117 protein-coding genes, 1 tRNA gene and 1 pseudogene (2 of these 119 only partly in view) are annotated in these 110,663 nt (G+C 56.2%); 57 read left to right on the top strand and 62 right to left on the bottom strand.

The window, feature by feature from the left end; genetic code table 11:
• Nucleotides 1-1,208 carry the 3' portion of a ubiquinone biosynthesis hydroxylase gene (locus FHS21_RS09935; protein ID WP_112525086.1) on the top strand. The gene continues 22 nt to the left of window position 1, outside the view, so only the last 1,208 of its 1,230 coding nucleotides appear in the window; its start codon lies off the left edge, out of view; its stop codon occupies nt 1,206-1,208.
• A 7-nt stretch (nt 1,209-1,215) separates the two neighbouring features.
• Here the strand turns inward: FHS21_RS09935 and FHS21_RS09930 are convergent, their stop codons facing one another.
• Entirely contained in the window at nt 1,216-2,256 is a 1,041-nt protein-coding gene (locus tag FHS21_RS09930) for an aldo/keto reductase (RefSeq protein WP_183661793.1), read from the bottom strand.
• A 244-nt stretch (nt 2,257-2,500) separates the two neighbouring features.
• On the opposite strand from FHS21_RS09930, the gene FHS21_RS09925 reads away from it, so the two are divergent.
• Together FHS21_RS09925 and FHS21_RS09920 are read left to right on the top strand one after the other, a co-directional pair.
• Nucleotides 2,501-2,929 carry an OsmC family protein gene (locus tag FHS21_RS09925; RefSeq protein WP_112525084.1) on the top strand — a complete coding sequence of 143 codons (429 nt, stop codon included), beginning with the start codon at nt 2,501-2,503 and terminating at the stop codon, nt 2,927-2,929.
• A 121-nt stretch (nt 2,930-3,050) separates the two neighbouring features.
• Complete coding sequence (locus tag FHS21_RS09920) at nt 3,051-3,425, top strand: YkvA family protein (RefSeq protein WP_183661792.1); 375 nt, start codon at nt 3,051-3,053, stop codon at nt 3,423-3,425.
• 21 nt (nt 3,426-3,446) lie between these two features.
• Here the strand turns inward: FHS21_RS09920 and FHS21_RS09915 are convergent, their stop codons facing one another.
• The 5 genes from FHS21_RS09915 to FHS21_RS09895 all read right to left on the bottom strand — a co-directional run bounded on the left by FHS21_RS09915 (nt 3,447) and on the right by FHS21_RS09895 (nt 7,757).
• Nucleotides 3,447-4,226, bottom strand: coding sequence for a succinate dehydrogenase iron-sulfur subunit (locus FHS21_RS09915; RefSeq protein ID WP_112525080.1), 780 nt, complete (start codon nt 4,224-4,226; stop codon nt 3,447-3,449).
• 75 nt (nt 4,227-4,301) lie between these two features.
• Entirely contained in the window at nt 4,302-6,122 is a 1,821-nt protein-coding gene (gene sdhA / locus FHS21_RS09910) for a succinate dehydrogenase flavoprotein subunit (protein WP_112525078.1), read from the bottom strand.
• A gap of 8 nt (nt 6,123-6,130) precedes the next feature.
• Nucleotides 6,131-6,514, bottom strand: coding sequence for a succinate dehydrogenase, hydrophobic membrane anchor protein (gene sdhD / locus FHS21_RS09905; RefSeq protein ID WP_112525076.1), 384 nt, complete (start codon nt 6,512-6,514; stop codon nt 6,131-6,133).
• A 10-nt stretch (nt 6,515-6,524) separates the two neighbouring features.
• Complete coding sequence (gene sdhC, locus FHS21_RS09900; protein WP_112525074.1) at nt 6,525-6,923, bottom strand: succinate dehydrogenase, cytochrome b556 subunit; 399 nt, start codon at nt 6,921-6,923, stop codon at nt 6,525-6,527.
• A 360-nt stretch (nt 6,924-7,283) separates the two neighbouring features.
• Nucleotides 7,284-7,757, bottom strand: a complete 474-nt coding sequence (locus tag FHS21_RS09895) for a GNAT family N-acetyltransferase (protein WP_112525072.1) — start codon at nt 7,755-7,757, stop codon at nt 7,284-7,286.
• A 189-nt stretch (nt 7,758-7,946) separates the two neighbouring features.
• On the opposite strand from FHS21_RS09895, the gene FHS21_RS09890 reads away from it, so the two are divergent.
• From FHS21_RS09890 to queF, 5 genes are all read left to right on the top strand, one after another.
• Nucleotides 7,947-8,360, top strand: coding sequence for a hypothetical protein (locus FHS21_RS09890; RefSeq protein ID WP_112525070.1), 414 nt, complete (start codon nt 7,947-7,949; stop codon nt 8,358-8,360).
• Nucleotides 8,361-8,441: 81 nt separating this feature from the next.
• Entirely contained in the window at nt 8,442-9,152 is a 711-nt protein-coding gene (gene queC, locus FHS21_RS09885; RefSeq protein WP_112525068.1) for a 7-cyano-7-deazaguanine synthase QueC, read from the top strand.
• Complete coding sequence (gene queE / locus FHS21_RS09880) at nt 9,149-9,802, top strand: 7-carboxy-7-deazaguanine synthase (protein WP_112525066.1); 654 nt, start codon at nt 9,149-9,151, stop codon at nt 9,800-9,802. The genes queC and queE overlap by 4 nt, the downstream gene beginning before the upstream one ends.
• Nucleotides 9,803-9,908: 106 nt before the next feature.
• On the top strand, nt 9,909-10,295 hold the full coding sequence (locus tag FHS21_RS09875) for a 6-pyruvoyl trahydropterin synthase family protein (RefSeq protein WP_112525064.1): 387 nt from the start codon (nt 9,909-9,911) through the stop codon (nt 10,293-10,295).
• A 23-nt stretch (nt 10,296-10,318) separates the two neighbouring features.
• Entirely contained in the window at nt 10,319-10,750 is a 432-nt protein-coding gene (queF, locus tag FHS21_RS09870; RefSeq protein ID WP_376772090.1) for a preQ(1) synthase, read from the top strand.
• A gap of 171 nt (nt 10,751-10,921) precedes the next feature.
• Here the strand turns inward: queF and leuC are convergent, their stop codons facing one another.
• The 6 genes from leuC to rimM all read right to left on the bottom strand — a co-directional run bounded on the left by leuC (nt 10,922) and on the right by rimM (nt 16,180).
• The gene (gene leuC, locus FHS21_RS09865; RefSeq protein ID WP_112525060.1) at nt 10,922-12,331 is read right to left on the bottom strand and encodes a 3-isopropylmalate dehydratase large subunit; all 1,410 of its coding nucleotides are present in this window, start codon (nt 12,329-12,331) and stop codon (nt 10,922-10,924) included.
• A 117-nt stretch (nt 12,332-12,448) separates the two neighbouring features.
• On the bottom strand, nt 12,449-13,192 hold the full coding sequence (locus tag FHS21_RS09860; RefSeq protein WP_246410974.1) for an amino acid ABC transporter permease: 744 nt from the start codon (nt 13,190-13,192) through the stop codon (nt 12,449-12,451).
• Nucleotides 13,193-13,272: 80 nt separating this feature from the next.
• A complete protein-coding gene (locus FHS21_RS09855) occupies nt 13,273-14,067 on the bottom strand; it encodes a basic amino acid ABC transporter substrate-binding protein (protein ID WP_183661788.1) in 795 nt (264 codons plus the stop codon).
• A 172-nt stretch (nt 14,068-14,239) separates the two neighbouring features.
• Complete coding sequence (gene rplS, locus FHS21_RS09850; protein ID WP_112525226.1) at nt 14,240-14,692, bottom strand: 50S ribosomal protein L19; 453 nt, start codon at nt 14,690-14,692, stop codon at nt 14,240-14,242.
• 199 nt (nt 14,693-14,891) lie between these two features.
• A complete protein-coding gene (gene trmD, locus FHS21_RS09845; protein ID WP_112525054.1) occupies nt 14,892-15,602 on the bottom strand; it encodes a tRNA (guanosine(37)-N1)-methyltransferase TrmD in 711 nt (236 codons plus the stop codon).
• Nucleotides 15,599-16,180: a ribosome maturation factor RimM gene (gene rimM, locus FHS21_RS09840; protein ID WP_112525052.1), complete on the bottom strand. Its 582-nt coding sequence runs from the start codon at nt 16,178-16,180 to the stop codon at nt 15,599-15,601. The genes trmD and rimM overlap by 4 nt, the downstream gene beginning before the upstream one ends.
• Before the next feature lie 124 nt (nt 16,181-16,304).
• Here rimM and FHS21_RS09835 point away from each other — a divergent pair, with 124 nt between their 5' ends.
• The 3 genes from FHS21_RS09835 (at nt 16,305) to FHS21_RS09825 (ending at nt 18,871) form a co-directional block, all read left to right on the top strand.
• Nucleotides 16,305-17,261 (top strand): tyrosine recombinase XerC, encoded by a 957-nt coding sequence (locus FHS21_RS09835; protein WP_183661786.1) that lies wholly within the window; start codon nt 16,305-16,307, stop codon nt 17,259-17,261.
• 63 nt (nt 17,262-17,324) lie between these two features.
• Complete coding sequence (locus FHS21_RS09830; protein ID WP_112525048.1) at nt 17,325-18,395, top strand: TraB/GumN family protein; 1,071 nt, start codon at nt 17,325-17,327, stop codon at nt 18,393-18,395.
• A gap of 137 nt (nt 18,396-18,532) precedes the next feature.
• Nucleotides 18,533-18,871, top strand: coding sequence for a hypothetical protein (locus FHS21_RS09825; protein ID WP_112525046.1), 339 nt, complete (start codon nt 18,533-18,535; stop codon nt 18,869-18,871).
• A 64-nt stretch (nt 18,872-18,935) separates the two neighbouring features.
• Here FHS21_RS09825 and lpdA read toward each other — a convergent pair whose 3' ends face one another.
• From lpdA to FHS21_RS09780, 9 genes are all read right to left on the bottom strand, one after another.
• Complete coding sequence (gene lpdA / locus FHS21_RS09820) at nt 18,936-20,378, bottom strand: dihydrolipoyl dehydrogenase (RefSeq protein ID WP_312879861.1); 1,443 nt, start codon at nt 20,376-20,378, stop codon at nt 18,936-18,938.
• A complete protein-coding gene (locus tag FHS21_RS09815; protein WP_112525042.1) occupies nt 20,378-20,905 on the bottom strand; it encodes a hypothetical protein in 528 nt (175 codons plus the stop codon). Before FHS21_RS09815 ends, lpdA begins: the two co-directional genes overlap by 1 nt.
• An 83-nt stretch (nt 20,906-20,988) precedes the next feature.
• Nucleotides 20,989-22,284 (bottom strand): 2-oxoglutarate dehydrogenase complex dihydrolipoyllysine-residue succinyltransferase, encoded by a 1,296-nt coding sequence (gene odhB / locus FHS21_RS09810; protein ID WP_183661784.1) that lies wholly within the window; start codon nt 22,282-22,284, stop codon nt 20,989-20,991.
• Between the two features lie 34 nt (nt 22,285-22,318).
• On the bottom strand, nt 22,319-25,339 hold the full coding sequence (locus tag FHS21_RS09805; protein ID WP_112525037.1) for a 2-oxoglutarate dehydrogenase E1 component: 3,021 nt from the start codon (nt 25,337-25,339) through the stop codon (nt 22,319-22,321).
• Nucleotides 25,340-25,427: 88 nt separating this feature from the next.
• Nucleotides 25,428-26,342, bottom strand: a complete 915-nt coding sequence (gene sucD / locus FHS21_RS09800) for a succinate--CoA ligase subunit alpha (RefSeq protein WP_114429646.1) — start codon at nt 26,340-26,342, stop codon at nt 25,428-25,430.
• Nucleotides 26,343-26,345: 3 nt separating this feature from the next.
• Nucleotides 26,346-27,542 (bottom strand): ADP-forming succinate--CoA ligase subunit beta, encoded by a 1,197-nt coding sequence (gene sucC, locus FHS21_RS09795; RefSeq protein ID WP_112525033.1) that lies wholly within the window; start codon nt 27,540-27,542, stop codon nt 26,346-26,348.
• A 69-nt stretch (nt 27,543-27,611) separates the two neighbouring features.
• On the bottom strand, nt 27,612-28,574 hold the full coding sequence (mdh, locus tag FHS21_RS09790) for a malate dehydrogenase (RefSeq protein WP_112525031.1): 963 nt from the start codon (nt 28,572-28,574) through the stop codon (nt 27,612-27,614).
• Between the two features lie 301 nt (nt 28,575-28,875).
• Complete coding sequence (gene zapE / locus FHS21_RS09785) at nt 28,876-30,066, bottom strand: cell division protein ZapE (protein WP_183661780.1); 1,191 nt, start codon at nt 30,064-30,066, stop codon at nt 28,876-28,878.
• A 58-nt stretch (nt 30,067-30,124) separates the two neighbouring features.
• Entirely contained in the window at nt 30,125-30,661 is a 537-nt protein-coding gene (locus FHS21_RS09780) for a protease inhibitor Inh/omp19 family protein (protein ID WP_112525027.1), read from the bottom strand.
• A gap of 418 nt (nt 30,662-31,079) precedes the next feature.
• Here FHS21_RS09780 and dapF point away from each other — a divergent pair, with 418 nt between their 5' ends.
• From dapF to FHS21_RS09755, 5 genes are all read left to right on the top strand, one after another.
• On the top strand, nt 31,080-31,973 hold the full coding sequence (gene dapF / locus FHS21_RS09775; RefSeq protein WP_112525025.1) for a diaminopimelate epimerase: 894 nt from the start codon (nt 31,080-31,082) through the stop codon (nt 31,971-31,973).
• Nucleotides 31,973-33,256, top strand: a complete 1,284-nt coding sequence (mtaB, locus tag FHS21_RS09770) for a tRNA (N(6)-L-threonylcarbamoyladenosine(37)-C(2))-methylthiotransferase MtaB (protein ID WP_183661778.1) — start codon at nt 31,973-31,975, stop codon at nt 33,254-33,256. Before dapF ends, mtaB begins: the two co-directional genes overlap by 1 nt.
• Before the next feature lie 23 nt (nt 33,257-33,279).
• Nucleotides 33,280-34,692 (top strand): signal recognition particle-docking protein FtsY, encoded by a 1,413-nt coding sequence (gene ftsY / locus FHS21_RS09765; RefSeq protein WP_183661776.1) that lies wholly within the window; start codon nt 33,280-33,282, stop codon nt 34,690-34,692.
• Complete coding sequence (locus tag FHS21_RS09760; protein WP_183661879.1) at nt 34,692-35,375, top strand: septation protein A; 684 nt, start codon at nt 34,692-34,694, stop codon at nt 35,373-35,375. The genes ftsY and FHS21_RS09760 overlap by 1 nt, the downstream gene beginning before the upstream one ends.
• A 117-nt stretch (nt 35,376-35,492) precedes the next feature.
• A complete protein-coding gene (locus FHS21_RS09755) occupies nt 35,493-35,918 on the top strand; it encodes a hypothetical protein (RefSeq protein WP_112525017.1) in 426 nt (141 codons plus the stop codon).
• 5 nt (nt 35,919-35,923) lie between these two features.
• Here the strand turns inward: FHS21_RS09755 and FHS21_RS09750 are convergent, their stop codons facing one another.
• Genes FHS21_RS09750 through ccmA form a run of 5 tightly spaced genes read right to left on the bottom strand, consistent with a single transcriptional unit; the run spans nt 35,924 to nt 38,778 of the window.
• A complete protein-coding gene (locus FHS21_RS09750) occupies nt 35,924-36,523 on the bottom strand; it encodes a DsbE family thiol:disulfide interchange protein (RefSeq protein ID WP_112525015.1) in 600 nt (199 codons plus the stop codon).
• A complete protein-coding gene (ccmD, locus tag FHS21_RS09745; RefSeq protein ID WP_112525013.1) occupies nt 36,520-36,693 on the bottom strand; it encodes a heme exporter protein CcmD in 174 nt (57 codons plus the stop codon). Before ccmD ends, FHS21_RS09750 begins: the two co-directional genes overlap by 4 nt.
• Complete coding sequence (locus FHS21_RS09740; protein ID WP_183661774.1) at nt 36,690-37,460, bottom strand: heme ABC transporter permease; 771 nt, start codon at nt 37,458-37,460, stop codon at nt 36,690-36,692. Before FHS21_RS09740 ends, ccmD begins: the two co-directional genes overlap by 4 nt.
• A gap of 44 nt (nt 37,461-37,504) precedes the next feature.
• Nucleotides 37,505-38,170 carry a heme exporter protein CcmB gene (gene ccmB, locus FHS21_RS09735; protein ID WP_112525009.1) on the bottom strand — a complete coding sequence of 222 codons (666 nt, stop codon included), beginning with the start codon at nt 38,168-38,170 and terminating at the stop codon, nt 37,505-37,507.
• Nucleotides 38,170-38,778 (bottom strand): heme ABC exporter ATP-binding protein CcmA, encoded by a 609-nt coding sequence (gene ccmA / locus FHS21_RS09730; protein WP_183661772.1) that lies wholly within the window; start codon nt 38,776-38,778, stop codon nt 38,170-38,172. The genes ccmB and ccmA overlap by 1 nt, the downstream gene beginning before the upstream one ends.
• A 290-nt stretch (nt 38,779-39,068) precedes the next feature.
• Here ccmA and acnA point away from each other — a divergent pair, with 290 nt between their 5' ends.
• The 3 genes and pseudogenes from acnA to FHS21_RS09715 form a co-directional block, all read left to right on the top strand.
• A complete protein-coding gene (acnA, locus tag FHS21_RS09725; RefSeq protein ID WP_183661770.1) occupies nt 39,069-41,756 on the top strand; it encodes an aconitate hydratase AcnA in 2,688 nt (895 codons plus the stop codon).
• A gap of 186 nt (nt 41,757-41,942) precedes the next feature.
• The gene (locus tag FHS21_RS09720) at nt 41,943-42,716 is read left to right on the top strand and encodes a DUF1223 domain-containing protein (RefSeq protein WP_246410964.1); all 774 of its coding nucleotides are present in this window, start codon (nt 41,943-41,945) and stop codon (nt 42,714-42,716) included.
• A gap of 491 nt (nt 42,717-43,207) precedes the next feature.
• Nucleotides 43,208-43,495 (top strand): annotated as a pseudogene (locus tag FHS21_RS09715) (DUF2794 domain-containing protein); the annotation flags it as partial.
• Between the two features lie 3 nt (nt 43,496-43,498).
• Here FHS21_RS09715 and FHS21_RS09710 read toward each other — a convergent pair.
• From FHS21_RS09710 to FHS21_RS09695, 4 genes are all read right to left on the bottom strand, one after another.
• Nucleotides 43,499-44,047, bottom strand: a complete 549-nt coding sequence (locus FHS21_RS09710) for a GNAT family N-acetyltransferase (RefSeq protein WP_112525001.1) — start codon at nt 44,045-44,047, stop codon at nt 43,499-43,501.
• 159 nt (nt 44,048-44,206) lie between these two features.
• Nucleotides 44,207-44,983, bottom strand: coding sequence for a Bax inhibitor-1/YccA family protein (locus FHS21_RS09705; protein ID WP_112524999.1), 777 nt, complete (start codon nt 44,981-44,983; stop codon nt 44,207-44,209).
• A 190-nt stretch (nt 44,984-45,173) separates the two neighbouring features.
• Entirely contained in the window at nt 45,174-47,741 is a 2,568-nt protein-coding gene (locus FHS21_RS09700) for an ABC transporter permease (protein ID WP_183661768.1), read from the bottom strand.
• Complete coding sequence (locus FHS21_RS09695) at nt 47,738-48,442, bottom strand: ABC transporter ATP-binding protein (protein ID WP_112525222.1); 705 nt, start codon at nt 48,440-48,442, stop codon at nt 47,738-47,740. Before FHS21_RS09695 ends, FHS21_RS09700 begins: the two co-directional genes overlap by 4 nt.
• Nucleotides 48,443-48,510: 68 nt before the next feature.
• Between FHS21_RS09695 and FHS21_RS09690 the strand changes: the two genes are divergently transcribed.
• Both FHS21_RS09690 and thpR read left to right on the top strand, forming a co-directional pair.
• Nucleotides 48,511-49,170: an arylesterase gene (locus tag FHS21_RS09690; RefSeq protein WP_112524995.1), complete on the top strand. Its 660-nt coding sequence runs from the start codon at nt 48,511-48,513 to the stop codon at nt 49,168-49,170.
• Nucleotides 49,171-49,332: 162 nt separating this feature from the next.
• Complete coding sequence (thpR, locus tag FHS21_RS09685) at nt 49,333-49,929, top strand: RNA 2',3'-cyclic phosphodiesterase (RefSeq protein WP_183661766.1); 597 nt, start codon at nt 49,333-49,335, stop codon at nt 49,927-49,929.
• Here thpR and FHS21_RS09680 read toward each other — a convergent pair.
• The gene (locus tag FHS21_RS09680; RefSeq protein ID WP_112524990.1) at nt 49,878-50,351 is read right to left on the bottom strand and encodes a low molecular weight protein-tyrosine-phosphatase; all 474 of its coding nucleotides are present in this window, start codon (nt 50,349-50,351) and stop codon (nt 49,878-49,880) included. The two genes, thpR and FHS21_RS09680, sit on opposite strands and share 52 nt — an antisense overlap.
• A 120-nt stretch (nt 50,352-50,471) precedes the next feature.
• On the opposite strand from FHS21_RS09680, the gene FHS21_RS09675 reads away from it, so the two are divergent.
• From FHS21_RS09675 to FHS21_RS09660, 4 genes are all read left to right on the top strand, one after another.
• On the top strand, nt 50,472-50,864 hold the full coding sequence (locus FHS21_RS09675; RefSeq protein WP_112524988.1) for a YkvA family protein: 393 nt from the start codon (nt 50,472-50,474) through the stop codon (nt 50,862-50,864).
• Between the two features lie 256 nt (nt 50,865-51,120).
• On the top strand, nt 51,121-51,624 hold the full coding sequence (locus tag FHS21_RS09670; RefSeq protein WP_112524986.1) for an invasion associated locus B family protein: 504 nt from the start codon (nt 51,121-51,123) through the stop codon (nt 51,622-51,624).
• 123 nt (nt 51,625-51,747) lie between these two features.
• Nucleotides 51,748-52,986 (top strand): dual-specificity RNA methyltransferase RlmN, encoded by a 1,239-nt coding sequence (gene rlmN / locus FHS21_RS09665; RefSeq protein WP_112524984.1) that lies wholly within the window; start codon nt 51,748-51,750, stop codon nt 52,984-52,986.
• Entirely contained in the window at nt 52,983-53,411 is a 429-nt protein-coding gene (locus tag FHS21_RS09660) for a hypothetical protein (RefSeq protein ID WP_112524982.1), read from the top strand. Before rlmN ends, FHS21_RS09660 begins: the two co-directional genes overlap by 4 nt.
• A gap of 8 nt (nt 53,412-53,419) precedes the next feature.
• On the opposite strand, the gene FHS21_RS09655 is transcribed toward FHS21_RS09660, so the two are convergent.
• Complete coding sequence (locus tag FHS21_RS09655; RefSeq protein ID WP_112524980.1) at nt 53,420-54,061, bottom strand: LysE family translocator; 642 nt, start codon at nt 54,059-54,061, stop codon at nt 53,420-53,422.
• Between the two features lie 249 nt (nt 54,062-54,310).
• Between FHS21_RS09655 and FHS21_RS09650 the strand changes: the two genes are divergently transcribed.
• Nucleotides 54,311-55,534: an argininosuccinate synthase gene (locus FHS21_RS09650; RefSeq protein ID WP_112524978.1), complete on the top strand. Its 1,224-nt coding sequence runs from the start codon at nt 54,311-54,313 to the stop codon at nt 55,532-55,534.
• A 153-nt stretch (nt 55,535-55,687) separates the two neighbouring features.
• Nucleotides 55,688-57,736 (top strand): M3 family metallopeptidase, encoded by a 2,049-nt coding sequence (locus FHS21_RS09645; protein ID WP_112524976.1) that lies wholly within the window; start codon nt 55,688-55,690, stop codon nt 57,734-57,736.
• Between the two features lie 19 nt (nt 57,737-57,755).
• Here the strand turns inward: FHS21_RS09645 and FHS21_RS09640 are convergent, their stop codons facing one another.
• The gene (locus tag FHS21_RS09640; protein WP_112524974.1) at nt 57,756-58,577 is read right to left on the bottom strand and encodes an alpha/beta fold hydrolase; all 822 of its coding nucleotides are present in this window, start codon (nt 58,575-58,577) and stop codon (nt 57,756-57,758) included.
• Between the two features lie 191 nt (nt 58,578-58,768).
• Complete coding sequence (locus FHS21_RS09635; RefSeq protein ID WP_112524972.1) at nt 58,769-59,191, bottom strand: organic hydroperoxide resistance protein; 423 nt, start codon at nt 59,189-59,191, stop codon at nt 58,769-58,771.
• 151 nt (nt 59,192-59,342) lie between these two features.
• Here FHS21_RS09635 and FHS21_RS09630 point away from each other — a divergent pair, with 151 nt between their 5' ends.
• On the top strand, nt 59,343-59,813 hold the full coding sequence (locus FHS21_RS09630) for a MarR family winged helix-turn-helix transcriptional regulator (protein WP_183661764.1): 471 nt from the start codon (nt 59,343-59,345) through the stop codon (nt 59,811-59,813).
• A 46-nt stretch (nt 59,814-59,859) separates the two neighbouring features.
• Here the strand turns inward: FHS21_RS09630 and FHS21_RS09625 are convergent, their stop codons facing one another.
• Nucleotides 59,860-60,894 carry an aspartate-semialdehyde dehydrogenase gene (locus FHS21_RS09625; RefSeq protein ID WP_112524968.1) on the bottom strand — a complete coding sequence of 345 codons (1,035 nt, stop codon included), beginning with the start codon at nt 60,892-60,894 and terminating at the stop codon, nt 59,860-59,862.
• Nucleotides 60,895-60,995: 101 nt separating this feature from the next.
• Nucleotides 60,996-61,127, bottom strand: coding sequence for a hypothetical protein (locus tag FHS21_RS31165; protein WP_255626548.1), 132 nt, complete (start codon nt 61,125-61,127; stop codon nt 60,996-60,998).
• Between the two features lie 336 nt (nt 61,128-61,463).
• On the opposite strand from FHS21_RS31165, the gene FHS21_RS09620 reads away from it, so the two are divergent.
• Nucleotides 61,464-63,350, top strand: coding sequence for an MFS transporter (locus FHS21_RS09620; RefSeq protein WP_183661762.1), 1,887 nt, complete (start codon nt 61,464-61,466; stop codon nt 63,348-63,350).
• Nucleotides 63,351-63,416: 66 nt separating this feature from the next.
• On the opposite strand, the gene leuB is transcribed toward FHS21_RS09620, so the two are convergent.
• The gene (gene leuB, locus FHS21_RS09615; protein WP_112524965.1) at nt 63,417-64,529 is read right to left on the bottom strand and encodes a 3-isopropylmalate dehydrogenase; all 1,113 of its coding nucleotides are present in this window, start codon (nt 64,527-64,529) and stop codon (nt 63,417-63,419) included.
• Nucleotides 64,530-64,596: 67 nt separating this feature from the next.
• A complete protein-coding gene (gene leuD / locus FHS21_RS09610; RefSeq protein WP_112524963.1) occupies nt 64,597-65,202 on the bottom strand; it encodes a 3-isopropylmalate dehydratase small subunit in 606 nt (201 codons plus the stop codon).
• A gap of 157 nt (nt 65,203-65,359) precedes the next feature.
• Between leuD and FHS21_RS09605 the strand changes: the two genes are divergently transcribed.
• Nucleotides 65,360-66,232 carry an HpcH/HpaI aldolase/citrate lyase family protein gene (locus FHS21_RS09605; RefSeq protein ID WP_112524961.1) on the top strand — a complete coding sequence of 291 codons (873 nt, stop codon included), beginning with the start codon at nt 65,360-65,362 and terminating at the stop codon, nt 66,230-66,232.
• Nucleotides 66,233-66,279: 47 nt separating this feature from the next.
• A complete protein-coding gene (locus FHS21_RS09600) occupies nt 66,280-66,486 on the top strand; it encodes a DUF1737 domain-containing protein (protein ID WP_183661760.1) in 207 nt (68 codons plus the stop codon).
• A gap of 8 nt (nt 66,487-66,494) precedes the next feature.
• Here FHS21_RS09600 and FHS21_RS09595 read toward each other — a convergent pair whose 3' ends face one another.
• The 6 genes from FHS21_RS09595 to FHS21_RS09570 all read right to left on the bottom strand — a co-directional run bounded on the left by FHS21_RS09595 (nt 66,495) and on the right by FHS21_RS09570 (nt 70,136).
• Entirely contained in the window at nt 66,495-66,917 is a 423-nt protein-coding gene (locus tag FHS21_RS09595) for a metallopeptidase family protein (RefSeq protein WP_112524957.1), read from the bottom strand.
• A gap of 73 nt (nt 66,918-66,990) precedes the next feature.
• Nucleotides 66,991-67,569 (bottom strand): TetR/AcrR family transcriptional regulator, encoded by a 579-nt coding sequence (locus FHS21_RS09590; protein ID WP_112524955.1) that lies wholly within the window; start codon nt 67,567-67,569, stop codon nt 66,991-66,993.
• Nucleotides 67,570-67,645: 76 nt separating this feature from the next.
• On the bottom strand, nt 67,646-67,840 hold the full coding sequence (locus FHS21_RS09585) for a Trm112 family protein (RefSeq protein WP_112524953.1): 195 nt from the start codon (nt 67,838-67,840) through the stop codon (nt 67,646-67,648).
• Nucleotides 67,841-67,859: 19 nt separating this feature from the next.
• The gene (locus FHS21_RS09580) at nt 67,860-68,522 is read right to left on the bottom strand and encodes an LON peptidase substrate-binding domain-containing protein (protein ID WP_112524951.1); all 663 of its coding nucleotides are present in this window, start codon (nt 68,520-68,522) and stop codon (nt 67,860-67,862) included.
• A gap of 53 nt (nt 68,523-68,575) precedes the next feature.
• Nucleotides 68,576-69,556 (bottom strand): thioredoxin, encoded by a 981-nt coding sequence (trxA, locus tag FHS21_RS09575; protein WP_183661758.1) that lies wholly within the window; start codon nt 69,554-69,556, stop codon nt 68,576-68,578.
• Nucleotides 69,557-69,626: 70 nt separating this feature from the next.
• On the bottom strand, nt 69,627-70,136 hold the full coding sequence (locus FHS21_RS09570) for a prolyl-tRNA synthetase associated domain-containing protein (RefSeq protein ID WP_112524947.1): 510 nt from the start codon (nt 70,134-70,136) through the stop codon (nt 69,627-69,629).
• Nucleotides 70,137-70,337: 201 nt separating this feature from the next.
• Here FHS21_RS09570 and FHS21_RS09565 point away from each other — a divergent pair.
• Nucleotides 70,338-70,412, top strand: a tRNA-Gly gene (locus FHS21_RS09565).
• Between the two features lie 123 nt (nt 70,413-70,535).
• Nucleotides 70,536-71,585, top strand: coding sequence for a DNA polymerase III subunit delta (gene holA, locus FHS21_RS09560; protein WP_183661877.1), 1,050 nt, complete (start codon nt 70,536-70,538; stop codon nt 71,583-71,585).
• Nucleotides 71,586-71,594: 9 nt separating this feature from the next.
• On the opposite strand, the gene FHS21_RS09555 is transcribed toward holA, so the two are convergent.
• The 5 genes from FHS21_RS09555 to mnmE form a co-directional block, all read right to left on the bottom strand.
• Nucleotides 71,595-72,503, bottom strand: a complete 909-nt coding sequence (locus FHS21_RS09555; RefSeq protein ID WP_112524921.1) for a ParB/RepB/Spo0J family partition protein — start codon at nt 72,501-72,503, stop codon at nt 71,595-71,597.
• Nucleotides 72,504-72,545: 42 nt separating this feature from the next.
• Complete coding sequence (locus tag FHS21_RS09550; RefSeq protein ID WP_112524919.1) at nt 72,546-73,340, bottom strand: ParA family protein; 795 nt, start codon at nt 73,338-73,340, stop codon at nt 72,546-72,548.
• A gap of 54 nt (nt 73,341-73,394) precedes the next feature.
• The gene (gene rsmG / locus FHS21_RS09545; RefSeq protein WP_183661756.1) at nt 73,395-74,039 is read right to left on the bottom strand and encodes a 16S rRNA (guanine(527)-N(7))-methyltransferase RsmG; all 645 of its coding nucleotides are present in this window, start codon (nt 74,037-74,039) and stop codon (nt 73,395-73,397) included.
• Nucleotides 74,036-75,901, bottom strand: coding sequence for a tRNA uridine-5-carboxymethylaminomethyl(34) synthesis enzyme MnmG (gene mnmG, locus FHS21_RS09540; protein WP_183661754.1), 1,866 nt, complete (start codon nt 75,899-75,901; stop codon nt 74,036-74,038). The genes rsmG and mnmG overlap by 4 nt, the downstream gene beginning before the upstream one ends.
• 929 nt (nt 75,902-76,830) lie before the next feature.
• Nucleotides 76,831-78,165 carry a tRNA uridine-5-carboxymethylaminomethyl(34) synthesis GTPase MnmE gene (mnmE, locus tag FHS21_RS09535; RefSeq protein WP_112524913.1) on the bottom strand — a complete coding sequence of 445 codons (1,335 nt, stop codon included), beginning with the start codon at nt 78,163-78,165 and terminating at the stop codon, nt 76,831-76,833.
• Nucleotides 78,166-78,238: 73 nt separating this feature from the next.
• On the opposite strand from mnmE, the gene FHS21_RS09530 reads away from it, so the two are divergent.
• Nucleotides 78,239-80,245: a thioredoxin domain-containing protein gene (locus FHS21_RS09530; RefSeq protein WP_183661752.1), complete on the top strand. Its 2,007-nt coding sequence runs from the start codon at nt 78,239-78,241 to the stop codon at nt 80,243-80,245.
• Between the two features lie 3 nt (nt 80,246-80,248).
• Here FHS21_RS09530 and rho read toward each other — a convergent pair whose 3' ends face one another.
• The 3 genes from rho to hemE form a co-directional block, all read right to left on the bottom strand.
• Nucleotides 80,249-81,514, bottom strand: coding sequence for a transcription termination factor Rho (rho, locus tag FHS21_RS09525; RefSeq protein ID WP_106714794.1), 1,266 nt, complete (start codon nt 81,512-81,514; stop codon nt 80,249-80,251).
• 197 nt (nt 81,515-81,711) lie between these two features.
• A complete protein-coding gene (hemJ, locus tag FHS21_RS09520; protein ID WP_112524909.1) occupies nt 81,712-82,251 on the bottom strand; it encodes a protoporphyrinogen oxidase HemJ in 540 nt (179 codons plus the stop codon).
• Between the two features lie 22 nt (nt 82,252-82,273).
• Entirely contained in the window at nt 82,274-83,305 is a 1,032-nt protein-coding gene (gene hemE / locus FHS21_RS09515) for a uroporphyrinogen decarboxylase (protein WP_112525216.1), read from the bottom strand.
• Nucleotides 83,306-83,717: 412 nt separating this feature from the next.
• On the opposite strand from hemE, the gene FHS21_RS09510 reads away from it, so the two are divergent.
• From FHS21_RS09510 to dnaQ, 5 genes are all read left to right on the top strand, one after another.
• Nucleotides 83,718-84,539, top strand: a complete 822-nt coding sequence (locus FHS21_RS09510; RefSeq protein WP_112551785.1) for a pyruvate, water dikinase regulatory protein — start codon at nt 83,718-83,720, stop codon at nt 84,537-84,539.
• A 28-nt stretch (nt 84,540-84,567) separates the two neighbouring features.
• Nucleotides 84,568-85,161 (top strand): Maf-like protein, encoded by a 594-nt coding sequence (locus FHS21_RS09505; protein ID WP_112524905.1) that lies wholly within the window; start codon nt 84,568-84,570, stop codon nt 85,159-85,161.
• Nucleotides 85,154-86,011: a shikimate dehydrogenase gene (locus FHS21_RS09500; RefSeq protein ID WP_112524903.1), complete on the top strand. Its 858-nt coding sequence runs from the start codon at nt 85,154-85,156 to the stop codon at nt 86,009-86,011. The genes FHS21_RS09505 and FHS21_RS09500 overlap by 8 nt, the downstream gene beginning before the upstream one ends.
• Nucleotides 86,008-86,589: a dephospho-CoA kinase gene (coaE, locus tag FHS21_RS09495; protein ID WP_112524901.1), complete on the top strand. Its 582-nt coding sequence runs from the start codon at nt 86,008-86,010 to the stop codon at nt 86,587-86,589. The genes FHS21_RS09500 and coaE overlap by 4 nt, the downstream gene beginning before the upstream one ends.
• A gap of 69 nt (nt 86,590-86,658) precedes the next feature.
• A complete protein-coding gene (dnaQ, locus tag FHS21_RS09490) occupies nt 86,659-87,369 on the top strand; it encodes a DNA polymerase III subunit epsilon (protein ID WP_112525214.1) in 711 nt (236 codons plus the stop codon).
• A 52-nt stretch (nt 87,370-87,421) separates the two neighbouring features.
• On the opposite strand, the gene secB is transcribed toward dnaQ, so the two are convergent.
• Both secB and FHS21_RS09480 read right to left on the bottom strand, forming a co-directional pair.
• Nucleotides 87,422-87,928 (bottom strand): protein-export chaperone SecB, encoded by a 507-nt coding sequence (secB, locus tag FHS21_RS09485; RefSeq protein WP_112524899.1) that lies wholly within the window; start codon nt 87,926-87,928, stop codon nt 87,422-87,424.
• Nucleotides 87,929-88,056: 128 nt separating this feature from the next.
• Nucleotides 88,057-88,539 carry an FxsA family protein gene (locus FHS21_RS09480; RefSeq protein WP_112524897.1) on the bottom strand — a complete coding sequence of 161 codons (483 nt, stop codon included), beginning with the start codon at nt 88,537-88,539 and terminating at the stop codon, nt 88,057-88,059.
• Between the two features lie 178 nt (nt 88,540-88,717).
• Between FHS21_RS09480 and FHS21_RS09475 the strand changes: the two genes are divergently transcribed.
• The 4 genes from FHS21_RS09475 to FHS21_RS09460 are packed head-to-tail and all read left to right on the top strand — an operon-like array spanning nt 88,718 to nt 91,468.
• The gene (locus FHS21_RS09475; RefSeq protein ID WP_112525212.1) at nt 88,718-89,413 is read left to right on the top strand and encodes a Tim44/TimA family putative adaptor protein; all 696 of its coding nucleotides are present in this window, start codon (nt 88,718-88,720) and stop codon (nt 89,411-89,413) included.
• 20 nt (nt 89,414-89,433) lie between these two features.
• Nucleotides 89,434-90,549, top strand: a complete 1,116-nt coding sequence (mltA, locus tag FHS21_RS09470) for a murein transglycosylase A (RefSeq protein WP_112524895.1) — start codon at nt 89,434-89,436, stop codon at nt 90,547-90,549.
• Nucleotides 90,546-91,100, top strand: a complete 555-nt coding sequence (locus tag FHS21_RS09465; protein WP_112524893.1) for a Smr/MutS family protein — start codon at nt 90,546-90,548, stop codon at nt 91,098-91,100. The genes mltA and FHS21_RS09465 overlap by 4 nt, the downstream gene beginning before the upstream one ends.
• The gene (locus FHS21_RS09460; RefSeq protein ID WP_112524891.1) at nt 91,097-91,468 is read left to right on the top strand and encodes a helix-turn-helix domain-containing protein; all 372 of its coding nucleotides are present in this window, start codon (nt 91,097-91,099) and stop codon (nt 91,466-91,468) included. The genes FHS21_RS09465 and FHS21_RS09460 overlap by 4 nt, the downstream gene beginning before the upstream one ends.
• Here the strand turns inward: FHS21_RS09460 and FHS21_RS09455 are convergent.
• The 4 genes from FHS21_RS09455 to hslV form a co-directional block, all read right to left on the bottom strand.
• Complete coding sequence (locus FHS21_RS09455; protein WP_112525210.1) at nt 91,465-92,433, bottom strand: DUF1402 family protein; 969 nt, start codon at nt 92,431-92,433, stop codon at nt 91,465-91,467. The genes FHS21_RS09460 and FHS21_RS09455 overlap by 4 nt on opposite strands.
• A gap of 165 nt (nt 92,434-92,598) precedes the next feature.
• Nucleotides 92,599-93,906 carry an ATP-dependent protease ATPase subunit HslU gene (hslU, locus tag FHS21_RS09450; RefSeq protein WP_112524889.1) on the bottom strand — a complete coding sequence of 436 codons (1,308 nt, stop codon included), beginning with the start codon at nt 93,904-93,906 and terminating at the stop codon, nt 92,599-92,601.
• Complete coding sequence (locus FHS21_RS09445; protein ID WP_112524887.1) at nt 93,903-94,460, bottom strand: GNAT family N-acetyltransferase; 558 nt, start codon at nt 94,458-94,460, stop codon at nt 93,903-93,905. Before FHS21_RS09445 ends, hslU begins: the two co-directional genes overlap by 4 nt.
• Nucleotides 94,450-95,004, bottom strand: a complete 555-nt coding sequence (gene hslV, locus FHS21_RS09440) for an ATP-dependent protease subunit HslV (RefSeq protein WP_112524885.1) — start codon at nt 95,002-95,004, stop codon at nt 94,450-94,452. Before hslV ends, FHS21_RS09445 begins: the two co-directional genes overlap by 11 nt.
• A 214-nt stretch (nt 95,005-95,218) precedes the next feature.
• Here hslV and hisB point away from each other — a divergent pair, with 214 nt between their 5' ends.
• From hisB to coaA, 7 genes are read left to right on the top strand one after another with little or no spacing between them, the layout of a single operon-like run.
• Entirely contained in the window at nt 95,219-95,827 is a 609-nt protein-coding gene (hisB, locus tag FHS21_RS09435) for an imidazoleglycerol-phosphate dehydratase HisB (protein WP_112524883.1), read from the top strand.
• Between the two features lie 3 nt (nt 95,828-95,830).
• Nucleotides 95,831-96,316, top strand: a complete 486-nt coding sequence (locus FHS21_RS09430; RefSeq protein ID WP_112524881.1) for a DUF2628 domain-containing protein — start codon at nt 95,831-95,833, stop codon at nt 96,314-96,316.
• A gap of 2 nt (nt 96,317-96,318) precedes the next feature.
• Entirely contained in the window at nt 96,319-96,969 is a 651-nt protein-coding gene (gene hisH, locus FHS21_RS09425; protein ID WP_112524879.1) for an imidazole glycerol phosphate synthase subunit HisH, read from the top strand.
• The gene (gene hisA / locus FHS21_RS09420; protein WP_112524877.1) at nt 96,966-97,709 is read left to right on the top strand and encodes a 1-(5-phosphoribosyl)-5-[(5-phosphoribosylamino)methylideneamino]imidazole-4-carboxamide isomerase; all 744 of its coding nucleotides are present in this window, start codon (nt 96,966-96,968) and stop codon (nt 97,707-97,709) included. The genes hisH and hisA overlap by 4 nt, the downstream gene beginning before the upstream one ends.
• Nucleotides 97,706-98,491 (top strand): imidazole glycerol phosphate synthase subunit HisF, encoded by a 786-nt coding sequence (hisF, locus tag FHS21_RS09415; RefSeq protein ID WP_112524875.1) that lies wholly within the window; start codon nt 97,706-97,708, stop codon nt 98,489-98,491. The genes hisA and hisF overlap by 4 nt, the downstream gene beginning before the upstream one ends.
• A gap of 16 nt (nt 98,492-98,507) precedes the next feature.
• Complete coding sequence (locus FHS21_RS09410; protein ID WP_112524873.1) at nt 98,508-98,831, top strand: phosphoribosyl-ATP diphosphatase; 324 nt, start codon at nt 98,508-98,510, stop codon at nt 98,829-98,831.
• Nucleotides 98,832-98,833: 2 nt separating this feature from the next.
• Nucleotides 98,834-99,835, top strand: a complete 1,002-nt coding sequence (gene coaA / locus FHS21_RS09405; protein ID WP_183661750.1) for a type I pantothenate kinase — start codon at nt 98,834-98,836, stop codon at nt 99,833-99,835.
• Here the strand turns inward: coaA and FHS21_RS09400 are convergent.
• From FHS21_RS09400 to FHS21_RS09385, 4 genes are all read right to left on the bottom strand, one after another.
• Nucleotides 99,822-100,436, bottom strand: coding sequence for an alpha-ketoglutarate-dependent dioxygenase AlkB family protein (locus FHS21_RS09400; protein ID WP_112525208.1), 615 nt, complete (start codon nt 100,434-100,436; stop codon nt 99,822-99,824). The genes coaA and FHS21_RS09400 overlap by 14 nt on opposite strands.
• Nucleotides 100,437-100,507: 71 nt before the next feature.
• Complete coding sequence (lysM, locus tag FHS21_RS09395) at nt 100,508-100,966, bottom strand: peptidoglycan-binding protein LysM (protein WP_112524871.1); 459 nt, start codon at nt 100,964-100,966, stop codon at nt 100,508-100,510.
• Between the two features lie 116 nt (nt 100,967-101,082).
• Nucleotides 101,083-101,520 (bottom strand): alternative ribosome rescue aminoacyl-tRNA hydrolase ArfB, encoded by a 438-nt coding sequence (gene arfB, locus FHS21_RS09390; protein ID WP_112524869.1) that lies wholly within the window; start codon nt 101,518-101,520, stop codon nt 101,083-101,085.
• Nucleotides 101,521-101,632: 112 nt separating this feature from the next.
• Entirely contained in the window at nt 101,633-103,246 is a 1,614-nt protein-coding gene (locus FHS21_RS09385) for a phosphoenolpyruvate carboxykinase (protein WP_112524867.1), read from the bottom strand.
• Nucleotides 103,247-103,553: 307 nt separating this feature from the next.
• On the opposite strand from FHS21_RS09385, the gene FHS21_RS09380 reads away from it, so the two are divergent.
• The 7 genes from FHS21_RS09380 to FHS21_RS09350 form a co-directional block, all read left to right on the top strand.
• Nucleotides 103,554-104,273 (top strand): response regulator transcription factor, encoded by a 720-nt coding sequence (locus FHS21_RS09380; RefSeq protein ID WP_162701788.1) that lies wholly within the window; start codon nt 103,554-103,556, stop codon nt 104,271-104,273.
• Between the two features lie 143 nt (nt 104,274-104,416).
• On the top strand, nt 104,417-106,204 hold the full coding sequence (locus FHS21_RS09375; RefSeq protein ID WP_112525204.1) for a sensor histidine kinase: 1,788 nt from the start codon (nt 104,417-104,419) through the stop codon (nt 106,202-106,204).
• On the top strand, nt 106,204-106,662 hold the full coding sequence (locus FHS21_RS09370) for a phosphoenolpyruvate carboxykinase (ATP) (RefSeq protein ID WP_112524865.1): 459 nt from the start codon (nt 106,204-106,206) through the stop codon (nt 106,660-106,662). Before FHS21_RS09375 ends, FHS21_RS09370 begins: the two co-directional genes overlap by 1 nt.
• 184 nt (nt 106,663-106,846) lie before the next feature.
• Nucleotides 106,847-107,248, top strand: a complete 402-nt coding sequence (locus FHS21_RS09365) for a PTS sugar transporter subunit IIA (protein WP_112524863.1) — start codon at nt 106,847-106,849, stop codon at nt 107,246-107,248.
• Between the two features lie 24 nt (nt 107,249-107,272).
• Nucleotides 107,273-107,587 (top strand): HPr family phosphocarrier protein, encoded by a 315-nt coding sequence (locus tag FHS21_RS09360; protein WP_112524861.1) that lies wholly within the window; start codon nt 107,273-107,275, stop codon nt 107,585-107,587.
• Nucleotides 107,588-107,740: 153 nt separating this feature from the next.
• Nucleotides 107,741-109,141 (top strand): adenosylhomocysteinase, encoded by a 1,401-nt coding sequence (gene ahcY / locus FHS21_RS09355; protein ID WP_112525202.1) that lies wholly within the window; start codon nt 107,741-107,743, stop codon nt 109,139-109,141.
• A 187-nt stretch (nt 109,142-109,328) separates the two neighbouring features.
• A protein-coding gene (locus FHS21_RS09350) for a sensor histidine kinase (protein ID WP_112524859.1) crosses the window boundary here: on the top strand, nt 109,329-110,663 show its 5' portion. Its footprint extends 1,197 nt past the window's final position; the window shows 1,335 of its 2,532 coding nt (coding positions 1-1,335); its start codon is at nt 109,329-109,331; its stop codon lies beyond the right edge, outside the window.

Below are 110,663 nucleotides of genomic sequence, written 5' to 3'. Positions count from 1 at the left end.
AAGACATCACCATCGCCGGCGCAGGCTATGTCGGCCTCGCGACAGCGGTCGCGCTGAAATCATCGGCGCCGCACCTTGCCGTCACGGTTATCGACGCCGCGCCCGCCGGCGTATGGCGCAACGATACCCGCGCCTCGGCTATCGCCGCCGCCGCAAGCCGCATGCTGGACCGCCTCGGATGCTGGGAGGCGATCCTGCCAGAAGCGCAACCCATCACCGAGATGATCGTCACCGATTCGCGCACGTCCGATCCGGTACGGCCCGTGTTCTTGACCTTCAACGGCGAAGTCGAACCGGGCGAGCCATTCGCACATATGGTGGAGAACCGCGTCCTCAACGCATCGCTGCGCAAGAAGGCAGAAGAGCTTGGCGTAACCTTCATCGAAGGCGCGCCGGTAAACGGTTTCGAACATGGCGAGGCACATCTGACGGTCCGTTATTCCGACAAGAAGAGCTTGCGCACCCGGCTGCTGATCGCTGCCGACGGAGTCAAATCCCGCCTGCGCGAGATGGCCGGCATCAAGGTCGTGAACTGGGAATACGGCCAGTCAGGCATCGTCTGCACCGTCGCGCACGAGCGCCCGCACCATGGCCGGGCCGAGGAACATTTCTTGCCGGCAGGACCCTTTGCGGTGCTGCCGCTCAAAGGCAACCGCTCTTCGCTGGTCTGGACCGAACGGACCGCCGATGCAGAGCGCCTGATCAACGAAGATGATTTCGTTTTTGAAGCCGAGCTCGAACAACGCTTTGGCCTGAAACTTGGTGAAGTACACGTGGAAGGCTCGCGTAAAGCCTTTCCGCTCGGTCTTACCCTTGCTCGGGATTTCGTCAAGCCGCGCTTCGCGCTGGTGGGCGATGCAGCGCATGGTATCCACCCGATTGCCGGGCAAGGTCTCAATCTCGGCTTCAAGGATGCGGCAGCGCTGGCGGAAACCATCGTCGATGCCGATCGGCTCGGGCTCGACATCGGTTCGGTCGCGGTGCTCGAACGCTACCAGACCTGGCGCCGCTTCGACACGGTGCAGATGGGCGTCACCACGGACGTTTTGAACCGGCTGTTTTCCAACGACAACGTACCTGTCAGGGCGCTGCGCGATTTTGGTCTCGGCCTTGTCGAACGGATGCCGCGGCTCAAGGGATTTTTCATCCGCCAGGCCGCGGGATTGTCGACGACGGCGCCGAAACTGCTGCAGGGCCAGCCGATCTAGACTTGCCCTAGAGCGGCCGCGGATATTTGCGGTAGATCGCGTTTATCTCCCTGAGGAGTTCCGGCGGCAGCGTGATCTGGCTTGCCCAGATATCTGTCTTCAGCTGTTCCATCGACGTTGCGCCGATAATGACCGAGGTCATGAACGGCCGCGTCAGGGCGAAAGCAATCGCCATCTGCGCCACATCGAGATTGTGCTTGCGGGCAAGCTCAATATACGCGCGAACTGCAGGCGCGGAGTGTTCATTGTTACGCCACAGACCGCCCGGCTGAATCGAGCCACGGGTACCCGCCGGCATCTTCCCATCGAGATATTTGCCGGTCAGTACACCGGAAGCCAGCGACGAATAGGCGAGAAGGCCGACATCCTCGTGATGGCTAAGCTCGGCAAGATCGAGATCGAAGACGCGCTGGATAAGGCTGTATTCGTTCTGCACGGTGGCAACACGGGGCAGATCTTGACGCTCGGAAAGCTTGAGCCATTGACCGATGCCCCAGGCCGTTTCGTTGGAAAGTCCGATGTGACGGATCTTGCCTTCCTTGACCATATCGCCAAGCCCGTGCAGGGTCTCTTCGATCTGCCCCACGACCTGCGACTTGTCCTGGTTCTGCGGCGCATACTGCCATGCGGTACCGAAATGATAATGACCGCGGGCGGCATAGTGGACCTGATAGAGATCGATATAGTCGGTCTGCAAACGCTTCAAACTACCTTCCACCGCTTCACGCACGGTCTGGCGATCAGGTGGGGTTCCATTGCGGATCCAGCTATTGCCGCCGCCGGAAATCTTCGACGCCAATACGAACTTGTCGCGCTTGCCGGTTTTCTTGAACCACGTGCCGATATAACTTTCGGTTTTCCCGTAGGTGTCCGCGCTCGACGGAATTGCATAGACTTCCGCCGTATCCATGAAATTGATACCCGCATCCAACGCATAGTCGATCTGGCTGTGTGCATCGGCTTCGGTGTTCTGTACGCCCCAGGTCATGGTGCCGAGGCAAATTTCAGTGACGTCGATATCGGTCCTGCCGAGTTTCTTCAGTTTCACGGGATGATTCCAGTTCTGGCGATGAGAATTGAATAGTCTGAACGGAAGCTTGTGAGACCGTTCCATAAGGGAATTGTTTTTTAGCCTGATGACAGCATTTCATCAATATGGGATTCTCTTCTTGCGACCAAAGGTCGAGCGAATTCCCGACATGCATCTGTCTCGGAACTGCACTATGCTCGGCGCGTTATGCTTTTATCGAAGACCAGCCGGCTCGATACTTCAACCACGAGGGAGACGAAAAATGGACAGACAAGCAACAGCAATCTGGAAAGGCGCGCTGAAAGATGGTCAAGGCACGCTCGACACCCAAAGCGGCGCGCTGAAAGGTCTTCCCTACAATTTCAAGGCCCGTTTCGAGGATGCAAGCGGCACTTCCGGTACCAACCCTGAGGAACTGCTGGGCGCGGCCCATGCGGGTTGCTTCGCCATGCAGCTTTCACATTTCCTCGCGGAAAACGGCACCCCAGCTGAAAAGCTCGAAGCCAAGGCGGTCGTGACGCTTGACCCGGCCAAAGGCGCGATCACCAAGAGCGCACTGACCCTGGTCGGCAATGTTCCGGGTATCGACGCTGCAACTTTCAGCGAGCTTGCCAACAAAGCCAAGGCCAATTGCCCGGTGTCAAAGGCGCTCGGTGCGATCGAACTTACTCTGGATGCCAGGCTGGCTTGATTGTCAGGCAACCGACCGAATGATCTGCGGGCGCTCTGGCGCCCGTTGCTATTGACCCAATAACTGGCACAACCAGGACTCATCCCTTATTGCGTGGCGATGGACCGGAATCACTTGGCTTATGATTGCATCGCTGGAACAGTGGGCGCGAACCATCAAGCGCGATGTCGTTGCGCTCTGGATGGCCGCGCGCGATCCGCGTGTTCCCTGGTATGCGAAAGCAGTTGCCGGGGGCGTTGCCGCCTACGCTTTAAGCCCTATTGATCTGATACCGGACTTTATCCCGATCATCGGCTATCTGGACGATCTCATCATAGTGCCGCTTGGCATCATGCTGGCGGTCAAACTTGTGCCTGACGATCTCATGCAGGAACTCCGGGACGAGGCCACGCGCCGCGCCAAACCAGTGAGCAAGACGGGGTTTGCCTTTATTGTGCTAGTCTGGACGCTTGCGGCTATCGCTTTGCTGTGGGTTTTCTGGCCGAATTCTGCTTAGCTTCCTTCGGCTGAGACGGTATCAAACCCGACGCTCCACCATCATCTTCTTGATTTCAGCAATTGCCTTGGCGGGGTTTAGACCCTTGGGGCAAGCCTGCGCACAGTTCATGATTGTGTGGCAGCGGTAGAGCCGGAACGGGTCTTCCAGATTGTCCAGACGCTCGCCCGTTGCTTCGTCGCGGCTGTCGATCAGCCAGCGATAGGCTTGGAGCAGCACAGCCGGGCCGAGATAGCGATCGCCATTCCACCAGTAGCTCGGGCATGAGGTCGAGCAACAGGCACACAGGATGCACTCGTAAAGGCCGTCAAGCTTGGCGCGATCTTCGTGGCTCTGCAGCCATTCCTTGGCCGGCTCTGGTGAGACCGTCTTCAGCCACGGCTCGATCGAACGATGCTGCGCGTAGAAATTGGAGAGGTCCGGCACCAGATCCTTGACGACGGGCAGATGCGGCAATGGATAGATCTTCACAGCGCCCTTGATCTCGTCCATGCCCTTGGTGCAAGCGAGCGTATTGGTGCCATCGATGTTCATGGCACAGGAGCCGCAGATACCCTCACGGCATGACCGGCGCAATGTCAGTGTCGGATCAATCTTGTTCTTGATCCACAACAGACCGTCGAGAACCATCGGGCCGCAATCGTCGAGATCGACATAATAGGTATCGATGCGCGGGTTCTCGCCGTCATCCGGCGACCAGCGGTAAATCCGGTACTCGCGCAGATTGTTTGCGCCCTGCGGACGATCCCAGGTCTTGCCGGGACGCATCTGCGAGTTCTTGGGAAGTGCAAGTTCAACCATAATATTTTGGTCTCTCTATTTGTTCTTTCGCAATCCCGGACGGAAAACCGGTACCCACTTTTCCTGGGATTGCTTTTAGTACACACGCGCTTTCGGCGCGATCTTGGCGAGGCTGATGCCGCCATCCTCTTCCTTGAGCAACGGCTCGAGGTGAACAGGACGATAACCCAGCGTGACCTTGCCATCCGGCGCCAGCCAGGCAAGGCTGTGCTTGCGCCAGTTGACATCATCGCGATTGGGGAAATCCTCATGCGCATGGGCGCCGCGGCTTTCCTTGCGCGCTTCGGCGGCAACGACCGTGGTGATGGCATTGGCCATGAGGTTTTCGAGTTCGAGCGTTTCCATGAGATCGGAATTCCAGATCATCGAGCGATCGGTGACCTTCACATCCGGCAGTTCGCTCCAGATCTGCTCCATGCGGCTTACGCCCGACTTCAGTGATTCCGAAGTGCGGAACACTGCCGCATCCTCCTGCATGGTCTTTTGCATCTTTTCGCGCAACTCAGCGGTCGGAATGCCGCCATTGGCATGACGCAGGCGGTCGAAGCGGTCCATGATCTTCGTGACCGAAGCCTCATTGATATCGGGGATCTTGGCGTTGCGGTCGATCACCTGGCCGGCGCGGATCGCAGCGGCGCGACCGAACACCACAAGGTCGATCAGCGAATTGGAGCCGAGACGATTGGCGCCATGCACCGAGGCACAGCCCGCTTCGCCCACCGCCATCAGACCGGGCTGGATGCGGTCCGGATCTTCTGCAGTCGGATTGAGCGCTTCACCCCAATAATTGGTCGGGATGCCGCCCATATTGTAGTGAACCGTCGGAATGACCGGGATCGGCTCCTTGGTGAGATCGACGCCGGCAAAAATCTTGGCCGATTCCGAAATGCCGGGCAGGCGCTCGTGCAGGACAGCCGGATCGAGGTGATCCAGATGCAGGAAGATGTGATCCTTGTTCTTGCCGACGCCGCGCCCTTCGCGGATCTCCAGCGTCATGCAGCGTGAAACCACGTCGCGCGATGCCAGATCCTTGGCGGAAGGTGCATAGCGCTCCATGAAGCGCTCGCCTTCGGAATTGACGAGGTAACCGCCCTCGCCGCGCGCACCCTCCGTGATCAGACAGCCGGCACCATAAATACCGGTCGGGTGGAACTGGACGAATTCCATATCCTGCAAAGGCAAGCCCGTGCGCGCGACCATGCCGCCGCCATCGCCCGTGCAGGTATGCGCCGACGTTGCGGAGAAATAGGAGCGGCCGTAGCCGCCCGTTGCCATGACCACCATCTTGGCGGCAAAGCGATGGATCGTGCCGTCGTCGAGGTTCCAGGCGACAACGCCGGTGATGGTACCCTCCTCATCCTGGATGAGATCGAGCGCGAAATACTCGATGAAGAACTGCGCATTGTGGCGTAGGCTCTGACCATAGAGCGTGTGCAGTATGGCGTGGCCTGTGCGATCGGCCGCCGCGCAGGTGCGCTGCACGGGCGGCCCATCGCCGTAGTTCATCATGTGACCGCCGAAGGGGCGCTGGTAGATTTTGCCCTCTTCGGTGCGCGAGAACGGCACGCCGTAATGTTCGAGCTCGTAGACGGCGGCCGGCGCTTCACGCACGAGATATTCCATGGCGTCCGTATCGCCGAGCCAGTCCGAACCCTTGACCGTGTCATACATGTGCCACTGCCAGGAATCGGCGCCCATATTGCTGAGCGAGGCGGCGATGCCGCCCTGCGCCGCAACCGTATGCGAACGGGTGGGGAAAACCTTGGTGATGCAGGCTGTCTTCAGGCCTTGCTCCGCCATGCCGAGCGTGGCGCGCAGGCCCGCGCCACCTGCGCCGACGACGACCACATCGAATTTATGGTCGACGAACTTATAGGCTTTATCTGTTGGTGCCATAGTAGAGTTTAAACTCCAAAGCTCAGCTTGAGGATCGCAAAGATGCAGACAATACCGACGCCAAGAGCGAAGAACGTATTGAGCATCAAAAGCACGACCTTCGCGCCTTCACCGTGTACATAATCTTCAATGATGACCTGCATGCCGAGGCGCATGTGATAGAGACCGGAGACGAGCACCATCAACAGCACAATGGCAGTAAGCGGGTGGGACAGGGCGGCCTTTGTCTCGACATAGCCTGCGCCATGCAGGGACAGGATCAGGCCGATGAAAAACAGGATCAGCGGAATATTCGACATCGCAGTCAGGCGCTGACGCCAGAAATGTTCCGTGCCTTCTTTCGCAGAACCAAGTCCGCGAACTTTTTTAAGCGGCGTGCGCATATCGCTCATATCCGCCTCCTCAAGCTATCGTGAATGCGGCGATCCAGACCAGGATCGTCAATGCGACTGAAAGAACGAGCGAACCCCAGGCCATCTTCGTGGTCGTCTCCTTTTCAAGGCCGCGGCCGGTATCCCAGATCAGATGGCGTATGCCGCCGATCATGTGATGAATAAGCGCCCAGGTGTAACCAAGCAGAACCAGAAGGCCGATCCATGAACCATAGACCATGTTGACGATGTCGAACTGCCGCTCGCTTGTCGCTGTTGCGATCAGCCACCAGGCGACCAGCAGCGTGCCGACATAGAGCGCCGAGCCGGTGATGCGGTGGACGATCGACATGACCATGGTTGGAATTGGTTTGTAGATTTGCAAATGCGGCGACAGCGGCCGGTTTGCATGTAGATTTGTCTTGCTCATAGCGTCCCCGAGGGTAGCGCCACATCTGGTTAGACGGGCAGGGCCGAAAGGCTGGATAAAGGCAATTTAGAGGGGTTTTAATCCGGTTTTTGCACTGCGTCAAAGCCCCATTCCGCACCCTCATGCGGCGAATTGGCTTGAATAGCAAGTCAATAAGGTTTTTGCTTAAAATTCAATCGTTTAAAGCGGTAAAAACGCCTGTTTCAGAGGTCAAATCTGGCACGTGTGCCATGCAAAAATAAATCGCATGAGTCTCGAATAGCGAGGTTCAAGACAGGCATTTATACGATAGTCGTACGCGACGGGGCGGGTCGTTTGCAGGATATTCATTGTGCGGCAACAATCCGGAGTTGATCCGGATTATTGATTGCCGAAGCGGATGATGAAACTGGTCCAGTCGGCAGGCGCCGCGACCTGTTCGTAGAGCTTGCGGCCATCTTCCGGCACGCGCGGCGCATTGAGCGAGAGCTTGGTCCAGCCGCGTTCTTCCGCCTTGTCCGCGAGCACGTCAATCAGTGCCTTGGCGATACCTTTGCCGCGATGATCATGGTGCACATAGATATGATCGACCTGACCGGCGCGCATGCCGGACACGGGCTCCGGCAGATCGTAGAAAATGACGAAACCGACAAGAATACCATCAAGCCGGGCGCCCGCGATTTCCGCCGTGCGATCCCGCAACAGGTTCTCGGCGTAGTAATCATCCGGACGGCGCGGTGCGCCCCGCTTCAACGCCTGGGCATAACTGGCGAGGAGCGGCGCGAACTCATGGGCATGGCTGAGATGCAGCAAGGAAATGTCGATGGCGTGCTCGTCCGCGCTTTTCTTGGTCATGGTCACATCCGTCCCTTTGTGGCTGCCTGAGCAGGGTGTTCTTATACATCGGAGGATTGGTTGATTGCAGCCAGCACGTCAACCTGCGCCGGTGATGAAAATCGATTTGATTAGGTTTTGAGCGGATGACAATTGTTAATAAAAGGTTAATCTGGCTGCAGAGCAGTTCGATCGTTAAGGGAATGTGTCATGCTGGCTAAGAAAACTTCCTTCTCCAAGTGGCCTCTGCTCGCTTCGGCGGCGCTCTCGATCGGATTGGCTGCCCCGGCTTTTGCAGAAAACAGAATCAATGCCAGCAACTCTTATGGGGATGAGTACGGCAACATCGTCTATTACGAATCGGGCGGGTCGAAGATCATCTTTGTCGGCGGCGCGGCTGCGAAATCGGATGTGATCGGCAAACAGATCCGGCGCGCGGTCCCCGTCTACCGGCGTGGTGGAAAGCAGCCGGCGATCATCTCTCCGCCAGCCGATCCGATAGTGATCGGTGTAATTCCGCCGCCCAACACAAGCTGCGACAGTCCGATCATGGTCAAGGGTCTCGGCTACCAGTACGGTATAGATCGTAACTCGACGATCATTCTTGCCCATCCCGGCTGCTGAACAACGATCCACCGCTGCGATTTGATTTGCCTCGCTAGCGAGCGCCCTGTAAAGGGTGCCGCTTTCAAGAGGTAACAAGATATGGCTCGCAGCTCCGACGGCGCACTCGTCCTGTTTTCCGGCGGGCAGGATTCGGCGACTTGCCTCGCATGGGCACTATCGCGCTTCGACCGTGTTGAAACGGTCGGTTTCGACTACGGCCAGCGGCACCGGATCGAACTCGAGGTGAGCGGGCAATTCCGCAGTGCCCTTGCCGGGAAATTTCCGCAATGGGCAGCGCGGCTTGGCGACGACCATATGCTTGATGCAAGCATCATCGGCGAGCTTGGATCGACAGCCATGACCCAGGATATCGCGATCGAGATGGAAGAAAACGGCTTGCCGAATACGTTTGTGCCCGGCCGTAATCTGCTGTTCTTCACGCTCGCCGGTGCGCTGGCCTATCGCCGTGGCCTGCGGGTAATCGTAGGCGGCATGTGCGAGACCGACTACTCCGGTTACCCCGACTGCCGCGACGACACGTTGAAAGCTCAGCAGGTAGCGCTGTCACTCGGGCTGGACCGCCGTATCACGATTGAAACGCCCCTGATGTGGCTCGACAAGGCCGAGACCTTTGCACTGGCGCAAGACCTCGGCGGCGAAGCTTTGCTGGATCTGATCGTCGAGCACACCCATACCTGCTATCTCGGCGATCGTTCGCAGCGGCATGAGTGGGGCTATGGCTGTAACAGCTGTCCAGCCTGCGAACTGCGTTCGAAAGGGTGGCAGAAGTTCAAGGCAGAAGCCGCATGACCTACGCCGTCAAAGAAATCTACCTGACCCTGCAGGGCGAGGGCAATCATACGGGCCGCGCTGCCGTTTTCATGCGTTTTGCCGGCTGTAACCTGTGGTCCGGGCTTGAGCGCGACCGCGAAGAAGCGATCTGCAAGTTCTGCGATACGGATTTTATCGGCGTGAATGGTCCGGGCGGCGGCAAGTTCAAGACTGCCAACGCTCTGGCCGACGCGGTGGCAGCAGCCTGGCCACAAAATGCTGGCGGAAAGCCCTATGTCATCTGCACCGGCGGCGAGCCGCTGCTGCAACTCGACACTCCGCTGATCAACGCCTTTCACGCGCGCGGTTTCGAAGTGGGTATCGAGACCAATGGCACCATCGCGGCGCCGGCAGAAATTGACTGGATCTGCGTCTCGCCCAAGGCGACCGCACCCCTCGTTCAGACCAGCGGCAACGAGCTCAAACTGGTCTATCCGCAGAAGGAAGCCGAGACGCATCCATCACGCTTTGAGCAGCTCTCTTTCGAGCATTTCTATTTGCAGCCTCTTGACGTCATCGGCGATCCGGCGCAAACCGCCGCGCATGTGGCATCTGCAGCGGCCTATTGTCTCGCCCACCCGCTTTGGCGGCTGAGCACGCAGACACATAAGATACTGGGTTTGCCTTGAGGTAAGCCCTTTGTTTACCGCAATTCCGGACGCAAAAGCGTTAGACACTTTTGCTGGAATTGTTTTTGCGGGCGCCTGTATTGCGCCAATGCGAACGAGGACAACCATGAGAATCTTCAACGAATTTACGTTTGAAGCGGCACATCATTTGCCGCACATATTTCCCGACGGACACATCAATACGCGTCTGCACGGACACAGCTTTCGGGTTCGCGTGACGCTGGAAGGAAAACCAGATAGCCAGACCGGCCTTATCTCCGATCTTGGCTCTGTCAAAAGCGCCTTCGACAGCGCGCAGGAGAAACTCGATCATCGCTATCTCAACGAAATCGAAGGGCTTGAAACGCCAACGCTTGAAAACATCGCGATGTGGCTGTGGCGGCACTTTGCATCGTCTTTGCCCGGTTTGGCCGAGGTCGGCGTCTACAGGGACACCTGCGGCGAGGGCTGCGAGTATCGGGGCGAATTCGAGATGGAAAGGAAAGCAGCATGAGTCATTATGCAGAACAGGCGACGATGCTCGGCAAGGATGTCAAAATCCCGCAGCATCCGGATGAGGCGATCCTTGATGCCGTCCCGAACCCCCAGGCGGGAACGCTTTTCCTGGCACGCTTCGCCTGCCCGGAATTCACCTCGCTATGTCCAGTTACCGGCCAGCCAGACTTCGGCCACCTTGTGATCGACTATGCGCCGAACCAGACGCTGGTGGAGTCCAAATCGCTGAAGTTGTTTCTCGGCAGTTTCCGCAATCACGGGGCATTTCACGAAGACTGTACCGTCGGGATCGGCAAGCGCATCGTCGAAGCGGTCAAGCCGCTGTGGCTACGCATCGGCGGCTATTGGTATCCACGCGGCGGTATTCCGATCGATGTGTTCTGGCAGACCGGTCCGGTACCGGAAGGCCTGTGGCTACCAGACCAGGGTGTCCCGGCCTATCGGGGACGGTGATTCGCTTTAAACGGATGGCATCGCCGCCGTGCGTGGTTCGACAAGCTCACCATGAGGGAGATTGGTGGATTGCAATGACAGTCGCCAAGCTTGGTGTTTGTCGTCTGCAATCAGTCCAACGTCCCTCATGGTGAGCTTGTCGAACCACGCACAGCAGCGATGCCAACAGTATTATTTCCACTCGCGAATATCGACAAAATGTCCGGCAATCGCAGCGGCTGCTGCCATGGCAGGCGAGACAAGATGCGTGCGGCCCTTGAAGCCCTGACGACCTTCGAAGTTACGGTTCGACGTCGAGGCGCAACGCTCGCCGGGCTTCAGACGGTCATCGTTCATCGCAAGGCACATGGAGCAGCCCGGCTCGCGCCAGTCAAAACCAGCAGCCTTGAAAATCTTGTCGAGCCCTTCCGCTTCCGCCTGTTCCTTGACGAGTCCAGACCCGGGCACGATCATCGCATCGACGGTCGCAGCAACCGTGCGGCCCTCGACGACCTTGGCGACAGCACGAAGATCTTCGATACGGCCATTGGTGCAAGAACCGATGAACACACGATCAAGCTTGATATCCGTGATCGGTGTACCGGGCTTCAGGCCCATATAGTCGAGAGCCCGCCACTTCGATGAGCGCTTGGTCTCATCCGGAATCTCGTCCGGGTTCGGCACGGCGCCAGTTACGGCAATGACGTCTTCCGGCGAAGAACCCCAGGAAACGATAGGCGGCAGATCGGCTGCATTCAGAACAACGACCTTGTCGAAATGCGCACCCTCATCGCTCTGGAGGGTTTTCCAGTATTCGACCGCCTGTTCGAACGCTGCGCCCTTTGGCGCGCGGGGCTTGTCCTTGACGTAGGCGAAAGTCGTTTCGTCCGGTGCGATCAGGCCCGCGCGAGCGCCGCCTTCGATCGACATATTGCAGATAGTCATGCGGCCTTCCATCGACAGCGCACGAATGGCTTCGCCGGCATATTCGATAACATAACCGGTACCGCCCGCAGTGCCGATTTCGCCGATGATGGCAAGGATGATGTCCTTGGCGGTCACGCCAGCCGGCAGCACGCCATCGACACGCACCAGCATGTTCTTGGCTTTCGACTGGATCAGCGTCTGGGTCGCGAGAACGTGCTCGACTTCCGATGTGCCGATACCATGCGCCAACGCGCCGAAAGCGCCATGCGTCGAGGTGTGGCTGTCACCGCAGACGATCGTCATGCCCGGCAGGGTAAAACCCTGCTCCGGCCCGATGATGTGCACGATACCCTGACGGATATCCTTCTCCGAATAGTATTCAACGCCGAAATCCAGCGCATTCTTGGCAAGGGCTTCGACCTGGATACGGCTTTCATTGTTTTCGATACGCTTGGTCCGGTCCGGCGAGGTCGGTATGTTGTGGTCGACGACGGCGAGTGTCTTTTCCGGATGGCGAACCTTGCGGCCAGTGAGGCGAAGGCCTTCGAAAGCCTGCGGGCTGGTCACTTCATGGACAAGATGGCGATCGATGTAGAGAAGGCATGTGCCATCCTCCTGACTATCGACCAGATGGTCATCCCATATCTTGTCATAAAGTGTGCGTGGCGCAGACATTGCGATATCCTCAGACTTTCCAATTATTTCGTGGACATATGCACTCGAGGTCCAGTTACGTCAAGAAACAAGCGAAAAAAGTAATAATCCGGCGACAAAGCGCCGCTGTTTCCTGGATTAACGGCGATTCAAACGGCGTTCCAGCCAGCGCAGCCCGAGTGACAGGCTGATTGTCAGAACGAGGTATATATAGGCGACGACAGAGTAGGTTTCAAAGAAGCGGAAGGAACCTGAGGCATAGACCTTGCCCATCTGCGTGACGTCGACGACGCCCAGCACAGAGACAAGCGAAGAATCCTTCACCATCGAGATAAAATCATTGCCGTAAGGCGGCAGGATGGTGCGGATCGCCTGCGGCATGACGATCAGCCGGAACCGTTGAAACCGCTTGAGGCCCAACGCTTTCGCGGCTTCGATCTGCCCCTTGTCCACGGCCTGGATGCCCGCCCGGAAAATCTCGGCGAGAAAGGCCGCGTAGGCTAGCATCAACGCGATGATTGCGCGCCAGAGGAGCGAGAAATCGCGAACTTGCAGTGGATCGAGAAGCCCCGCCGCCTGCAGTGGCTGCGTCATGAAATTCCATAGCCAGACCACAGCCGTAGCGCCGACAAAAGCGATATAGAACAGCAGCACCAGCAAGGGGATGCCGCGAACAATCTCGACATAGAATCGCGCGATCTGCCTGACAGCGACATGTTCTGAAAGGCTCATCACCGCAAGGAGAAGACCGAACGCCGACGCGAGGAAGAAGGCCAGCAGCGAAACCCACACGGTAATCCAGATACCCTGCGAGACCGTCGTAAAGACCTGCCCGTAGATCGGGCTGATGAGAATGGCGATGCCGAGTGCAACGGCAATCATCCCCGCCACAAGCAGCCACCACGGGAAATCACTCTTCTCGGAAGGCCCCCTGCTCTTCGTGTTGTCTGGCACTGTCGGGATTACTGCCCGAGCTTGTAGTCGAGGAACCATTTCTTGTTGAGCGCATCGAATGTGCCATCCGCTTTCAGTGCAGAAATGGCTGCATTGACTGGCGCGACGAGATCAGAACCCTTCGGAAAGATGAAACCGAAATCCTCGGCGCCGAGCGGCCCGCCGATCAGCTTCAAGGCACCACCGGACGCATCGACATAGCCCTTGCCGGCCGTACTATCTGTGAGGACAAGGTCGACATCGCCGGTCTTCAGCGCCTGGATGGTCGCGCCGAATGTCTCGAAAAGTTTGATGCGCGGGTTCTGCTCATTGCCGTCCAACACGTTATAGACGGCGACATAGAAATTGCTGGTACCTGGCTGCGCCCCGACGAGCGTATCCTTGGCGTCGGCGAAGCTTTTCGGATCGGTGAAGCGATTCTCGTCGCCGCGTACCAGCATGAACTGCTCCGAACGCATATAGGGTTCTGAGAAATCCACCTTCTGCTTGCGCTCGTCATTGATGGTGATGCCGGTCATGCCGATCTGGTACTGATTGTCCGCAACGGCCTGGATCATCGCGTCCCAGCTGGTGTTGAGATATTCGACTTTGAAATTGAGGCGTTTGGCAATCTCGTTCATTGCATCGTACTCCCAGCCGACAGCCCTGCCGGTCTTCGGGTCGACGAATTGCAGGGGCGGATAGGCATTTTCCGTGACGACCGCGACTTTCCTGCCGCCAAGATCGGGCAGCTCCGCGGCCAAGGCAGAAAACGGCGTCAGGGCGAGTATCAGCCCTGCCAAAAGAACGGATCGCAAGTTCATCTCAAACCCCTGTCACGTGTTTGCGTCGGCAACAGATTTCACCTTGCCACCGGCTCGTCAATCCCCGCAAGCACGTCTGTTCCTTCTGCGCCGTGAAGGTAGATGATATTTTGCGCGACAAACAAAAAAGGCGGCCCGAAGACCGCCTTTTTCAAAATGATAGGGACCGCGCTTATTCAGCGGCAGGTGCCTTGGCAACAGTTGCTTCCGAGACTGTCTCGGCTGCACCGGTTGCAGGAACAGTTGTCTTGTTCTTGCGGTTGTCTTTCTTCTCGACGATGCGAGCCGCCTTACCGGTGAGGCCACGCAGATAGTACAGCTTGGCACGACGTACCTTACCGCGACGAACGATATCGACGCCTTCAACCAGCGGAGAAATGACCGGGAATACGCGCTCGACGCCTTCGCCATAGGAAATCTTGCGAACCGTGAAGTTCTCATTGATGCCAGCGCCGTTGCGGGCGATGCAAACGCCTTCATAGGCCTGAACGCGGGTACGGGTACCTTCCGTCACGCGGACATTTACACGAACAGTGTCGCCTGGGCGGAAATCCGGGAGCACGCGCTTGGCTTCGATTTTTGCTCTCTGTTCGAGATCGAGCTGACGAATAATATCGACGGTCATCGTCTTCATCCTTTGTTTTTCAAACAGTCAGAGCGCTCGACACTTGAAACATAGCAACATGGCCACATTTCTATGCCTCCGACGAAGCAGGAGCGAATTCACCATTCATTGATTAATGGACCGGGTATATCCCGAGTTGGCGGGCTGATACACCATAAAACCCGGTTTGTCACGTACACAGGCGATTCTTTTTGCTTGGCTATTTCTTTAGTGACGCTCTATGCGCCTCCCAAAGATCCGGCCGGCGCTCCTTCGTCAACCGTTCCGCTTCTGAACGCCGCCACTTATCGATAGCACCGTGATTACCGGACAGGAGCACATCTGGAATGCGCCGCCCTTCCCATTCCTGCGGCTTGGTATAGTGCGGATGTTCAAGAAGGCCGGTCTCGAAACTCTCGGTTTCGCCGGACATGACATTGCCCATCACACCTGGCAGGAGCCTGACGATCGCATCGAGGACGACGATTGCGGCAGTCTCGCCCCCGGAAAGTATGTAATCGCCGATCGAAATTTCTTCGAAATTCCGGGCCTCGATCAGCCGTTCGTCCACTCCCTCGAAACGTCCGCAGAGCATGATCGCGCCCGGCCCCGCAGCGAGTTCCCGTACACGGGCCTGGGTCAAAGGTTTGCCGCGCGGGCTCATGTAAAGTTTCGGACGCCCGTCAGCCACATGATCGACCGCGCGGGCGAGAACATCCGCTTTCATGACCATGCCAGCGCCGCCGCCGGCTGGCGTGTCATCGACCATGCGGTGTTTGTCGGTAGTGAAATCGCGTATCTGCACCGTTTCCAGCGACCATGCGCCATCCTGCAAGGCTTTGCCGGCAAGTGACACGCCAAGTGGTCCCGGAAACATTTCCGGATAAAGCGTCAGCACAGTGGCGCGAAAACCGCCGTCAACCGTGGTCATGGCTGCTTTTTCCCGCCATCCTCGCCGCCGAGTTGCCGACGGCGTTCCTCATCTTCGTTCTCGTCGGGAATGAGACCCGCGGCGGCAGGATCGATAATGATATGACCGGCCTTGATATCCACATGCGGCACCGCGAGCATCGTGAAAGGGATCAGCATCGGACGCTTTCCCGGTATGGTCAGCTCAAGCAGATCGCCACCGCCGAAATCGAACATCGCCGATACTTTGCCATGCTTGTTGCCTTCGGCGTCGATCGCGTCGAGCCCGATCAGGTCCGAGTGGTAATATTCGTCCTCGTCCAGATCCTGCGGCAGTTGCGAGCGGTCTATGAACAAAGTCGTGCCGTTCAGCGCCTCGGCCATGTTCCGATCGTTCACCCCGCGAAAGCGCACGACCACCACCGTCTTCGCCGGTCGGATATCAAGGACCTCGAACGGCCTGCCGGTCACGTCATAAAGCGGACCGTAGTCCGCCAGCGCCATCGGATCGCCGGTGAAGGTTTTCACCCTGAGTTCTCCGCGCGTGCCATGCGCCGCACCGATCACCGCCAACTGCACCGGATCGTTCAACTTCGCCATCAGTTTCTTCCACCTTTACGCGTTCAGCCTCGAATTAGAGCAAACGGCCAATAAATCCAAGGCGAAACGACTCTGTAAGAAGTCATGTGGCATTGTCCCGGCGTATTAGCCGAGGAGCGATGCCATGGGCGTCCAACCACAAACCGAGCCGTTTCTTGTTTCTGCCCGACCGGATCTGATCGATGCGCGAGAAAACTGGCTGAAATCGCTGAAGAACACGCGGCGGCTGGCAGCGAACACATTGGAGGCCTATGAACGCGACACGCGCCAGTTCTTCCAGTTTCTTACCGGGCATCTCGGCGAGCCTCCAGCACTCAAGGACGTAGCGACACTGCGGGTCGCCGATTTGCGTTCATTTCTTGCACGGCGGCGCAATGATGGTGCCGGTGCGCGTACGCTCGGTCGCGGGCTTGCGGGCATACGCTCGTTCCTGCGCTTTCTCGAAAAGCAGGGCATGGCCAACGCTGCTGCTTCGATCGCCATGCGGGCGCCGCGACAGCCGAAATCGCTGCCCAAGCCGCTGACGATGGTGGATGCACGGCGTGTCGTCGAGAAGAGCGAACAGCTGAACGAATTGCCGTGGATCGCCGCGCGCAACGCCGCGGTTCTGACGCTGCTTTACGGCTGCGGATTGCGCATTTCCGAGGCGCTCGGCCTCGATGGCGACGCATTGACCGATCCGGATGCGCGTTCGATCCTGATTACCGGCAAGGGCGGCAAGACCCGCATGGTGCCATTGCTACCAATTGTGCACCGGGCCGTTGCCGAATATCGCGCGCTCTGTCCCTACGATCTCGAAGAGGGCAAGCCGCTGTTTCGTGGCGCGCGTGGCGGCAAACTGCACTCAGCCATTATCCAGCGTGACATGCAGAAGATGCGTGGCGCGCTCGGCCTGCCGGACACGGCGACACCGCACGCCTTGCGCCATTCATTTGCCACGCATCTGCTGGGACGCGGCGGCGATCTGCGCACGATCCAGGAGTTGCTCGGCCACGCCAGCCTGTCGACGACGCAGGTCTATACCGGCGTCGATACGGAGCGATTGATGGAGATTTACGCCAAAGCGCATCCCCGCGCCTGAATACGGACAATTTACCGGCGGAGATTAACGCTTTCTCCGCAGGCTTACGGATAGATACCAGGCATGAACGACACCGATAATCTCACCTCGCTTGATCATGTCGCAGACAGGCTGTTGCGGCTGTGCCTGATATTGAGCTGGCTGCTGTTGGCTTCGCTCTTCGTGGTGTCTTTCAGTGTGACACGCGCCAGAGCCGAAGAGGTCTCGTGCGGCGGCCATGATCTGATCGCGGAAATGGCAAGGACCGATCCGGCAAAGCTTGATGCCTTGCGCAAGGAGGCCGCGGATACCGTAAACGGCAAGGGTCTGCTGTGGAAGATCGAAAAGCCTGGAACACGGCCATCCTATCTCTACGGCACGATGCATCTGACCGATCCGCGCGTTCTCAAGCTTTCCGACGCGGCGGAGACCGCCTATCGGGGTGCCGATACCGTCGTGATTGAAACAGATGAAGTCCTCGACCCGAATGCTCCAATGAAGGTCATGGCCGAAACGCCGGAACTGATGATGTTCATGGACGGCAATACGCTGGACAAGGTCATCCCCCACAACAAGCTTGAGACGGTGAAAACTGCGCTTTCTGAGCGGGGTATCTCGCTCGCTGCCGTCAATCGCATGCAGCCCTGGATGCTGACCAGCATGCTCGCCATGCCGGCATGCGAATTCGCTCGCAAAAAGGAAGGTGCAGCCTTTCTCGATATCAAGCTGGCGGAAGATGCCAAGGCGCAAGGCAAGCAGATTGCCGGGCTCGAGACTATCAAGGATCAACTCGGCGCCATGGCGTCGCTGCCAACACAGTTTCACATCGACGGATTAATCGAAACGCTGACGCTCGGGTCGAAACTACCGGATGTCTTCGAAACGATGACCGTGCTTTATACACAAGGCGATATCGGCATGATATTCCCTCTGATGCGCTCGGTATCTCCCGATGGCACCGAAAGCGGCCAGAATTATGCGGAATTCGAGGAGAAGATGGTCAATGCGCGCAACCGGACCATGGCGGAGCGCGCGTTGCCGATCATTGACAAGGGCAATGCCTTCATTGCCGTCGGCGCGCTACACCTGCCCGGAGAGCAAGGTCTTGTTTCCCTGCTGAAAAGCAGAGGCTATACAATCACTGCCGAGCAATAATTCGACCAAGTATTGACGCATATATCCGGCATCAATCCAAAACGTCGCTGATCGATGATCTGGCAATTCCGGAACTTTCTGGACCGATAGTCGTTGTTCTCCTCGGAATGGTACTGAAAAGTCATGGAGGACACGAAATGACATACGATCCAAACCTGCAGCGGCCGGTGACTACTGATCCTCTGGATCCGGCACGTCCCAATTCTACGGTTGTGACGAACAAGAGCGGAGGGAGCGGTTTCCTTATAGCTGGTATCATCATCGCCGCCTTGGTTATTGGCGGCTATTACTTCCTCAACCGTAGCGACGTTGGTATGAGCCCGACCGCTCCAACACCGCCTGCTGCGACTGACACGACGACACCGGCACCGGCACCGGCTACACCTGAGCCGCCGGCAGCAACTGCACCTGCACCGACAGCTCCGGCTCCTGCCGAACCTGCTCCGGCACCAGCAGCGCCAGCCCCGGCTCAATAATTAGCGAGAGCATACAAAAAAGGCCCGGATATCCGGGCCTTTTCGATACGGTTGAAAAGTATGATTACATGTGGATCGGCTTGAAGAAAGTCGCCAGAGCAGCTTCGCGCACGGCTTCCGACATGGTCGGATGAGCGTGCGTCGTGCGCGCCAAATCCTCTGAAGAACCACCAAATTCCATCAGAACAGTTGCCTCGTGGATCATTTCACCAGCGCCGTAACCCAGAATATGAACACCAAGCACCCGGTCGCTCGCCTTGTCCGCCAGAATTTTCACAAAACCATCGGTGTGCAGCATGGCACGGGCACGGCCGTTGGCCGTAAACGGAAATTTGCCAGGTTTGTATTCGATACCGGCCGCCTTCAGCTCTTCCTCCGTCTTGCCGACAGATGCCACTTCAGGCTGCGTGTAGACCACGCTCGGGATTGCGTCGTAATTGACGTGGCCCACCTGCCCCGCAAGGATCTCGGCAACGGCAATGCCCTCATCCTCCGCCTTGTGCGCCAGCATCGCCCCCTCGACGACATCGCCAATGGCATAGATCCCCGGGACATTCGTCTGCCAATGATCATTGATAGCGACACGTCCGCGATCATCGACCGCAACGCCGGCGTCCTTCAGGCCCACACCGTCCGTATATGGTTTGCGGCCCGTCGAGACGAGCACCACGTCGGCGTCGATGGTTTGAGCTTCGCCGCCCTTGACCGGCTCGAACGTAATCTTTGCGCCCTCACCGGACTTTTCGATGCCGGTCACCTTGGCACTCATCTTGAACTCAATGCCCTGCTTTTCCAGCATGCGCTGGAATTGGCGCGAGACTTCGCCGTCCATCGGTCCGAGAATCTTGTCGAGGTATTCCACGACCGTGACCTTCGATCCTAGGCGCGCCCAAACCGAACCAAGCTCAAGCCCGATCACGCCGCCACCAACCACGACGAGGCGCTCCGGTACTTTTTCGAGCTCCAGGGCGCCGGTCGACGATATGATGACTTTCTCGTCGAATTCGACATTGACGCCAGGAATGCCGGCGACATCCGAACCGGTGGCGATGACAATGTTCTTTGTTTCGATCTCCTGAACCGTACCGTCTTCGGCAGTCACGGAAACCTTGCCGGCCGCCAAAATCTTGCCTGTGCCCATGAACGTGTCGATCTTGTTCTTCTTGAAGAGGAAAGCAACGCCATTGACGTTGGCCTCGACAGTTGCATCCTTATGGGCAAGCATCGCAGGAAGGTTGAGCTTTGGTGTGCCGACATCGACACCCAAAGTGGCATGGGAATGACCCGCCTCATGGAACACTTCCGAGGCATGCAGCAGTGCCTTTGACGGGATACAACCGATATTGAGGCAGGTTCCGCCGAAAGTAGCGCGCTTCTCGATCACCGCGGTCTTGAGGCCAAGTTGCGCGGCCTTGATCGCGCATACGTAGCCACCCGGACCTGTTCCGATGACGACGACATCATATACCATGATTGATTCCTTCTCTTGCGACGTTGCCCAACAAATTACTGTTCAGGCACGCATTCTTTAAAGCGGAAGACTTCCCAGGGAAAAGTCTCGATGGGTTTTTCAAGTTTGAAATTGAAACTGCTCATGGAGCTGGAGAAATCGGGCAGGAGCAAAGCCTGCGCAGCCGGTTCCTTGGCTTGCGGCAGGAGGTCGGCGTCGGCTCCCTCCTTCAAGGCATAGATGACGCCACGCCAAACGGTGCATGCCTGCAGTTCGTCACCGGTAACATCGCCAGTGGGGCACTTGTACATGATGATGCCGTTGGGTCTTGCAATGCCCTCATTCCACATGACCACGCCATCGAGTTTCAGATCGCTGTCGTTCATCTCGATTGAGAATTCATTCGATGTCATGACAGGCTGATCTTCCGGAACATGCTTGAACCTCAGTGTATAAGCATCATCCCTGTCGGTGTAGATCGCACGATCCTGCGTACAGGCGGCAAAAGCAGGAGCAGTAGTTAGAGCTGTCCCCAAGAGAGCGGCCAGAATAAGTGCAGAACGGGAATGAACGTTCGAATCCATCAATATTCTAACTCTCGGGTGTGGACACGACGGCGCCGACTAACCTCCCCTTACGGGAGCAAAAGCCAGCACCGTCACGTTTGTTAAAGATCAAGAACAAGACGCTCCGGATCCTCCAGGCTCTCCTTGACGCGAACAAGGAAGGTCACTGCTTCCTTGCCATCGACGATGCGATGATCGTAACTCAGCGCCAGATACATCATCGGGCGAATGACGATCTGCCCGCCAACGACCACCGGGCGATCCTGGATCTTGTGCATGCCGAGAATACCCGACTGGGGCGCATTGAGGATGGGCGAGGACATCAGGGAACCGTAGACGCCGCCATTGGAAATGGTGAACGTACCGCCCTGCATGTCAGCCATCGACAGCGCGCCGTCGCGCGCAGCCTTGCCGAGACGGCCGATTTCCTTTTCGATCTCGGCGATCGACATCTGGTCGGCATTGCGCACGACCGGAACGACAAGGCCCCTATCCGTGCCGACAGCAACGCCAACGTGGGCGAAGTTCTTGTAGATGATATCGTTGCCGTCGATTTCCGCGTTGACCGAAGGTACTTCCTTCAGCGCATGCGTTACGGCCTTGGTGAAAAAGCCCATGAAGCCGAGCTTGACGCCATGCTTCTTCTCGAAAATTTCCTTGTAGCGATTGCGCAGATCCATGACCGCTGACATGTCCACCTCATTATAGGTGGTGAGCATGGCGGCCGTATTCTGTGCGTCCTTCAACCGGCGCGCAATCGTCTGGCGCAGGCGGGTCATCTTCACCCGCTCTTCACGCGATGCGTCGTCGGCGGACGATGCCGGACGAGCCGCAACAGGCTTGGGTGCTTCCGCCGCGGCGGGCTGGGCCGTGATGCCTTTGGCAACGGCATCAAGCACATCACCCTTTAGCACCTGTCCGCGCTTGCCGGACCCTTCGACCTGAGAGAGGGAAACACCTTTCTCGGCAAGGATCTTGGATGCAGCAGGGGAAGCCGGCATCTCGCTTGGTTTGCGTTCTGTAATGGCCGGCTCACCGGCGACTTCGGCGGTCTTTGCTTCTGCTTCCTTGGTTGTAGCAGCAGCAGCGCTGCCCCCAGCCTGCGCGGTAGCTTCCGGCTTTGCCTCCGCCTTCTTGGCGGGAGCAGCTACAGCACCATCGCCGGAACCGATCATACCGAGCAGGGCACCGACCTCGACCGTATCGCCCTCCTTCGCAGTGATTTCAGCGAGCGAGCCGGCAGAAGATGCCGGCACCTCGATCGTCACCTTGTCGGTTTCGAGTTCGACCAAAGGCTCATCAACGGCAATCGCATCGCCGACATTTTTGAACCATTTGCCAATTGTCGCTTCGGAAACGGATTCGCCCAGCGTTGGGACGCGGATTTCGGTGGCCATGTTCTCGTTCTTCCGTTGATCGTGATCTGTCTAATTAAGAACCCAAAGCATCTTCGAGGAATGCTTCAAGCTGTGCAAGGTGTTTGGACATCAGGCCTGTTGCCGTCGAGGCTGCCGCAGGACGTCCGGTGTAACGGACGCGCTGATGCTTGGCATCGATATGCGCGAGGACCCATTCCAGATAGGGATCGATGAAGGCCCAGGCGCCCATGTTTTTCGGCTCTTCCTGACACCAGACCATTTCCGCGTTGCGGAAGCGGGAAAGTTCAGTGATCAGGGCCTTTGCCGGGAACGGATAGAGCTGCTCGACACGCAGGAGATAGACATCGTCGATGCCGCGCTTTTCGCGCTCCTCGTAAAGGTCGTAATAGACCTTGCCGGAGCACAACACCACGCGGCGGATCTTCGAGTCCTTCTGCAGCTTGATAGGCTGATCCTTGAGGAGCTGCGCATCATCCCACAGCAAGCGGTGGAACGATGAATCGCCCGTGAAATCACCAATCGAGGAGACGGCACGCTTGTGACGCAGCAGGGATTTGGGCGTCATCAGGATAAGCGGCTTGCGGAAATCGCGTTTCATCTGACGGCGCAGGATATGGAAGTAATTAGCCGGCGTCGTACAGTTCGCGACCTGCATATTGTCTTCGGCGCAAAGCTGCAGATAACGCTCGAGCCGGGCCGAGGAATGTTCCGGCCCCTGACCTTCATAGCCATGCGGCAGAAGGCAGACGAGACCCGACATACGCAGCCATTTGCGCTCGCCCGACGAGATAAACTGGTCGAAGATGACCTGCGCGCCGTTGGCGAAATCGCCGAACTGCGCTTCCCACAGGGTCAGCGCGCGCGGATCGGACAGCGAATAACCATATTCGAAGCCGAGCACAGCCTCTTCCGAAAGCATCGAATTGATGACTTCGTAAATGGCCTGGCCCTTCTGCAGATTATTGAGCGGGATGTAGCGCTTTTCGGTATCCTGATCATAAAGCACCGAATGACGCTGACTGAACGTGCCGCGCTCGACATCCTGGCCGGACAGGCGCACCGGATGGCCTTCCGTGACCAGCGAGCCGAATGCCAAAGCCTCGGCAGTCGCCCAATCGAAGCCCTCGCCTGTCTCGATCATCTTGGCGCGGTTATCCTGGAAACGCTGAATTGTCCTGTGCACATTGAGCCCAGGGGGAACTTCGGCGAGCTTCCTGCCGATTTCCTTCAAGGTCTTCACCGGCAGCCCGGTCTTGCCGCGCCGCTGCTCATCGGCGTTGTCGGCAGTCCGAAGACCGCTCCACGCACCGTCAAGCCAGTCAGCCTTGTTTGGCTTGTAATGCTGGCCCGCTTCGAATTCCTGTTCGAGATTTTCGCGCCATGCGGCCCGCAGCTTTTCGAGGTCAGCGTCGGTGATGAGCCCTTCGTCGATCAGCTTCTGCGAATAGACCTGGACCGTCGTCTTTTGACTGCGGATCGTCTTGTACATGATCGGCTGCGTGAACGCGGGTTCATCACCTTCATTGTGGCCGAACCGGCGATAGCAGAACATGTCGATGACGACTGGCTTATGGAACGTCATGCGATATTCGGTGGCAATCTTCGCCACATAAACAACGGCTTCCGGATCGTCACCATTGACGTGGAAAATCGGCGCTTCAATCATTTTCGCCACATCCGACGGATAGGGCGAGGAACGCGAGAAGCGCGGATTGGTGGTGAAGCCGATCTGGTTGTTGATGATGAAATGCACCGTACCGGCAACGCGGTGGCCGCGCAGACCGGACAGCCCGAGACATTCGGCGACAACGCCCTGACCGGCGAACGCCGCATCGCCATGCAGAAGCAGAGGCATGATCTTGGCACGCTCGGACAGGGGTACAATCTCATCGCGGTCGCGCCCGACAATAAGATCCTGCTTGGCGCGCGCCTTGCCCATGACGACCGGATTGACGATCTCAAGGTGCGAGGGATTGGCTGTCAGCGAGAGGTGGACCTTGTTGCCGTCGAACTCGCGATCCGACGATGCACCAAGGTGGTACTTCACGTCACCAGAACCTTCAACGTCATCCGGCGTATAGGAACCGCCCTTGAACTCATGGAAAATCGCGCGGTGCGGCTTGCGCATGAACTGGCTGAGAACGTTGAGCCGGCCGCGATGCGCCATGCCGAGAACGATCTCCTTCAGGCCCATGGAACCGCCGCGCTTGACGATCTGCTCCAGCGCCGGGATGAGCGACTCGGCACCATCGAGGCCGAAACGCTTGGTGCCTTTGTATTTGACATCAATGAACTGCTCGAAGCCTTCCGCCTCGATCAGCTTCGACAGGATGGCCTTCTTGCCTTCCGCCGTGAAAGCGACGCCCTTGTCCGGACCTTCGATGCGTTCCTGAATCCAGGCCTTTTCCACCGGATCGGAAATATGCATGAACTCTACGCCGATGGTCGAACAATAGGTGCGCTGCAGGATGTCGAGCATCTGCGGGATCGTCGCATATTCGAGACCCAGCACATTGTCGATGAAGATCTTGCGGTCGTAGTCGGCCGGCGAGAAACCATAGCTCTCGGGCGACAGCTCGTTATAATCTTCCTTGACCTCGGCAAGGCCGAGCGGGTCAAGTTTGGCATGCAGATGACCGCGCATGCGATAGGCACGGATCATCATGATCGCGCGCACGGAATCGCGGGCAGCATGGATGATATCCGAATCTGACGCTGGCACCTGAACGGCAACGGCAGCGCCATTGGTAGCTGCTACGCCATTGGCACTCTTGGCCTTCAACTTGTCGGTGATGTGCTTTTCAACTTCGCCCCAATTGCCGTCGAGCGCTGAAACGAGCTCGCCATTGCTGGTGATCGGCCAATTCGGCTTTTCCCAGGAAGCGCCCTTGGCATTGGCGATAACGTCAGCCTTGCTGTCGTTGAGGTTGGCGAAGAATTCCTGCCATTCGGCATCCACCGATGCCGGATCCTGCTCGTAACGCGCGTGCAATTCCTCGATATAATTGGCATTGCCGCCATAGAGAAATGAGGTGAGAGCGAAAAGATCGTTGGCCTGTTCTTGACGTGCCATGTTCGTGACCGGAGCCCTGCTCCGTCTCCTTTTCTGGTGGTTGACCGGGGCGCCTACCGTCCCGATCCATTCTCGTTATACTAATGTCTCAGCCCTTGAGGACTTCGACCAATGTCTTGCCGAGCTGCGCTGGTGAAGGCGAAACGCGGATACCCGCGGCTTCCATCGCTGCAATCTTGTCTTCCGCGCCGCCCTTGCCGCCGGAGATGACGGCGCCGGCATGGCCCATCGTGCGTCCGGGAGGAGCCGTACGCCCGGCAATGAAACCAGCCATGGGCTTCTTGCGACCACGCTTTGCTTCGTCGGCAATGAACTGCGCTGCATCTTCTTCAGCCGAGCCACCGATTTCACCGATCATGATGATCGATTTGGTCGCTTCGTCGGCAAGGAACATTTCCAGGACGTCGATGAACTCGGTACCCTTTACAGGATCGCCGCCGATACCGACTGCAGTCGTCTGGCCGAGGCCCTCGTTCGTCGTCTGAAACACTGCTTCATAGGTAAGTGTTCCGGAGCGCGATACAACACCCACGGAACCCTTCTTGAAGATGTTACCCGGCATAATGCCGATCTTGCATTCTTCCGGCGTCAGGACGCCAGGGCAGTTCGGGCCGATGAGACGGGAGGTGGAACGGTCGAGGCGCGCCTTGACCCGAACCATGTCCATGACAGGAATACCTTCGGTGATGCAGATGATCAGAGGAATCTCTGCCTCGATGGCTTCCAGAATTGCTTCTGCTGCGCCTGCAGGCGGAACGTAGATGACCGACGCATTGGCGCCTGTACGATCCTTGCCTTCGGCAACCGTAGCGAAAATCGGCAGTTGCGCGCTCGAACCGGTCGGCAGATTGCCTTCCCAGGTCTCGCCGCCCTTTTTCGGATGGATGCCGCCGACCATCTGAGTACCGTAGTACGCCAAAGCCTGTTCGGTGTGGAATGTACCGGTCTTGCCGGTGAGGCCCTGAACGAGAACCTTGGTGTCTTTGTTGACTAGAATAGACATGCCTCAGTTCCCCTTCACAGCTGCGACGATTTTCTGCGCCGCATCATCGAGATCGTCCGCAGAGACGACATTCAGGCCGCTCTCATTAATGATTTTCTTGCCGAGTTCGGCATTGGTGCCTTCGAGGCGAACGACGAGCGGAACCTTGAGACCCACTTCCTTGACCGCAGCGATCACGCCTTCGGCAATGATATCGCATTTCATGATGCCGCCGAAGATGTTGATCAGGATGCCTTTGACCGCTGGATCGGCCGTGATGATCTTGAACGCAGCCGTGACCTTCTCCTTGCTGGCGCCGCCGCCAACATCGAGGAAGTTCGCTGGCTCAGCACCATACAGCTTGATGATGTCCATCGTTGCCATAGCGAGGCCGGCACCATTAACCATGCAGCCGATATTGCCGTCGAGTGCCACATAGGCGAGGTCATATTTCGAAGCCTCGATTTCCTTGGCATCCTCTTCCGTCGTGTCACGGAGTTCGACAACGTCAGGATGGCGGAACAGGGCGTTGCCGTCGAACGACACCTTGGCATCGAGAACACGCAAACGGCCCTCTTTCATGACGATCAGCGGATTAACCTCGAGCAGGCTCATGTCCTTCTCTGTGAAGGCCTTGTAGAGGATCGGGAAAAGCATCTCGCCGTCGGCCTTGGCTTCACCTGTGAGGCCGTATGCGTCATTGATCTTGGCGGTATCTTCTGCAGTCACGCCTTTTTCCGGATCGATCGAGACGGTGATGATCTTTTCCGGCGTGTCGTGCGCGACGCCTTCGATATCCATGCCGCCTTCAGTGGAAACGACGAAAGCCGGGCGTCCGGTGGCGCGATCGATCAGGATCGACAGATAGAGCTCGCGCTCAATGTCGGCGCCGTCTTCGATGTAAAGGCGGTTCACCTGTTTGCCGACAGGACCGGTTTGCTTGGTTACCAGCGTGTTGCCCAGCATTTCCTTGGCGTTGGCAACAACCTCCTCGACCGATCTGGAAAGGCGTACGCCGCCCTTCGCATCCGGTCCGAGTTCCTTGAACTTGCCCTTACCACGCCCGCCAGCATGGATCTGACTTTTTACCACATAAAGCGGACCGGGCAGCGTTTTCGCCCACTCTTCCGCCTGTTCAACAGAGTAGACGGCGACGCCATTGGCGATGGGGGCACCGAACGAGTGCAACAGACGCTTGGCCTGATATTCGTGAATATTCATATGATATTTCCTCTACGAATAATCCGCACACATAGGTGCGGATCGTTTCAGAATTGTTTCAGGCCCGAGTTATTTCAGGTTCGGAGCAATGTTGATGCAGGCCTCGCACAGGCCCGCAACAGAAGCCACCGAAGCCTCGAATTGTTTCTGTTCCGTCTTGTTGAGATCGATTTCGATGACACGCTCGACACCACCAGCGCCGATGATGACGGGGACGCCGACATACATGTCCTTGACTCCATACTGGCCAGAAAGATGCGCTGCGACGGGAAGAACGCGCTTCTTGTCCTTGAGGAAAGCTTCGGCCATCTGAATCGCCGACGATGCCGGCGCGTAGAATGCAGAACCGGTCTTCAGCAAGCCGACAATTTCGGCGCCGCCATCGCGGGTGCGCTGGATGATCTGATCGAGTTTTTCCTGGCTGGTCCACCCCATCTTGACCAGATCCGGAAGTGGGATACCCGCAACGGTGGAATAGCGTGCAAGCGGCACCATGCTATCGCCGTGACCGCCGAGAACGAAGGCGGTGACATCCTCAACGGAGACTTTGAACTCGTCGGCAAGGAAGTAACGGAAGCGGGCGCTGTCAAGAATGCCGGCCATGCCGACAACCATGTTCTTCGGCAGACCGGAGAACTTCTGCAACGCCCAGACCATGGCGTCCAGCGGATTGGTGATGCAGATAACGAAAGCGCCGGGGGCGTACTTCTTGATGCCCGCGCCAACCTGCTCCATGACCTTGAGGTTGATGCCGAGAAGATCATCGCGGCTCATGCCCGGCTTGCGCGGCACTCCGGCGGTGACGATCACTACATCGGCGCCTTCGATTGCCGAATAATCATTGGCGCCGACGAGACTGGCGTCAAAATCGTCAACTGGCGACGACTGGGCGATGTCCAGTCCCTTGCCCTGCGGTATGCCTTCTGCGATGTCGAAAAGCACGATATCACCGAGCTCCTTGAGCCCGATCAGATGTGCAAGCGTTCCACCGATCATGCCTGAACCGATGAGGGCGATTTTATTACGTGCCATGCTGGTTACTTCCTTGATCTGAAGTCGTGACGGACGCCAAAGGACACATCGCAATATTCGGGCAGCTCACGGGCAAACCTTTTACCACATGTCCTTGCGCTGGGACGTTCGAATATTCCTCTTTCAAAAATAACTCAACACAAAATTTTCACCCCAATAAATTCAATCGGTTAGAATTGATGGGATTTACGTAAACGTCAACAAAGTTCGCCCTACAAAAGTTGAACCGCGCCATTTTTAGCATGGAGAACATATCAAAATGATGAAAGAAAGGCGAGTTGGATCACACGCAATTGATAGCTTAAACTTCTGCGGACCGGGGCGGCTGGGCTGACTCGGAACGTGCGCCCGCTTCGGCCAAATAATCCTCACTTTGCATCTCGAACAACCGCGACGCCGTGCGGTCAAATTCAAAGGCCTCGTTGCCTGACTTTGCCACATAAAGCTGGTTCGGCGACGCGGCGGCCGAGATCACCACGTGCACGTGGTGATCGTAGAGGAGATCGATCAGGATGATGAATCGCTTGGCTTCATTGCGTCTCGGCAGATCGAGCACCGGCACAGCATCAATAAAGATTGTCTGATAGCGCTTGATGATCGCGGTATAGTCTGCCGCCCCGAGTGGCTTCGAGCAGAGATCGGCAAAAGTAAAGCGCGCGACGTGCCGCGCTGCCTGGGGGATGATGACCGTACGGCCTTTGACCTTGACACTATCTTGCGTGATGGTCGCGCCAGCGGTCGCGGCGTGCCAAGCGTCATCCATCAATCGGCTCGTTTCATCGTTCAGCGGCGAAAGAAAAACCGGCATGCGGTTGAGCTTCTCCAGGCGATAATCTGTGCGGGCATCGAGGTTGATAACGTCCACGTGAGTTTTCAGAAGATCTACGAACGGCAGGAAAAGCTGGCGGTTGAGACCATCGCGATAAAGATTATCGGGCGCGACATTCGACGTAGCGACGAGCACCACGCCACGCTCGAAGAGCGCCCGAAACAGGCGCGACAGGATCATCGCATCGGCAATATCGGTCACCGTGAATTCGTCGAAACACAGAACCCATGCCTGCTCTGCCAACGCATCGGCAACCGGCGGTATAGGATCTTCTTGTTTCGTTTCGCCCTTCTTGAGAGCCTGGCGGTGCGCGTTGATGCGTTCATGCACATCCGCCATGAAGTCGATGAAGTGCGCCCGACGTTTGCGTTTGACCGGCACCAGTTGATGGAACATGTCCATCAACATGGTCTTGCCCCGACCGACTTCGCCATGGATGTACAGACCCTTGACGATTTCGTGCCGAGGCGCCTTTCGGCTGAAGAGCCAGCCCAGCGCACTGGATTTTGTTGCAAGCCGCTTCGTCGCCACGTCGTGGATCAAACGATCAAATCGATTGGCAAGACGCTGTTGGGATGGATCGTCGTCCAAATCTCCTGCGTGCACAAGCGCATCGTAGCGCTCACGCACGGAGGGAAATACTTTCAAATTATCGTGCGACATGCGAAATGCAGTCTCCGGGTGCGCCCGTGGCGCACTCCAATTTTAGGTCGTAAGATAGCTAACGTGACAGACTAACGTTTTGCCCGCCCGAAGTCTGGCCGTCGAACTTCGATTGGCCGGAAGAATAGAGTTTTGCCACTGTACCGCCAGCCGCATCATAAAGCGTGAGCTGCTTGCCGCTCACAGCCCAGGAAGAGAGGTTGGCGAGTTCGCCCGGGCAGCGCAGAGGACCGGCACGGTAGCCTTGGCCGAACTTGGTCTGCGGCGTCGCAATCTTGCAGCTCTGCCCGCCCATCGAAGCATTCCAGACGCCGGCAACGCTGCTGGCAGTAAGATCGGGAGCATTTTCAGGCGGCAGCGCAGCGACCTGCGTATTGCCTTGCGGGGCTGGAGCAGCGTTACCCGTTGTCGGGGCCGTCGGAAACTGATTGGAGCCGCCCGGCGGCGGCAGTTGGCTCTGGCTCACCGAGCCTGAGGGGGCCGGCTGCAATGGTGCAGGCGCGGTAGAGACAGGATCCATCCGCGAACTCTGGCATCCCGCCAGCGCCATGCCGACAACGGCGACGGCCAGCAAATTGACTTTCAAAGTCCCCATAACTTCAGTTCTCCATCTGCGCATTTGAACTCAGAATGCGATTCCATTCGGCGCTCGTTAACCATCAATACAATGGCGATACTGGCGAAATTTCAACCCGCACCCCAGAAAAACCGCTGTTTTTCTGACCGAACCGGGCATCAGGACCATCAAAAAATGGTAGAACTGACAATATCGCCACACCTTCCAAAGCTGCCCGCGATCAGCCGAGACCGGCGGCATTAACCAATTCAATCATTTCAAGGTGAATAAAGTCTTATGCATTGCAGCAAACCATGACTGGTTGGGCGGCGTCGACGATGCGCGTGAACACGGAACACCAGCAAGACAGAGTCGCGCAGGCACTGGCATTTCTTTCCCTTTTCCGCCATATAAGCCCTCTATCGACAGATGATGGCAATTATAGGCTAGCGAAGGTATGGCGGCATACGCGCAATTTGCGAAGATGAACGGGCTTGGTAACGAAATTATCGTTGCCGATATGCGCGGTCGTGCGGACCGGATTACGGCCGACGCGGCTATCGCGCTCGACCGGGACCCGGCAACCAAGTTCGACCAGATTATGGCCATTCACTCGGCCAGAACCGACGGCACGCAAGCCTATATCGAGATTATCAATTCCGACGGCACTGAGGCACAGGCATGTGGCAATGGCATGCGCTGCGTGGTGCAGGCGCTGAGTTCGGAAACCGGCAAGCGTGAATTCACCTTTGAGACGATAGCGGGAATCCTGACCGCCCGCGAACATCCGGACGGGCAGATATCCGTGGACATGGGCAAGCCGCGCTTTGATTGGCAGGACATTCCCCTCGCGGAACCGTTTCACGATACGCGCAGGATCGAATTGCAAATTGGGCCGATCGATGCGCCGGTCCTGCATTCGCCATCGGTCGCCAATATGGGCAATCCGCATGCGATCTTTTGGGTTGACCAGGACGTGTGGACCTACGATCTCGAGCGGTTCGGGCCTCTCCTCGAAAACCATCCGATCTTCCCGGAACGCGCCAATATCTCCATCGCGCACGTGACAAGCCGCAACGCCATTACCCTGCGTACATGGGAACGCGGCGCTGGTTTGACCAAGGCTTGCGGTTCTGCTGCCTGCGCCGCTGGTGTTTCTGCCGCGCGCACCGGCCGTACTGAAAGGGTTGTAACGGTCACTGTGCCAGGCGGACCGCTATTGATCGAATGGCTTGAAAACGATCATGTGATTATGACCGGACCGGCGGAATGGGAGTTTTCAGGATCTCTGGACCCTGCGACCGGAGCATGGCACCGCGACGAGGTCAAATCCTCGCAGGGAGCTGCGTGATGGCTGTCGATGTCGTCACTTTCGGTTGCCGGCTCAATACCTACGAGTCGGAGGTGATGAAGCGCGAGGCCGATGCTGCGGGTCTTGGTGCCCTGCAAGATGGCGCGATCATCTTCAATACCTGCGCCGTTACCAGCGAAGCTGTGCGCCAGGCCCGGCAAGCCATCCGCAAGGCACGCCGGGATAATCCGCAAGCGCGCATTATCGTTACCGGTTGCGCCGCACAAACGGGCGCTGATGAATTTGCCGCCATGGATGAAGTCGATCTCGTTCTCGGCAACGAGGAGAAGCTGAAATCCAACTCCTATCGCATGCTGCCGGATTTCGGCGTCAACCAGTTTGAAAAGGTGCGCGTCAACGACATCATGGAGGTGCGCGAGACCGCCTCGCACATGGTCGACGCCATCGAAGGACGTGCCCGTGCTTTTGTTCAGGTGCAGAATGGCTGCGATCACCGCTGCACATTTTGCATTATCCCCTACGGCCGAGGTAACTCCCGCTCGGTGCCGATGGGCGGTGTTGTCGAACAGGTCAAGCGGCTCGTCGGCAATGGCTATAACGAGGTGGTGCTGACCGGCGTCGACATGACCAGCTATGGACCGGATCTTCCGGGAAACTTGCGGCTGGGCAGGCTGGTGAAAACCGTACTCAAGGAAGTACCGGACTTGCAGCGGCTGCGCCTTTCCTCCATAGACTCGATCGAAGCCGACGAAGACCTGATGGAAGCGCTGGCGACTGAAAAACGCATGATGCCGCATCTGCATCTATCGTTGCAGTCGGGCGACAACATGATCCTGAAGCGCATGAAGCGCCGCCATCTGCGTGAAGATTCAATCGAGTTTTGCGAGAATGTCCGGAAGATCCGGCCGGATATCGTTTTTGGTGCGGATATTATCGCCGGTTTCCCAACCGAGACGGACGAGATGTTCGAAAACTCAGTCCGGATTGTCGAGGAATGTGGTTTGACGCATCTGCACGTTTTTCCGTTCAGCCCGCGTGAAGGAACGCCCGCTGCGCGCATGCCGCAGGTTAACCGCCAGAGCATCAAGGCACGCGCGGCAAGGCTGCGGGCCGCAGGCGACATGGCCTATCGCCGCCACTTGCAAAGTCTCGTTGGCACGACGCAGAAAATTCTCATCGAACGTGAAGGCCTTGGCCGGACGGAGGGTTTCACTCTCGTTGGTGTCGATGATGGAGTGCCGGGCCATATCATCGAGCGCACGATCAATGGCCATGACAGCGACAAGCTGTTGGCTAGTGATAGTAGCCAGCGCGCGGCATAATCTTAATTAGCAAAGCAGTTTTCATGGCTCTGGGTTTCATCAAGAAGATATTCTCCTTCGGCAAGAAGGAGGTCGAAGAGGTTCCGGTTGAGAAGCCCTCAGGCGAGGTCGATCAGCTACCGACGGCTGAGCAGCTCTATGAGGATACAACGGCACAGGAAGCATTGAATGTGCCTGCCGAAACTATTCCTGCTGAAGCAGAACCAGTTGTTGAGGAACAGACCGTCGCCTTCGAAGACACGGCGGCAGAACCTGAGTTACTTCAAGACATCGAACCTGTCATCGTCGAACAGACCGCGATTGAACCGTCGCCAGTCGATGAACTCATCGAAGCCACGGATGAGATTGAATCGCCAATGGGTGAGGCAACAATCGAGCCGGTGCCGATCCCTGCCCCCGAAGCTCCGGTCGCCGAGACGCCGGAACCCGTCGTTGCCCCGAAGCCATCGAAAGTAACTGTTAGCCGTACGGTCGAGGAAAAACAGGTTGAACAACCCGCCATTGCAGAACCGGAAAGGCGTCTTTCCTGGTTCGAGCGCCTACGCAAGGGGCTGTTCCGTTCCTCCCAGCAACTCGGCGATTCCATTGGCAGCATCTTCACCCGGCGCAAGCTGGACGAAGATACGTTGCAGGATCTGGAAGACGTGCTGATCCAGGCAGATCTCGGTATGGAGACCGCCATCCGCATCACTGGGGCCTTGAGCGCGACGCGCTACGGCAAGGATATCAGCACGGAGGAAGTCCGCACCATCATGGCAGCGGAAATCGAGAAGGTGCTGGGCCCGGTGGCCAAGCCCCTGGAACTCGACCTTTCGCACAAACCGCACGTCATCCTTGTTGTTGGGGTCAATGGCACCGGCAAGACCACGACGATCGGCAAGCTTGCCGCCAAGCTTACGGCGGGTGGCCTTAACGTCATGCTCGCCGCGGGCGATACGTTCCGGGCCGCGGCCATCGAACAGTTGCACATTTGGGGCAAACGCACCGGCGCCCCTGTCGTTTCCTCCAAGCTTGGCGCTGATGCGGCGGGGCTCGCCTTCGATGCGTGGAAACAGGCGAAGGAAGCCGGAAGCGACGTTCTGATCATCGATACGGCCGGTCGTCTGCAGAACCGGGCGGAACTGATGGACGAACTCGCGAAGATCGTTCGTGTGCTCGGCAAGAACGATCCGGAAGCGCCGCATACGGTGTTACAGACGCTCGATGCGACGACGGGGCAGAATGCTCTCAACCAGGTTGAGATTTTCAAGAACATCGCCGGCGTCAATGGTCTCGTGATGACCAAGCTTGACGGCACAGCACGTGGTGGCATCCTTGTCGCCATCTCTGCGAAACATAAACTGCCGGTCTACTTCATTGGCGTCGGCGAGCAGGTCGAAGACCTCGAACCTTTCGCCGCAAGCGATTTTGCCAAAGCCATCGCAGGAGTTGCATGATGGAACAGCCCATATTCGAACGTGATCCATCGGATCCGGCAGCCAGAACCGATCCGGCGCGCAAGGAGATCAATCCGCTGCTCAAGCTGGTTCTGGAACTCGGCCCGCTGATGGTGTTCTTTTTCGCCAATGCGCGCGGCGAATGGTTGATCGAACGCTTTCCCGCCCTCTCCAATATTGGCGAGCCGATTTTCATCGCGACCGCCCTGTTCATGGCGGCCACGGCGATTGCACTTGCGGCTTCCTGGATTCTGGTGCGCAGCCTGCCGATCATGCCGCTGATCTCCGGCATTGTCGTGCTGATCTTCGGTGCGCTGACGCTATGGCTCCACAATGAAACCTTCATCAAGATGAAGCCGACCATCGTCAATGCATTGTTCGGGATCATCCTGCTCGGCGGACTTTATTTCGGCAAATCCCTGCTCGGCTATGTTTTTGACAGTGCCTTCAAGCTGAATGCCGAGGGCTGGCGAAAGCTGACCATGCGATGGGGGATATTCTTCATTTTCCTCGCGGTACTGAATGAAGTTGTGTGGCGCAGCTTCTCGACCGATTTCTGGGTGGCGTTCAAGGTTTGGGGCACCATGCCGATCACGCTGCTCTTCACCTTTGCGCAGATGCCGCTCGTGATGAAATATTCTATCGAGCCTGCAGCCGAGAAAGCGTCGAGCAAAGACCAATAAGACCGCCACAATCCGGCTGAAAAGGGTCATAATTTCCGCCTGATCACGACGAAATCCCGCCGTGATCCACGCTCAAGAATTACGTTACCGGCAACTAATTCTCAGAAAGTGTGACCAATGAAGACGGCTCTCATCGTAATGACCCTGATGGGTTGCGACTGCGATGCGAAAATCTGCGAATATATAAAAACAGCAGATGCCGGCTGGACCAGTATCGAACGATGCAGAGCGGACCAGGAGAACCAGATTCGTCAGAACACGAAGGTCGACTATCCGTTGATCACCGCGACATGTACCGTGAAATCTGCTCTTGAATCAGTGGTCGCCGGCAGGTCTTTTACGGTTCCTGAGCCCGCTGCGGACCGGCCAATAGAAACGCTTGCACTTGGCACGCCTATCGCTGCGCCGGTCACGGTCGCAACGAAAACGAAATTCGGCTATCGGATGATCACTGTTCCGCTCACCCACGCCTATGATAGCACGGCGACGGCCGCAACAAGAGCCGCGGGCTGGGTACGGCGCTATGCCATGCTGGAAAACTGAAAGCCCTAATTCGCCTTTAGCGCTGCCTCGATGGCAGGCATGACATCGTCGCGGATCGAGTCTTCCGTCAAAGGTCCGACATGCTTGTAGGCGACGATTCCATCCTTGCCGATAAGGAAGGTTTCCGGCACGCCATATACGCCCCACTCGATTGCGGCCCGGCCGTTCATGTCGGCTCCGATGGCGGCGTAGGGATTGCCGAGTTCGTCGAGGAAGCCGAGGACGTTCTCGTTTTTATCCTTGTAGTTCAACCCGGTGAGCCGAAACCGCTTGTCTTCACCCAATTGCATGAGCAGCGGGTGTTCGACACGGCAGGGCACACACCAGGAGCCAAAAACATTGACGAGCGTGACCTGCCCCTTGAAGGCTGCCGGATCAAGCCCAGGAACCGGCTGGCCATCCTTTTGCAATCCGCTCACGGCCGGCAGCGACACATTGGGAGCGGGTTTGCCAATCAGCGCAGACGGAATGACCGATTCATCGCGGCCCGACGCAAGCTGGAATGCGAAAACAGCGGCTAGGGCGGCAAACAGGATAAGCGGCAGGAAGACAAAGAACAGGCTGCGCTTTCGTGGAGCCTTTTCGACTTGCTCCTGCCCCGTCACGATGCGTTATCCATCTTCGTCTCGGACCTGCGACGCACCCCGCGCGATTCCAGCTCCTGCAGCGCCTGACGCTGGCTGCGTTGATCGATGAAAATCCATCCGATCAAGGCAGCAAGGACAATGATGGCAGCGCCATAGGAGGCAAGCACGAAACCGGTATGGCTGATCATGACACTGTTCCCCGATCTGCGCTGCGGGCAGCAACGCGGCGCATCGCCGTGACGCGGCGGCGCCAGATTTCGTTGCGCATCGCCATCAGGTGCAACGTGAAAAATAGAAGCGTGAAACCGATTGCCATGACCAGCAATGGCCTAAGATAAGACTGGTCGAGGGTTGAGCCACCCATGCGCAGGACTGACGCGGGCTGATGCAGCGTGTTCCACCAATCGACCGAAAACTTGATGATCGGAATATTGATGAAGCCGACAAGGGTGAGGATAGCCGTGGCCCTTGCCGATTTTGCCGGATCATCCATGGCACGGGTAAGCGCGATGATCCCGAGGTACATCAGAAACAGGACAAAAACGGAGGTGAGCCGCGCATCCCAGACCCACCACGTGCCCCACATCGGCTTCCCCCAAAGCGAGCCGGTGATCAGCGCCAAAGCAGTGAAGACAGCCCCGATCGGCGCAGCAGCCTTGGCGGAAACATCGGCCAGCGGGTGGCGCCATACCAGTGTTCCTAGCGCCGCGACGCTCATGATCGTGTAACACATCATCGAAAGCCAGGCGAAAGGCACGTGGATGAACATGATCTTGACCGTTGAGCCTTGCTGGTAATCGTCGGGCGCGTTCATTGACATCCAGAAGCCGATGGCCAGCACAAGTACGGTAAGTCCGCCGAGCCACGGCAGAATGCCGCCTGCCAGGCTCAAAAACCGCGTAGGGTTGGCCAGATCAATCCATCGTCCCGTCTTGGATACTGCGTCACTCATCACATACTCTTAGCTTTCTGATGCCCGTTTCGCAATTCATCACGTCGTCAATCGGCAGAAGACCTCAACGCCGCTGCGGCGGCTACTGGTCCCAGCACTGCAAAGAACAGCGTAATCGCAGCAAGAATAAGGAAAGGTGCCAGAAACGGTGCCGGATCTTCAACTGCGCCATAGGACGCAGACACGCCAAAAATCAGCACCGGTATCGTCAGCGGCAGGATGATCACAGAAACCAAAAGCCCGCCCCGCGGTAGCGAAACCGCCACCGCAGCGCCCACAGCACCGATCAGCGTGATCGCCGGCGTGCCGACCAGAAGGGTCAAGGCGGTCGCACCAATGGCCGCAGGTTCCATGTTCATGAAAAGCCCAAGCAGCGGCGAGGCAATGACCAATGGCAAGACGCTGACTGTCCAATGCGCCAGGCATTTGACGAGGATCGTAAGTGCAAGCATGTGCCGATCCGCCGCCATGATCAGGAGATCGAGCGAGCCATCATCACGATCCGCCTGAAACAGGCGGTCGAGGCCAAGCAAGGTCGCAAGCAGCGCTCCGATCCACAACATGGCCGCACCGATACGGGCAAGCAGCTTCAGATCGGGTCCCACGCCAAAGGGAACGACGGCAATTACCGCCAGAAAGAACAGGATGCCAACCAACGCGCCGCCACCAGCGCGCAAGCCAAGTCGAACGTCGCGAAGGAACAATGCGCCCATTACGAGGCGGCTCCCAGGGCCAATTCGTTCGATCCCTCAAGCCCCAGCGGCAAATGGGTCGCTGCAACTATAATTCCGCCGCTTGTCAGGTGTCCGCGCATAAGTCCGGTGAACTGCGTCTCAGATGCTTTGTCCAACCCGGCGGTTGGCTCATCCAGAAGCCACACCGGCCGGTCGCTGACAAGAAGCCGGGCGATACTGACACGGCGTTTTTGTCCGGTCGAAAGATAGCCAAAAGGCAGGTGACCAATTTCACCAAGACTGACGTATTCGAGCGCTTCGGCAATCGAATACTGACCGCGCCCGTTGAACGATTGCCAGAAATGCAGGTTTTCATCGACGCTGAGAACCGGCTTCATGGCATTGAGGTGGCCAAGATAATGAGCGGCCGCGGCGAGCCCCTCAAACGCGTCCGGCGTACCCTCGAGCCGAAGCATTCCTTCCGCCTGAACAAGCAGACCTGCGATAATTCGAAGCAGGGTCGATTTACCTGAACCGTTAGGCCCAGTCACCATAAGCGCTTCACCGGAGGAAACAGCAAAGTGAAGACCGGAAAACAACAGTTCTCCTCCCCGTTCACCACCCAAATTCTCGGCGATTAACCGCATGACCGATCCGCTTTTTGGTACTTGTGAAACGCCACGCGATTATTTCGACGCAGCACACAATTTAGACTAATTCCGGTCTGGCACAGATCAGCGAAAAACTCTATATAGCTGACAACCATGCCAGCGGTCGGCATGGAAACCATTTTGGCCGATCTCGATACGGGTTCCGTTTTTGGACCTGTTGCGGGACGGACAGCGGAAATGACTGCACCCGCACCTTAGCGCGTCCTTGAAACGCGGCAAAGGCGTTCGTCCCGGGTTTAGGCCTCAGCATAAGGACGAACGCAACAATGTCTCATATTGACAGCTTCAAATGCCGTAGGACCCTCACCGTGGGGGACAAGGAATACGTCTATTATAGTTTGACCGAAGCCGAAAAGAACGGCCTGGAAGGCATCTCCCAGCTTCCATTCTCGATGAAAGTTCTTCTCGAAAATCTGCTTCGTTTTGAAGACAACCGCTCGGTCTTCAAGAAAGACATCGAAGCCGTCGCAGCATGGCTCGTCGACCGCGGCAGTGCCGGTGCGGAAATCGCCTATCGTCCGGCCCGCGTCCTGATGCAGGACTTCACCGGGGTTCCGGCAGTCGTAGATCTTGCAGCGATGCGCGACGCCATGGTCAATCTCGGTGGCGATCCGGAAAAGATCAATCCGCTTGTTCCGGTTGACCTCGTCATCGATCACTCTGTTATCGTCGATGAGTTCGGCAATCCCCAAGCCTTCAAGCGCAATGTGGATCTCGAATATGAACGCAACGGGGAGCGTTATCGCTTCCTGAAGTGGGGCCAGCAGGCGTTCAAGAACTTCCGCGTCGTTCCGCCCGGCACCGGCATTTGCCATCAGGTCAATCTTGAATATCTCGCGCAAGGCGTGTGGACCAAGGACGAGGATGGCGTGACCGTCGCATATCCCGATACTTGCGTCGGGACTGACTCGCACACGACCATGGTCAATGGCCTCGGCGTACTCGGCTGGGGCGTTGGCGGTATCGAGGCTGAGGCATCCATGCTTGGCCAGCCCGTTTCGATGCTTCTGCCGGAAGTCATCGGCTTCCGCCTGACCGGCAAGGTCAAGGAAGGCGTGACAGCGACCGACCTCGTTCTCACTGTTGTGCAGATGCTGCGCAAGAAGGGCGTCGTCGGCAAGTTCGTCGAATTCTTCGGGCCTGGCCTCGAAAGCATGACGCTTGCGGACCGTGCAACCATTGGCAATATGGGCCCCGAATACGGCGCGACCTGCGGCTTTTTCCCGATCGACCGCGAAACCATCAACTACATGCACATGTCCGGACGCGACGAAGACCGCCTCGCTCTTGTCGAGGCCTATTCGAAAGCGCAGGGCATGTGGCGCGAGCCAAACTCTGCTGATCCGGTATTCACCGACACGCTGGAACTCGATCTCGGAACCGTTGTGCCGTCCATGGCTGGGCCGAAGCGTCCGGAGGGCCGTATCGCGCTTGAAGGCATTGCGTCCGGCTTCCATGAATCGCTGCAGAAGGAATACAAGAAGACCACGCAGCTCGACGCCCGCTATCCTGTCGAAGGCGAGGACTACGATCTGGGTCACGGCGATGTCGCCATCGCCGCTATCACCTCCTGCACGAACACCTCGAATCCGAGCGTGTTGATTGCAGCGGGTCTTCTTGCCCGCAACGCGGTTGCCAAGGGCCTGAAGTCGAAGCCCTGGGTCAAGACATCGCTTGCTCCGGGCTCGCAGGTCGTTGCCGCCTATCTGGAAAGCGCCGGTTTGCAGACATCACTAGACGCGCTTGGCTTCAACCTCGTTGGTTTCGGCTGCACGACCTGCATCGGCAATTCCGGTCCGCTGCTGACGCCGATTTCCAAAACCATCAACGACAAGGGTCTGATCGCGGCGTCGGTACTTTCCGGCAATCGTAACTTCGAAGGCCGTGTATCGCCCGACGTTCAGGCAAACTATCTGGCTTCACCGCCTCTCGTCGTTGCCTATGCTATCGCCGGTACAGTTAAACTCGACCTTACCACCGAGCCGCTTGGCGAAGATCAGAACGGTAATCCGGTTTTCCTCAAGGATATCTGGCCGTCTTCACACGAGATTCAGGAGTTCATCACCAAAAACGTCACCCGCAAACTGTTTTCGGCCAAATATGCAGACGTGTTCAAGGGCGACGAAAACTGGCAGGCGGTGAAGGTTCCCGCAGGTCAGACCTATGCCTGGGACGATCAGTCGACCTATGTGCAGAACCCGCCTTACTTTGTCGGCATGGGCAAGACACCGGGCAAGGTCAACGACATCAAGGGTGCGCGCATTCTTGGTCTGTTTGGCGACAAGATCACCACCGACCATATTTCTCCGGCCGGTTCGATCAAGGCGGCCTCTCCTGCCGGACAGTATCTGACCGAGCATGGCGTCGCTCCGCTGGACTTCAACCAGTACGGCACGCGCCGCGGCAATCATGAAGTGATGATGCGCGGCACCTTCGCCAATATTCGCATCCGCAACCATATGCTCGGCGAAAACGGCCGTGAAGGTGGCTATACGATCCACTATCCGACCAAGGAGGAAATGCCGATCTACGACGCTGCCATGCAATATCGTAGCGAGAATGTTCCTCTGGTGGTCTTTGCCGGTGTCGAATATGGCAATGGCTCATCGCGCGACTGGGCGGCAAAGGGAACCAGCCTGCTTGGTGTTCGTGCCGTGATTGCCCAGTCCTTCGAGCGTATTCATCGTTCGAATCTCGTCGGCATGGGCATAGTGCCATTCGTTCTCGAAGACGGCACGAGCTGGCAATCGCTGGGGCTCAAGGGTGACGAGATCGTCTCGATTGAAGGTCTGGCCACGATTCAACCACGCCAGAAGACATTTGCCACGGTGACTTACGCCGATGGCGGCGTCAAACAGGTGCCGTTAATCTGCCGCATCGATACGATCGACGAACTCGAATATTTGAAAAACGGCGGTATCCTGCAATACGTTCTGCGTGATCTTGCTGCCTGATTGCTCAAAAATAATGTGAAACGGATGGTCGCCGGGAAACCGGCGGCCTTTCGATTAAAGGCAAGACGAAACGTGATCGAATTCACCTCAAAGTGACTTCCTGTTGAAACGATCGGCTCCTATCAATCTTCTGACAATTGAACTGACAAAAACGAACTAAGAAAACTCGGGAAGAAAATAACTACCTTGTCCCTGCGCACCCTATCCAGACGCATTGTAATCGGCGCACCGTTCGTAGCGGCAGTGGCTTATGTGCTGCCTGTCTGTGCGGAGGAGTCTGGCGGGAAACCAGAGGGTGTCGTCGAGCTTTATACCTCTCAAGGCTGCGGGTCATGCCCCCCTGCGGATGCGGTGCTGAAGTCGCTTGCGACGGAAGGAAAGGTTGTCGCGCTCGCCTTCCACGTGGATTATTGGGATTATCGCGGCTGGACAGACAGCCTTGCAGTGCCCGAAAACACCGACCGTCAGAATGCCTATCGTACTGCTCTGGGATTGAACGGTATTTATACGCCGCAGGTGATCCTCAATGGCCGTGAGCATATGAACGGTCAGGACGGCCAGAAAATTCGCAGGCGTATCGCAGAAACGCGCAACACGCCGACTGGGCTCACCATCCCCGTATCCATCGAAAAGACCGCACGGGACCGGCTGTTGATCGACATAGGTTCCGGTCCATCCGCGACCAACCCAGTTCGCGTTCTGCTGGCCTATTTCAATCGAGAGAGCATCATCGCCATACCCGATGGCGAGAATGTCGGACGCAAGGTCAGTTACGCCAACAGTGTGCGCGCGATGGAGACGGTCGGCATGTGGGATGGGGCGGCGCAGAAGATCGAAATCCCGCTGAGCGAGATCGCCAGCAAGAAAGCGTCCGGCTGCGCGGTGCTGCTGCAGGAGATGCTGGGTGAGGGCAAGCCAGGCCCCATTATTGGCGCCTCGATTATGGCCGCGAAACCCTAGAGCATCGGGCGATAAGACACGCTCTACCCACACAGAAAAACAGGCCGGATAAATCCGGCCTGAGTATTGGGGCATGTTGCTTAGGGAGACTTGGTCGGCTCAACCCGGGCAACCCGTTGGGCGGGGGGCTTGGGGTATCGGGCCGCTTCGAGAACGAACCGGTCTCGGACAACATGCCATTGATGTTGGGTGTCGAATCCGGCGGCAATGCGAACAGATAATGGCGAGAATGTGTCAGCCTATTCACCATTGAATTCACGGCGTATTGCTTTGTGAGAAAGCCAACAAAACAGTTCGTAAGCCAACGATATTGAATGCTCTCATCACTCCGGACTTGTAAATTGATGCGGATCAGGCCACCTTTATGTCATCCACGTGACACAACAGTTTTCAAAGGCGGTTGATTGATGGACAGCAATGCAGGTGGCGACGAATCGCAACAGCAGGCTAAACTTATCTCCCTTACTCACAACAACGATTTGCCCGTAACCTTCAACCGGCGCGAACTCGATCAGATCCTGCGAATATATGGTTTCATGGTATCTGCCGGCGAGTGGCGGGACTATGCCATCGATCATTTGATGGACAGGGCAGTCTTCTCGATCTTCCGGCGAACCAGTGAAGTACCGATGTTCCGGATAGAGAAAAACCCCAGGTTCGCGCGCAAGCAGGGCGCCTACAGTGTCATTGCCGCCAGTGGTCTCATTCTCAAGCGCGGTCAGGAACTCGATCGGGTACTAAGGGTCTTCGACAAGAGCCTGAGTGTCGTACGGAGTTAGTGCTTAAGCTTTCAGCGGGGGTGTGCCAGGCAAGGTTTCCGAGCCGCCGTTCATGTCCAGCTGCATCAGCACGGTGTCGAGCCAACGGCCATGCTTGAAGCCCGATGCCCTGATGGTTCCCGAATGTTTGAAGCCCGAGCTCAAATGCAACCGTACTGACGCTGATGCGTCGTGGCCATCACCGATGACTGCGATGAACTGACGGAAGCCGAGATTGGTGCAATCCTTGATCAGCTGTTGCAGCAGGACCTTGCCAAGCCCCTTCCCCTTTGCCTCCGGTGCAATGTAAATCGAATCCTCGACTGACCACCAATAAGCCGGGCGCGTCCGGAAATAACTAGCGTAGGCATAGCCGATCACTGCCCCATCGAGTTCCGCTACTACGTAAGGAAATCCGTCCGCGGTGACTGCGTGGAACCGCCGTGTCATCTCTTCCATATCGGGTGGATCGATTTCGTAAGTCGCCGTTCCGTGCAGGACAGCGTCGCGATAGATTTCTGTTATGGCCGGAAGGTCGGCGGGACGAGCTGAACGGATATAAATCTGGGACATGGAATTTCGCAATGAATGATGATCTTGCACGCTTCATGCACTTCTTTGCTTGGAATTTGAAGGGGAGCGTTGCGAAAATAATCACCGCATCTCCGGCGGCAGGAAAACGAAAAGGGCAGCGTTTCCGCTGCCCTTATCCTCAATTCAGGTTCGCAAAAGTTAGTTGCGGTTACCGAGGAACTGCAGAAGGAACATGAACATGTTGATGAAGTCGAGATAAAGTCGGAGTGCACCCATGATTGCCTTGCGGCCATAAGTGTCCGAGCTGTCGCCTTCGTAGTACATTTCCTTGATATTCTGCGTGTCATAGGCGGTCAGGCCGGCGAAGACCAGAACACCGATAGCGGAGATTGCGAACTGCAAGGCGCTCGACTGCAGGAAGATATTGATCAGCGAGGCAAGAATGATGCCGATCAGACCCATGAACAGGAATGAGCCCATCGCAGTGAGGTCACGCTTCGTTGTGTATCCATAGAGCGACAGGGCGCCGAAGGATGCCGCCGTGATGAAGAACGTCTGAACGATGCTTCCGGACGTAAACACCAGGAAGATCGAGGACAGCGAGATACCAACCAGCGCGGCATAGACCCAGAACGTCGTCTGGGCAGCGGCAACGCTCATCTTCTCGATGCGGAAACTCAAAAAGAACACTGCGGCAAGCGGTGCGAGCATCACAACCCAGCGCAGGGGTGAGCCATAGATTGCAACGCCAAGATTTGTCAGCATCTTGCCGTTGGGCAACTGCGCTGCGGCAAGAGACGCATCATTGGTGGTTGCGAGATAAACAACTGCAAGGGCGGCAAAACCGGTCACTGCAAGACCGATACCCATAAGGTTATACACCTTCAGCATGTAGCTGCGTAGACCTTGATCGATCCCCGCGTCCACACGCACTCCGGCCGATGTACGGGCCTGGATGTTGCGATAGTCAGCCATGGTTTTCCTCATTTGCTTCGTCCCGTCGGGTGTCGGGGGAATCCCGGGCGCCGCTGGCGGGACCCCAGCATGCCTTGGTAAGAATTATGGTGATTTAAACGCGTTATAACAAGACCTGATTTGCTCAAGATCGTGTGTTGCAGTCCCAAATTGCCCTGAAACAGAGCAATATTACATCGTTTTAATGATTTCAAAGGTTTCGCAAGATCGGCGCCGCCTTCTGGCCAAGTATTCGCCATGTGCCAGCGAGTCCGAAACCGATAGTCAGGACCAGAGCGATAATTACGGTCATCATGGCCACTTCCGGCTGGAAGGAGGCTGGCAAGGTCATGACCCGCACAATCACATACCAGGCAGCCACACCACCGGCGAGCAACGCAAAAATAGCGGTCGAGAGGCCGAGCAGCATATATTCAAGCGTAAAGGCCTTTATCAGCGTGCGTCTGGTCGCTCCAAGCGTTTTCAACACGACTGCATCATGAACCCGCGCGCGATTTCCTGCCGCCAAAGCACCGCCAAGCACCAGAATAGATGCGATGAGTGCCACTGACGCTGCCGCGCGAATAGCAACGGCCAATTGTCCGACCAGCTCATTTGCGATGGTGATCGCATCCTTGACCCGAACGGTCGTCACTGCCGGAAAGGCCCGGGTCACATCGCGCATGACGGTGGCTTCTTGCTGCGCGGTGGCTGCGGGGTCGGTCAGGGTCGCCAGCCATGCATGCGGCGCGCCGGTAAAGGTGTTCGGCGAAAACACCATCACGAAGTTGATGGCAAGGGATTCCCACTGGAGTTGACGAAAGTTGGCGATCCGCGCGGTGATGTTGCGACCAAGCACATTGACCGTCACGGTGTCACCAATCTTCAAGCCAAGATTGCCGGCCTCTTCGGCGGAGAAGGAGACAAGCGGTTCGCCGGAGTAATCAGTTGGCCACCACGAACCTTGTGTCAGCGCCGAGTTTTCCGGCACGGTTTTGGCATAGGTGATACCGCGGTCGCCGCGCAATACCCATGCACCCTCGGGTGGAATGGTCAATTTCGTTATATCCGTACCGTTGAACGCGACGATGCGCCCGCGCAGCATCGGCGCGCTGACGATCTTGCCATTCGGCGCTGCATTTTGCAGGAGAGTCGTGAACTGATCGACCTGTTTGCTCTGAATATCGACAAAGAAAAAATTCGGCGCCCGCTCGGGCAGGTTACCCGCCAGTTGCTGACGCAAACTGCCGTCGATAAGTGCAAGCGTAACGAGAAGGGTCAGTCCCAGCCCAAGAGAAAGGACTACGGAGGGAGTGAGGGCGCCAGGCCGATGAATATTACCAAAAGCAAGCCGCAGCGCTGTCGATCGCACGCGCGGCGCGCGCCGCGCAAGCCATTGAACCAAGCCCGAAACAGCGCGCAAAACGACGAACGAGAACGCAACCGCGCCAACAAAGACCATGGCGATTCGCCGGTCATAGGCAAAAATCACGGCCAGCAAGCAAAGGACAGCGATCAGGACAACCGCGGCCAACACATAGATTGGCTTCGGCCAGCCGCGCTGCTCAAACCCCTGTTCGCGGAAGAGTGCCGTCGCTGGAACATCTCTGGCGCGCCCTAAGGGCAATATGGCGAACGCTAGCGTTGTCAAAAGACCGAATAGTGCGGCCCAGAGCAATGCGCCGGGATAGAAGCCACCCTTCGAGGCGATGGGCAGAACGCTCTGTAAGGCGTAGCCAGCAGCATAAGGAATAAGAGCCGCAACGACCAGGCCGATGAGAATACCGGCTAGCGCTATAATGACGATCTGTATGAGATACACCGCGATCACAAACCAGCCTGGAGCTCCAAGTGACTTGAATGTGGCGATGACGCCGCGCTTTGCGTCGAGATAAGACCTCACTGCATTGGCTACGCCGACCCCGCCAACGATCAGGGAGGTCAGCCCGACCAAGGTCAGGAATTGTGAGAACCGTTCGATATTGGCGCTGAGCGAAGGCGCTGCATTGTTGCGGCCACGTATTGTCCAACCAGCTTGTGGAAATTGTTTCTGCGCTTCCTCGCGTATGGCCGTGATTGCAGCGTCTGTCGCCCCGGCTGGTAGAGCGATCTTATAGCTATGATCGACAAGGCTTCCCGGCTGGATAAGCCCAGCGGCACCGAGCCCTTCAAGTGACACCATGAAGCGAGGTGCGAAGCCAAAGCCGTCGGAAAGCAGATCCGGTTCATTGGTGATGACAGAGCGCAACTCGAACGTTGCAGTTCCAAGGAGAACCCGGTCACCGAGCTTCAGATTGAGCCGGTCGAGAAATATCTGGGCAACAGCGGCTCCGTAGGCACCATCCTTTTCTGCAAACAGTGCCTGATGGTCAAGTACAGGCGTCGTCTGCAGCGCTCCATAGAGCGGATAGGCATTGTCCACTGCCTTCACTTCCACCAGCGATTGATCAGACCCATCGGCAAGCCTTGCCATTGACCGCATGTTGGCGCTGACAGCAACGCGGCCCTTGCTGTCGAGAAAGGCCCGCTCGTCAGGGTTGACTTCACGCTGGTTGAGCTGAAAACGGATATCTCCGCCGAGGATGCTCTGGCCTTGCGTGGAGATACCCGCCGTAACGGAGTTTGCGACCGAGTTGACACCGCCAATGGCCGCCACACCAAGCGCAATACAGGCGAGAAAGATATAGAACCCTGACAGACCACCGCGCATTTCGCGCAGGGCGAAACGCAACGCCAGTTTCAGGGATGGTGCAGCGCGGACGGGAGATATTTCACTCATGCGCTCTTCGCCAATTCAGGGGCATGGTCATCCGCCTCGATCAGGCCGGATCGCACGCGAATCTCTCGGTCGCAACGCGCGGCGAGTGTTGCGTCATGGGTGACAAGGACGAGTGTGACGCCGAATTCCTTCTGCTTCTCAAACAGAAGATCGGCTATCTGCCGTCCTGTCGCCGTGTCGAGATTACCTGTTGGTTCGTCGGCAATAAGGATCTTCGGCGACGGCGCTAGCGCGCGTGCAATCGCGACACGCTGCTGCTCGCCGCCTGAGAGTTCGCCAGGATAATGCGTAATGCGATCAGCAAGACCGACTGCCGCGAGCACATTTTCTGCAATGCCGAAGGCATCCGGATTTCCCGCGAGCTCGAGCGGCACGGCGACATTTTCCAGTGCCGTCATGTTCGGAATGAGATGAAATGATTGGAATACAATGCCGATATTGCGGCCGCGGAACGCCGCTATTTGATCCTCGCTCATGCTTTCGAGTTTCTCGCCGGCAATCTGAACTGAACCGGAATCCACATGCTCAAGTCCAGCAAGAACCATCAAAAGGGTCGATTTGCCCGAGCCGGACGGCCCGACAATGCCAACTGACTGCCCGTAATTGATACTTAGGGAAATGCCTTTCAGCACATGCACCGAGGAAGCACCACTGCCAAGTGTCAACTCAATGTGATCAAGCGCGATAACGGATTTAGTCACGAAGCACTTCCTTTGCGGTATGGTCAGCACCAGATTGATTGCAGCTGGTCTGATATGGGTACCCAAGAATGAGATTCAAATCATTGTTACAGTTCTTCGTTTTATCTGGTCTAGTTGCCTTGCCGTCCTTGGCCCTGGCCAATCAAAATGCCGTGTCTGACCGCCCGTTGGCGGTTGTCGGTTTCGGCGACAGCCTGATGTCCGGCTTCCAACTGCCGATACAGGATTCGTTCACCGCCCAGTTGGAAAAGGCGCTGAAGGATAAGGGCGTCAACGTGACGATCACCAATGCGGGCGTCGCGGGCGAAACGACCACTGACGGCGTCTCCAGGTTGGATTGGTCGGTGCCCGAAGGTACCGACCTGGTGATCCTCGAATTCGGCGCCAATGACGCGCTCCGAGGCATCGACCCGGCCATCAGCGAGAAAAACCTTTCCGATATCCTTGAGAAACTGAAGCAGCGCAACGTTCAGGTCATTCTCGCCGGCATGCTGGCACCTCCCAATATGGGCAATGATTATGCGGAGAAATTCAACGCGATCTTTCCGCGTCTGGCGAAAAAATACGACGTGCCGCTCTATCCCTTCTTCCTGGATGGGGTCGCCACAGTAAAATCATTGCAACTCGAAGACGGCGAACATCCGAACACAGAGGGCGTCGCCAAGATGGTTGAAGGTTTTCTGCCACTCATGGAAAAGACCATAAGCCAGCGCACCGCATCACAATAGGTGCTCCACGCGCCGCGGCTGGCGATCCGTTAACCTGTTCTGCCACCTTTGGATGAGCCGTGTCTAATTTGTCGCGCCGGAGGATAATCTGAACTTATGTCTTGCTCGCGAGTTCATTCGATGATTCTCTAAAGTCACAACTCGATTCGGGGAGGATGCCTTATGCCGCGTCTCTTTACTGCCCTCGAAATCCCGAGGGACGCCGCTCTCTCACTGTCGCTTTTGCGCGGTGGCCTGCCAGGTGCCCGATGGATTGATGTCGAAAACTATCACATCACATTACGCTTTATCGGGGATGTCGAAGGCCATATCGCCGACGAGGTCGCCAATGCACTCGACCGCATAAGGCGACCGGAATTTACGCTGCAACTTTCCGGCGTGAACGCCTTCGGCTCAAAGAAGCCACATAGTCTGGTCGCAGGTGTCTCTCCTTCGCCGGACATTCAAGCGCTGCACGCCGAAATCGAGCGCATCTGCCAGCGCCTTATGCTGCCGGCCGATCAACGCAAATTTACCCCGCATGTAACCCTCGCGCGGCTGCGCAATGTCCGTAATGAAGAGGTCGCGCACTATCTGTCGTCACGCGGAAACTTCTCCACAGCACCGTTCACTATCGGACGTTTCGTGCTGATGTCATCGCGCGATTCCATCGGTGGCGGACCTTACATTGTCGAGGAAGCCTGGCCACTCGAAGCCCCGCGTTCTTTTTACCCGAACCGTGCGGAGAGGCCTTTGGAGGCCTCCAGGATCAATCGGTAGACGCGTTCGAAATCGACACTCGTGCCGTAATACGGATCGGGGATCTGTATGGAGTCTCCAAGCCCGAGTTCATAGAACATTCCGACCTCCGCTGTGGCAAGGCTAGGTCGACGCGCCTTGATGGTCGCGATATTCTCCCGGTCCATGCCTATTATCAGGTCAAACCGGGTGAAATCATCCGCAGTAAGCTGGCGGCACCTTTGAGCTGAAATATCGATGCCGTGGCGACTGGCGACGACAATAGAGCGTTTGTCCGGCAATTCTCCGGTGTGATAGCCATTGGTACCGGCGGAATCTATGAGGACACCATTCCCCTTCCTCCCCGCCGCAAGCACCGATCGGAATACACCCTCGGCCAAGGGAGAGCGGCAAATATTGCCGAGACAAACGAACAGAACGGAATGAAGCGGGTGTGATGTCATGCAAGCACTCTGGTTTGGACGGGGACGTGTTCACCAATTCCTGCAACAATTTCACTGAAACTCTTGCAGCAGGTGGCCGTTCTTCCCATGTTGTCACGGAATGGTTTTGAAGGAAAAGGGATGGACGACGCAAAGATTGGCGAAATTCTGGAACCGGGGAGTGAGGATCAACAGCGCTCCCGCGAGGAACGCGTTCGTGCGCGCTTTTGGAAAACGGCACGCAAGGCTGCGAAATCGATCCCGTTTCTCGATGAAGTGGTTGCCGGTTATTTTTGTGCGCTCGATCCCGCGACACCGACAAAGGTGCGCGGCATTCTTCTCGGCTCGCTTGCCTATTTCGTATTGCCCCTCGACTTCATTCCCGACTTCCTCTTCGGTCTCGGTTTCACCGACGACGTCGCCGTCCTGATGGCAGCATTGACCGCCATTCGCAGCCATATCACACCGGCGCATCGGGCTGCTGCACAAACGGCGATCGCAAACCTCGACCGCGACTCTTCGCCGGCCAATTGATTTTCGATTCATCACAAGGATGTGAAACCGCGAAACGTCAAAGTCTCGCCGCTTTTATTTGGCTGGAGTTCACAGGTGGGACGTTAACGAGGACGCGATATTCGTAGCTCTGAAAATTTGCTCTATCTTCACCGTTTGGTAACCCAGATTAAGTCAAATTAAGGGAAGCGAACTGGACAATGCGGCATCCGGAAATCTTCCGGGCCATTGCCGGTTCGCTAGTTATGAAATACGCGAGAAAAAACTGGTAGGTAAAATGTTTGGAAAATCAATCGTAGCGATCTCTGTGCTCATGTTTGGGCTGACGGGAACAGCTCTTGCCCAGACCCCAAGTCAGATCAGCCAGTACAACGCGTGGGGCGCTTACAGCTACCAGCAGGGCAACGGTAAAGTCTGCTACGTCCTTTCTGTTCCGATCGACAAGCAGCCTGCCAAGATCGATCATGGCGATAACTTCTTCATGGTCAGCCAGAAGCCGGGTCAGAACGTCAGTTTCGAACCGCAGTTCAAGGCCGGCTACGATCTGCAGGCAAATTCGAAGGTCGTCGTGAAGATCGACGAGCGCTCTTTCTCCATGTTTACCAGTGGCAGTCATGGCTGGATGGAAAACGCTGCCGAAGAACCGCAACTCGTCGCCGCATTGCGTGCCGGACATCAGATGTCAATCAACGCTGTTTCGAAGCGCGGTACGAAGACGAGTTATGCGTATTCGCTGAAGGGTGTTTCGGCTGCTCTGAAGGCCATTGCGACCTGCAAATAACAATTCGAAGAGATATTGTCATAAAGGGGCCGAGCACTGTTTCGGCCCTTTTGCATGTGGAGGTGACGCGCGGGCTGGAACGTGGTATGAGCCCCGCTTCCGATTAGAACGTTAGAAAACTCCATGTCCGTATCGCTAGACCTGACACATCCTGTTGCCCGGGATAAATCCCGTGATGCCATTCGAACCACGATGGTTGAAAAGCCGTCGTTGATTGGCTTATCGCGTGCAGAAATGGGCGAGGCGTTGGTTGCGATTGGCGTGCCGGAACGTCAGATAAAGATGCGCGTCGCGCAGCTCTGGCATTGGCTCTATGTGCGCGGCGTTTCCGATTTCGCCGATATGCTCAACATTTCGCGGGACATGCGTGAATTGCTGGATCGGCATTTTAATATTGCGCGTCCGGAGATCGTCGAGGAACAGATCTCCAACGACGGGACCCGCAAGTGGCTATTCCGCTTCCCGCCGCGCGGCGCCGGGCGTCCTGTAGAGATCGAAACCGTTTATATTCCGGAAGAAGGCCGCGGCACCCTGTGTATTTCCAGCCAGGTCGGCTGCACCCTCACCTGCTCCTTCTGCCACACGGGCACCCAGAAGCTCGTCCGCAATCTGACCGCCGAGGAGATTCTGGCTCAGTTGCTGATCGCCCGGGACCGCCTCGGCGATTTCCCTGATCGCAATACGCCCGATGGCGCCATTGTGCCCGCTGAGGGCCGCAAGGTTTCCAACATCGTGATGATGGGAATGGGCGAGCCGCTTTATAATTTCGAGAATGTCAAGAAGGCTTTGCTGATCGCCTCCGATGGCGATGGCCTGTCGTTGTCCAAGCGCCGGATCACATTGTCGACTTCAGGCGTCGTGCCGGAAATTTATCGCGCAGGCGAAGAGATTGGCGTCATGTTGGCAATCTCGTTGCACGCGGTGAACGACGATCTGCGTGACATGCTCGTGCCGATCAACAAGAAATACCCGCTGAAAGAATTGCTCGATGCTTGCCGGGCTTATCCGAGCCTCTCCAATTCGAAGCGGATCACCTTTGAATATGTCATGCTCAAGGGCGTCAATGACTCGCTCGACGATGCCAAACAGCTTGTAAAGCTGCTCAGGGGCATTCCGGCGAAGATCAATCTGATCCCGTTCAATCCCTGGCCCGGTGTGAACTACCAGTGTTCCGATTGGGAGCAGATCGAGAAGTTCGCCGACTACGTCAACAATGCTGGCTATGCCTCGCCGATACGCACTCCGCGTGGACGTGATATTTTGGCAGCCTGCGGTCAGTTGAAATCAGAATCGGAACGTATGAAGAAGACGGACCGTCTGGCGTTCGAGGCGGCCATGATCGCCGGGCACGGCGAAGATTGAGCCGGATCCTGGCCTACTTGCTACGTTTTGCCCTGATCACGTTTGGCTTCGTCTGCGCGATTTTCTCCGCATCGCTGTTCCTTAACCTGCTGCTGCTTGGCAGTTCCGAGTTGATCGGCTCTGAGGGTCCATTTCTCTATCTGACGATTCCTGCTTTTGCGGTGGTAATTGGCTACAGCATCTTCTTTCCGGCAGCGATTCTGATTCTGTATGCCGAACTGACCGCTTGGCGCGATTGGCTATTCTATGCGCTCGGCGGCGCTGGCATTGCCGTCGTCATTATTGTCTGGAAATGGCGACCGCAGGCGGAAGACACAAGCACGTTCGCTGCAATCCTCGCGACCGGCGTTGTCGGCGGTTTTGTATACTGGCTGATTTCAGGACGTAGTGCAGGCCTGACCGCAAAGCTTCCGAAAGACCTATAGGCAAGGCGTTACTTCGCCTGCGCCATCAATATCTTTGCCGCGAAAGCGGAAAAAACTCCCGCAAAAAGCCAATCGGTGATCCGTGTGACGGTCGGGTTTTTCTTGAGCAATTTTGAGAACTTGTCGGCCGCGATAATCATCGGTGTTACCACAGGGAGGGCGAGCGGGATGAACAGCACACCCAGAAAAAACAGCTTTCCGGGCGCATGAGGATCCGAGGCCGAGACGAACTGCGGCAGGAAGGTCATGAAAAAGAGGATGATCTTCGGATTCAGTAGATTGATACCAAAGCCGGTCAACCAGTTTTGAAACAATGTGTGCGATTGGCCTACCTGCTTTTCCGGCGAGAACGCTGAACCATGGCGTATCGCCTGATAGGCAAGCCATACCAAGTATCCTGCGCCGACGATCTTAAGTGCAAGGAACGCGCTCGGCGAAGCAACAATCAACGCTGAAAGCCCGATAGCCACCATCGTCGTGTGAACGACGATGCCGCTGCTTGCACCCGCCAGGCAGGCAAAACCGGCCGCCTTGCCTTCTGACAAGGCACGCCCCACGAAAAGTGTCATGTCAGGCCCGGGGGTGATCGATAAGACGAAGGTCGCGATTGCAAACTGCAGGATAATCGACCATTCAGGAATGAAGTTCATTGACAGGCTCCGTTGCAGATTTGACGGAAGCTAACGCGACTATCGGATTTTAACCACCCGCTTTCGACGCCTGACGCCTGTTTTATGCGATGCATTTTTCGAATGTTGTTCTCGCACAGTTGTCTTCGCCGGTTCCTCGAGCGACACGAGACCTGCGCAGGCAAGCCGCAGCCCTCCGAGACCGGCCTTGCCAACACCACCGCACCTGATAAAAGACCTGCAACAATGGCCGATATGCAGGAAAACAGAATGAACAAGTGGAAAGACGTCAAGAAGGTCGTGCTCGCCTATTCGGGCGGGCTCGACACATCTATCATCCTGAAGTGGCTGCAGACGGAACTCGGCGCTGAAGTCGTCACCTTCACCGCTGATCTCGGCCAGGGCGAGGAACTCGAGCCGGCTCGAAAAAAAGCCGAGATGCTTGGTATCAAGGAGATATATATCGAGGATGTCCGCGAGGAATTCGTTCGCGATTTCGTCTTTCCGATGTTCCGCGCCAACGCCGTCTATGAAGGCGTCTATCTGCTCGGCACTTCGATTGCCCGCCCGCTGATTTCAAAACATCTCGTTGAGATCGCCGCTCGTACGGGCGCTGATGCGATTGCCCATGGGGCAACAGGCAAGGGCAACGATCAGGTCCGCTTTGAGCTTTCCGCCTATGCGCTCAATCCGGATATCAAGGTGATCGCGCCCTGGCGCGACTGGACCTTCAAATCGCGCACGGATCTTTTGGAGTTTGCGCGCGAACACCAGATTCCGATCGCCAAGGACAAGCTCGGCGAGGCGCCGTTCTCTGTGGATGCAAATCTTTTGCACTCTTCGTCGGAAGGCAAGGTGCTTGAGGATCCGTGGGTCGAGGCTCCCGAATATGTGCACCAGCGCACGATCTCGCCGATGGAGGCGCCGGATAAAGTAACGGAAATCGAAATCGCTTTCGAAAAGGGCGATGCGGTTGCTATCGACGGCAAGCCGCTCTCGCCTGCAACATTGTTGAAAGCGCTTAACGACCTTGGCCGCGACAATGGTATCGGCCGTCTTGATCTGGTCGAAAACCGTTTCGTCGGCATGAAATCACGAGGCGTTTATGAGACACCCGGCGGGACCATACTTCTCGCCGCACATCGTGCAATGGAATCAATTACGCTCGATCGCGGCGCGGCCCATCTCAAAGATGAATTCATGCCACGCTATGCCGAGCTCATCTACAACGGCTTCTGGTTCTCGCCGGAGCGGGAAATGCTGCAGGCCATGATCGATAAAAGCCAGGACGATGTAGAAGGCACCGTTCGTTTGAAGCTATACAAGGGCAACGTCATGGTTTCCGGTCGGAAATCGAAAAAGTCGCTCTATTCGGACGCTCTCGTGACTTTCGAGGACGACCGCGGCGCTTATGACCAGAAGGATGCAGCCGGATTTATCCGCCTCAACGCGTTGCGGCTGCGCACGCTTGCCGCTCGCAAGCGCAACAGCTGATCTTTCCGAACGCGAACGAAGCGGGGCGGCCCTGCCCCGCTTTTTGTTTTCAGCGATGCTGCTACTTTCTTGACGACGCGGCTTGTGGCTGCACCGTCTCCGTCTTAGATGTTAGAACCTTGTTGTTCTTGCCCCCTGACGGAGCGCGCGCCCATGTCCTCAACGAAACCGTCTATCAACACAGCACTGACAGAGTGGACGGGGGCCCTTGGGCTGCCCGACTTCACCGCTTTCAACGATGACGACTTCGCCGCTGCTTTTGATGCCGCCCTTGCGGGAGACCTCGCCGATATTGAGGCCGTGGTTAACCAGCACGACGTCCCGACGATTGAGAACACGCTGAAAGCCTTGCAACTTTCCGGCAAGGACCTGGATCGTGTCTCCGCAATCTTCTGGCTGCGGGCCGGTGCCCACACCAATGAAGCGATCCAGGCGCTTGAACGGGTCATTGCGCCGAAAATGTCGCGCCATTCTTCGTCGATCATGATGAACCCGCTGCTCTTCGCGCGTATCGATTCGCTTTACGAGCAGCGCGATTTGCTCGGTCTTGATCCCGAAACAAATCGTGTGCTGGAGAAAACCTGGAAAGGTTTTGTGCGCAGCGGCGCGCGGCTCGATGAACAGGGAAAGGCACGGCTCGCCGACATCAATGAAAGGCTCGCAAGCCTTGGCGCACAGTTCGGGCAGAACGTGCAAAAGGACGAAGCGGACTGGGCACTGTTCATCACGGACGAGACGGAACTAGCCGGTTTACCGGATTTTGTGCGTGATTCGATGCGCGGTGCCGCCGAAGAGCGTGACCGCCCCGATGCCTGGGCAGTCACATTATCCCGCTCCATTATCGAACCGTTTTTGTCCTTCTCCGAAAACCGCTCCCTGCGCGAAAAGTCGTTCCGTGCCTGGGCAGCCCGCGGCGAAAATGGCGGCGAGACGGACAATACAGACATCGTTGCCGAAATGGTGAAGCTGCGTGCTGAAAAAGCCAATCTGCTCGGCTATAAAAGCTTCGCAGCTTACAAGCTCGATGACACGATGGCCAAGACGCCCAAAGCGGTTATGGACTTGCTGGAACCGGTCTGGGACAAAGCCAAGGCTCGCGCCGCCGAAGAAGAAACCGATCTGCAGCGGCTTATCACCGGCGAAGGCCGCAATCACAAAGTCGAACCCTGGGACTGGCGCTACTATGCCGAGAAACTGCGCAACGAACGTTTCGCTTTCGACGAGGCCGAACTGAAACCCTACCTGCAACTGGAGAAGGTCATCGAGGCCTGCTTCGACGTCGCGACACGTCTGTTCGGAATTACGTTCGAGGAGAAACAGGGCATTCCGACCTGGCATCCCGATGTCCGCGTCTGGGAAGTTTTCAATGCGGATGGCAGCGAACGTGGTCTTTTCCTTGGCGATTATTTCAATCGCCAGTCGAAGCGCTCTGGCGCATGGATGAGCGCGCTCCAATCGCAACACAAGCTCGACGGCGAGCACAAGCCGATCATCTACAACGTCATGAATTTCGCCAAACCACCCAAGGGTGAGCCTGCTCTGCTATCGCTTGATGGTGCGAAAACGCTGTTTCATGAGTTTGGGCATGCGCTGCACGGACTTTTATCGGACGTCACCTGGCCAGCCGTTTCCGGCACATCCGTATCGCGCGACTTTGTCGAATTGCCATCTCAACTCTACGAGCACTGGCTGACCGTGCCGGCCATTCTTGAGAAGTATGCAATTCATTACCGCACCGGCGAAGCGATGCCGAAGGCCTTGCTCGACAAGGTGCTTGCTGCCAATACATTCAATGCGGGGTTCAACACGGTTGAATTCACCTCGTCTGCGCTGGTTGACATGGCGTTTCATGCGGACGGTACCCCGCCCGTCGATCCGATCAAATTCGAGGCCGATACATTGAGGCAACTGGAGATGCCCGACGCCATTATCATGCGCCATCGCACCCCGCACTTCACGCACGTGTTTTCCGGAGATGGTTATTCAGCCGGCTATTATTCCTACATGTGGTCGGAGGTGCTGGATGCGGATGCGTTCAAGGCATTCGAGGAGACGGGCGACGTGTTCAACAGCGATCTCGCCGCGAAGCTGAGACAATATATCTATTCAGCGGGTGGAAGCCGTGATCCGGAAGATCTCTATAAGGCGTTTCGCGGCAAGATGCCCACGCCCGATGCCATGATCGAAAAACGTGGGCTTTGATTTTGACGCAAGGTTCAGATCAGGCCTTGGCGAAATCCAGAAGGTCCTTGTTGAGCTGATTCTTGTGCGTCGTCGCAAGACCGTGAGGCGCACCCGGATAGACCTTTAAGGTAGCGTTCTTCACGATCTTAACAGCCTTGCGCGCCGCATCGTCAATTGGCACGATCTGGTCGTCATCGCCATGGATGAACAAGGTCGGAATGTCGAACTTCTTCAGATCTTCGGTGAGGTCGGTCTCGGAAAATGCTTTGATGCAGAAGTAGGAGGCGGGCATTCCCGCCATCATACCTTGCAACCAGAAGAAATCTCTGACGCCTTCGGAAATTTTCGCGCCAGTACGGTTATAGCCATAGAACGGCAGCGACAGGTCGGCGAAGAACTGCGACCGGTCAGCGACGACCCCATCGCGTAGACCATTGAAAACATCTATAGGTAAGCCTTCGGGGTTGGCTTCGGTTTTCAACATCAGCGGGGGAATCGCCCCAACAAGCACTGCTTTGGCAACACGTTTTGTGCCATGCCGTCCGATATAACGGGCAACTTCACCACCGCCCGTCGAATGGCCGATCATGATTGCATCCTTCAGATCGAGCTTCTCGAACAGTTCCGCCAGATCGTCCGCATAGGTATCCAAATCATTGCCATTCCAGGGCTGGCTGGAGCGTCCATGGCCGCGGCGGTCATGCGCAATGACACGGTAGCCATTCGAGGCGAGGAAGAACATCTGATCCTCCCAGGCATCCGAAGAGAGCGGCCAGCCATGGCTGAAAACCACAGGCTGTCCCTTGCCCCAGTCCTTGTAGTAGATTTCGGTACCGTCTTTTGTGATGATCGTAGGCATGGGAGTTGTATCCTTTCGCTGGTTTGTTTGATTTCCGGTTGCGCGGGCATCTGGGGGCAGCTAACCCACCACCCAATTGCGCCAGTATCTGATGCTGGTGGTTGGAAAAGGTGGCGGGGGACGCCGTATGTAACGGGATATCACCCTTGGTGTAACTTCCTTGGATAACCCTAGTACGACGACCCCGGGTGTCAATTAATCGATATACGTACGTTGAGGTTGCTGCGCGTGGCCTCCGAATAAGGGCAAACAATGTGCGCAGCATCGACGATTTCCCTAGCCTGCACAGCCTCCACGCCTGGCAGAGTGATGGCGAGCGCAACATCGAGCCCAAAGCCCTTGCCGTCCTCGCGCGGACCAATGCCAACTGTTGCAGTGACAGCGCTCTCCTCGGATAGCTTCACCTTTTTCTGACCAGCGACGTATTTGATCGCGCCAAGAAAGCAGGCGGAATAGCCGGCGCCGAAGAGCTGTTCCGGATTGGTGCCGTCACCGCCACTGCCGCCAAGCTCCTTCGGCGTTGAAAGTGTAATTTGCAGGCGTCCATCTTCGCTTGCTGCACGGCCCTCGCGGCCACCGGTTGCTGTCGCCTTCGTTGTGTAGAGAATGCTCATCACTTGTTCCTTAGATTGGTTGTTCAGCACGCATTAAATCGCACACAATTAAATTGTGCGCAATAGATATTTTGATATGTGGCGAAAAATTAAATGATGCGCAATTCAATTGCCTTTGCTATCTTGCACTGCCTTGGAAGGATACTGAACAATGAACGCAACATCGGGAAATGCACCGGACTCTTTCCTCAAACTGGAAAACTTCCTGTGCTTCGCCATCTACTCGACCGCCAACGCTGTTACGCGTGCCTACCAGCCGCGCCTGGCGGCGCTCGGCCTGACCTACCCGCAATATCTTGTGATGGTGGTGCTCTGGGAGCGGGAAAACCAGACGGTTAAATCGATCGGGGAAAAGCTCAGCCTCGATTCAGGCACGCTGACCCCGCTTCTAAAACGTCTGGAGAGCGCGGGCTTGATCACACGACGCCGCGATACGGTGGATGAGCGTCAGGTTCTGATCGGGCTTACGGATGACGGTCGCACCACGCGAAAACGCGCCGAAGCCATCCCCATTGCAATCGGACAGGCTTTTGGCTGCACTCTGGGCGAAGCAAAAGACCTACGCGCCGAATTAATGACTGTGCGCGACAATCTCATTGCCAGCATCGACAAGGCAAAATAAAAGGGCGCGGTCTCCCGCGCCCTTCTGCAGTTCAAATGTCTGATGATCAGGCCGCGATCTTTTTCGGCTGAATGAGCCCGCGCGCCACGAGAAGCTCGGCAATCTGGATCGCATTAAGCGCCGCACCCTTGCGCAGGTTGTCGGAAACGATCCAAATGGAAAGACCGTTTTCGACCGTAATATCTTCGCGGATACGTGAAATATAAGTCGCATCTTCACCGGCGGCTTCGTAAGGCGTGATATAACCGCCATCCTCGTGGCGATCAACAACCAGGCATCCGGGCGCATCGCTCAGAATGTCGCGGGCTTCCTCGGCACTCATCGGGCTTTCGAATTCGATATTTACCGCTTCCGAGTGACCGATGAATACCGGTACACGGACGCAGGTCGCCGTAAGCTTGATCTTCGGATCAAGCATCTTCTTGGTCTCGGCGACCATCTTCCATTCTTCCTTGGTCGAGCCATCTTCCATAAAGACGTCGATGTGCGGAATGACATTGAAAGCAATGCGCTTGGTAAATTTCTTGGCTTCCACCGGATCGGCGACGAATACCGCCCGCGACTGCTGAAACAGTTCGTCCATGCCGTCCTTGCCGGCGCCCGACACGGATTGATAGGTCGCGATGACCAGACGCTTGATCCTGGCCTTGTCATGCAACGGCTTCAATGCGACCACGAGCTGAGCAGTCGAGCAGTTCGGATTGGCGATGATATTCTTCTTGGTGAAGCCGGTAATTGCGTCGGGATTAACTTCCGGCACGATCAGCGGTACGTTTGAATCGTAACGCCATGCGGAGGAGTTATCGATGACAACGCAACCCTGCGCGCCGATCTTCGGCGACCATTCCTTCGAGACATTGCCGCCGGCAGACATGAGGCAAATGTCCGTATCGGAAAAATCGTAGTTATCGAGGTTTTTGACCTTGAGCGTCCGGTCGCCAAAGGACACCTCGGTTCCCTGTGAACGGCGCGAGGCGAGCGCCACGACTTCGCTGACCGGAAAGCCACGCTCCTCCAGTATTGTAAGCATTTCGCGGCCCACATTGCCTGTGGCACCAACAACCGCAACCTTGAAACTCATCTGTAATATCTCCTGTCCCTCTCTGCTGTATAAACCCGCTGGCCACTGCGGGTCTTCTCCCCCGGGCCGGACCCGGGAGGGGGCGAGCAGGCCAAGGGAAATCAGACCGTTTTGGTGGTCGTTTTCGCAGTCTGTTTGGCCGAAATTTTAAGGGCAAGAGCACGCGCGTCAATGCCTCCGGCAAGCTTGCCGGAACCGTTCGTCAAAAAAAGCGCTGTTGATTCGCCACCCATGGCGGGCATCTCCTTGTCCGCCTGTGCTTGTACGCGGTTTCGGTAAAGAGTCAATTGTCTCGGCAAATGACAAGAATATGTCGTGTTACGCACAATTTTCGCCAATTGACGTAAGCTGCGGGCTTTGCTTTGATCAATATATGGTGAACACTTCATCCGTATTATCGGGTGCGTGACCTTTGGGGGGAAATTCCGGAGGACATTCACCAGCGCGTTGTCAACGGCGGAGCAATCGGCTCCGCGGACGACCATGCGTAGTGTCGACAGATGAGAACATGGCACAGGGGTTACCAGTCATGTTCTTAGCTCAACTGCTGTTTTCTGGGAGGAAATGAGATGGCAACCACTTCTGTGGCCGACACTTCTAGTCGGGGTATGACGAGAGAGGAAAAGAAGGTTATCTTCGCTTCTTCGCTCGGAACGGTTTTTGAATGGTACGATTTTTATCTTTATGGCTCTCTGGCCGCTTTCATCGGTACCGCTTTCTTCAGTGAGTATCCGGAAGCGACGCGCAATATCTTCGCGCTGCTGGCTTTCGCGGCAGGCTTCCTGGTTCGGCCATTCGGTGCCCTCGTTTTCGGGCGCATCGGCGATCTGGTCGGCCGTAAATACACATTCCTCGTCACCATCATGATCATGGGTCTGTCAACCTTCCTTGTTGGTATTCTTCCAGGTTCAGCCAGTTGGGGTATTGCCGCGCCCATCATTCTGATTGCCCTGCGCATGCTGCAGGGACTAGCTCTCGGCGGTGAATATGGCGGCGCAGCAACGTATGTCGCTGAACACGCGCCAAACAATAGACGCGGCTACTATACGTCCTGGATTCAGACCACAGCAACACTTGGTCTCTTCCTTTCCCTCATCGTCATCCTGATCATTCAGAATTGGCTCGGTAAGGAAGCGTTTGCTGCATGGGGTTGGCGTATTCCATTCATTCTATCTTTTATTCTCCTCGGTATTTCCGTCTGGATCCGTTTGTCCCTGAGCGAATCGCCAGCGTTCCAAAGGATGAAGGAGGAGGGTAAAGGCTCCAAGGCACCGCTATCGGAAGCCTTCGGCCAATGGAAAAATGCGAAGATCGCCCTCATCGCACTCCTGGGTCTCACGGCAGGCCAGGCCGTTGTGTGGTATTGCGGCCAGTTCTACGCATTGTTCTTCCTGCAGAACGTTTTGAAGGTCGACGGGCAGGCGGTTAACATCATGATCGCCATCGCCCTTCTGCTTGGCACCGGCTTCTTCGTGTTCTTCGGCTGGCTGTCAGACAAGATTGGCCGCAAGCCGATCATCATGGCTGGATTGGCGCTCGCTATCGTCACCTACTTCCCGCTGTTCAAGGCGCTGACCTGGGCGGCAAACCCTGCACTTGCCGCGGCACAGCAAAACGTTCGTGCGACCGTGACAGCTGCACCTGGCGACTGCAAGTTCCAGTTCAACCCGACTGGCACGGCAAAGTTCACCACGTCCTGCGATATCGCGACATCATTCCTGACCCGGAACTCGGTACCGTATGACGTTGTTGCGACCGCTACACCGGGCACAGTAGCGACGGTGAAGATCGGCTCGGAAACGGTTGAGTCCTACGACGCAACAGCTGCCGGGGCGGACGCAAAGGCAAAGGACGCGACTTTCGCCAAGAGCGTCAACATCGCACTTCAAGACGGCGGCTATCCCCTTGTCCGTGATCCGGTGAAGGTCGCCGATTCCAAACTGGATGCATTGGTCGCGGCCAACCCGAAATTGGCTCTCGATGCTGCCGCAATCCGGGCTGGCGAAAAGACGCTCGTTCCGGTTGATCAAGCGATCAAGGACAAGTTACTGACCGCGGAAGAGGCCGCCGGTACAACCGAGGTGCCAGTCTATAGTGTTCCAGGCGCAGGCGCATTCAAGATGGTTGCCGATCCGGCCGCTGTCAACTGGACGAAAGTAATCGCGATCTTGTTCGTGCTCGTGCTCTATGTGACAATGGTTTATGGTCCCATTGCCGCAATCCTCGTCGAGATGTTCCCAACCCGGATCCGCTACACCGGCATGTCCTTGCCCTATCATATTGGTAATGGCTGGTTCGGTGGCCTGCTTCCGGCGACTGTCTTCGCAATGAGCGCGTTCAAGGGCGATATCTACTACGGCCTGTGGTATCCGATCATCGTTGCAGCCATGACCCTGATAATCGGCCTCATCTTTGTCCGCGATACCAAGGGAGTCGATCTCCACGACATTAAGTAACCCGGTAAACTAAAAAGCCCGGCATGATTTCTCATGCCGGGCTTTTTGTTTGTCCAGACTACGGTATCACATTGCTAGAGCCCGGAACTTGGCGAGAATTGCATCGCCCATTTCGACGGTCCCGATTTTGGTCTTGCCTTCCGACATGATATCCCCCGTACGAAGCCCATCGTCGAGCACGCCAGCTATGGCCGCCTCCAACCTGTCAGCTTCGGCGACCATATTGAACGAGTATCGCAAACACATTGCGAACGACGCGATCATGGCAATCGGGTTGGCTGCGCCTGTCCCGGCAATATCCGGCGCCGAGCCGTGAACCGGCTCATAAAGCGCCTTGCGCTTGCCAGTCTTGGCGTCGGGCGCACCGAGTGAAGCCGACGGCAGCATGCCGAGCGAACCCGTAAGCATTGCCGCGATATCGGAAAGCATGTCACCAAACAGATTATCAGTGACAATGACGTCGAACTGTTTGGGCCAGCGGACGAGCTGCATGCCGCCGGCATCGGCCAGCATGTGTTCGAGTTTTACATCTGAGTATTTCGCCTTGTGGGTAGCCGTGACCACTTCATTCCACAAAACGCCCGACATCATGACGTTGCGCTTTTCCATCGACGTCACCTTGTTGGCGCGTGTCCGCGCCAGCTCAAAGGCAACGCCAGAGATACGCTCGATCTCATAGGTGTCATAGACCTGTGTATCGATGCCGCGCTTCTGGCCGTTACCAAGGTCGCGAATTTCCTTGGGTTCGCCGAAATAGACGCCACCGGTCAGTTCGCGGACGATCAGTATGTCGAGACCTTCGACGATTTCCTTCTTCAAGGACGATGAATCGGCAAGCGCCGGATAGCAAATCGCCGGCCGCAGATTGGCAAAGAGCTCCATGTCCTTGCGAAGGCGTAGAAGACCCGCCTCGGGGCGCACATCATAGGGGACGGTGTCCCATTTTGGTCCGCCAACGGCGCCAAACAGGACCGCATCGGCGGCCAGGGCTTTTGCCATATCGGCCTCGGAGATCGCCTTGCCGTGTGCATCGTAGGCACAGCCGCCAACGAGCCCCTCCTCCAGCGAGAAGTCACTCTCCAATTCCGCATTCATATAGGCAATGATCTTGCGGACTTCGGCCATTGCCTCGGGGCCAATACCATCCCCCGGAAGGAGGAGAAGCTTTTTTGCTGCCATTGTAGAACCTCACATAAGACGCAGAAAAAAGCCCGGAAAACCGGGCTTTCAGATTAGGAAACTGGTTTCAGGCCCAAGGATGCTTTTCGGCATTGGCCGCTTCGAAATTGTCGATCTTCGTCGCCTTTTCCATGGTCAGGCCGATATCGTCGAGACCATTGAGCATGCAGTAGCGGCGGAACTCATCAAGTTCGAAAGTGATCGTGCCGCCATCCGGGCCCTTGATCGTCATTTCTTCGAGATCGATGGAAATTGTCGCATTTGCACCGCGCTGCGCGTCATCCATCAGCTTGTCGAGATCTTCCTGGCTGACCCGGATCGGCAAAATGCCGTTCTTGAAGCAGTTATTGTAAAAAATGTCGGCAAAACTGGTCGAAATTACACAGCGGATGCCAAAATCCAGAAGGGCCCATGGCGCATGTTCACGGCTGGAGCCGCACCCGAAATTATCGCCGGCGACAAGGATCTGCGCCTTGCGATAGGCTGGCTTATTGAGAACAAAATCGGGGTTTTCCGAGCCATCTTCATTGTAACGCATTTCGGCAAAAAGACCGGTCCCAAGACCCGTGCGCTTGATCGTCTTCAGGTAGTCCTTCGGAATGATCATGTCGGTATCGACGTTGATGATCGGCAGCGGAGCTGCGACGCCGGTGAGCTTGGTGAATTTGTCCATGATATCTGCCTGTAGATATTGGGTAATGACTTTGCGTTTCGCTTTACACCAGCTTTACCTTGAATCAAAGCTTTTCGCCTGTGGCACTTTGAGCCGAAGTCCTCAATCCCTTGTGATTGCCCTTGTCTTGACGGTCTGATCGAGGCAAAACAGCTGAATGATCCGGACTTTCCGCCCTCGCCGATCCGTGCTGTATGTTCCCGCTTCGAACAACCGGGCACTGGTCAAAGCGGCAATGCTTGATGCCGACGCGATCATCTTCGATCTGGAGGATGCCGTAGCCCCCGACGTCAAGGAGGACGCGCGCGAGGCGTTGCGGGAATACTTCCTCACCTATCCCCAAAGCAAAGCCGAACGCGTTGTCCGCATTAATGGCCTTGCGAGCGAATGGGGCGCCGAGGATTTGCTTGCTGCTCGTGCCTGCAGACCTGACGCTATCCTCCTGCCCAAGGTGGAGACTCCGCAGGATGTCACTGGCGTTGCCGAAATTCTCGAAGAGACCGATGCTTCCGAGGGCATTCGTCTCTGGGCGATGATCGAAACGCCGCGCGGGATTCTCAATGCCGATGAAATCGCCGAGCTTGGATTGCGATCGACGGCGCGGCTCGAGTGTTTTGTCATCGGGACCAACGATATTTCGAAGGAAACCGGCACGAAAGGGCGCGGCGCTCTAATGCCATGGCTCATGCAAGTTCTGTTGTGTGCCAAAGCTGGAAAGCTCGATATCATCGACGGCGTTTACAACGACTTCTCCGACCTCGACGGGTTTGCGGCCGAATGCACCGAGGCCGTTCGGATGGGTTTCGACGGAAAATCCCTGATTCATCCATCACAGATTGAAACGGCAAACACGTCCTTCTTTCCCGACACGAGCTCTGTCGCAGAAGCCAGGTTGATCGTTGAGGCATTCTCCAATCGGGAGAACCTTGATAAGGGCGTCACTTCGCTGAATGGCAAGATGGTGGAACGCCTGCACCTCGAAATGGCAAAAAAGCTACTGGCAAAACTCGACATAATCGGCGAAAAATGAAATCGGCGTTGGCTGATCTCGGCGTAGATTAGGGAAAGAAACCTCACATGAAATTGTACCGGATTTTAACAGGCCCCGATGATGCAAGTTTCTGTCACAAGGTGACGGCAGCCATAAACAACGGCTGGCACATTTATGGTTCGCCTACCTATGCGTTTAATTCGGCAACAGGCGTGATGCAATGCGGTCAAGCTGTGGTCAAGGATATTGATGGCGTCGACTACGAACCCGGGATCAAGCTGAGCGATTACTAGAGCAACCACTATTCTACGCTTGCCTCTATGCGCTCCATATCCTCGTCTGACAGACCGAAATGATGGCCGATTTCGTGGATGAGAATGTGAGCGACGATGTCGCCAAGCGCTTCCTCATATTCCGCCCAGTAGTCCAGAACGGCACGGCGGTAGATGGTGATCCGGTTGGGCTGCTCGCCAGTTTGCAGGGAAAACCGCTCCCCGATACCGGTCCCTTCAAAAAGGCCAAGCAAATCGAAGGGCGATTCGAGTCCCATATCCTCGATAATCTGGTCGTCGGGAAACTCGGATACCTGAATTGTAATGTCGCCGCATAGCGCACGGAACGTTTCAGGTAGATGTGCATAAGCCTCGATCGCCAATGATTCGATCTCGCCCAGCGATGGCGACAGGCGATTGGCCCAGTCGGCGGTTTGGTTACTTCTGGCCATCATGACTCCTGGAGAGCTCTTCTGGCTTCATATAGGGCCTTTGCCCCACAGATGCGAGTGGGCGTTATCGCGGTCAGGACCGAGCGGTCCCTGCGACCAATAATCGTTCCATTCGCCGGAAACTCTCGACCAGAACAGCCGAGTCGTTCAAACCATGGGCGAGCATGATTCCACCTTGCCATTCCGCCACCGCATTGCGTGCTATGCCCAAGGCGCTCGAAGGGCGAATACCGGAACGGCCGAGTTCTCTCCCTATGAAACCGATGAGCAAACTGAACGTCTCGGCGGCCCGCCCCGCGGCTTCAGGCGATTCATGTCTGAAGTCCCGAATTCCCAGAGCAATCGGACATCCATGCTCCACCCGGCTTTTGAGTGAGTGAGCAAGTTTCTCGATAAGAAGCTTTAAACGTGTACGCGGATTCTGGTCGGCGTCTGTGATTTCCGCCAGCATACCTTCAGTCTCGGCCACGAAGATATCGGCGACACCAAGCGCCAGTTCAGCCTTGCTCTTGAAGTAATAGTAGATATTCCCAAGTGGCACGCCAGAATCCGTTGCGATATCAGCCAGACTCGTCGTCGCATAACCCTGTCGCCAGAACAATCCGGCCGCCGTAGCAATCAGAATTTCGCGTTTGTCATTGCGCTTTATCATATTCGCAAGCCAGTCAGTTGCACAACTGACTGAGACTATGCCGCAAACAATCCTGTATGAAAAGCCTTGGTGAAACTCAATCCTCGATTGGGCGCGCTTCCGATGGCAGCATGATCGGAATACCGTCTCTCACCGGATAGGCCAAATGTGCCGATTTGGAAATCAGTTCTGACCGTTTCTGATCGTAAACGAGCGGGCCTTTGGTCAAGGGGCAGACCAACAGCTCAAGCAACTTGCGATCGATCACTGTTTCGCGTTTCTCTTCAGTCATGCCTCTTCCCTGAAGTATCTCACTGGAGGCTGCCTTCATAATCGTCCTGATCCTTGGCGAGCGCAATCTCGGTAATAGCGATCAACGTTTCGGCTCGCGTCTTTAAATCCGCGGCCTCCAGGAGCGCCTGTTTTTCCGCAGCACCAAAGGGCGACATCATCGCCAGCGCGTTGACCAGCGTCTCATTGCCGGCCCGCGAGATGCCGTCCCAATCAGCTTCAAGGCTGTTGGCGTCGAGATAAGCACGAAACACGCGCAGTAATGCGAGCCTGTCCACTTCTGAATCATCCGGTTCGTCGAGATCGGCACGGAGTGGCGCGATCTTGCATTGGCGAAACGGAGTGCGGGTCGAGAGCTCCTTGATGACCCGGAAGCGGCATATGCCCTGAAGCGTTATCAGCAAACGGCCATCGCCGGTTTCAGCGAAAGACGTGATCCGGCCGAGGCAGCCAACCTCACACAGATCGACGCCATCCTCATTATCCTGATCGAAACGCGGCTGGATCATGCCGATTATTCGCTTGCCGCTAAGCGCGGCGTCCACCATTGCTAGATAGCGCAGTTCGAAAATGTTGAGCGGCAGCTGCCCGCCAGGAAGCAGCAGCGCACCCGAGAGGGGAAAGATCGGCACGTTTTCAGGAATATCATTCAACGTCCGATAACGAACATTTCCAGCTTGCATTGCCTACTCCGGCCCGAAAAAATCGTGGTCTCGGCCATTGTGCCTGATTTCTCTCAAGAGAACAGCAGGGAAGATAATTTGCGACGTGCAGTGACCGAGGCTTCATCCGCCGCTCCCCAGGCGTCAAAAAACTGCAACAGCTGTTTGCGGGCGCCATCGTCGTTCCATGCCCGATCAGCCTTCATGATTGCAAGAAGCTGATCGGCGGCTTCGTGGCGCTGGCCTTTGGCATTCAGAATCATCGCAAGGTCGAAGCGTGCCCCGTAATCCTTGGGGTTTTCCTGGAGCCGCGCCTCCAACGCCACCGGATCGCCAAGTTTTGCCACCTGCTCAGCCAATGCGATCTTGGCCTCGGCGGCACGGACACCCGCATCGTCTTTGTTGGCGGCAGGCACTTGCTCCAAGGTGGCTTTGGCCTTTTCGAGATCATTGAGCTCGATCAAACAATTGGCCAGCCCCGCAAGCGCCGCTACGTGGTCCGGTACTTCGCCAAGGATGGCAGAATAAATTTGGGCCGCCTGCTCGACATCGCCGGCTTCTAAAGCATGAGCCGCTGCGTCGAGTGCCGACTGGATGGCCGCATCCCTGCCCCCATCGGGTGACGCAATACGATCGATGAATTCTGTCACCTTTGATTCCGGGAGCGCTCCCATGAAGCCATCCAGCGGCTTGCCGTCAGCGAAGGCGATGACAGCGGGAATGGACTGGATTCCAAGCTGGCCGGCGATAGCCGGATGGTCGTCGATATTCATCTTGACGAGCTTGACTCGTCCGCCAGCTGCGCGAACTGCCTTTTCGAGAACAGGCGTGAGCTGTTTGCACGGTCCGCACCATGGAGCCCAGAAATCCACAAGGACCGGCTGGCTTTTCGATTCAGCAATCACATCTTTGGAAAAAGCTGCCGTGGTCGTTTCCTTGATCAGGTCGGCGGCGCTGGGCGCAGCTCCGTTTGGAGATGGCGTTCCATAGGACACGGTCTGGGCGCCAGAGGCTGCGCCATAGCCGCTGCCGAACGGGTTATCTATTTTGCTCATGAAATTCTCCCGTCATCTGCCCTTCCATTCAACCACAACCTCTTGTAATCGCCAACTCATGTAACGGCTATCAGTTTGGGGTCGCCACATCGATTTTCAAGATGAGAGGTTCGTGTCCAGTCATCTTGAGGAACGCCAGAAGGTCTTCGCGCCGGATCGATGTCGTGGCCTCATTCGTCAAAGGATGGGCATTGACAATGTCGTGCTGCATGAGCTTTTCGTCCAGCACCACACGGACGTGGTGCTGCGTGTCATTGATCAACCCAAACACACTGACGGCCCCGGGCGTCAGTCCAAGATACTCGAGCAGTTTTTCCGGCTTGCCAAACGATACACGGCTCGAAGCGCCGATCTTGCCATGAATTGTCTTGAGATCGACCTCAGCGTCCTCGTCCACTGTCACGAGAAAGTAGTTGTCTTTCTTGTCCTTGAGAAAGAGATTTTTGGTATGAGCGCCGGATACCTGCCCACGCAGGTTTTGGGCCTCAGCTACCGTAAACACAGCGGCATGACGAATCGTCGACACCTCGATGCCCATGTCGCCGAGATATTGCATCAACTCATCAAATGTCTTGCCCATGACGGCCTTTTCGCTGGTCTGTCGTGTAATAACTGTGTGTTGTCGTAATGGTTCAGGGGCTCTTCCTCAAGCGGAAAGCCGCATCCGGCAAAGGTTCATGACCGATTTCTACCATATCTCGCAGAAGGCGAAATTTCCCTGTTGCAATTAGCCGGCGCTTAGGCCATATAGGCCCCGCTTCGCAAGACTTAACTGGCATATGCGGGAGTAGCTCAGGGGTAGAGCACAACCTTGCCAAGGTTGGGGTCGAGGGTTCGAATCCCTTCTCCCGCTCCAGTTGTCCGAAGTTCAAAAGGCTCAGGTTTACCTGGGCCTTTTTGCTGTTTGGGTGCATAATAGTCGACGCTCACGGGCCACGTTGCAATTGCAATCCTTGCTGAAATGGGTAAACCCATGGCCATGGCACAAAAGAAAGCGCACGAAGTTGATTCTTTCCTGAAACGGCTGGATCGCGCCTATCCAATCGTTTTACTTTACGGACCGGACAAAGGCCTGGTGAGTGAGCGAGCCGACCTTTTTATCAAGCTCACCGGCCTTGCGAAAGACGATCCCTTTGCAGTCATTCGTCTTGACGCTGACGATGTCAACGCCGAGCCAGGCAGGCTTTCTGACGAGGCAAACACGATTTCCATGTTTGGTGGCGAGCGTTTGATATGGGTGCGCAGTGCGGCAGGCCAGAAAGGGCTCACTGACGCCGTCGGCTTCCTTGCCAAAAACCCGCCCACTGACACGTTTATCCTGATCGAGGCTGGGGACCTTAAAAAAGGTGCTGGTTTACGTGGCATCGTCGAGCAGAGCCCCAGCGCTATGGCCCTTCCCTGCTACAGCGACGATGCACGCGGAATTGATGGCACTATCGACGATGTGCTGGCGAAGAACCGGCTGCAGATCGCGCTTGACGCTCGCAATCTTCTGAAGGAAAGCCTTGGCGGTGATCGTCTCGCAACACGAGCCGAGCTCGAGAAGATTTGCCTTTACGCATACGGCAAAGAGCGGATCTCTATTGACGATGTGCGCGAGATCATCGGGGACGTCAGCGCCGTCTCCTATGAGACAATTGTCGATGCGATGATGGTTGGCAACATCATCGATTTCACTCACGCATTTGATCGCGTCATCGGGACCGGTTCATCAAGTTTTCTTGTCCTCAGCGCTGCAATCCGCCAGTTTCAGTCGTTACAAACGTTACGTTACGGCATGGAAAACGAAGGAAAAAATGCGAGTCTCGCCGTTACGGCTACCAGACCTCCAATTTTCTTCGCACGGAAAAAACTGGTAGAAACTGCTCTTCGGCATTGGACGACGCAATCATGCGCGCGTGCTATCGAGCGGTTGCAACGAACGGTCCTTGAGAGCCGGCGCAACGCAGCGCTGGCCGTCCCGATCATCCGGCAATCCATGATTGCCCTCGCGGCCGAGGCAGCGCGTGGAGCGCGCAACAGCCGTTGAAAAATTTGGTCAGGCGAGACCGCCCCACTTCGCACGATTTTGAAGGCGCTGGCAGATCTCATCGAGCTGCTCCAGCGTCGTATAATGGATGCGGACATCGCCACCATTGTTCACGTGATTGACCGATACGCGCATTCCCATGACATCTGAAAGCAGCTTCTCCAAGGCCTTGGTATCCGCGTCCTTGCCCTCTCCGGGCTCGGCTTTCCGCTTGACAGCTGACGGCTTGCCACCATCCTGCGCAAGCGCTTCAGCCTGGCGTACTGACAAGCCACCCTTAATGATTTTTTCGGCAAGCGCAGATGGGTCTTCCGTCGTGATGAGGGTGCGAGCGTGGCCGGCCGACAACGAACCATTTGTAATCATGTCGCGCACGGAGTCAGGCAGTTTGAGCAGCCGCAGCGTATTGGCAACGTGACTACGGCTCTTGCCGATCACCTGTGCCAGATCGGCTTGGGTGTACTCGTGATCATCGATAAGCTGTTGATATCCCATACCTTCTTCGATGGGATTGAGGTCGGCGCGCTGCACGTTTTCGATAATTGCGAGTTCAAGCGCGACGCGATCATCAACTTCGCGGATAATGACCGGGACTGTCGCAAGTCCGGCGCGCTGGGCCGCACGCCAGCGGCGTTCACCCGCAATCAACTCGTAGTGGCCGGGAGAATCCTTTGCCGGACGAACGACCACTGGCTGGACGATGCCATGCTCCCGGATCGACTGCGTCAGATCTTCAAGATCGCCTTCCGTAAATTGGCGGCGGGGGTTGCGAGGATTTCGCGTTATGAATTCGATGGGAACTTGGCGATCCAAATTCGCTAAAGGCTGCGGGTCAACTTCATCAGGCACGCGGTCCATTTCGCCTATCAGGGCTGCCAGACCGCGGCCCAAACGTTTTTTTGACAGGTCTTCATTCATTGTAACAGGGCTCTCATAAATGTTTCGTATTCGAATCGATATTTACGCCGCACGTAAATGGCGCTCTCTCTGAATAACCTCAGATGCGAGCTGCAGATAAGCTTGGCTGCCCGCGCATTTAAGGTCGTATAGAATCGCTGGAATTCCGTAGGATGGCGCCTCGGAAACCCGAACATTGCGCGGTATGACTGTCCGGTAAACCTTGTCGCCCATGAACGAGCGCACATCATCCACGACCTGAGTTGCAAGATTGTTACGCCCGTCGAACATGGTAAGTACGATCCCCTGGATCGTCAGATTTGGATTAAGCACCGTTCTGACCTGATTGACCGTCTCCAAGAGCTGGCTTAATCCTTCTAGCGCGAAGAACTCGCACTGCAATGGAACCAGGACCGAATCGGCCGCAGCCATCGCATTCATTGTCAATAGATTGAGCGATGGAGGGCAGTCGATCAAGATGTAGGTGAACGGGGACGCCTTCATACCGCCACGAAACGCCTTGCGGAGCCGCGTAGCGCGGTCAGACGCGTTCGAGATCTCCATTTCGACGCCAAGAAGGTCCAACGTAGATGGAATTAACGACAAATTCGGCACCGCCGTTGGCACGGCCGCCTCCTCGACCGAAGCCGCCTGCATCAGGACGTCGTAGGACGATATCGTTCGATTCTTACGATCGATTCCGAGGCCTGTGCTGGCATTGCCCTGAGGATCAAGGTCAACAATCAGCACAGTCTCGCCAATAGCAGCCAATGCCGTGGCTAGATTGATCGCGGTCGTGGTTTTACCCACTCCGCCCTTTTGATTGGCTATGGTAATGATGCGAGTCTGGCTGTTCATCGCTTGGCTTCCTGAGCAAAACGTTGATCGGGGCCGATCAAGCGAATGCAAATTCTATACGTTCGTGTCGGTCCGTCTCAAATTGCTGATTTGCAGGACTACAGAATCTTTGTCGACGGCACTTTCACGTTCTACCAGATCAAACGACCATGCGTCACGGCTTTCCTCGATTTCCCTGCGGTAATCCCGTCCTTTTTGAAAAAGTGCTACTGCACCCCAGGTCAACCAAGGCTCCGCAAGCGTAAATAAGCTGCTCAACGAGGCAAGAGCGCGAGCAGTTATGATATCCGGAGTAGCTATTTTGGCCCATGCAGTATCGATTCGCATCGCATGGACGGTCCCAGGGGCGGAGAATTGGCCAATCGCTGTGCGCAGAAAAGCAGCCTTCTTGCCATTGCTTTCGACCAGATCGATACTGCTCCCGGAGCGTTGTTTCAGAAGAATTGCCAGCACAATACCGGGAAACCCACCGCCAGAACCAAGATCAAGCCACTTCAGGGCATTTGGCGCCATATCGAAAAGTTGAGCACTGTCCACGATATGCCGTTCCCATAGCTGATCGAGTGTTGAGGGCGATGCCAGATTGATAGCTTTTGACCACTTGCGGAACAACTCTTCAAAACCGATAAGGTTATCCACTGTTTCACGTGAAACATTGGATAATACGTCTTGTAGACGTTTTTCCCGACCTGGAATCACGCCACATCACGCGTAACGGTCCGGCGTATTTGCGTGATGATGAGCGCCAAGGCTGCCGGGGTCATACCATCAATGCGCTGAGCTTCGGCAATCGATCGCGGCTGCCGTTGCTTCAACTTTTGCTTTAGCTCATTTGACAGGCCCGGTGTTGTAGAAAAATCAATCGACTGCGGAATCAGCAAGGATTCTTCGCGCTCCATGGCCGCTACGTCGGCCTTCTGCCGGTCAAGATAGACGGCGTACTGTGCCTCAATCTCCAGCGCATCGGCAATGCGACCGTCGATATCACAAAGCTCCGGCCAGATTTGCTTGAGACGGGCGAAGTCGATATCCGGGAATGCCAACAGATCATAGGCCGAGCGCCGGATGCCATCCTGATTCAAATGGAGGTCCGCCCGCGCCGCCGCATTGGGGGTGATCGTCAAACCCTTTGCGAGTTCGCGCGCTGCGTCGAGATCATGCGTCCGGCCAGCAAAACGTTCCTTGCGCGCCGTGCCGAGAATGCCAAGCCGTTCAGCCATCGGAGTCAAGCGTTCATCAGCATTGTCCGCCCGAAGCGACAATCGGAATTCCGCCCGCGATGTAAACATGCGATATGGCTCGCTTACGCCGCGGGACGTAAGATCGTCCACCATGACGCCAATATAGGCCTCCGTCCGTTGGATAATGACAGGGGCGGAACCGGCAGCGAGACGAGCCGCATTGAGACCGGCAAGCAAACCTTGTGCAGCGGCTTCCTCATAACCTGTGGTGCCGTTGATCTGGCCCGCCATGAACAGGCCCGAAATACGACGTGCTTGCAAGCTGCGATCAAGTTCGCGGGGATCAATAAAATCATACTCGATGGCGTAGCCTGGCTGCAACATAACAGCATGTTCCAAACCCGGTATGGTCTTCAAGAGATCGAGCTGGACATCCTCCGGCAGCGAGGTCGAGATGCCGTTGGGATAAACGGTGTTGTCGTCGAGACCTTCCGGCTCAAGAAATATCTGGTGTCCGTCCCGATCCCCAAACTTTACGATCTTATCCTCAACGGACGGACAGTAACGCGGACCGACACCTTCAATGGAGCCGGAGTACATGGCCGATCGATGCAAGTTCGCTCGAATGATGGCATGTGTTTCCGGCGTCGTTCGCGTGATTCCGCAATCAATCTGCGGGTTCCGGATCGAATCCGTCATCAGCGAAAACGGCAAGGGATCCGCATCGGCGGATTGCATGTCCAGGTTCTGCCAATCGATCGAACGTCCGTCGAGCCGTGGCGGCGTGCCAGTCTTCAATCGTCCCAGCGCAAACTCATGTTTTGCCAAGGTATCTGAGAGGCCAAGGGCAGGGGCTTCGCCGATACGTCCCGCCGGGATCTGCTTTTCCCCAATATGGATGAGACCACGCAGAAACGTTCCCGTCGTTAGAACCGCTGACGCGCAGGATAGCACGCGCCCATCCATCAATTGGACTCCAATAACCCTGCCATTTTCAATAGCGAGATCACTGGCACCGCCCTCAACCACAGTTAAGTTGGCTTGCTCGGCAATTGCCTGTTGCATGGCTACGCGATAGAGCTTGCGATCCGCCTGGGTACGCGGCCCGCGGACTGCAGGACCCTTTCGCCTATTCAGCAAGCGAAACTGGATACCCGCGGCGTCGGCTACACGACCCATCAGTCCATCAAGTGCATCGATCTCGCGGACGAGGTGACCCTTGCCCAATCCCCCAATGGCCGGATTGCACGACATCACTCCGATCGTGTCAGCACGATGTGTGATCAGCGCCGTCCTTGCGCCAAAGCGCGCAGAGGCTGCCGCTGCTTCACAGCCGGCATGACCACCACCAATAATGATGACATCAAAAACGTCTTCCACGTACCAGAACTTTCAAAGATTCGAATCTGTGCCTTGATGGGCAAAACCGCACCGTGAGTCAAGTATGAGCGACTAAGACGTGTTTCACGTGAAACAATTTGACCTATCATTGTCCAAGCTTTCCCCTTGCCACGCCCTCCTCGGAGTCTGGCCATTGCTTGCGTGCCGGGAAGACGGGCGGTCGTCGAAGCGCGTCTTGGTAGAATAAAATGCGATCCGAAGACCGCCCGTCCGGCGTCTTTTGATCCCGTCCGTTCCGCTTGGGAGGCCTCGGCTTTGGCTGAACTGCTTCGCCCGCTGCCGAAAGCCCCTTTCGAAGTGCTCGTCCAGCACACGCCAGTCGTAGTACCGGCAGGGGAACCCTTGGACGGAACTTCCCCGGACAACGGGCCCGTACCCGCCATCGGAGGCGCCGATCCTCTCCCCACTTCGAACGGCTCCGGAAGCAGTTCCCTGTGGAAAGGACGGGGAGAAGGATAGCTCAGGTTTGGAGAGCGTGGATAAACGGCCACGATTATTGTTTGGAAAGAGCTCTTCCCTCTCCGTCATCCTCGGGCTTGACCCGAGGACCCACGGCCAAGGAGCGAAAACTTATCCACGATTTCGGCGAAATCCAGCCACCGCGGGCATCTACGATCGAGGACAGTGCTTCACTGAAATGCGTTGTGGCAACGCTATACCTCAACACTTCCTGGCCGTGGGTCCTCGGGTCAAGCCCGAGGATGACAGAGACGTCGGGATTCCATGCCGCTGTGCGTGTGGTTCGACAAGCATGAGGGAAATGGGTGGCTGCGGCGATAAACGCCGGGATTCAGTCCGCGGAATCGTCTACCAACGCTGGCACTAACGTGGAGGTCAGGGTTTTGCAAGCGTTGCCGACGCCTTAACGCACCGGAGACCTTATCCACGCCGGGCGTGTTTCACGTGAATCATTTTCCAATGCAGAACTGCGAAAAGACAACATCCAGTATATCTTCGACGTCCACATCCCCGGTTATCCTGCCCAACGAATGCGAGGCGCGACGCAAGTATTCGGCCCGAACTTCCAGAGGCGCCGCTTCGTCGTAAACCGCAGCCGTGACCTCCCGGATGGTTTCCGTCAGAAGTTCCATGTGCCGGCGACGTGTGGGCAATGGGTCAGAGAGATTACCCGCAGCAAGAGCTGCCCGGTTGGTGAGCGCCTCCAACAAATCATCCAGTCCTTCTCCGGTTCGGGTGGAGATAACCAGATCATATTTGGCAGCCGCCGAAGGCGGCGCGAGATCAGATTTCGTGCCAAGACGGAGTGTTACGCTATCTGCAACATCGTCCAGCGTAGGCGCAACCGGGTTCGATAGATCGGTTAATGTAATTATCAAATCCGCTGCGGACGCCTGTTCTCGAGCGCGGTCGATCCCAATTCTCTCGACCTTTCCCTCGGTTTCGCGCAAGCCAGCCGTATCGATAACCAGCACTGGAAGGCCGTTCAGATCGAGTTTTATCTCGATCAGGTCCCGCGTTGTACCCGGCTCGTCAGATACAATGGCAACGTCACGACCCGCCAGAGCATTAAGAAGGCTGGATTTGCCCGCATTCGGTGCGCCGACGATAACCACGCGAAAACCGTCGCGGACCATCGCACCACGTTTCGCGTCTGCAACATGCTTGCCAATGCGGTCGGCCAAATCGCGCATCAACCGCCAGACCTGATCGGAGACGGATCCTGGGACGTCCGATTCATCAGCAAAATCGAGCTCAGCTTCGATCAAAGCGCGCGCACGTATCAGTTCAGTGCGCCAGGAAGCATAGAGAGTTGCTTGAGCTCCAGAAGAGATCTGGAGCGCAAGCCTCCGTTGGCCATCGGTCTCCGCCGCTATCAAGTCGGCGAGGCCCTCAGCCACCGTCAGGTCGAATTTGCCATTGGCAAAAGCTCGGCGGGTAAACTCTCCCGCCTCCGCCAACCGGCAACCTTCAAATTTATACAAGGCATTAATCATAGCATCCACAACAGCCTTGCCGCCATGAAGATGAAGCTCAGCGCAATCTTCGCCAGTGAAGCTGGCCGGCGCAGGAAAGAACAGTGCCAGTCCACGATCGATGGGACTGTTCTCTGAATCCCTGAAGGATCGCAAGGCAGCAATCCTCGGGTCGGGAAGGCCGCCGGATATTGTTTCGATAACGAATCGAGTCTGCGGTCCGGAGATGCGTATAACAGCCACGCCGGACGGAAGCCTGCCGCTGGAGAGGGCGAAAATCGTATCGCCAAAAACATGGTTCTGTTTCATTTCATTCAATCCACGCCTACACTGGGCCTTGATAGACTGTCGCGTTTCATTCGAAAAGGGTGTTGCAGTTTCGATGTTTGATAAAGCCAATCTGCTCGGCCACGAATCCAGCCCCTATCTGCGCCAGCATGCGACAAACCCTGTCCACTGGCGGCCATGGGGCAAGCTCGCATTGGACGAGGCTCGAGAAGCCGGCAAGCCCATTCTATTATCCGTTGGCTACGCCGCCTGCCATTGGTGCCATGTCATGGCGCATGAGTGTTTCGAAGACGGTGAAGTCGCAGCGCTGATGAACGATCTCTACATCAATGTGAAAGTGGATCGCGAAGAACGGCCTGACATCGATCAGATCTATATGGCCGCTCTCGGTGCAATGGGCCAACAAGGCGGGTGGCCGCTGACCATGTTCCTCACGCCGGGGGCGGAGCCCTTCTGGGGCGGGACATATTTTCCCAAGCACTCCAAGTATGGCAGGCCGGGCTTCCTTGATGTGCTACGTTCGATCAGCTCAGCCTGGCTTCAGGATCGGACGCGCGTCGAGCAAAATGTCCGTCTGATTACCAAGCACGTGAGCGGGCGGCTTAATGCCCAAGCTGATTCTACGGCAATAAATAAAAATCTGTTCGATCAGTTCGCCGCAGATGTTTACAGCATGATCGACCTAGCTAAGGGAGGCCTATCTGGTGCCCCCAAGTTTCCAAATGCTCCTTTCATGGACACGCTGTGGCTATCCTGGCTCCGAAATGGCGAGATAGCTCATCGAGACGCTTTTCTAACCTGCCTGAAAACAATGCTTCAGGGCGGGATTTACGATCATCTAGGCGGCGGATTATCGCGCTATTCGGTCGATGACGATTGGCTGGTGCCGCACTTCGAAAAGATGCTCTACGACAATGCGCAGCTCATCCGCCACGCCACATACGCATATGCCCAGACCCAAGATGAATTGTTCCGTACCCGAATCGAAGAGACGGTCGGGTGGCTGCGACGTGAAATGCTTATCGACGGACGCTTTGCTTCCAGTCTTGACGCTGACAGCGAAGGGGAGGAGGGTCGCTTCTACGTCTGGGAGGCTGCCCAAATCCCTGATGAACCAGAATTCCAGACTTTCCGCCAAGTCTATGATGTGCACGAGGAGGGGAACTGGGAGGAAAAGACGATCCTCAATCGCCTCCACGCTCTCGACAGTCTCGATGCCGACGTTGAACGACAACTGGCCGGCGCAAGGCAGATGCTCTTTTCCATACGGGAGAACCGTGTTCGCCCCGGACGGGATGATAAAGCACTGACCGATTGGAACGGTCTGATGATCCGCGCGCTCGCAGAGGCTGCACGCGCATTCGATCGGCCGGATTGGTTGCAACTAGGCGCTACAGCTTATCGTTCCATATCCGAATCGACTGTGGATGGGCGGCTTCCGCATTCGGTCCTCGGTGAATCGAAACTGTTTCCAGGGCTATCATCAGACTATGCTTCGATGATCAACGCGGCTCTATCGCTCTATGAGGCGACGCAGGAAAAGCCATATATCAAGGATGCGCAGCATTGGCTGACAATGCTGGACAAATGGCACAAGACCGAAGACGGTAATTATGCGCTTAGCGCTTCTGACAGCGCGAATGTCATCATTCGCGTGCGCGGCGATCAGGATGAGGCAATACCCAGCGCCACCAGCCAGGTCATCGAAGCGATGACGCGGCTGGCGACGGTCGCGGGAGATGAGGAACTTCGGCAGAATGCGGAACGTATAGCTGAGAATGCGCTGGGCCGGGTGATCCAACAGCGTTACGGACAGGCTGGGGTTTTCAACAGCGCCAGCCTTCTTCTTGAGCCGTTGAAACTGGTTATCGTTGCGCCGGAGTTAGACCATCCCCTTATGAAACTGGCGGCTCACACACCTGACCCACGCCGTAGCGATATATGGATTGAGTTTCGCAAAGGCGAAAAGATGGAACTCGTTCCTGGCGCCGGCGAGGTCACAATAAACAAACCCGCAGCCTATTTGTGCCGCGGGTTCGTCTGTCTTGCACCAGTGGAGACAACCGAAGAGCTTCAAGCACTGCTTCGGCCAAATCCTTAAACATTACGTATTCATCGAATCGAAGAATTCACCGTTGGTCTTGGTCTGCTTGAGCTTGTCGATAAGGAACTCGATTGCATCTGTCGTGCCCATGGGAGCGAGAATACGGCGCAGAACGAAAATCTTCTGCAAATCCTGACGCGGCACGAGAAGGTCTTCCTTACGCGTACCGGATTTCAGAATATCCATGGACGGGAAGATGCGCTTGTCGGCGACCTTGCGGTCGAGCACGATTTCGGAGTTGCCAGTACCCTTGAACTCTTCGAAGATGACTTCATCCATACGGCTGCCCGTATCGATCAGCGCTGTCGCGATAATTGTCAGCGAACCGCCTTCTTCGATATTACGCGCGGCACCAAAGAAACGCTTCGGCCTCTGCAGGGCATTGGCATCGACACCACCGGTCAATACCTTACCGGATGACGGCACCACGGTATTGTAGGCGCGGCCAAGCCGGGTAATGGAATCGAGCAGAATAACAACATCGCGGCCGTGTTCGACAAGACGCTTTGCCTTCTCGATAACCATCTCCGCGACCTGTACGTGGCGTGACGCGGGCTCATCGAAAGTAGACGACACGACTTCGCCCTTCACCGAGCGCTGCATGTCGGTCACTTCTTCCGGACGTTCGTCGATCAGAAGGACGATAAGATAGCATTCCGGATGATTGGCAGTGATCGAATGCGCAATATTCTGCAAGAGTACGGTTTTACCCGTGCGGGGCGGGGCAACAATCAGTCCGCGCTGGCCTTTGCCAAGTGGCGCGACCAGATCGATGACGCGAGCGGAAAGATCCTTGGTGGTAGGATTCTCCAGTTCCATCTTGAAGCGTTCATTTGGATAAAGCGGCGTCAGATTGTCAAAATGGATCTTGTGGCGGATTTTTTCCGGATCTTCGAAGTTGATGGTATTAACCTTGAGAAGGGCGAAATAGCGCTCACCTTCCTTCGGCCCGCGGATAGGCCCTTCCACTGTATCGCCTGTCTTCAGCGAAAAACGCCGGATCTGCGACGGTGAAATATAGATGTCATCGGGGCCCGGAAGATAATTGGCATTGGCAGAGCGCATGAAGCCGAAGCCATCCTGCAAAATCTCGACCACGCCTTCGCCGATGATTTCTACCTCCTGCGAGGCTAATTTTTTCAAGATCGCAAACATCAATTCCTGTTTGCGCATGACGCTGGCGTTTTCAACCTCAAGCGATTCGGCAAAGGCGAGAAGGTCAACCGCGGTCTTGTTCTTGAGTTCTTGTAGTTTCATTTCCTGCATGTGTGCGGAACTCTTAATTCTATTGGTGTGAAATGGGAAAGGGAAATGACGATGCCTGAATGCAGTGCCACTAAAAATGGCCGAAGATTGCTGTGGCGGTATTTCCGGAGAGGAGGCCCTTGTCTAGCCAATCATGGCCATAAGGGCAAGAGATTTCATCAGTGGTATTGATCACTGACTAAAATTTTTATTATCGATCAAAATGGCTTTATGATGACCATGATCACAATAATGACCATCAGCACGGTCGGTACCTCATTCATCATACGCCAGAAGCGAACCGTCTTCACGTTTCGATCCTCTGCAAATAGCCGTACCGCCTTGGAAAAATAACCATGTACGCCCGAAAGAATGAGAACAGATAGAAACTTGACGTGAAACCAGCCATCCATGTAAGCGGCCGATTGCCAGGCAAGCCACAGCCCCGCGAGCCAGGTCACACCCATGGCGGGATCGATGATCGCCTTTAACAGGCGATTTTCCATCACCTTGAAGGTTTCGGATTGAACTGAACCCGGTTCGGCAGCGCAGTGATAAACAAACAATCGCGGCAAATAGAGCATGCCAGCCATCCACGAGATAACGGCTATGACATGGATCGCTTTAACCCATAGATAGGCGCCGCTGGGATATAGGAAAACCAGCGTGATGACACAAAGCGCCACAGCCGCCGCGATCAGCCGCGGCAGAACTGGAATTTTCTTCGATTCCGTATTGATCAATTTGATATCGCTCATGCTGCTTGCCTACCCTTGAGAATCAGGTCCGGATGGTGGCCTGACGTACGCGGTTCACCATCTGCTCAACATGGGACACCGGCGCATCCGGTGTAATGCCATGACCCAGATTGAAGATCAGTGGTCCCTGACCCAACGCATCCAGAATAGCATCGATGCCATCGTCCAGAGCCCGACCACCAGCAACGACCCGCAAGGGATCGAGATTGCCCTGAACTGCGCCACCACCCTGCAATGAAGAGGCCATGGAAAGCGGCACTGACCAATCCAGTCCGAGTGCGGTGACACCGGTACGCTCCCGATAATTCACATAAAGCGCACCCGCGCCCTTGGGGAACCCGATAATCGGAACATCCGGATGGACTTCGCGAACCTTTTTAACGATTGCCGCAACCGGCGCCACGCAAAACTGCTCGAAGCACGCTTCATCGAGAACGCCAGACCAGGAATCGAAAATCTGCACCGCATCGGCACCCGCATCTATCTGACGGATGAGGTATTCAGCGGACACATCAGCGAGCTCGACCAGTAGCTTTTGAAATGCTTCCGGGTTGCGATAGGCAAAAAGCCGGGCAGGAGCCTGATCCGGTGTGCCATGCCCGGCAATCATATAGGTCGCCACCGTCCAGGGCGCCCCACAGAAGCCAAGCAAGGTTGTCTCGGTAGGGAGTTGCTGCCGTAGCAGCCGCACGGTCTCGTAGACCGGCTCCAGGCGATCAGCAGCACCTTTCGATTCCAGCCAGAATATCCCATCCTTGTCGATCGGGGTCATCAGTGGGCCCCGTCCTTCCTCAAAGCGAAGATCGCGCCCGAGCGCGTGCGGGACAACCAGAATATCAGAAAACAGGATTGCCGCATCAAAACCAAAACGGCGGATAGGCTGCATGGTCACTTCGACAGCCAGGTCCGGCGAATAGCACAGGTCGAGAAAGCTGCCAGCGTTCTTTCGCACTTCTCGATATTCGGGAAGATAGCGCCCCGCTTGGCGCATCATCCAGATTGGTGGAGGAAAGACAGTCTCGCCTCCAAGGACTTTCATCACTTTGCGAACCATCATTGGTCACTCCCAGTCTGTCTTACAAAAAAGAAATTTAGATCTAATTGGATTTTCTGATTCTTAGAGTCTGTTTGTAATGGGAATTACCACATTGCCAGAATTTTCCCACAACGAACAATTCCGGGTTCAATCCAGAATAACTGCAGCAACGTTTCCAAGGGTAGTGGTAAAAATCGATATAAATCAATAATATCAATTATTTAACTTAGCATCAATTGTGGATAATCCTGTGAAAACCATGGGAAAACAGGCGAAAAGTCGCAATAGTCCACAGAATTGTAAAACGATCGGAAAGAGTTCCCACAGTCAGGCTCGCTGTGGATGACTTGCCAACAATTCACATGGCTGCCATCAGTTGTGGACGCGCTGGCACTTTGTCCCCAGTCATCAACAAGACGTGGAATTTTCTGTGACGAAACCGATAAACTACTTTCATCTTCACATGATCTCTGATGCGACGGGAGAGACTCTCATCGCAGCCGGTCGTGCCGCCGCGGCACAATATGCCCATGCACGGGCGATTGAGCATGTCTATCCACTGATAAGGACCGAAAAGCAGATCAAAAGAGTGCTGGAAGGCATAGATGCCGAGCCGGGTATTGTCCTTTACACGATCGTCGATCAGCGCCTCGCCGCCATGATCGACGACACTTGCGCGGCAATCGGCGTTCCCTGTGTCTCCGTTCTCGAGCCGGTCCTGACGCTGTTCCAATCCTATCTGGGTGCTCCGGCGGGGCGGCGCGTCGGCGCCCAGCACGTTCTCAATGCAGAATACTTCCAGCGGATTGACGCGCTCAATTTCACAATGGAGCATGACGATGGCCAGCTCCCACCGGATATCGAGGAAGCGGATGTCATTCTGATCGGCATTTCGCGCACGTCGAAAACGCCAACCAGCATCTACCTCGCCAATCGCGGCATCAAGACGATCAATGTTCCCATCGTTATCGGGGTGCCTATACCAGACGTTCTTGTGAAATCCGAACGGCCCCTGATTGTCGGGTTGGTCGCTTCAGCGGAACGTATTTCACAGGTACGTCAGCACCGTGTTCTGGGCGCGGCACTCAGCTTCGACGCGGATCATTACCTCGATCGCGCCAATATTATAGAAGAACTGACCTATGCACGGCAGATTTGCCATCGGCATAACTGGCCGATGATCGATGTTTCTCGCCGTTCAATCGAAGAAACTGCGGCGGCAGTTCTTGCCCTGCGTTCGCAGGGGCGGTAACGCATCGCTGGTCAAGGGAGAACCAAACATGGATATCATTCTCGCCTCCAAAAGCCCGTTCCGTGCCACATTGTTGAAAAACGCTGGTATTGCTTTCACCGTTCAGTCGGCTGACATCGATGAACGAGCCGTGGAAGCGCCCTTATATGATAGCGGCGCAACGCCAGAAGATGTCGCGCAGATTCTGGCGGAGGCAAAAGCTCTTGACGTCAGTGAACGCAACCCTTCCGCACTAGTGATCGGTTCCGATCAGACCCTTTCCCTGGGCGATGAGATACTGCACAAGGCGGAAGACATGGAAGCGGCTCGCCGGCAATTGCTGAAACTGTCTGGAAAAACGCATCACCTCAACAGCGCGGTCGTTCTCGCCAAGGATGGTCAGACATTGTGGCGCCACGTGTCGGTCGCACGCATGACTTTGCGCGATCTCGATCCGGGTTTCATTGGCAAATACCTGTCGCGCGCTGGAACTATCGCTTTGCAAAGTGTTGGCGTTTATCAATTCGAGGGCGAGGGCGTTCAGCTGTTCGAAAAGGTCGATGGCGACTATTTCACCATAGTGGGTTTACCGCTTTTGCCATTGCTCGCCGAGTTACGCCGTGAGGGCGCGATAGATGGCTGATCATCCAAAGGCGTTTGTTACGGGATTCCCTATTCGCCACTCGCGTTCGCCGTTGATCCACGGCTATTGGCTAAAGAAGTATGGCCTGGAAGGCTCGTATCAGGCCATCGAGATTGCGCCGGAAGGCTTTACTGATTTTGTCCAGAGCCTGCAGAACAATGGTTACACCGGCGGCAACGTTACAATACCGCACAAGGAGATGGCATTTGCCTTGTGCAAAAAGCGCGACAGTGCCGCTGAAGATATAGGCGCCGTCAACACGCTATGGTTTGAGGATGGGGAGTTGTGGGGTGGTAATACCGATGCCTACGGTTTCCTCGCCAATCTGGATGCGCTTGGCCCAGGCTGGGACAATGGCGACAAAGCGCTAGTTCTCGGCGCAGGCGGTGCCAGTCGTGCAGTCGTTTATGCGCTGAAGCAGCGAGGATTTAATGAGATCCGCATAGTCAATCGCACGGTGGACCGAGCGCAGGCACTTGCGGATCGCTTTGGGCACGGCATTAGCGCGCACGGATGGCGGGCAATTCCCGAGTTGCTGCAAGACGCCACATTCATTGTCAACACGACGTCACTGGGCATGGAAGGCAAGGATGATCTGACCTTTGATCTGTCGTCCGCAAATGCAAATGCCTTGTTGACCGACATTGTCTATGTTCCGCTGGAAACACCGCTGCTGAAGGCCGCGCGGGCGCATGGGCTGAGAACGGTGGACGGACTTGGCATGTTGTTGCACCAGGCTGTTCCCGGTTTCAAACATTGGTTTGGTGCCACACCGGAAGTCACGCCGGAACTGCGAGCACTCATTCTTGCCGATATGGACAGACCGACCCACGGTGGGAAGCCCACATGATCGTGCTTGGCCTGACGGGTTCCATCGGCATGGGCAAGTCAACATCCGCTCAGATGTTCATTGACGAAGGCATACCGGTTTACTCGGCAGATGAGACTGTGCATCGGCTTTATTCTGGTGCGGCCGCTCCATTGATCGAAGAGGCGTTCCCTGGAACGACCGAAGACGGCAAGGTGGATCGCACGAAACTTTCCGCCGCAGTCATGGGAAATCCCGTGGCCCTGAAAAAGCTTGAGGCGATTGTCCATCCGCTGGTTCGGGCCGAGGAAAACAGATTTCGAGATGGTGCGCGCGCCAGCGGTGCGAAACTGGTTGTCGTCGATATTCCTTTGCTCTTTGAAACGGGGGCTGAAGACCGGGTTGACAAGATACTCGTCGTTACCGCGCCTGAAGAAGTGCAACGAAAGCGCGTTCTCGAACGTCCCGGCATGACATCAGACAAGCTGGACGCCATTCTGGCACGCCAGACTCCGGATGCGGAAAAGCGCGCCCGCGCCGATTTCATCATCGACACGCGCCATACTTTTGACGTCACCCGAGGTGAAATTCGCAAGATTATCCGTCTGCTCACAGTATAGAGGGGAAACATCCAGTCCCCACTTGCCCGCATTGGCCAATTCGTGGAACTTGGGCAAAAGGGTGATTCCATGCGCGAAATCATATTTGATACAGAAACAACTGGCCTCGACCGGCTTGACGACCGGGTCATAGAGATCGGTGGCGTTGAGCTTATCAACCGGTTCCCGACCGGACGGACATTCCATGTCTACATCAATCCCGAAGGCAAGGTCATCCATCCTGATGCGCTGGCCGTGCACGGTATTAGCAATGACAAGCTGGCCGATAAGCCGCTTTTCGCCGGGATACTCCATGACTTCCTTGATTTCATCGATGGGGCGAAATTGATTGCCCACAATGCGACATTCGATATGGGCTTCATCAATGCGGAGCTCAACCGGCTCGGTCATCCGCCAATCCACAATGACCGCGTCGTGGATACACTGGCGCTGGCGCGGCGAAAACATCCGATGGGGCCGAATTCGCTCGACGCCCTCTGCAGGCGCTATGGTATCGACAACAGCCACCGCACAATGCACGGCGCTCTGCTGGATTCGCAGCTCCTCGCTGAAGTCTATATCGAGCTGATCGGCGGCAAACAGGCTGCACTTGGCCTTACGATTGCCGAACAGGCAAACAACCGGCAGCCTAGCGATGTTTCGGGAACAATTATCATTTCCCGCCGACCAATACCGCTTCTACCTCGTTTAACTGAGGCTGAGAAAATGGCCCACGCGCACCTGGTCGAAAAGATTGGCGACAAGGCCATCTGGAACGAACGCATAGCTTTTGCTGCTTGAATGAAAAAAACCCGGGCGAGACCCGGGTTTTTTCAACTTTAAATAGTCTGGCTCAGCTGACTTGCGCCTTGGCCTGCTCTTCGGCCATGCGCTGCTGGAACATTTGCGCGAAATCGATCGGGTCGATCATCAGCGGGGGGAAACCGCCATTGCGTGTGGCTTCCGCAATGATCTGGCGCGCGAACGGGAACAGCAGGCGCGGGCATTCGATGAACAGCAGCGGCAAGAGGTGTTCCTGCGGGAAACCGACAAGCCTGAACACACCGCCATAGACGAGTTCAGCATTGAAAAGGACATCTTTGCCTTCGCTCGCCTTTGCCGACAACGTGAGAACGACATCAAAATCGTTTTCGGCGATCGGATTGGCGTTGACGTTGACATTGATGCTGATACCGGGAGCATTTTCGCGCGGACGCAGCGACAACGGAGCGCCAGGGCTTTCAAAGGAAAGGTCCTTTACATACTGCGCCAGAATGTTCAGCGTCTGCTGCTGAGCGGAACCGTTGCCACTTGTCGCTTCGTTGCCGTTCTCGGCCTTTTCATCAGGCTTTTGAGCCATTGTCTGGAAACCTTCTTCTGTTACGTCCGCTTTGCACGGTTATCGAATGAATGCTGGGTCGCTAGCATGTGTGCTTCAACGAGGCAAGGCTCTCGCACTAGTCTCATGGTTCAATGACACGCCGAATTCTACCGTTTGGGGTTCCAGGGCGAGTCCGGATCAGGCTTGCTCGAGTAGTCTTCAGGATCGAGCTCGATGACCCGGTCCTTGACGCGCGGTGTGTCGGGACGGCCACGACGGTGTCGGCCAGAATCGACAACGACCACACGATCACTGATGCAACGCCAGCCAAAGTCACGAACAGCGGGGATGAAAAGCAGCAGGCCTATGATGTCGGTGATGAATCCGGGTATGATCAGCAGGAACGCCGCGAAGACCAGCATGACACCATGAACCAGTTCGCGTTTTGGTGTACGGCCAGCGGCTGTTTCTTCGCGAATTCTCTGGATAAGGCCGAGGCCTTGAAAGCGTAACAGGAATACGCCGACAAAAATCGACAGAATTATCAGACCGAGCGTCGCTAAGACACCGATCTTGCTGCCGACTATAATGAAACCGGCGATTTCAAGAAATGGCAAAGCCAGAACGAAAAGGGGCACAAGAGATCGCAAACTAATTTACCTTTCAAAGGACATATCCGGATATTATCCATAGCCGGTGTCAATTTCATGCCTATATAGGATAGCGTGAAGAGTATTTGTATGATTGCAGTTGGCAATCTATATGTTTTTGGTATTTCGACGGAAGATTGAAAGCCGTAAACAAACATTAGGATGAATGGCAGGCGACATGGAATATCTGGACTTCGGAACGATTTTCTTTTTCGTGGCAGCAGTGGTGATTTTCCTGCAGCTACGCAAGGTCCTTGGCCGCCGCACCGGCAGTGAACGCCCGCCGTTCAATCCCTATACACGTACCGCCGACGCCGATGACAAGGCCAAATCTGGCGACAATGTCGTTTCGTTGCCGCGACGCGGCGACGTGAAGGAAAACAGCTTCGAAAAGATCGATGCCATTTCCAAGCCGGGTACGCCCTTGAATGATGGCCTGCGCGCTATCCAGGACGCGGATCCGGCATTCGAGCCTGCGAAGTTCCTCGAAGGTTCGAAAATGGCCTATGAGATGATCGTCATGTCGTTTGCCGATGGTGACCGCAAGACGCTGAAGACGCTTCTGTCGCGCGAAGTCTTCGACGGTTTTGTTTCTGCCATTACCGATCGCGAAGCGCGCGGCGAGAAAGTGCAGTCGTCATTCGTCGGGATCAACAAAGCGGAAATCATCGGCGCCGAAATGAAGGGCACTGAGTCCCATGTTACGGTGCGCATCACCAGCGAACTTATTTCGGCAACGCTCGACAAGGATGGCGTCGTGATCGATGGGGACAAGGAAGCGGTTGCAGAGGTCAAGGATGTCTGGACCTTTGCGCGTGATACGAGGTCGAAAGACCCGAACTGGAAGCTGGTCGCGACTGAAGCCGAAGACTAAGTCAAAGGTCTCGGACGAGCATGCTGTCGCCCCTCTTCAAATTGGTGGATTTCGCTGACTGCCCCGGTTGGCGGGATGACCAGCACCTCGAAGCGTTTCGCGCGTTCGCTCTTTCGGCAGAGCAGGTCCAGATAAAGCCTTATAAATCCGGATCGCTCGGCATCAACTTCGAAGCCCTTGCACCGATTCTTGCTGATTCACGTGAAACAATCGTCGAGTCCGACGGCCAGGCAAGGGCCTTTTTCGAGAAATGGTTCCGTCCCGCGCGCATTGAAAATACCGAAGAGAATACCGAAGCAGTCAGTGGTTTTGTGACCGGCTTCTACGAACCGGAAGTGGTTGCCTCGCCGGTTCGCACTGCGAGATTTACCGTTCCATTCCTGCGCCGTCCCGCGGATTTGGTCGATGTCGACGACAACAACCGGCCCGAGGGCTTTGATCCCTATTTTGCCTTTGCGCGGCAAGCGCCGGCGGGCCTCGTCGAGTATTTCGACCGACCGGCCATCGAGAGCGGAACGCTCGAGGGCCGAGGACTGGAGATTGCTTATGTGGAAAGCCAGATAGATGCTTTCTTCATCCACGTGCAGGGCGCTGCACGGCTAAAGATGACCGACGGTCGCTTGCGTCGCATCACCTATGCGGCAAAGACCGGGCATCGGTTCACCGGCATTGGCAAGATCCTGCTCGAAAGCGGTGAAGTTGCGCCGGACAGAATGTCCATGCAATCCATCCGTAGCTGGCTTGCCGATCACCCGGACAGAGCTCAGGCACTGATGTGGAACAACCGCTCTTACATTTTCTTTCGCGTGGCCGAAGTTGACGATGCAACGATGGGGCCAATCGCTGCCGCGAAAGTCCCCCTGACGGGCGGCCGGTCGCTCGCAGTCGACCGGCTTCTGCATACATTTGGCACGCCGTTCTATATTCATGCGCCGAATTTAAAGGCTTTTGGCGGGGAGCGCTTTGCAAGGCTGATGATCGCCCAGGACACAGGCTCCGCCATCGTTGGTCCGGCACGTGGCGATCTCTTCGCCGGTTCTGGCGATGCGGCGGGCGAGATCGCTGGGGGTATCCGCCACAAGGCGGATTTCTATGCGCTGGTTCCCCGTGTTCTTCTGGCAGCAGCAGAACGATGAAGAAGAAGTCAGCAAAGGATGAATTCGCCACTTTGGAGGACCGGATCCTCTGGGAAACGGTGGCCAAGACTGCCCGCCCGCTCAAGGGCAAGGAGAAGCCCACTTTTCTGATCGATGAAAAGAAAGAGCAGGTTTCGATACATCCGTCTGCACCGGAAAATCCGAGACCGGTCCTCGCAGCGGTAGAGGCGAAGCCGACGCCGGCACATCGCCTTCATCCAATCGATCGGCCAACACACAAGAAGATCGCCAAGGGACGGGTTGTCATAGAAGCGAGGATTGATCTGCACGGCCTGACCCAAAGCGAGGCCTATGGCTTGCTTCTCGGGTTCCTGCAACGCGCTCATCTGCGCAAACTTCGGCATGTTCTTGTCATCACCGGAAAGGGCTCATCCATGGGCAGCGATGGCGTGCTGCGTCAGGCGGTTCCCATGTGGTTTATGACGCCGTCGTTTCGCATCCTGGTCAATGGCTATGAAGATGCTGCTCGCAATCATGGCGGCACAGGTGCGATCTATGTTCGTATGCGCCGTCAGCCGGAGGCACCGTGACGCCTTTTGGTGCAAAATTGCGCGATCTGCGCGCGGAACGCGGCATCTCGCAAAAGGATATGGCCAAGTCCATCGGAGTATCGGCCGCCTATCTGTCAGCTCTTGAACACGGCAGGCGCGGTCAGCCGACTTGGGACAAGCTGCAGCGCATCATCCAGTATTTCAATATTATCTGGGACGAGGCCGAGGAATTGCAGCGGCTGGCGATGATCTCGGACCCGCGAGTCATTATCGATACGGGTGGGCTTTCACCCGCCGCGACAAAACTCGCGAACCTCCTTGCCGCACGAATTGGTGAACTCGACGAGGAGACCACCCGGATGTTGGTCGTTAAGTTGGAGGCAATACCGGAAAAGCGAAAACGCTAGAAAAGTGCGCTCAACTGGTCGATCTTGTCGTTGACCAGCCAGCCATAGTAATTCTCTTCTGGCAGTTGCGGCTGTTCGCCATTGGCGACACGAGCCAAGTTAGAGTCAGCCAGCGCCCGCGCACGGCTGTCGGAACCCCCCGTATTGTAAAGTGTCGCCGTAATACCCGGATTTTTGGAAATGTCGAAGTCGGCAACGCGGCGGTAGACATCGATCGAGTGTTTTAACGTTGCCGCCATGTAAGGCAGGGTAAGATCCGGATCCATAATGGTCTTGTAAACATCGGCAGCATGGTCGGCATCGAGCTTCGGCAGGCCTGAATAGCGGTTGACCATGTCGGTCATCTGCAGTGCAATCAATGGGCTCAGTTGCCCAAGGCCAAAACTTTGCCCTGCGTAGAACGGCTGGAAGAATACGGCACTGAAACGATTGTTGGGGAAACGCTTGCCGCCAACAGATTTGCCGCGGAAATCCGCTTCCCAGACATTTTCGCGACATGTCCAAAGGCGCAAACTGTCTTTGAATTGTACACAAGAAGAAAATTGCGGACGTCTGACGAAGTCGCCGATTGACTCACCCTGATAATCGAAACTCAGGCCTTGTTGTACGTAGGAAATAGCTTTGACGTAATAAGTCTGGAGCCGGTCATAGGCATCGACATTATAGGTATGCTCGCCAACAAGCGCGCCAACGATATGAACCGGATCAATACCATAAGTGCGCGCAACGCTGGCGATCTTCGATCGCAGCTTGGAGTCGGTTTTCAGCAGGTTGTATATTTTCTGATATTTCGCTTCGTATGTAGTGTTCAACTCGCGCGTTCGCTTGGCGGAGGCGGCTGGAACACCCGGCTGGGTCGCATTGCGGTTGCCTTCGGGAACAATGGTCACAGCCTGTGCCGGTTGCAAAGTGACCAGCAACAGCGAGAGACAGCTTGTCGCGAAAAGGATCAGGTGGCGGTTCATCATCGGTCCAGAAATTGATTGGACGCTCCGAATAGCGCCTTGCACCCTCGAAAGCCAGAAAAACCTGACTGAAAGACCGTTCTGAAACAAAAATGCCCCCGCGTAGCACAAGGGGGCATTAAGGGATAAGTGATGATTATTCAAACACAAGGCCCGAGATAAGCGCTACAGTATGAACCGGGAGAGATCGGCATTCTTGGCAAGATCTCCGACAGTCTCCCGTACATATTTGGCATCTATCGTGTGTTCGGCGCCCGATTTGTCAGGCGCATTGAACGAAATGTCATCAAGCACCCGTTCCATGACCGTCTGCAGACGTCGCGCGCCGATGTTCTCGACAGTCGAGTTCAGATCGACTGCAATATCAGCCAAAGCGTCAATGGCGTCATCGGTGATGTTGAGCGTGACCTCTTCAGTCGCCATCAACGCGATATATTGCTTGAGCAGACTGGCTTCCGGCTCGGTCAGAATGCGGCGCATGTCATCGCGAGTCAGAGCGCTAAGCTCCACCCGGATCGGCAGACGGCCCTGCAGCTCCGGCAGTAGGTCAGAGGGCTTCGAAACATGGAACGCACCAGATGCGATAAACAGGATATGGTCTGTCTTGATCGGACCGTACTTGGTGGCGACGGTCGTCCCTTCCACCAATGGCAGCAAGTCCCGTTGCACGCCTTCGCGTGAAACGCCGGCACCCATGCCGCCATCACGAGCGGCAATCTTGTCGATCTCGTCAAGGAATACGATGCCGTCATCCTCGGCAGAACGCAGGGCTTCCTGGGTGATCTGATCCTGATCGAGGAGCTTGTCAGATTCGTCATTGATCAGGACACCGTACGATTCCTTGACCGTCGTCTTCACCGTCTTGGTGCGGCCGCCCATGGCCTTGCCCAGCATGTCACTGAGGTTGAGCACGCCGATGTTTGCTCCGGGCATGCCCGGCAGCTCGAAATTCGGCATGCCTGAACCGGTGTCCGCAACCTCGACCTCGATCTCCTTGTCGTCGATCAGACCATCACGCAGTTTCTTACGGAAGCTGTCGCGCGTTGCCGGGCTTGCGGTCTTGCCCACCAATGCATCGAGAACGCGTTCTTCCGCATTGACATGCGCCTTGGCCTTCACATCCTCGCGCTTCTTTTCGCGCACGAGACCGATGGCGACTTCGACGAGATCGCGAATGATTTGTTCGACATCGCGGCCGACATAGCCGACCTCGGTAAATTTGGTTGCTTCCACCTTGATGAAGGGTGCACCGGCAAGCTTGGCGAGGCGGCGGGATATTTCCGTCTTGCCGACGCCGGTAGGTCCGATCATCAGAATATTTTTCGGCATCACCTCTTCGCGCATCTGGCCCTCCAGCTGCTGGCGGCGCCAGCGGTTACGCAGGGCGATAGCGACGGCGCGTTTGGCGTCATTCTGGCCAATAATGTAGCGGTCGAGTTCAGAGACGATCTCGCGAGGGGAAAATGTTGTCATTGTAATCTCGTTTCCTGCCCGTCGTCGGGCGATTGTTCAAACACAAGGTCAGGGTTGTCCCGTGCCATCATGAGGGCTGGACCGTAAATGGATGTCCGGGTATCGAAAGCGACGAAGCCCGCCTTTTGGTATGCCTTGATCGCCTGGCTGTTCGCTGGGTCAGGATCGACGATAACGCGAGGCACGCCTTCTTCGAAGAGCAGCGACACGAACTCATCAAGCAGACGAGGACCGTGGCCCTGACCGATCAGATCGGGTACGCCGATGAACTGGTCGAGTCCGAGTGTCCCGGTCGGCTGATCCTGGTAAGGGTGATCATCCTCCAGGTGTGGATCGTAGGTCTGCAGATAGCCAATCGCTTCATCGCCGAGCATGATGATGAACGGCTCCACGGACACGCTGTCCATGTGTTCCGCGATTGACGCCATCTCTACGTCGGAATCCTCATTCCACCATTTTGCCACGTGCGGCTCCGCCAGCCATTCCGAAATCATGTTCAAATGGCGGGGTTCCACCGGGATGAAGCGGTAGCGGAAGGTTGGCTCATTCGGCATCGAGGCTCTCGAGTGTGACGCTCGAATTCGTATAGATGCAAATGTCGGCGGCGATCTGCATGGCACGGCGGGCGATTTCTTCGGCGCTCAAATCCGTATCGGCAAGGGCGCGTGCAGCGGCTAACGCATAATTGCCGCCGGAGCCAATGGCCATGACACCATGTTCGGGTTCAAGCACATCGCCAGTACCGGTCAGCGCAAGGGTGACCGACTTGTCGGCGACAAGCATCATGGCTTCCAGCCGGCGAAGATAGCGATCAGTGCGCCAGTCCTTGGCGAGTTCGACACAGGCGCGCGTCAATTGATCCGGATATTGCTCGAGCTTGCTTTCCAGCCGCTCAAGCAGGGTGAATGCATCGGCGGTGGCACCGGCAAATCCGGCGATGACATTGCCTTTGCCAAGTCGGCGTACCTTGCGCGCGTTGCCTTTCATGACCGTATTGCCAAGGCTGACCTGCCCGTCGCCGGCAATGACAACCTTGCCATCCTTGCGGACAGTGACAATCGTGGTTCCATACATGGTTGAGGGATTGTGTTCTTGCATTCAATTCTCCTTCAAGCAAATTCGATTATGCCCCAAATGGCAGCAGATCGAACCCCTTCTGTTCCACTTATGTATGAAGCGCTCGCAGAATTGCAAATGCTGCTCAGGTCACGACCTTGGTCTACGCCATCAAAGCATTTGGAGATTCGCCATTCGTGTTTTAGAAGGCCTCATTTGGAACGGTTTTTTACAACCCCTGTGGCGGGAAACAGTAATGACAAGCGTCAACACACGCACCGCGAAGATCGAGCGAAGCACCAAGGAAACCAGCATTGCCGTTTCGGTCAATCTGGATGGTACCGGGGCGTTCGATATTTCTACTGGCGTCGGATTCTTTGACCATATGCTGGAGCAGCTCTCCCGTCACTCTCTGATCGACATGGATATCAAAGCCAAGGGCGACCTGCATATCGATGATCACCACACAGTGGAAGATACGGGCATCGCCATCGGCCAGGCTATTGCCAAGGCGCTGGGTGATCGCCGCGGCATCACCCGTTACGCCTCGCTGGATCTCGCCATGGATGAAACGCTGACTCGCGCTGCCCTCGATATCTCGGGCCGTCCATTTCTCGTATGGCAAGTGGAGTTCTCCGCGGCAAAAATCGGCACCTTCGATACGGAACTTGTCCGTGAGTTCTTCCAGGCGCTGGCGCAGAATACCGGAATGACATTGCATGTATCGAACCTTTATGGCGCCAACAATCACCATATCGCCGAGACCTGCTTCAAGGCGGTCGCGCGCACGTTACGGCACGCCATAGAAACCGATCCGCGGCAGAAGGATGCTATTCCATCCACCAAGGGTACTTTGAAAGGCTGAAACATGGCCAGTTTCATTGTGTTGGCACCTGAGCTTGACGGCCAGCGTGACGATGACAAAACCGTCTTCGTCAGGGATGGCTTTGCCTTGCTTGCCTTTATCCTGACTGTTCCCTGGCTGCTGGTGCAGCGGCTATGGTTTGAAGCGGCAGTCGTTTTTGGATCGATGGTCGTGATTTCTGGAGTGGGCACCTATACCGGCCACGAAGACATGGCCGGGTTTATCACGGTGCTGCTTTCGCTCCTCGTCGGCTTTGAAGGTAATAATTGGCGCATCGCGGCCCTTGAACGTCGCGGCTTCAGCGAGCTCGGTGTTGTCGATGCGCGCAATGCGAACGATGCTGAAACGGCGTGGTTCCTCGGCGAAAACTTCGTTTCATCGCCTGAAGTACCTGTGAGCGCTCACCCGGCGGTACCTTCGCTGCAAGCAACCCACAAGCCGGTGCTCAGCGGCATGGTCGGACTCGTTAGCCACCGCGGAGAAAACTGAGCATGCGCGTCGCCATCATCGATTATGGGTCGGGCAATCTCCGTTCGGCAACAAAGGCATTCGAGCGTGCCGCGCGGGAGAGTGGCGTCGATGCGAGCATCGATCTGACAGCCGATGCTGACCGGGTCCGTACGGCTGATCGCATCGTCCTTCCGGGCGTTGGCGCCTACGCCGATTGCCGCCGCGGTCTCCATGCGGTCGAGGGCATGGTCGAGGCCATCCATGAAGTAGCCGTGGAAAAAGCGCGGCCGTTTCTCGGGATTTGCGTGGGCATGCAGCTGATGTCGTCGCGCGGGCTGGAAAAGACCATTTCGACCGGTTTTGACTGGATCAAGGGCGACGTTCGAGAGATGGTGCCATCGGACCCGGCGTTGAAAATTCCGCAAATCGGCTGGAACACGATCCGGCTTACCCGTCCGCACCCATTGTTCGACGGAATTAAGACCGGGCCGCAAGGCCTCCATGCCTATTTTGTCCATTCCTACTTTCTCGATGCCGAGATGGAAAATGATGTAGTCGCCGTTACCGACTATGGCGGGCCGGTTACCGCTGCCGTAGCCAATGACAACATGGCGGGGACACAGTTTCATCCGGAAAAGAGTCAGGCGCTGGGCCTCGCTCTGATCGCCAATTTTTTAAGGTGGAATCCGTGATCCTTTTTCCGGCAATCGATCTGAAAGACGGCCAGTGCGTGCGGCTGAAGCTTGGCGACATGGATCAGGCGACGGTCTACAACGCCGACCCGGCAGCTCAGGCCAAAGCCTTTGAAGATCAAGGGTTTGAGTGGCTGCATGTGGTTGATCTGAATGGGGCTTTTGCCGGCCAATCAATCAACGGCGCTGCTGTCGAAGCGATCCTGAAGGCGACGAAAAATCCTGTACAGCTTGGCGGCGGCATCCGCACACTCGATCATATCGAAAGTTGGCTGGCGAAAGGCCTGTCGCGGGTCATCCTCGGCACCGTTGCCGTGCGCGATCCGGCGCTGGTGATCGAGGCCTGCAAGCGCTTTCCAGGCAGGGTTGCCGTCGGCATCGATGCCAAAGGCGGAAAGGTTGCCGTTGAAGGCTGGGCCGAGGCCTCGACATTGGGTGTGATCGAGCTGGCGAAAAAGTTCGAGGGTGCCGGTGTCGCCGCGATCATCTACACGGATATTGATCGTGACGGGGTACTTACGGGCATCAACTGGGAATCGACACTGCAACTTGCCGAAGCAGTCTCGATCCCAGTCATCGCTTCCGGCGGCCTGGCTTCGATCGCCGATGTCGTTCGCATGACCATGCCCGACGCACAAAAGCTCGAAGGCGCGATTTCCGGCCGCGCGCTTTATGACGGGCGTATCAATCCTGCAGAAGCATTAAAGGTGCTTCGCGATGCAAGGGAGCGCGCCGCATGACCCTCAAAGCCCGTGTCATACCCTGCCTCGACGTCAAGGATGGACGTGTCGTCAAAGGCGTAAACTTCGTCGATCTCATCGATGCCGGTGACCCGGTCGAGGCGGCGAAGGCCTACGACGCTGCGGGGGCAGACGAACTCTGCTTCCTCGACATCACGGCTTCTTCCGACAATCGCGAGACAATTTTCGATGTGGTAGCTCGCACCGCCGAGCAATGCTTTATGCCGCTGACAGTCGGCGGGGGCGTGCGCACGGTTGGCGACATCCGCAAGCTCTTGCTGGCGGGTGCCGACAAGGTATCAATCAACACCGCTGCCGTGGACAATCCTGATTTTATTGCCGAGGCCGCGGACAAGTTCGGCAATCAATGCATCGTCGTCGCCATCGATGCCAAGAAGGTGTCCCGCGAGGACGAGGCCGATCGCTGGGAAATCTTTACCCATGGCGGAAGACGGGCGACAGGCATCGATGCCGTCGTGTTTGCGCGCAAGGTGGTCGATCTTGGTGCGGGCGAAATTCTGCTGACCTCGATGGACCGCGATGGCTCGAAGATCGGCTACGACATTCCCGTCACGCGGGCGATTGCCGATGCGGTTCGTGTTCCGGTTATCGCTTCCGGCGGTGTCGGTAATCTTGACCACATGGTTGAAGGCATTCTCGGAGGCCACGCTTCGGCAGTGTTGGCCGCTTCCATTTTTCACTTTGGCACCTATACGATCGCGCAAGCTAAGGCCCACATGGCAGCGGCGGGTATCCCGATGCGCCTGGACCCTGTCGGCTGACTGGAGATCTAATCTTATGAGTTCATTCACCCTTGCTGACCTTGAACGCATCGTGGTGCACCGCGCCACGTCGGCAGACACCAAATCCTATACGGCCAGCCTTTATGCCAAGGGGATTGGCAAGGCCAGTCAGAAGCTGGGAGAGGAAGCGATTGAAACCGTCATTGCCGCTGTTTCGAGGGACAGGCAGGGTGTTATTTCGGAAAGTGCAGATTTGCTCTATCATCTTCTCGTCGTCCTCGGGATCTCCGGCGTAAAACTCGGCGAAGTGCTGGAAGAGTTGGAGCGGAGAACGGCGCAGACGGGACTTGAGGAAAAAGCGGCGCGAGGACATGACTGATCATGTTTAAAGCTCCGGCTCTTGAACGGCAGACGGGAGAGGATGTCGTGGATCAGTTGGCACCCAGCGAGTTTTCGCCTTACCGGTTTTACAGTGCCGAGAGGTGGGCGGAATTTCGCGCTGATACGCCACTGACGCTAACCTATGATGAGGTCAAGCGGCTGCGCTCCCTCGGCGATCCGATCGACCTCGACGAGGTGAGCAGAATTTACCTATCGCTGTCGCGGCTGTTGTCGGCGCATGTCGAGGCGAGCCAGCTGTTATTCTATCAGCGCCGCCAATTCCTCAACACCGGAGACGCCTTCAAGACACCGTTCATTATCGGCATTGCGGGCTCGGTGGCCGTTGGCAAATCTACTACCGCGCGCGTTCTGAAAGAATTGCTCGCCCGTTGGCCATCGAGCCCCAAGGTCGATCTGGTTACCACGGACGGCTTTCTTTATCCGAACGAGGTCCTTCGAGCCAAAGGTTTGATGGAGCGCAAAGGTTTTCCCGAGAGCTACGATGTCGGCATGGTGTTGCGGTTCCTCTCGCAGATCAAGGCCGGCCAGCGCAACGTCAACGCGCCGCTTTATTCGCACCTGACCTATGATGTGCTGACGGGTCGCTATCAGACCGTCGATGCCCCGGACATCCTGATTTTCGAAGGGATCAATGTGCTTCAGGTCCGCGATCTGCCCGAAGACGGCAAAATGGTGCCATTCGTGTCGGATTTCTTTGATTTTTCGATATATATCGATGCCGATGAAGAGCAGATACACAATTGGTACATCAGCCGCTTCATGCGCTTGCGGGAGACGGCATTCAAGGATCCGAGCTCATTCTTCCATCGTTATTCGACGATTTCGGATGATTCCGCGCTGGCCATCGGCGAAAGCCTTTGGGCAAACATCAATCTGAAGAATCTGCGGGAGAACATTCTGCCCACACGTCCGCGCGCTGATCTCATTCTACGCAAGGGTGACAATCATCTGGTCGAGGAGGTTGCGCTCAGGAAGCTGTAACCCGTCTAAGCGTCAGGTTTATGCGGCCCGTACTTTTCAACAGCGTCGAAGTGCCGGGATAAATGCGATCGACGCCGTGAAACGCCATGCGGCCTTCCCCGCCAAGCACGATCACGTCACCGCTCGACAGCCGGATGGACTGCGTCTTGTCGTTGCGGTTCGTGCCGCCAGAGCGGAACAGGCACGCATCTCCGAGCGAGACCGAAACAACGGGCGCGTTCAAATTCTGCTCGTCGCGATCCTGATGCAAGCCCATTTTCGCCGTGTCGGAATAGAAATTGACGAGACAAGCCTCCGGCAGAAGCGGAAAATCGCCAACTTCCTGCCAGAGTTCGAGCAAGCGCTGCGGGATAGAAGGCCAAGGTCTTCGCGTCACAGGATGGACTGCCTGATAACGATAGCCGCCTTCCTTGTCGGTAACCCACCCGAGCACACCGCAATTTGTCATGCGCACGCTCATTTCCTTGCCGGTCTTCGGCATGGCAGGAACGTAAAGCGGCGCTTTGGTGACGACAGCTCGTATGTCCTCGACCAGCGCAGCCTGTTCGGCCGGACCAAAATGTTCGGGGAAGTAGCGAATGCCGGGAGCCAGCAAAAGCATCATCTATCCAACTATTCAAATTCAAAGGCCCGGCCGCTAGAGAGCCGGGCCGTTTGGCAATGGAGATGCGATCAGCCGAGTTCGGGGATTCTTAGCACCTGACCTGGATAAATCTTGTCGGGGTGCGTGAGCATCGGCTTGTTGGCTTCGAAGATGAGCGTATTCTTCGCGCCTTTGCCCTTGCCATACTGCGACTCGGCGATCTTCCACAGATTGTCGCCTTTCTTTACCGTATAGAACACTGGTTCCTTGGCGACGGAGCCGGTGGTGACTTCATCAACCTTCAGCCCTTCGGTCTCGACTTTGGAGATGCCCAGTGAATTTCCGACGGCGATGATCGCCTTTTCGAGTACTTCCTGATTGGTGACATTGCCTTTCAGAACTGCTTTGTCACCTTCAACCACTACCTGGACATTTTCAGTACCAAGCTTGTGGGAATCGAGTTCTTTCTTCAGCGCATCGGCACTTGGCTCGTCGTCGCCGATGCCGATTTTTTTGCCTACGGATTTAACGAAATCAAATAGTCCCATGTCTGGCTCCTGTTGATTGTTCAAACCGAAATAGTGTTGTGGCATTACGTGAAGCAGTTGAAAAGCCAAGATTAATACCTGCGGTTAATATTCGTTTCTATTAACAGGTTCTGACTCTAATCTCCCTTCACCTTGCCGCGCATCTTTTTGACATCGGCGCGTCCTGATTTTTCCTTGAGACGGCGCTCGATCGATCCCTTTGTTGGTCTGGTTTTCTTGCGCGGTGGCGGTGGCGGCTCTGCGGCCTTCGCAATCAGTGCAATCATGCGCTCGCGAGCGTCCTGCCTGTTGCGCTCCTGCGTGCGAAAACGGTTGGCCTCGATAAGCACATCGCCGTCTTTGGTCGCCCTTTGGCCCGCAAGTTTGATGAGGCGCGCAAAAACATCATCCGGTAAACCGGCACGTGCTGCCAAGAATCGCAGTTGTACAGCCGTCGAGACTTTGTTGACATTTTGTCCGCCGGGGCCGGCAGAGCGAATGAAGCTTTCCTCCAGATCGTCCTCGTCGATCCAGATTCTATTGCTTATTCTGATCCGGCTGCGGCTCTCTTCCATAAAAGGATTGGTAGCCTAATCTTTGATTCGCGGAAAGCACCACTCAGTGCCGCAAAAATGCAGAAAACCCCGCTGGACACCAGCGGGGTTTTGTTTTGAAAAAGTGAGGCGATTATTCCGCAGCGACCGGCGTATGCGGAGCTGCCGCCCTGACGTCACCGTCAACGTGGCCTTCGAACTTGCCAAAGTTGCGAATAAACATATCAACCAGCTTTGTTGCCTGGGCATCATAGCCGGGCTTGTCCGCCCAGGTCGAGCGGGGATCGAGGATCGCATCATCGACGCCCGGCACGGCAACAGGTACTGCGAAACCGAAATTCGGGTCTGTCCGGAACTGCGCGTTCTTCAGCGAACCGTCGAGCGCCGCTGCAAGCAGCGCCCGCGTTACCTTGATGGGCATGCGCTTGCCTGTGCCATGAGCACCACCGGTCCAGCCTGTGTTTACCAGCCAGCAATCGACGTTGTGATCGGCGATCAGCTGCCGCAGGAGATTGCCATATTCCGATGGATGACGCGGCATAAAGGGCGAACCGAAACACGTCGAGAACGTTGCCTCGGGTTCGGTCACGCCCCGTTCCGTACCGGCGACTTTGGCGGTGTAGCCGGAGAGGAAGTGATACATTGCCTGCGCCGGGGTAAGTTTGGCGATGGGCGGCATGACGCCGAAGGCATCCGCGGTCAACATGATGATGTTCTTCGGATGGCTTGCCTTGCCGGTCTTCGATGCATTCGGGATGAAGTCGAGGGGATACGCACAGCGCGTATTTTCCGTCAGCGAACCATCGTTGAAGTCCGGCTCCCGGTTTTCGTCGAGAACGACATTTTCAAGCACAGTGCCGAAACGCTGGGTCGTCGCGTAGATTTCCGGTTCCGCCTCGGCGGAAAGGCGAATGGTCTTGGCGTAGCAACCACCCTCGAAATTGAAAACACCGTGTTCGCCCCAGCCATGCTCATCATCACCGATCAGCGTACGAGTAGGATCAGCGGAGAGCGTGGTCTTGCCCGTGCCCGATAGACCGAAAAAGACGGCAGTATCGCCGTCCGGGCCCTCATTGGCCGAACAATGCATCGGCATGACGCCTTTGGCCGGGAGAATATAGTTGAGTGCCGTGAAGACGGACTTTTTCATCTCGCCGGCATAGGCCGAGCCTCCGATCAGCACGATCATGCGATTGAGATCGACAGCGATTACCGTTTCCGAGCGCGTGCCATGCTTTGCGGGATCGGCGCGGAAGGACGGAAGATCGATGATCGTCATCTGCGGCACGAAATCAGGCAGGGCGGCACGATCCGGGCGGATCAACAAATTGCGGATGAACAGTGAATGCCAGGCAAATTCAGTGATGACGCGCGTGTTCAGTCTGTACTCTTCATCGGCGCCGCCGATGAGATCCTGGACAAACAGTTCCTTGCCCTTTGCCTGCTCCACAAAATCGGCGTAAAGCAGTTCAAATGCCTCGGGTGACATCGGCGCGTTATTGTCCCACCAGACATGAGCGTCGGTTGACGCGTCGCGCACGACGAATTTGTCCTTTGGCGAGCGCCCGGTATGTTGGCCGGTACGGGCAACAAGCGCACCTTGCGCTGTCAGCTCCGCTTCGCCTCTGCGCAAGGTCTCCTCGTAGAGTTCCGCGGCTCCCAGATTATAATAGACCGCCGAAACATCCTTCAAGCCTGAGGTGCCGAGCGCGATCGTCGCGTTGTGAATACCGGTCTCTCTAGTCATGTGTCCGCCATTGTTTACGAATGCGTTGAGGGGTCAAGTTAACACGTGCTGCTTCCTGCATCTTCCAGCATGAATGCGGCTACCCATGCTCAAAAGCAGAAATACTGAATAGTATCAAATGTTTAATCGATTTAAAGAATTTAAATTTTTTTAAATCGTTTTAGATAAGGGAAATTTTGGGCATCCTTCCGTAAGCGTAAAAGCAAGTGAATCCGGCAGGGATGACACGACTGGCGATCTGTGCCACATTTTGTACCTAATTTGTCCGGCACAAGCACAGTTGTTTTGATGACATGAAAGGCAGGGCATGAGGGAAGTACCCGCAATGCAGACTATTGCGCTCGTCGACGACGATCGCAATATTCTGACATCCGTATCGATCGCGCTTGAATCGGAGGGCTATCGTGTCGAAACCTATACCGACGGTGCCTCTGCACTCGATGGCTTGATGGCTCGCCCGCCGAATCTAGCCATTTTCGACATCAAGATGCCGCGCATGGATGGGATGGAACTTCTGCGTCGTCTGCGCCAGAAGTCCGACTTGCCGGTCATTTTCCTGACCTCCAAAGACGATGAGATTGACGAACTGTTCGGGCTCAAGATGGGTGCCGATGATTTCATCACCAAGCCGTTTTCACAGCGCCTCCTCGTGGAGCGGGTAAAGGCAGTCCTGCGCCGTGTCGCGGCGAGGGAAAGCGCCGCAAAGCCCGGCAGTCCCCAGACGAAATCACTTGAGCGCGGCCAGCTTGTTATGGACCAGGAGCGTCACACCTGCACGTGGATGGGTGAACCGGTTACGTTGACCGTGACTGAATTTCTGATCCTGCACTCGCTGGCCCAGCGCCCAGGCGTCGTCAAAAGCCGTGATGCGTTGATGGATGCAGCCTATGATGAGCAGGTATATGTGGACGATCGCACCATCGACAGTCACATCAAGCGCCTGCGCAAGAAGTTCAAGGTCGTCGACGATGATTTCGATATGATCGAGACGCTTTACGGCGTTGGCTATCGCTTCCGCGAAACCTGATCGTCAGACTGGTTCCTTTCAAGGGGACTTCAGTGCGAAAACGTACCTGCGCTTTCAAAGCTACGTGATCCGCTGTAAAACAAGGTTGTCTCGCCGCTGCATGAATGCGATGAGCCAACCGAATCATGATGTCTGAGGCAAAGATGGTAGCCGAACTGCAAGGCGGCAATATCACGCGCAAAAGCGCCGTTATGCGCCGCAAGCGTTCGCTGGCTTTGCGCCGCTTTTTCCGTCCGCTCAATCGTGTTTTTGGCAACTATCTGTTCTCGAGCCTGACCCGGCGCATTCTTTTTCTCAATCTGGCCGGCCTGGCCGTGCTTCTGTCAGGCATCATGTACCTCAATCAGTTCCGCGACGGATTGATCGATGCTCGCGTCGAGAGCCTGATGACGCAGGGCGAGATCATCGCGGGTGCCATAGCGTCATCGGCAACAGTCGATACGAACTCCATTGCCATCGACCCAGAGAAGCTGCTGGAACTGCAGGCTGGTCAGAGTATTACGCCGTCACCCGACGTTCTGGATAATCTCGATTTCCCCATCAATCCGGAGCGCGTGGCGCCGGTCCTGCGCAGGCTCATTTCACCGACGCGTACGCGTGCTCGCATCTATGACCGGGATTCCAATCTGCTGCTGGATTCGCGCCATCTCTATTCGCGCGGCCAGGTTCTCCGGTACGAGCTTCCGCCGATCGATGGCGAGGAGCCGAGCTTTTTCGAACGCCTGACCAACCGCATGACACGGCTTTTGCGCCGTAGCGACCTACCGGTTTATCAGGAACAGCCTGGTGGCAATGGATCCTCTTATCCCGAAATCATGAAAGCGCTGACCGGTTCTCCTGCAACCGTCGTCCGCATGACCGAAAAGGGAGAGCAGATCGTCTCGGTCGCAGTGCCGATCCAGCGGTTTCGTGCCGTGCTCGGCGTGCTCCTTCTTTCGACCGAAGGCGGCGATATCGACAAGATCGTTCAGGGTGAGCGCTATGCGATCATCCGTGTCTTTACGGTTGCTGCGCTGGTAATGGCTATTCTATCGCTCTTTCTCGCCTCGACGATTGCCAATCCGCTTCGCCGTCTTGCTGCCGCTGCCGATCGCGTCCGGCACGGCGTGAAGAATCGCGAGGAGATACCGGATTTTTCCGAGCGGCAGGATGAAATCGGCCATCTTTCGACATCGATCCGTGACATGACCAATGCGCTCTATGCCCGCATCGAGTCGATTGAGAGTTTTGCGGCCGACGTGAGTCACGAACTCAAAAATCCACTAACTTCGTTGCGAAGCGCCGTAGAGACGTTGCCGCTTGCCAGAAACGAAGAGTCGAAGAAACGGCTCATGGATGTGATCCAGCACGACGTGCGCCGCCTCGATCGCCTGATCACCGATATCTCTGACGCCTCGCGACTGGACGCTGAACTCGCACGTGAGGATTCAGAGCACGTCGATCTCAAGTATCTGTTGGGCAACCTCGTCACCGCCGCGCGCGAGGTCCGGCGGAACAAGAAAGATACCCGCATCGAATTGGTCGTGGGCAAGTTGCCGAACAACAGGAAGGGTTTCTTTGTCGCCGGCCATGATCTACGGCTCGGCCAGGTCGTCTCCAATCTGATCGAAAATGCGCGGTCGTTCGTTCCCGTCGAGGACGGCGTTATCACGGTGACGCTGGAACATATGGGCGACCGCATCAGAATTACCGTCGAGGACAACGGCCCAGGTATCCGAGTAGAACAGATCGACCGGATTTTCGAACGGTTTTATACGGATCGGCCATCCGGAGAGGCCTTCGGTCAGAACTCGGGCCTGGGACTATCCATCAGCCGTCAGATAATCGAGGCTCATGGCGGCACATTGAATGCCGAGAACATTATCGACTTCAAAGACCCTGACAATTATCTCGGTGCGAAGTTCGTCGCCATTATTCCAGTTGAGGTCTGATGATTGTCGAGCCGGATGGGCATGTGCACGCGACCGCGGTCCTTGTCAGCGATCGCGGCATCTTGATTTCGGGCCCTTCCGGATCGGGTAAATCATCGATTGCCAGTGAACTGGTGCGGCGAGCGGCTGGCAGAGGCGCATTTGCCGCCCTGATTTGCGATGATCAGTGTCTTTTGCAAGCCATATCCGGCCGCTTGATCTGCGCTGCCCCTGCCTCATTGCAGGGCGGCATGGAGGTGCGCGGCTCGGGCTTGCATACGGTTGATTTTGAGACTTGCGGGGTGATCCATCTTGCCGTTGAACTGACCAAGCCCGGACAAGCCATTCGATTTGCTGGTGACGCTAGAATAGTGCTCGAAGGCGTCGCGGTGCCACATTTAATTTTACCTGAACGGGAGGTGGAAGCAGCTTGCCGGGCCGTGGAGGCGAGGCTTTTCCGGGCGTTTTGGAAGAAATAGGACAATCGATTCAAATGGTTGCAATGTTGCACTGCGATAAAATGACTGACCGTCTTGCTCAGGCCATTTTTCCGCTTGCCTTCACGATTCGTCCTGCCAAAATGCGACACCTGCCAAACGGGGCATTCAATGCGCAGTAAAAAGCCCAAACCCAAGGGGCTGGCGCGACAGGAGCAGTTTCAGAATGATCGGACTCGTGCTTGTGACGCACGGAAGACTGGCTGAAGAATTTCATCATGCCGTGGAGCATGTGGTCGGCCAGCAGGAATATTTGGAAACCGTCTCGATCGGTGCGGATGACGATATGGAGCAGCGGCGGCGTGACATCGTCGATGCAGTTGCCCGTGCCGACAATGGTTCGGGCGTTATTATCCTGACAGATATGTTTGGTGGTACGCCTTCTAATCTGGCCATCTCGGTGATGGAATCGGGGCGGATCGAAGTCATTGCGGGAGTTAATCTGCCGATGCTGATCAAGCTTTCCAGTGTGCGGGTTACCAATGACATGGCAGCAGCATTGCGCGAAGGTCAGGATGCAGGACGGAAGTATATCAATGTGGCCAGTCAGGTGCTGACAGCCAAATAGGGCTTATGCTCAAAGAGGAAATAGATGCGCCTGACTGCCGAAACAACCGGTACGTTTGACCCGGATAACGCACTTGTCGAGGAATTCGAGATCGTCAACCGGCGTGGTCTGCACGCGCGCGCATCTGCCAAGTTCGTCCAGCTCGTCGACGGCTACGACGTCCATGTCCGTGTTGAAAAGGATGGAATGACCGTCGGCGGTACTTCGATCATGGGCTTGATGATGCTTGCCGCATCTCCCGGGTGCTGCATCAAGGTCAGCGCGTCCGGTGTACAGGCGCGCGAATTGATGAAGGCTCTCGGCACGCTCATTGCCGACAAGTTTGGCGAAGAAGCCTGATTGACGTAACTCTCCATGTCGAATCATATGCACGCATAAGGATTTCTTTATATCCCATTGTGCGGCGGGGTCTAATCTGCTAGTCAACTTCATCTCCGGTCGCCCGATCAGATAGTGCGCGGCCAAATGAAAACGAAGACGGAGCTGAACGAGATGGCCGACACCCAGGATTACATAGTCAAGGACCTTGAGCTGGCCGCATGGGGCCGCAAGGAAATGGATATCGCCGAAACAGAAATGCCGGGCCTGATGGCCAGCCGCGAAGAATTCGGCAAGACACAGCCGCTCAAGGGCGCGCGCATCACCGGGTCGCTCCACATGACGATCCAGACAGCGGTCCTGATCGAGACATTGCAGGCGCTTGGCGCGAAAGTTCGCTGGGCCTCGTGCAATATCTTCTCCACACAGGATCACGCCGCCGCAGCGATTGCTGCAACCGGAACGCCGGTTTTTGCCGTCAAAGGTGAGTCGCTCGAAGAGTACTGGACCTATACGGACAAGATTTTTCAGTGGCCGGATGGTCAGCCTTCCAACATGATCCTCGACGATGGCGGCGATGCCACGATGTACATTCTCATCGGTGCACGTGCCGAGGCTGGCGAAGATGTTTTGTCGAAGCCGGAGAGCGAGGAAGAGGAAATCCTCTTCGCACAGATCAAAAAGCGCATGAAAGAAACGCCTGGCTTTTTCACCAAGCAGCGCGATGCCATCAAGGGTGTCACTGAAGAGACCACGACCGGCGTCAATCGCCTGTATCAGCTGCAAAAGAAGGGCTTGTTGCCTTTCCCGGCAATTAACGTCAACGACAGCGTCACCAAGTCGAAATTCGACAACAAGTATGGCTGCAAGGAATCGCTGGTTGATGGCATCCGCCGCGCTACCGACGTAATGATGGCTGGCAAGGTCGCTGTCGTCTGCGGTTACGGCGATGTGGGCAAAGGTTCGGCACAGTCGCTGCTTGGTGCCGGCGCTCGCGTCAAGGTGACGGAAGTTGATCCGATCTGTGCGTTGCAGGCCGCGATGGATGGTTTCGAGGTTGTGACGCTCGAAGATGCGGCCCCGACGGCCGACATCATCATTACGACGACCGGCAACAAGGACGTCATCACCATCGAGCACATGCGCGCGATGAAGGACATGGTCATTGTCGGCAATATTGGTCACTTCGATAACGAGATTCAGGTCGTTGCCCTGCGCAATCTCACGTGGAACAACATCAAGCCGCAGGTCGACATGATCTCGTTCCCGGACGGCAAACGGCTGCTGCTTCTCTCGGAAGGCCGCCTCCTCAACCTCGGCAATGCTACGGGCCATCCAAGCTTCGTCATGTCCGCCTCGTTCACCAATCAGGTTTTGGCTCAGATCGAGCTTTATAGCCGCGGCGAACAGTACAAGAATGAAGTCTATGTCCTGCCGAAGCACCTCGACGAAAAGGTTGCCCGGTTGCATTTGGATAAGCTCGGCGCGAAATTGTCGGTGCTTTCAGAAGAACAGGCTGCCTATATCGGTGTGACGCCTAAGGGCCCTTTCAAGTCAGACCACTACAGATATTGATCTGATTAGTATACACCCACAAGATATAGAGACCGGAGGATTGACAAATCCTTCGGTTTTCTTTTTTGCGCCTAGTTCTTCCCGTCGATTCGCTCAAGGTTTATTGTAGTGATTCGGGATGACGGTGTTCCAGGTGGAGCGGTAGGGAATAACCGGCATTCGTCAGGATGGGGCAGCGACGGTTGATATGAAAATTGGGACAAGTGATGTTCGCAGTAAACATGCAGCACACGGACCGGTGCTGGACAGACTGCGAAGGATCCTGGCTAAAGGCACAAGTTCAGCCCTGCCGGTCCTGTTGATGTCTTCCCCGTCAGCTCGTGCACAGGACGCGCTCGGAAAAATCACGACACCCTTCGGCGTAGAGGTCGGTACGTTCGAAGTCGTGCAGTTCGCTATTTTCCTTGGCGCCATGGGTGCAGCGCTGCTGTCCGCCGGCTGGCTTATTCGCGAGCGCAGTCGTATTGCCCAAGAAAATCGCCAGCTGCGCGACAAGGTTGCGGACCTCAACGTGACGGTCCAGCGCAATGAGGCGCTGCTTAATCTCAAGGATCAGCGTGTGATCGTGTGGGAAGGCGCTTCGAGTACGCCCAATCTCATTGGCACTCTTCCTCCAGAGATTGGCGTGCCAGAAGGCCGTGCGCTGTTTTTGGCCTTCGGACGATGGCTTCGTGTCGATTCGGTTACGCTGCTTGATCGTTCCATCTCGGCCTTGCGCGAAAAAGCACGCCCATTCGACATTGCGGTCGAAACCTCGAAGGGCGCACCGCTGGAAGTGCAGGGCCGCACCTCCGGCGGTTATGCAATAGTGCGTTTCATCAATCTCGGTGAGACCCGGGTCGCGCAGGCGCTCCTCAAGTCTGAAAACTATCAGCTTAATGAGGCCGTCACCACGCTGCGCGGCTTGCTGGAATCGATCGATATGCCGTCCTGGAGCCGTGATGGCGATGGCCGTCTCAACTGGGTGAACATGGCCTATGCCAAGGCTGTTGATGTTCGCGATCCGCAGATTGCGATTCGGGACGGTCGCGAATTGTTCGGCGCACAGGCGCGAGAAAAGATCGAACGCGACAAAGTAGCAAACCGGCGCTTCCAGGATCAGCTGTCGACTGTGGTTGGTGGCGATCGCCATGTCTTCCGGGTCACCGATGTGGCCAGTAGTGCGGGTTCGGCCGGCCTCGCGACCGACGTCAGCGAGGTCGAACTGATCCGTGAAGAGTTCAAGCGAACGGTTCTCAATCATTCGGACACGCTCGACCAGTTGAACACCGCTGTCGCGATGTTCGACGCCAATCGTAAGCTGCAGTTCCACAACCAGGCGTTTGCCAAGCTCTGGGGACTGGACATGGCATTCCTTGAAAGTAGCCCCGACAATGCGATGCTGCTCGATCGTTTCCGCAGTGATGGAATCCTGCCGGAACAGCAAGATTGGCGCCGATGGAAGGAAACAGTCTTGGCGGCCTATCATTCGGTCGAATCGCAGGAGCATATCTGGTATCTGACCGATGGGCGCACGCTGCGT

The sequence above is a fragment of the Phyllobacterium trifolii genome (genome assembly GCF_014192095.1).
Lineage (GTDB): Bacteria > Pseudomonadota > Alphaproteobacteria > Rhizobiales > Rhizobiaceae > Phyllobacterium > Phyllobacterium trifolii.
The sequence above is the reverse complement of the archived record's forward strand: the minus strand, read 5'-3'. Positions and strand labels throughout refer to the sequence as shown.

Excerpts from the sequence above, each read along its gene's own strand:
- mnmE (WP_112524913.1), bottom strand. The coding sequence starts at position 78,165 with ATGAAACAGAACCATGTTTTTGGCGATACGATTTTCGCCCTCTCCAGC.
- rlmN (WP_112524984.1), top strand. The coding sequence starts at position 51,748 with ATGTCCGTATCGCTAGACCTGACACATCCTGTTGCCCGGGATAAATCC.
- ccmA (WP_183661772.1), bottom strand. The coding sequence starts at position 38,778 with ATGCGGTTAATCGCCGAGAATTTGGGTGGTGAACGGGGAGGAGAACTG.
- dnaQ (WP_112525214.1), top strand. The coding sequence starts at position 86,659 with ATGCGCGAAATCATATTTGATACAGAAACAACTGGCCTCGACCGGCTT.
- queE (WP_112525066.1), top strand. The coding sequence starts at position 9,149 with ATGACCTACGCCGTCAAAGAAATCTACCTGACCCTGCAGGGCGAGGGC.
- FHS21_RS09705 (WP_112524999.1), bottom strand. The coding sequence starts at position 44,983 with ATGGCTGACTATCGCAACATCCAGGCCCGTACATCGGCCGGAGTGCGT.
- hslU (WP_112524889.1), bottom strand. The coding sequence starts at position 93,906 with ATGACAACATTTTCCCCTCGCGAGATCGTCTCTGAACTCGACCGCTAC.
- coaE (WP_112524901.1), top strand. The coding sequence starts at position 86,008 with ATGATCGTGCTTGGCCTGACGGGTTCCATCGGCATGGGCAAGTCAACA.
- rho (WP_106714794.1), bottom strand. The coding sequence starts at position 81,514 with ATGCAGGAAATGAAACTACAAGAACTCAAGAACAAGACCGCGGTTGAC.
- holA (WP_183661877.1), top strand. The coding sequence starts at position 70,536 with ATGGCACAAAAGAAAGCGCACGAAGTTGATTCTTTCCTGAAACGGCTG.
- FHS21_RS09505 (WP_112524905.1), top strand. The coding sequence starts at position 84,568 with ATGGATATCATTCTCGCCTCCAAAAGCCCGTTCCGTGCCACATTGTTG.
- sdhD (WP_112525076.1), bottom strand. The coding sequence starts at position 6,514 with ATGAGCGATATGCGCACGCCGCTTAAAAAAGTTCGCGGACTTGGTTCT.
- FHS21_RS09445 (WP_112524887.1), bottom strand. The coding sequence starts at position 94,460 with ATGCCGAATGAGCCAACCTTCCGCTACCGCTTCATCCCGGTGGAACCC.
- FHS21_RS09475 (WP_112525212.1), top strand. The coding sequence starts at position 88,718 with ATGGAATATCTGGACTTCGGAACGATTTTCTTTTTCGTGGCAGCAGTG.
- odhB (WP_183661784.1), bottom strand. The coding sequence starts at position 22,284 with ATGGCCACCGAAATCCGCGTCCCAACGCTGGGCGAATCCGTTTCCGAA.
- FHS21_RS09815 (WP_112525042.1), bottom strand. The coding sequence starts at position 20,905 with ATGGATTCGAACGTTCATTCCCGTTCTGCACTTATTCTGGCCGCTCTC.
- sdhA (WP_112525078.1), bottom strand. The coding sequence starts at position 6,122 with ATGGCACCAACAGATAAAGCCTATAAGTTCGTCGACCATAAATTCGAT.
- coaA (WP_183661750.1), top strand. The coding sequence starts at position 98,834 with ATGTTTAAAGCTCCGGCTCTTGAACGGCAGACGGGAGAGGATGTCGTG.
- FHS21_RS09555 (WP_112524921.1), bottom strand. The coding sequence starts at position 72,503 with ATGAATGAAGACCTGTCAAAAAAACGTTTGGGCCGCGGTCTGGCAGCC.
- FHS21_RS09855 (WP_183661788.1), bottom strand. The coding sequence starts at position 14,067 with ATGAACTTGCGATCCGTTCTTTTGGCAGGGCTGATACTCGCCCTGACG.
- FHS21_RS09690 (WP_112524995.1), top strand. The coding sequence starts at position 48,511 with ATGAGATTCAAATCATTGTTACAGTTCTTCGTTTTATCTGGTCTAGTT.
- zapE (WP_183661780.1), bottom strand. The coding sequence starts at position 30,066 with ATGTCGCACGATAATTTGAAAGTATTTCCCTCCGTGCGTGAGCGCTAC.
- rimM (WP_112525052.1), bottom strand. The coding sequence starts at position 16,180 with ATGGCGAAGTTGAACGATCCGGTGCAGTTGGCGGTGATCGGTGCGGCG.
- FHS21_RS09700 (WP_183661768.1), bottom strand. The coding sequence starts at position 47,741 with ATGAGTGAAATATCTCCCGTCCGCGCTGCACCATCCCTGAAACTGGCG.
- FHS21_RS09680 (WP_112524990.1), bottom strand. The coding sequence starts at position 50,351 with ATGACATCACACCCGCTTCATTCCGTTCTGTTCGTTTGTCTCGGCAAT.
- FHS21_RS09780 (WP_112525027.1), bottom strand. The coding sequence starts at position 30,661 with ATGGGGACTTTGAAAGTCAATTTGCTGGCCGTCGCCGTTGTCGGCATG.
- FHS21_RS09650 (WP_112524978.1), top strand. The coding sequence starts at position 54,311 with ATGAACAAGTGGAAAGACGTCAAGAAGGTCGTGCTCGCCTATTCGGGC.
- FHS21_RS09375 (WP_112525204.1), top strand. The coding sequence starts at position 104,417 with ATGGTAGCCGAACTGCAAGGCGGCAATATCACGCGCAAAAGCGCCGTT.
- FHS21_RS09805 (WP_112525037.1), bottom strand. The coding sequence starts at position 25,339 with ATGGCACGTCAAGAACAGGCCAACGATCTTTTCGCTCTCACCTCATTT.
- FHS21_RS09465 (WP_112524893.1), top strand. The coding sequence starts at position 90,546 with ATGAAGAAGAAGTCAGCAAAGGATGAATTCGCCACTTTGGAGGACCGG.
- hslV (WP_112524885.1), bottom strand. The coding sequence starts at position 95,004 with ATGCAAGAACACAATCCCTCAACCATGTATGGAACCACGATTGTCACT.
- FHS21_RS09365 (WP_112524863.1), top strand. The coding sequence starts at position 106,847 with ATGATCGGACTCGTGCTTGTGACGCACGGAAGACTGGCTGAAGAATTT.
- FHS21_RS09830 (WP_112525048.1), top strand. The coding sequence starts at position 17,325 with ATGAACGACACCGATAATCTCACCTCGCTTGATCATGTCGCAGACAGG.
- FHS21_RS09920 (WP_183661792.1), top strand. The coding sequence starts at position 3,051 with ATGATTGCATCGCTGGAACAGTGGGCGCGAACCATCAAGCGCGATGTC.
- FHS21_RS09620 (WP_183661762.1), top strand. The coding sequence starts at position 61,464 with ATGGCAACCACTTCTGTGGCCGACACTTCTAGTCGGGGTATGACGAGA.
- FHS21_RS09645 (WP_112524976.1), top strand. The coding sequence starts at position 55,688 with ATGTCCTCAACGAAACCGTCTATCAACACAGCACTGACAGAGTGGACG.
- rplS (WP_112525226.1), bottom strand. The coding sequence starts at position 14,692 with ATGACCGTCGATATTATTCGTCAGCTCGATCTCGAACAGAGAGCAAAA.
- FHS21_RS09755 (WP_112525017.1), top strand. The coding sequence starts at position 35,493 with ATGAAGACGGCTCTCATCGTAATGACCCTGATGGGTTGCGACTGCGAT.
- leuD (WP_112524963.1), bottom strand. The coding sequence starts at position 65,202 with ATGGACAAATTCACCAAGCTCACCGGCGTCGCAGCTCCGCTGCCGATC.
- FHS21_RS09595 (WP_112524957.1), bottom strand. The coding sequence starts at position 66,917 with ATGGCCAGAAGTAACCAAACCGCCGACTGGGCCAATCGCCTGTCGCCA.
- thpR (WP_183661766.1), top strand. The coding sequence starts at position 49,333 with ATGCCGCGTCTCTTTACTGCCCTCGAAATCCCGAGGGACGCCGCTCTC.
- FHS21_RS31165 (WP_255626548.1), bottom strand. The coding sequence starts at position 61,127 with ATGGGTGGCGAATCAACAGCGCTTTTTTTGACGAACGGTTCCGGCAAG.
- FHS21_RS09410 (WP_112524873.1), top strand. The coding sequence starts at position 98,508 with ATGAGTTCATTCACCCTTGCTGACCTTGAACGCATCGTGGTGCACCGC.
- FHS21_RS09825 (WP_112525046.1), top strand. The coding sequence starts at position 18,533 with ATGACATACGATCCAAACCTGCAGCGGCCGGTGACTACTGATCCTCTG.
- arfB (WP_112524869.1), bottom strand. The coding sequence starts at position 101,520 with ATGGAAGAGAGCCGCAGCCGGATCAGAATAAGCAATAGAATCTGGATC.
- sdhC (WP_112525074.1), bottom strand. The coding sequence starts at position 6,923 with ATGAGCAAGACAAATCTACATGCAAACCGGCCGCTGTCGCCGCATTTG.
- FHS21_RS09670 (WP_112524986.1), top strand. The coding sequence starts at position 51,121 with ATGTTTGGAAAATCAATCGTAGCGATCTCTGTGCTCATGTTTGGGCTG.
- FHS21_RS09875 (WP_112525064.1), top strand. The coding sequence starts at position 9,909 with ATGAGAATCTTCAACGAATTTACGTTTGAAGCGGCACATCATTTGCCG.
- queF (WP_376772090.1), top strand. The coding sequence starts at position 10,319 with ATGCTCGGCAAGGATGTCAAAATCCCGCAGCATCCGGATGAGGCGATC.
- FHS21_RS09600 (WP_183661760.1), top strand. The coding sequence starts at position 66,280 with ATGAAATTGTACCGGATTTTAACAGGCCCCGATGATGCAAGTTTCTGT.
- lysM (WP_112524871.1), bottom strand. The coding sequence starts at position 100,966 with ATGGGACTATTTGATTTCGTTAAATCCGTAGGCAAAAAAATCGGCATC.
- FHS21_RS09605 (WP_112524961.1), top strand. The coding sequence starts at position 65,360 with ATGATCCGGACTTTCCGCCCTCGCCGATCCGTGCTGTATGTTCCCGCT.
- FHS21_RS09530 (WP_183661752.1), top strand. The coding sequence starts at position 78,239 with ATGTTTGATAAAGCCAATCTGCTCGGCCACGAATCCAGCCCCTATCTG.
- trmD (WP_112525054.1), bottom strand. The coding sequence starts at position 15,602 with ATGACCACGGTTGACGGCGGTTTTCGCGCCACTGTGCTGACGCTTTAT.
- hemE (WP_112525216.1), bottom strand. The coding sequence starts at position 83,305 with ATGGTTCGCAAAGTGATGAAAGTCCTTGGAGGCGAGACTGTCTTTCCT.
- queC (WP_112525068.1), top strand. The coding sequence starts at position 8,442 with ATGGCTCGCAGCTCCGACGGCGCACTCGTCCTGTTTTCCGGCGGGCAG.
- FHS21_RS09635 (WP_112524972.1), bottom strand. The coding sequence starts at position 59,191 with ATGAGCATTCTCTACACAACGAAGGCGACAGCAACCGGTGGCCGCGAG.
- FHS21_RS09585 (WP_112524953.1), bottom strand. The coding sequence starts at position 67,840 with ATGACTGAAGAGAAACGCGAAACAGTGATCGATCGCAAGTTGCTTGAG.
- FHS21_RS09915 (WP_112525080.1), bottom strand. The coding sequence starts at position 4,226 with ATGGTTGAACTTGCACTTCCCAAGAACTCGCAGATGCGTCCCGGCAAG.
- mltA (WP_112524895.1), top strand. The coding sequence starts at position 89,434 with ATGCTGTCGCCCCTCTTCAAATTGGTGGATTTCGCTGACTGCCCCGGT.
- leuB (WP_112524965.1), bottom strand. The coding sequence starts at position 64,529 with ATGGCAGCAAAAAAGCTTCTCCTCCTTCCGGGGGATGGTATTGGCCCC.
- FHS21_RS09380 (WP_162701788.1), top strand. The coding sequence starts at position 103,554 with ATGAGGGAAGTACCCGCAATGCAGACTATTGCGCTCGTCGACGACGAT.
- FHS21_RS09400 (WP_112525208.1), bottom strand. The coding sequence starts at position 100,436 with ATGCTTTTGCTGGCTCCCGGCATTCGCTACTTCCCCGAACATTTTGGT.
- FHS21_RS09925 (WP_112525084.1), top strand. The coding sequence starts at position 2,501 with ATGGACAGACAAGCAACAGCAATCTGGAAAGGCGCGCTGAAAGATGGT.
- secB (WP_112524899.1), bottom strand. The coding sequence starts at position 87,928 with ATGGCTCAAAAGCCTGATGAAAAGGCCGAGAACGGCAACGAAGCGACA.
- ahcY (WP_112525202.1), top strand. The coding sequence starts at position 107,741 with ATGGCCGACACCCAGGATTACATAGTCAAGGACCTTGAGCTGGCCGCA.
- hemJ (WP_112524909.1), bottom strand. The coding sequence starts at position 82,251 with ATGAGCGATATCAAATTGATCAATACGGAATCGAAGAAAATTCCAGTT.
- sucC (WP_112525033.1), bottom strand. The coding sequence starts at position 27,542 with ATGAATATTCACGAATATCAGGCCAAGCGTCTGTTGCACTCGTTCGGT.
- hisH (WP_112524879.1), top strand. The coding sequence starts at position 96,319 with ATGCGCGTCGCCATCATCGATTATGGGTCGGGCAATCTCCGTTCGGCA.
- FHS21_RS09570 (WP_112524947.1), bottom strand. The coding sequence starts at position 70,136 with ATGGGCAAGACATTTGATGAGTTGATGCAATATCTCGGCGACATGGGC.
- FHS21_RS09890 (WP_112525070.1), top strand. The coding sequence starts at position 7,947 with ATGCTGGCTAAGAAAACTTCCTTCTCCAAGTGGCCTCTGCTCGCTTCG.
- FHS21_RS09590 (WP_112524955.1), bottom strand. The coding sequence starts at position 67,569 with ATGATAAAGCGCAATGACAAACGCGAAATTCTGATTGCTACGGCGGCC.
- FHS21_RS09625 (WP_112524968.1), bottom strand. The coding sequence starts at position 60,894 with ATGAGTTTCAAGGTTGCGGTTGTTGGTGCCACAGGCAATGTGGGCCGC.
- FHS21_RS09360 (WP_112524861.1), top strand. The coding sequence starts at position 107,273 with ATGCGCCTGACTGCCGAAACAACCGGTACGTTTGACCCGGATAACGCA.
- FHS21_RS09895 (WP_112525072.1), bottom strand. The coding sequence starts at position 7,757 with ATGACCAAGAAAAGCGCGGACGAGCACGCCATCGACATTTCCTTGCTG.
- leuC (WP_112525060.1), bottom strand. The coding sequence starts at position 12,331 with ATGTCTGCGCCACGCACACTTTATGACAAGATATGGGATGACCATCTG.
- mdh (WP_112525031.1), bottom strand. The coding sequence starts at position 28,574 with ATGGCACGTAATAAAATCGCCCTCATCGGTTCAGGCATGATCGGTGGA.
- FHS21_RS09710 (WP_112525001.1), bottom strand. The coding sequence starts at position 44,047 with ATGTCCCAGATTTATATCCGTTCAGCTCGTCCCGCCGACCTTCCGGCC.
- mtaB (WP_183661778.1), top strand. The coding sequence starts at position 31,973 with ATGGCTGTCGATGTCGTCACTTTCGGTTGCCGGCTCAATACCTACGAG.
- FHS21_RS09430 (WP_112524881.1), top strand. The coding sequence starts at position 95,831 with ATGGCCAGTTTCATTGTGTTGGCACCTGAGCTTGACGGCCAGCGTGAC.
- ccmD (WP_112525013.1), bottom strand. The coding sequence starts at position 36,693 with ATGATCAGCCATACCGGTTTCGTGCTTGCCTCCTATGGCGCTGCCATC.
- ftsY (WP_183661776.1), top strand. The coding sequence starts at position 33,280 with ATGGCTCTGGGTTTCATCAAGAAGATATTCTCCTTCGGCAAGAAGGAG.
- FHS21_RS09860 (WP_246410974.1), bottom strand. The coding sequence starts at position 13,192 with ATGATTGCCGTTGCACTCGGCATCGCCATTCTCATCAGCCCGATCTAC.
- FHS21_RS09630 (WP_183661764.1), top strand. The coding sequence starts at position 59,343 with ATGAACGCAACATCGGGAAATGCACCGGACTCTTTCCTCAAACTGGAA.
- dapF (WP_112525025.1), top strand. The coding sequence starts at position 31,080 with ATGGCGGCATACGCGCAATTTGCGAAGATGAACGGGCTTGGTAACGAA.
- FHS21_RS09640 (WP_112524974.1), bottom strand. The coding sequence starts at position 58,577 with ATGCCTACGATCATCACAAAAGACGGTACCGAAATCTACTACAAGGAC.
- acnA (WP_183661770.1), top strand. The coding sequence starts at position 39,069 with ATGTCTCATATTGACAGCTTCAAATGCCGTAGGACCCTCACCGTGGGG.
- FHS21_RS09550 (WP_112524919.1), bottom strand. The coding sequence starts at position 73,340 with ATGAACAGCCAGACTCGCATCATTACCATAGCCAATCAAAAGGGCGGA.
- trxA (WP_183661758.1), bottom strand. The coding sequence starts at position 69,556 with ATGAGCAAAATAGATAACCCGTTCGGCAGCGGCTATGGCGCAGCCTCT.
- FHS21_RS09455 (WP_112525210.1), bottom strand. The coding sequence starts at position 92,433 with ATGAACCGCCACCTGATCCTTTTCGCGACAAGCTGTCTCTCGCTGTTG.
- FHS21_RS09385 (WP_112524867.1), bottom strand. The coding sequence starts at position 103,246 with ATGACTAGAGAGACCGGTATTCACAACGCGACGATCGCGCTCGGCACC.
- FHS21_RS09655 (WP_112524980.1), bottom strand. The coding sequence starts at position 54,061 with ATGAACTTCATTCCTGAATGGTCGATTATCCTGCAGTTTGCAATCGCG.
- hisB (WP_112524883.1), top strand. The coding sequence starts at position 95,219 with ATGACAAGCGTCAACACACGCACCGCGAAGATCGAGCGAAGCACCAAG.
- FHS21_RS09675 (WP_112524988.1), top strand. The coding sequence starts at position 50,472 with ATGGACGACGCAAAGATTGGCGAAATTCTGGAACCGGGGAGTGAGGAT.
- sucD (WP_114429646.1), bottom strand. The coding sequence starts at position 26,342 with ATGTCTATTCTAGTCAACAAAGACACCAAGGTTCTCGTTCAGGGCCTC.
- FHS21_RS09760 (WP_183661879.1), top strand. The coding sequence starts at position 34,692 with ATGGAACAGCCCATATTCGAACGTGATCCATCGGATCCGGCAGCCAGA.
- FHS21_RS09835 (WP_183661786.1), top strand. The coding sequence starts at position 16,305 with ATGGGCGTCCAACCACAAACCGAGCCGTTTCTTGTTTCTGCCCGACCG.
- FHS21_RS09500 (WP_112524903.1), top strand. The coding sequence starts at position 85,154 with ATGGCTGATCATCCAAAGGCGTTTGTTACGGGATTCCCTATTCGCCAC.
- FHS21_RS09370 (WP_112524865.1), top strand. The coding sequence starts at position 106,204 with ATGATTGTCGAGCCGGATGGGCATGTGCACGCGACCGCGGTCCTTGTC.
- hisF (WP_112524875.1), top strand. The coding sequence starts at position 97,706 with ATGACCCTCAAAGCCCGTGTCATACCCTGCCTCGACGTCAAGGATGGA.
- ccmB (WP_112525009.1), bottom strand. The coding sequence starts at position 38,170 with ATGGGCGCATTGTTCCTTCGCGACGTTCGACTTGGCTTGCGCGCTGGT.
- FHS21_RS09580 (WP_112524951.1), bottom strand. The coding sequence starts at position 68,522 with ATGCAAGCTGGAAATGTTCGTTATCGGACGTTGAATGATATTCCTGAA.